Below are 115,343 nucleotides of genomic sequence, written 5' to 3'. Positions count from 1 at the left end.
TTCATTCAGCTCTTTAACGACCAGTCAGCGACACGTCCAATTGCTGGTACCATTCAGATTAATCCACTAAAAAAAGATTCTGCCTGCTCAGCAGAATCTTTTTTGATCAGCGCTGAATTATCTGCGTAGTAATCACAGCCAATTGGGTTTGGCTTTGTGTCCCGGCATTGTCTTTTAAAAGTTCTGGCAGAATCTTTTTTAAGAAGTACTTTACGCTGGCCATCTCATGGAACTCCATGATCGACTCCAGACTAGAGCGATAGATATCCATGTAGACCGGCTCAGGATTGCCCTTTTGAATCTCGCCAAACGATTCATACATCAGATCAATCTTGTCGGCTACCGACAGAATCCGCCCTTCCAAGCTGTCATCCTTGCCTTCACTGAACCGACGACGATAAGCCTGGCGAAACTCTGGCGGAATCTCGGTTTCAATAAAGTTATCCGTCAAAGAGTCGTCAACCTTGGCCAGCATTTCGCGCAGCTCAGGCGTGGCATACTTCACTGGCGTCTTGATGTCGCCGATAAAACGTTCCGTATAATCATGGTTCAAGGCCTTTTCATAAAGCGAGCGCCAATCGACCTCATTGCCGGATTGTTCTTCAATATCGCCCAGCATCTGTGCCGCCTGCGTAACCTTAAATGAATGCGCCGCTACGTTATGCTGCTCAAACTTAAAGTATCCCGGCGCACGATTGATCATCTCAAGATCGCTTAAACTTTTTAAATACTCGTGCATTCCCATCGGATCACCTGCTTTCATATTATATAGAAAAAACGGCTTGTGGTTTCCCGCAAGTCGTTTTCAGCTTAGCTAGGCTTCAGCAAATTCTTGCAGTGCCTTTTCAAAGTCAGCCAGTTTCTGCTTGGCGCCCACCAGCGTATCAGCACTCGTACCAATGTAGTACTTGAGTTTTGGTTCCGTACCAGAAGGACGAATGGCAATCCAGGTACCATCAGCCAAAACGTAGCGCAATACGTTCGATTCAGGAATTCCCAGCTCTTCAACCGTACCGTCAGCCAGCGTCTTGGTATTGTTGGAGAAGTCTTCCGTTACTACAACCTGTTGACCAGCAAAATGCGTTGGCGCTTCTTCACGGAACTTCTTCATCAGATTCTTGATCTTGGCTGGACCTTCAACACCGGCATAGGTATTGGCAATCGTCTTTTCTTGGAAGTAGCCGTACTTTTGGAACAATTCCTGCAGACCGTCGTACAGCGTCATGTTGCGGCTCCGGTAGTAGGCAGCCACTTCTGCCAGCAGCGTCAGAGTTTGGATGGCATCCTTGTCGCGAACGAATGGCTTGATCAGGTAGCCGAAACTTTCTTCAAAACCGAACATAAACGTGTGGTTGTGCTTGGTTTCATATTGGTGAATCTGATCGGCAATCCACTTAAAGCCGGTCAAAACGTTAATCATCTTGACTCCGTAATCTTCAGCAATCTTGGTGGCAAACTCAGTCGAAACGATTGACTTAACGGCCGCCGCATTGGCTGGCAGCGTACCCGCTTGTTTGTGCGCTTCCAAAATGTAGTGCAGCATGATCGAAGCAATCTGATTACCAGTCAAGAGCAGGTATTCGCCATCTGGCTGCCTAATTGCGCATCCCAACCGGTCGGCATCCGGATCAGTGGCAATCAGAATGTCGGCATTGACCTGCTTGCCCAGTTTTTCTGAACGAACGAATGCTTCAGGGAATTCTGGGTTAGGATGTTCCAAACCAGGAAAGTCTCCGTTTGGCTGACCTTCAAACGGCTCAACCTCATAGTTGGTAAAGCCGGCTTGACGCAGGGCCCGTTCGCCAAGCATCCGTCCCGTACCGCACAATGGCGTAAAGACAAACTTCATTTCCTTGCCATACTTTTTAGCCAGCTCATGGTTGATCGTGACCGTTTTGGCATTTTCCAGATAGGCAGCGTCAACATCTTCGCCCATGATGGTTTCCAGACCACTGTTGAGCATTGCTTGTTCATCTGCCAGCTTGATGTCGAAAATATCATCAATCTTGCGGATGTAGCTGGTCATTAAATCAGATTCCTTAGGTGGCATCTGACCGCCATCTTCGCCATAGATCTTGTAACCATTGTATTCCTTAGGGTTGTGGCTGGCCGTAATCATAATGCCGGCATAAGTATGCTGGTAGCGAACGGCAAATGACAGCTCTGGGGTCGGCCGCAGATTGTCATAGATGTAGACCTTGATATTGTGGGCTCCCAAGACACGAGCAGCATCATGGGCAAACAAGCGTGAATTATGACGGGAATCGTAGCTAATAGCAACCCCGCGCTGCTTGATTTCATCGCCCAGCGTATCCATGAATTGAGCCAGGCCTTCCGTAGCTTGACGAACCGTGTAGACGTTCATCCGATTGATACCAGGGCCCATCAATCCCCGCATGCCCGCCGTACCGAACGAAAGCGGACCATAAAAGGCATCCTCGATTTCTTTTTCGTCCTTCATTGCTGCCAATTGACGCTTCAAGCTTGGTTCCAGGTCTTTGCGATCAAGCCAAGTCTGGTAGGTATCTTTCCAACTCACAATGACATCTCCTTAAATTATAATCACCTGTATCACAGTAACTTAAGTATACCGCACTTAGAACTTGTTTGGTGCAATTCGTTCAATAATTTGGGCTATACCATCCTCTTCATTGCTTAAAGCAATTATTTCAGCGCTTTCTTTGACACTTTGACTGGCATTTGCCATGGCAACTGGATGGGCAACGCTTTTGAGCATAGTCAGGTCATTTTCATCATCACCAAATGCGACCAGCTGATCATAGTCCGCCAATTCATGCTCAATCAGATAGCGAGCAGCGCACCCTTTATTGACAGCTGCGGCGTTGATCGTTAAATAACCATCGCCGGCCTCATGAATTGAGATTTCATTTGAATAGCTCGCGATAAGCCGTTTTTTGACCTCTTTGAGCCGTTTTGAATCTTCAATAATCAACAAAATCTGCAGCACGTTTTTTAGCGGCCGCTGATCGACATCAAAAAGCGGCTGAATGCCCGTATAAAAAATCTCTGTTTCAATCTGTTGGTCAAGCTTTGAAACATGCCAGCTTTCGGCATCCATCCAGGTAAAGTTCAGCTCAGGAAATTCGGTTTTAACCAAGTTCTGTAGCTTTTGTGCCGTCTGATCCGGAATTGCATGCTGCTCTAAAACCCTAAATTCATGAACAGCCGGCTGAAAAATAACCGCGCCATTCAAAGCCGTCTGTGGTCCAGTCAGCTGCAGCTGGTTGATCAGGTCAAGCATTTGAATCGGCATCCGCGCTGAAGCCAGCATTAGCGGCAACTGGCTTTTAACAACCGTAAGAATCGTTCTTGAGCTCAGCCTTCCCTGTTCATTAAGCAGGGTATGATCTAAGTCGCTGATTAGATAGCATCCCAAGGCAAACCATCCTTTCGTATCAATCATTTCATCTGTTTTTCTAATCTTAGCATGGTCAAATCAAGAAATCTTTGCTATTTTCAGCAAAATTTTCATAGACATTTATAAAAAATAGCGTTAATATTAGAAAAACATTAAAAAATAAGTTTTAATTCTAATTTAAAGGGAGATGTCCGTATGAGTCGAAAAGTTGCTGTTATCGGAATGGGAAACGTTGGTGCCGCAGTTGCTCATTATATTGTGGCCTGTGGCTTTGTTGACGACCTGGTACTGATTGACAAAAACGAAGCTAAAGTCAAAGCCGACGCATTGGACTTCTACGACGCAATGCCAAACCTGAAGAACCACACCAACATCTTCGTTAACGACTATTCGCAATTGAAAGATGCCGATGTTGTGGTTTCAGCACTCGGCAATATCAAGCTGCAGGACAACAAAGACGATGACCGCTTTGCCGAACTGCCATTTACGCGCGTTCAAGTCCGTGAAGTCGCTCAAAAGATTAAAGAATCCGGCTTCCATGGCAAGATGGTCGTAATTACCAATCCAGTTGACGTGATTACTTCAATTTATCAAGAAGTTACCGGCCTGCCAAAGAATCATGTCATCGGTACGGGAACGCTGCTTGACTCGGCACGAATGAAGCGGGCCGTTGCTCAGCGTCTGCATCTGGATCCTCGTTCCGTGACCGGCTACAACCTGGGTGAACATGGGAACTCTCAATTTACTGCCTGGTCAACGGTTCGCGTATTGGATCAGCCAATCACTGAACTGGCTAAGGATCGCGGCTTGGACCTGGATAGTCTGGATCATGAGGCCCGAGTTGGCGGCTTTACCGTTTTCCGTGGCAAGAAGTACACCAACTACGGGGTTGCAACGGCTGCCGTTCGTCTGGTCAACACGATTCTTTCTGATGCCCACACCGAACTGCCAGTATCCAACTATCGTGAGGAATACGGGACTTATCTTTCCTACCCTGCCGTAGTTGGCCGCGATGGTATTTTAGAACAGGTTCAACTGGATCTGACTGACGAAGAGCTGGAAAAACTGCAGACATCAGCCAACTACATCAAGCAAAAGTACGCTGAAAGTCAAGAAGCTGCCAAGGAAGGCAAGTAACATAAAAAGGATGGGACAAATCCCATCCTTTTTTTAATGATTCATCAAGTATTGATAGATCTGCTGACCGGCAATCGCGCCATCGCCAACTGCAGTTGCAATCTGCCGCAGCGGCGTTTCACGAACGTCACCAATGGCAAAAACACCTGGTAGGCTGGTTGCCATCAGATCATTGGTCTTAACATAGCCCTGCTCGTTTAAGATACCCAAATCCTTAAACGGAGCGGTCATCGGCACGCTGCCAACATAGATAAAGACCCCATCGGCTTGTATTTCCGCATCCTTGCCAGTCTTGGAGTCATGCGTCTTAACGCCCACGACTTTATTATCATCGCCAAGTACTTCGGTAACCTGAGTATTGAAGATAAATTCCATCTTGTCGTTTTGCTTAGCCTGTTCTTGAATCAGTGGCTGAGCTCGCAGCTGGTCACGCCGAACTACTACCGTTACCTTTTTTGCCAGCTGAGTCAGATACATCCCCTCTTCAACTGCTGAGTCGCCCCCGCCAACGACGACTACGTGCTTGTTCTTAAAAAAGGCGCCGTCGCATACCGCGCAGTAGGATACGCCGCGGCCGCCATATTCTTCTTCACCAGGAACTCCCATATGCCGCTGCTGAGTTCCCGTTGCAATTACCAATACTTTAGCAGTAAAGACGTCGCCCATGTCGGTCGTCAGCTGCTTCAAATCGCCTGCAAGCTCAACTTTTTCAACCGTACCATAAGCATATTGGGCACCAAACTGCGTCGCCCCTTGATACATATCCTGTGCCAGTTCAGGTCCCTGAACCGTCTTAAAGCCGGGGTAGTTTTCAATTGCTGCCGTGTTATTCAGATTACCGCCATAAATCCCGCGATCCAGCATCAAAACGGACAAGTTGGCTCTTGAGGCATACAGAGCCGCGGTCATCCCAGCAGGACCAGCGCCAACCACGATTACGTCATAATTGGTTTGTTTTTCTTCTGCCATGTTGTTCCTCCGTATAAATAATGATTAATGATATCTTACTTGGTTTAAGATTATTTGTCTATCGTTTTGCTTACTTTTTGTTAGTTAATAAAAAATGGGATGCTTTTTATCAGCATCCCATTTTTTAATTACTTCTTGGCCTTGTCTTCAGCAGACATCTTGGCCCCAAGCTCTTTAATGTATTCACGCAGCTCGTCTTTAACTTCTGGGTGGTTCAGACCATATTCGATGTTGGTCTCGATCCAGCCAAACTTGTTGCCGACATCATAGCGATCACCCTTGTATTCATGAGCAAATACCCGCTGCGTCTTGTTCAGCGTGTTGATGGCATCCGTCAATTGAATCTCGTTACCCTTGCCTGGCTTGGTCTTAGCCAAAACGTCAAAAATTTCTGGCGTAAAGACGTAACGGCCAATGATTGCCAGATCACTTGGCGCGTCTTTTGGATCTGGCTTTTCCACAAAGCTCGTGACGTTGAAAAGCCCCGGCTTGACTTCCTTGCTTGGGTTGATCACACCATACTTAGAGGTATCTTCATGAGGCACGCGCATTACGGCCAGGGTTGAAGCACCAGTTTCGTGATAGCTGTCGATCAGCTCTTTAGTCAATGGCGTACCGTTGTTGTTGATGTTGTTCAAATCATCACCAAGCATCACGACGAATGGTTCGTCACCGATAAAGTCGCGTGCTGTCAAAACAGCATCCCCCAAGCCACGTGGGTGAGATTGACGAATAAAGTAAATGTTAATGTCAGTGGTTTCTTGAACCAGTTTCAGCATCTCATCCTTGTGCTTGTCGCGCAGATTGTCTTCCAGCTCTGGGTTGGAGTCAAAATGATCTTCAATCGAGCGCTTGTTCTTGCCATCAACGACAACAATATCTTGAATGCCTGACTTGCGAGCTTCTTCAACAATAAATTGAATCGTTGGCTTATCAACAATTGGCAGCATTTCCTTGGCTAAGGCCTTGGTAGCTGGTAAAAACCGCGTTCCCAGGCCAGCTGCAGGAATAATTGCTTTACGAACTTGTTTCATTATCAAAAAATCCTTTCAGCTTCATAGCAGAATAGTTACACGCTTACATTTTACCATACTTATGGCAAATTATTTATTCCATTTCTGAAGTAGCCTTCCGACTCATCAGATTGGTAATGGCCGTTTCAATATCTTCGCCTTCATAAAGCACCCGGTAAAGCGCCTCAGTAATCGGCATCTTGACATTGCGTTTTTGAGCCAGCTCATAGGCAGCCTTGGCAGTGTAGATTCCCTCAATCACCATTCCCATGTTGCTGATGACATCTTCCAGCTGGCGGCCCTGCCCCAGTTGATAGCCAGCGCGCCAGTTGCGTGAGTTCTTGCTGGTTGCCGTAACCACTAAGTCGCCGACCCCAGAAAGGCCGATAAACGTGAACGGATTAGCGCCAAATGCCACGCCCAGCCGCCGAATCTCGGCCAAGCCACGCGTAATCAAAGCAGCCCGTGCGTTGTCCTTGTAGCCCAGCCCTTGCAGCGCGCCGGCACCGATTGCGATAATATTCTTTAAAGCTCCGCCAAATTCGGCACCAATTACGTCATCGTTGGTGTAGACCCGGAAGAAGTTGTTGGAGAACAGTTTTTGGACACGCTCGGCAGCCGTCAGATTGGCACAGGCAGCCGTAACTGCCGTCATATCCTGAATGGCAACGTCTTCTGCATGGCTTGGACCTGAAAGGACGACAATGTCTTGCCGATGATCCTCATCAATCTCTTCAGCCAGCATTTGAGAAGGCCGCTTGTAGGTTTCTTGTTCCAGACCTTTAGTGGCATGAATCAAAAGCGGCTTTTGATCCAGCTTAACCAGAATCTTATTAAGATTGCCGGCAACCTCACGCAGTCCCTTAGTTGGAATTACCATCAGGATGTATTCGGCATCCCGAACGGCTTCTTCCATATCGTCGGTTGCCTTTAGATCAGGTGAGTACTTGAAGTCTTTCATGTATTGAGGGTTAATGTGCCAGCGGTTCATCGTGACTACCTGTTCTGAGTCGCGTGACCAAAGCATGACCTCTTCATTATTGCCGACTAAAAGATTGGCCAGCACACTGCCCCAAGATCCAGCACCTAAAACAGCAATTTTGTTACTCATTTATTTTTCTCCTTTCAACGATGCGGCATACCATGGTAATTGTTTTGAATGGCGCCGCGCTATCCAAACCGTTAATGCGCCGATAAAAAGGACTGCCGATAAGACCTGCGAGATTCGCAAAGGTCCCAGCATCAAGCTGTCCGTACGCATTCCTTCAATAAAGAATCTGCCAAATGCATACCACATAACGTAGGTCAAAAAGATTTCGCCCTGCTTGAACAGATGCGGACGATGACGCAGACTTACCAATAGCAAAAAGCCTGCCAGATCCCATAGCGATTCATATAAAAACGTTGGCACGCGATAATGCCCGCCAATATACATCTGATTAATGATAAAGGCTGGTAGATGCTGAGCTTTTAATGCCGCCAGAGTCGTAACCTTCCCAAATGCCTCTTGATTGAAAAAGTTTCCCCAGCGTCCCATTGCCTGTGCCATGATAACGGTTGGTGCAATGATATCCAGCATCGTCCAAGCAGATATTTTCTTGGCACGACAAAAGAAATACAGCGTCAAAAAGCCACCTAGGATTGCACCATAGATGGCAATGCCTCCGTCCCAGATGGCAATAATCTCGCCTGGAAACTTAGAATAATATGGCCATTGAAATGCAACATAGTAGATGCGGGCACAGATCACAGCAATTGGCAGCGCCCATAAAAGATAGTCGTAAAAATATTCTTCATCGATTCCCTTACGATTGCCTTCCCGAATTGAAAGCCACAGCGCAAGAACGACACCGGTTGCAATAATGATACCATACCAGTGGACCTTAATTGTCCCCAACTGAAAGGCAATTGGATCTAAGCTTAAGAGCGTATTAATCATGCTCATTTTCCTGCTTTTGTTCCTTTACCTGCGTATCGTGGGCCGAATTTTGCTGAATCAAGCGATTTAAATTGTCATCAAAGGTCTTGGTAGCGTCGTATCCCATCGTTTCAGCCCGGTAGTTCATTGCTGCCGATTCGATAATGATGGCCAGATTCCGCCCTGTCTTAACCGGAATTGAGACTTTAGGAATGATGACGCCTTGAATCGTCTGCGTATCACCGCGATCGCCCAATCGATCAAACTGAGCATCCGGCGTCCAGGTCTCCAGGTGAACGATAAAATTGATGATGTCGCTTTCCATAATGGCTCCGGCACCATACAGATTCATCACGTCAATGATCCCGATCCCGCGAATTTCCATTAAGTGATCAAGAATGGCCGGGGCTGAGCCAACCAGCGTCTGTTCGTCTCTGGCATAGACTTCAACCCGATCATCGGCAACCAGACGATGACCACGCCGAACCAGTTCCAAGGCCGTTTCTGATTTGCCGACCCCAGAATCACCGGTAATCAAGACCCCGATCCCATTGATATCAACCAAGACCCCATGCAGCGACTGACGCTTGGCCAAACAGCCCACCAGATAGGAGGTCATATTGCTTAGAATCCGTGATGACGTCAAATGCGTACCTAAAATCGGAATATGGGCTGCTTCGGCAGCTTTTGACAGTTCAATTGGAATCGGCAGGTCCGTTGAGATTACGAAACATGGCGTCTGCGGCATACACATTTTTGTCATGTATTCAGTCCGATGCGCCTGCGTCATATCTTTGGCAAATGAGGTTTCCGTAATTCCCAGCAGCTGAATGCGCTCAGCTGGATAGTGGGTAAAATAGCCGGCAAACTCCAATGCAGGCCGGCAGATGTCGCTGGTGACGATTGGACGCTGCAGATAGTCTTCCCCTTGCAGCACTTTAAGTCGGACGTTTTTGACTAACTCTTCAACAGTTACGCTTTCTGGCATTTTTATTCACTTCCCGATAATTAACTTTCTACAAAGTGGTTGGCAATAATCGTATTGCATACTGACATAATCAAGGCAATCAGCATGGCCGACCCCAGCGATGAAAAGTAAAAGACGCTCTTGCCAACAACGCTTGAGGTCAAAATCAGCATAAAGCCATTGATCACAATACTAAAAAGGCCCAGCGTCAAAACGTTGATTGGTAAAGAAATCAGCAGCAAAAATGGCTTTACCAGTGCATTCAAGACTGCTAAAACCAAGCTGGCCAACAATGCCACGCCAACGCTGGAAACGTAAAACATACCGGTCTGAGCAAAGAGTCCGGCCAAGGCAATAAACAAAACGGCATCAATCAAAACGCTCTTGAAAAAGCCCATTAATCTTTCCTTCCTGATTTAACGTCATGTTCTTCAACATCATGCAGTACTCGCCGCGGCTCCTGCTTGTGTTCAGGCGTCTTGGCCCGATTCAGCCAATCAAAGAAATTGAAAGGTTGTGGATCTGCTGGCATGATAACTGCCATCAACAGATAGATCAAAACTCCGGGAACGATTGAGGTCAGAACCGTCAAAACCGCATAGCCGATTCGCAGCCATTTGGGATTGATCTTAAAATACTGGCCCAAGCCGCCAAAGACGCCGGCAAGATAGCGATCGCTTGCCGAACGAGTCAGCCGCCGCTTTTGTTTGTAACGCTGTTCTCTGGTCAAGATTTTTCCTTCCTTTCTTTATCTATCTTACTTTGTTTTCGCTTTCATCACAATCTGCTTTAATGCGGATTCTTTTTGCTCAATCTCCACTGCAGGTAGGCATTGATAAATGGATCCAGGTTGCCATCCATTACCCCCTGCACGTCATGAGTCTCATAGCCGCTGCGGTTGTCTTTGACCATCGTGTAAGGCTGAAAGACATAGGAGCGAATCTGAGAGCCCCAGCCAATATCCAGCTGAACGCCCTCAATCTCAGCACGCTGCTTAGCCTGCTTTTCTTCTTCCAATTCATAAAGCTTGGACTTCAGCATGCTCATGGCCGTCTGCCGGTTTTGCAGCTGCGAGCGCTCAGCCTGCGAGGCCACCACGATCCCAGTCGGCAAGTGAGTAATCCGGACGGCTGACTCGGTCTTGTTGATATGCTGACCACCGGCACCCGATGAACGGAAAGTGTCGACCCGCAGATCGGATGGATCAATATCGATCTGCACGCTGTCGTCCAGTTCCGGCATGACGTCAACACTGGCAAATGAGGTGTGACGACGCTTGGCCGCATCAAACGGCGAGATTCTTACCAGTCGATGCACGCCTTTTTCACTGCGCAGCATCCCATAGGCATTGCGCCCTTTGATCAGCAGACTCACGCTTTTAATCCCGGCTTCTTCGCCAACTTCATAGTTGGCCGTCTCTACGACAAAACCATGCCGCTCCGCCCAGCGAACATACATTCTAAGCAGCATTGCACCCCAGTCTTGGGCCTCGGTACCACCAGCACCGGGATGAATTTCCAGGATTGCGTTCTTGTCATCATATGGTCCATCCAGCAGCTGCGTCAGCCGATACTCCTGCAGCTCTTTTTGCGTTGCCGCATAATCAAGCTCAAACTCTGACTGCAGCTCATCATCAGTATCTTCGCTCAGCAGCTCAATCGTCGTCTGCAGATTTTCCAGCTGTTCTTTTAAATGGACGTAGGTGTCGCGTTTGGCCTTTAAATCGTTGTTCTCGTTGATAACTTTTTGAGCGGTTTCGTTGTCGTTCCAAAAATTCGGATCCGTCATCCGGTGCTCGTTTTCGGCAATGCGCTCGTTTAAGGCATCCAGGTCAAAGAGACCTCCCGAAGCGTGCAACCTCAGCCTGCATTGCTTCTAAATTTTTCTTGGCTTCACTTAGTTCCAAAGTGATTCATCCTTTCAATAAGCAAAAATACGACAGCGGTACCGTGCCTGGCGCCCTGCTGCCGTACCTGTTTGGTTTTATCGTTCAACGTTGTGTCTGATTTCCGACTTCATGAAAAGACGCGTCGTTTCATATTCAATATCGGCAATCATCTGTTCAAACATGTGGTAGCCAGCCGTCTGGTACTCGACCAACGGATTAAGCTGACCATAGCCCCGCAGCCCGACCGACTGACGGAACTGATCCATCACATCAATATGATCGGTCCAATGAGAGTCCACGACCCGCAAAATAACGACCTTTTCAAATTCAAGCATCTGTGCTGGATCATAAAGCTGACGCTGCTTGTCTTTGTAAACGCCATTGGCCAGACTCATCAAGTACTTGACGATCTCTGATTGCGACTTGCCCTGCAGATCCTTGATGCTGATCTGATCCGGCTTTACCAGCGTTTCAACGGCAAAGTCGACGATTTCCTGCAGTTTCCAGTCTTTTTGATCGCCAAGCGTATGCTGATCAACCTCTCGCTGAATCGTCCGCTCAACCATCGGCATCAAGACCCACTTCAAGGATTTTTCCTCAGTAATGACCTGCTGACGCTCCTTATAGATGATCTCACGCTGCTCTCTCATGACGTCATCATATTGCAGAACGTTCTTTCGTGAGTCGTAGTTGTTACCTTCAACCCGCTTTTGAGCTGATTCAACCTGCCGCGTCAAGAAACGACTCTTGATCACGGCATCTTCGTCTTCAACCTTCATCCGTTCCAAGAAGGCCTTGATGCGATCGCCACCAAAGCGACGCATCAAGTCGTCTTCCAGTGACAGATAGAACTGAGAGATTCCCGGATCACCCTGACGTCCCGAGCGTCCCCGCAGCTGGTTGTCGATTCGGCGACTTTCATGACGCTCAGTCCCGATAACCGCCAAACCGCCCAGTTCACGTACGCCTGGCCCCAGCTTGATGTCGGTTCCTCGACCGGCCATGTTGGTAGCGATGGTAACCGCTCCAACCTGACCGGCATTTTTAATAATGTCAGCTTCCTTGGCGTGATTTTTAGCGTTTAAGACCACGTGCGGGATGTTTTCTTTGTCCAGCATTGCTGACAGATATTCCGAAGTTTCCACCGCAACCGTCCCGACCAAGACTGGCTGGCCTTTTTCATGCAGCGCTTTGATTCGCTTGACGACCGCCCTAAACTTGCTTTCCAACGTTGGATAGAGCAGATCTGGCTCGTCAATCCGCGCAACGGGACGGTTGGTTGGGATCGAGATGGTTTCCATGTTGTAGATCTCACGGAACTCTTCCTGCTCGGTCTTGGCCGTCCCCGTCATCCCGGCAAGCTTTTTGTACATCCGGAACAGGTTTTGGTAAGTGATGTTAGCCATCGTCTTGTTTTCTTCTTGAATCGGCACGTGCTCTTTGGCTTCAATGGCCTGGTGCAGACCGTCTGAAAAACGCCGCCCCTGCATGATCCGTCCAGTAAACGAGTCAACGATCAGGACTTCTTTATCCTTGGAGACCACGTAATCCTTGTCGCGCAGCATGATGTAGTTGGCCCGCAAAGCTTGATCCAGGTGGTGCGTCAAAGCCGTGTTCTCTGGGTTGTAGAGGTTATCCAGATTAAAGTACTTATCAGCTTTCTTGATCCCTTCATCAGTCAGCGAAACCGTCTTTGATTCCAAATCAATCTTGTAGTCAACGTCTTTTTTCAGTTTTTTGACGAAACGATCGGTCTGCTGATAAAGCTTCGACGTCCCCGTACCTGGCCCGGAAATAATCAATGGCGTCCGCGCCTCGTCGATCAAAATTGAGTCAACCTCATCGACAATGGCAAAGTTCAAGCCACGCTGCACTTGATCTTCTTTATAGACAGCCATGTTGTCACGCAGGTAGTCGAAACCAATCTCACTGTTGGTTGAGTACATGATGTCGCATTGGTAGGCTTTGCGCTTTTCATCAGGGTCCATCTCAGAGTTGTTGACGCCAACTGAGCAGCCCAGCCAGTTATACAGCTGTCCCATTTCCGTCGCGTCACGCTTGGAAAGATATTCATTAACGGTGATGACGTGCACCCCTTCGCCAGAGATTGCGTTGAGGTAGACCGGCATCGTAGCCGTCAGGGTTTTACCTTCACCAGTCTTCATTTCTGCAATATTGCCTTCGTGAAGAACGATACCCCCCATAATCTGGACGTGAAAAGGGTACAGTCCTAAAACTCGTTTGGCAGCCTCACGAGCAACCGCAAAGGCTTCGGGCAGCATGTCGTCGAGTGATTCGCCCTTTTGATAGCGTTCTCGGAATTCCGGCGTTTTGGCCTGCAGCTGTTCATCCGTCAGCTTACTCATTTGATCGGCGTATCTTTCCACCCGATTGGCAATCTTATCAATCCGGCGCAGTTCTCGTCGATCGCTTTCAATCCACTTTTTCAGTACGTTCGCCATTAAGCGTCATTTCCTCCATTACAATGATTCTAAAAGGTTAAATCATCAAGTGCGATCTAACCCATTATCATTTTATTTTCATATTTCCCATTTTAACATGGAACAAGCGACATGAACATGAAACTGTTCAACCAAGCCCTATCTCATGAAGATCTCAGAGCAATCAAAAAAGGAATGGCTAAAAATGCCATTCCTTTCCGCTGTTTACGGACTAGTTGATTTCAATCAGACCGTAGCGACCATCCTTACGACGGTATACAACGCTGGTACCATTGGTTTCAGCGTCTTCAAAGACAAAGAAGTCATGTCCCAGCATGTCCATTTGTAAGACAGCTTCTTCTGGGTCCATTGGCTTCAAGGAGATTTGCTTGGTCCGTACGATCTTTAAATCGTCACTGACTGGTTCGTCTTCAACATCAGGTACAAAGTCCATGTTCTTGTAGCCCTTTTCACGGGACTTGCGGTTAACCTTGGTCTTGTACTTACGGATTTGACGTTCCAGTTTGTCGGTAACCAAGTCAATGCTGCCGTACATGTCGCTGGAAGTTTCTTCCGCCCGCAGCGTTAAGTATGGGAGCGGAATCGTTACTTCAACTTTGAAGGTCTTGTTAGGGTAGACCTTTAGATTAACGTGCGCATTTGCCTCAACGTTATCTTCGAAGAACTTTTCCAGTTTGCTGATCCGCTTGATGACATAGTCGCGAATCGATTCGGTAACTTCGACGTTTTCACCACGAATATTGAATTTTAGCATTGCACTTCTCTGTTATCCAAATCCTGACGCTTAACGCGATTCACTCACGTTCACTGCGTTTACCACCGACAAGTGATTCTGCCTGTCAATGACTCCTAAGACGACTGCTCTTGCCTCAAGCAGCTGTCTACGGCGATAGCCTCTGCCGCAGCTATTTCAAAATGGCTTGGTTGCTTGCGCCATTTATCTGCTATTACGCAATGTTCGCCAGATTTGCCAACAGATATTCATCTCCTTCCAGTCCAAGCAAAAAGCTTGTTCTGATTGATATCAGAAGGACCACTCTTCTCATATCCTATTTCTATTATAGATGAATTTGCTCTAATAGACAAATTCAATTTGTAATCGTTTACAGAATCTTAACTGGATAGCGTCGCGCTGCTAACGGTCTGACAGCCAGCCTGTCGGCACAGTACGGCCGCATGATACAGCGTGCGACCAGTGGTATACACGTCATCAACCAGTAAAACCCGCTGATGAGCAATTTTCTGCGGATTCGTTAATTCAAAAATCTGTGGTGTTTTTAGACGTTCTTCCCGTGTTTTGGCTGATTGTGTTTGCTTATTATCCGCAATCGTTTTTAAGGCCTCGGTATAAGGCAGCGTCAGCAGTGCCGTCGTCTGATTAAAGCCGCGCGTTTTCCAGGTATGCGGCGAGATTGGAATCGGCACTAAGACATCATACGCAAATTCCTGCAGAAAAAGATTAAACGTCTCTTGAAAAACAAAACGCAGGCCATAGTCGCCTTGAAACTTAAATTTTTTCATAAACTCCCGCATCAGACCGTTATAGACATACAGACTGTGATTATTCAGCAGCCAGCCATATTGACGCTGCCATTGCCGGCATTCCCAACAGATCGATTCTTTCGGCGCCAGCATTCGTCCACAACCAGGACAGGGATGCGCGTTTGATCGCAACAAGAGATGACTGCGGCATTGTGGACAGATACGCGGCTCAGGCGGCTTTCCTGGCAGCAGCAGCTGTTTTAAAGTCGGCCGGCTTTCAATCGTCGCGCCGCAAAGCAGGCATTTTAGCAAGCAGCCGCGCCCCCTTTTGATTCATATAGGCAATCTGATGTAATGCTTCACGGACGCGTTGACTCATTGCACCCACGAAAAAGCAGACGGTGCCAGTGGGGCGTTCTTTGGCGCGGCCAGCTCGTCCAGCCATCTGAATCAGTGCCGATGCGGAAAACACTTCATCATCAGCCCCTAGAATCATCACATCGATTCCTGGAAACGTAACGCCCCGCTCCAAAATCGAGGTAGTCACCAAAAAAAGATATTTTTGCTCACGCATCGCCTGAACCTTTTCTTGACGCAGCGGATCACTGGCATGAACGGTCACAAACTCACTCGTTGCCAAGTCGTTTTGCAGAGCCGTTTTAACCATCGGCAGATCCTTGACATGCGGTACAAAGAGCAAAAAACGCTGATGAGCTTTAACCTCATGCAAAAGCATCTGTTTGACTCTGATCGGTAGATGCCCCGCCTGCAGCTGACGGCGCCAGTTTATAACCAGACTGACCTTAGGCATTGGCAGCAGATGTCCATGATAGCGTAAAGGCAGATAGCTGACCGCCAATCGCCCCCTGCTGACCGCATTTAGCAATTCTCGTCCAGGCGTGGCCGTTAAAAAGATCATGCCTCCATTTGGCTTGACGGCATTATGCGCTGCCAAAAACAGCCGTGGATTGGCAGCAAACGGAAATGCATCGACCTCATCAATGATCAGGTTGTCAAATGCATGATAAAAACGCAGCAGCTGGTGGGTGGTACAAACAGTCAGCTGCCGATAGCAATAGGCTTCTTTGGCGTGGCCGTATAACAGTGCAATCTTACAGTTTTGAAAAGCCTTGTTCAAACGGGGATAAATCTCCAGACAAACGTCAACTCGCGGCGAGGCCCAAGCAATTCGCTCACCTGCCTGCAAACGATCAGCCAGACCTTTAAACATCATTTCCGTCTTACCGGCTCCCGTTACCGCCCATATCAAACGCTTTTCGTGCTGCCGCATGCTCGCCGTTACCGTTTCAGCAACTTCAGACTGCAGCGGCGACAGTTTTCCCTGCCAAATCAGCTGCGGATATGGCGCACTAAATTGATTTGGCTCGGCAACATGGTAAAATTTACTCAATGTATCAACTCGTCCCAGATTCAAACAAACTGGACAATAATACTCATGCTTTGGCAATGCGGCATCTGTCAACCTGCTTTTGGCACCACATCGCTGACAGACAGCCACGTTTTTTACAATCTTGATCGTTGGTAAGATCTCAATTTTAGCTGATGGCTTACTTGGCATGTCAACGATTGGCACCAGGACCCGCCGGCCAAAATAGTCTTCAATCATTTTAAAGCCCCCTTAAGATACCATATGCCAAATTGCATGGATTCAAATCAAATTAACAAAGAGGAATTTTTATGACCACGCCATTTTTAACCATTGCCCAAGATACTACCAATGAGATTATCATCAAAAAATCTCGCTTTATCTGCAGCCTGTTTCGCGTTGAATCAGAAGAACAGGCCCAAGCAGCAATTACCAAGATCAATAAGCTGCATCGTAAGGCGACCCACAACTGCTTTGCCTACCTGATCGGCGACCATGATCAGATTCAGCGAGAAAGCGATAATGGCGAGCCAAGCGGAACTGCCGGCGTGCCAATGTTGGAGGCGCTCAAGGCCAATCAGCTGCATAACGTCTTAGCAGTAGTAACACGCTACTTTGGCGGCATTAAGCTGGGAGCTGGCGGCTTGATCCGGGCTTATAGCAATTCAGTCTCCCAGGCAATCGAACAGGCTGGTTTGGTTGAGCGCGTTGAGCAGGCAATTTTAAAGATTGATGTCGCCTATTCACTGCATGACTCGCTGCTTTATTATTTGAAACAGGCAAACCTGGAAATTGCCGAAGAAGAATACGGCGCCAGCGTAATCGTCAGTGTCTATGTTGACGAATCCCAGATTGAGGAACTACTGAATCAGCTGACTGAGCGTTTTAACGACCAATTGACAATCAAAAAAGGGCCAACTCGGATTCATGAACTGCCCTATCAAAAACAATAATTGCAAAACAGCCCTGCCAGCATGGAATTTCCCACTGACAAGGCTGTTTTGGTTTGGCTGGCTGGCTTAGTTTGCTTTAGGAACTGATTCAAAGTAGCTCAGCCATACAATCAGTCCAAAAATTAACAGCATAACAAACGCATGCTGGGTTCCAATTGCCGTGGCGTTGGCAGTTCCAATCCGCAGGTGATTCTGACTTTGAGCCACCACCGTCGCCGAAAGCGAAGTCCCCATTGCACCAGCAAACTGCTGCAGCGTGTTCATAATGGCATTGCCCTGTGTTCGTTCATCAAATGGCAGTGTGTTCAACGCACTGGTCATGGCGCAGCCCATGCAGAGCCCCATACCGCCCATATAAAAAATATAGATCAGCATAATGAATGAATTATCCAAATGACGACTAAAGACTGTAAACAGCGTCAATGAGAGTACACAGCTGGCAAAACCGGCCAGAATCGGCTTGCGCGGTCCATACTTATCCAGCATGCGACCGCCAAATGGACCAAAAAACGCGCCGACGAATCCAGCTGGTAAGACCAGCATTCCAGCCAGCAGCGCTGAATTGTCATTGACCAATTGAATATAGTTAGGCAATAAAAAGGCAAAGCCCAGCGAAATGATCTGCGTTAAGAAAAAGCCCAGCACATGACCAGAAAAAGCATGGTTCTTAAACAGGTTCAGATTCAAGATTGGCGTCTCAATTCTAAGCGAACGGACAATCAAGATCATCATGCCAAGCAGGCCAAACAATAGCGAACCGCCAACCTGCCAACTGAACAGCTTACCACTGCTAAGGTTGCTGAAGCCAAAAACCAAGCCGGTAAACATCATGGCAATGCCAGCAAAACTGATGCCATCAATTTTTTGACGCTGAATCGCTGATTTTTGCTGAATGCCCCAGATTCCCAGCCCCAATGAGACCAGCAGCAACGGCAGCAAAAAGTAAAAGACCCAGCGCCAGCCCAGACTGCTGACGACAATCCCGCCAAAAGTTGGCCCGATTGCTGGTGCGATTCCGGTAATCATATTGGCCAGTCCCATCATAAAGCCAATCCTGCTTTGCGGTACCTGCTCCAATATGATATTAAACATCAACGGCAAGGCAATCCCGGTCCCAATCCCTTGAATTGCCCGCCCCATCAGCAGAAAAGCAAAATTTCCCGCTAAGGCATCTATCAAGGCACCAATGATAAACAAAAGGTTGGCGCATAAAAACAGGCTTTTGGTTGTAAAAGACTGCTTCAAGACTGCCGATAGCGGTACGATGATTGCCACGATTAAAAGATAGATCGAGGTCATCCATTGAACCGTATTCGTCGCAATATCAAATTCGCGCATTAAAGTAGGAAAGGTTATGTTCATAGCCGTTTCCACGATCACGCCGCTAAACGACATCAATCCTGTTGCCAGGATCGCCGCATAGACCTGTTTATTGATTTTTTCCGTTTGTTTCACCAACATCACTCTTTTCCTGCAGATATGCCAAAATTTGTTCAAAGATTGCCAGCTCCTGAGGCGAGAACCGTTTTTCCAAGCGCTGCTGGCGCATTATTAAATATTGGCGCGCTGTCTTAGCCAATTGCTTGGCATGCGGCGTCAAGGCAACGATTTTACTGCGGTGATCCTGATTGGCCGTCTTTCTGACAATCAGTCCCGCTTTTTCCATCCGCTGCAGCATTTTAGTCGTCGTTGAACGCTTAATATTGAATTCTACTTCGATGGCATGCTGCGTACTTTGCCACTGCGGCTGATTAGCCAAAAAGTCAATCGTTGAAAGCTGCTGTCCCGTTAAATCATACTCAGCAGCAAATTGATCAAAATTCCAACCCAAATGATTGGCAGTCTGATGCAATTGTTTTTCTAAATAGTGCATATACCTCTCCTTTTGTTAGCCAGCTAACATTTTTATACTAGAATCTGATTGATCAAATGTCAAAATAAAATCATAAACTCAACGTAAAAAGAACTGGCATTGACGCTTCAATGCCAGTTCTTTCAAATTAACCCAGCAGCTGCTGCACTGCTTCTAACACAATTAAAATTGCGACCAGGACTAAGATCATTTTCATGGAAGCAATGGTTTTCACATCGTGCTGCTTGATCTTTGGCCAGTTGAACCCCAGATAGGCACCAACCAGTAACAGACAGCCTAAAAAGCCGCCCAGATCAGAGACAAAATGCTGATGGCGAATCGAAAAACTCGAAATCAGAAAGATGCCGATTGCTCCCATCGCTGCCCATAGCCATTGCCGATTTTTAAAAAATTTTTCCATTGGCTTAAAACCATCCCGCTCATCTATTCATGCAGGTGATAGTTGTAGCTTGAAACCACGATATTTTCGCGTGAATTCAAAGCGGCACGCAATCTGACGCTGGTCTGGTTATGCAGTGCCATCTGCCAAGGCTTGTTTGGAATAAACTGCGGTACCAGAACCGTTGTTGAATAGTTCTTGGCAGCGGCCCTTTTAGCAACGACATCGACGAAACGCAGCGTCGGTTTGGCAATTGAACGGTATGAGGAATGAATGTCGACAAACCGCACGTCAGGATATTCGGCCTTAAACTCATTGGCCGTCTTGTGTTCTTTACCAGGGTTCTCATCAAACGAGACGTGCATGGCAATCACGTAATCACCAATCGACCGGGCGTAGTTGATGGCGCCTTTGGTAACCCGCGTAACGTTACCAATCAGAACAATCACCGTCGAGCCATCATAATCGTGCAGCTGAACTTTGGTTTTTTCCGCAATTCGCAGCTGCATGCCAACTTTAATATAGTGATTATGGATCTTGTAGAACATAAACAGCAAAGCCGGCATGATGATCAGGTATGGCCAAACATTGCCGAAATGCTGCCAGAACAAGAAGACCACCAAACATGCCGAGATCAATGCCCCAACCAGGTTGATCGTCGACTTGCCCAGCCAGTGTCCCTGCCGGTGTCGGAACCAGTGAATGATCATCCCAGATTGCGAAAGCGTAAACGGAACGAAAACGCCAACTGCATATAAAGGAATCAGCATATTGGTCTTACCATGGAAGATCAAAATCATTACAATCGCACCAATGGCCAAGGCAATGATTCCATTAGAGTAACCTAAACGATCCCCACGATCCATAAAGGCATGCGGCAGATACTTGTCTTTAGCCATATTAAAAGCCAGGATCGGAAAGGCCGAAAAACCGGTATTGGCAGCTACGGCCAGAATCATTGCCGTAGAAAGCTGCAGCAGATAAAATCCAATCCCGTGGCCATTAAAGATTACGGAACCAATCTGCGAAAGCACGGTAGCATGGGAATTTGGCACGATACCGAAGTAGTAGCTAAAGAACGTAATCCCACCAAAGAATGCCGCCAGAATCAGACTCATAATTGCTAAAGTATTAGCAGCATTCTTCTTTTTGGGTTCATTAAAGTTAGGTACGGCATTACTAATAGCTTCAACCCCAGTCAATGAGGAAGAACCGGCTGAAAAAGCCCGAATAAACAGGACAGCCGACATCCCGGCAACCGGCGTTCCAAATGAGGCCGTTGCATGATAAGTCAGATGACCAGTGGCAATATTGAAAAAGCCCCAGATGATCATTGCGGTAATCATGATAATAAAGAAGTATACCGGAACCGTTAAGAAATTGGCGCTGTCGCTCAATCCCCGCAGATTCAGAATCATAATCGAAAGGACGATAATCACTGAAATCGGCACCGAATACTTATAAAGCTGCGGAACCGCAGAAACAATCGCTTCCGTACCAGAAGTCGTCGAAACCGCAACCGTCAGCATATAGTCAACCAGCAGCGACCCGCCGGCAACCAAGCCACCTGTGCGGCCCCAGTTTTCGGTGGCTACGACATAGGCACCACCACCACTGGGATAGGCATTGATAATCTGCCGATAGGAAAGGGTAATTGCCACCAACAGAATCAAAACCAACGCTGCAATCGGCAATGAATACCAGATTGCCGCCGCCGACAGTGTTACCAAAACGGTCGTAATCTGTTCAGTACCATAAGCAACGGATGATAAAGCATCCGACGATAACAAGGCCAAAGCTTTAAACTTTGTCAAATGGGCCTGGCCTTCATCCAGCGTCTTCAAGGGCTTACCGATGAGGACGCGTTTTAAATACCGCCACATATTCTTTTTCTCCTTCACTCTATTATAAAATATAAAGTCAATAGTTATTCTACACCACGTAAATGGTTAATACCACCCAGGGCAGATTGATCACGCAGCAGTTTTAGAAAATTATTTTTACTGATCAACATGAGCATTGACGTGCCGTCCCAATTCAAGATCTTCACCTTTGACGCTGCTGTTGACTCCCCACCAGTAAAATACCAGCGAGCACAAAATGATCACGACAAAATCAAATGGATACCGAATCCAATTCTGACCGCCAAAACCATCGCTGCCCAGATAAGACATCACCGAGATAAACAACAGGTAGCCCAGCAGCCAACCGCAGCCTTTCATTTGAGTCTTCCATGAAGCATGATGATAGCGAATCTCATAATAAGCGTAGATTGGCAGACCCAAACAGATCACAAAAATCACCTCAATCGTCGTTGGCCACATTGCCCAATAGATCGCCAGACTGGTCAAAACAAATGACAAAGGCGCCATCCACTTTAAAGATCGAGGCTCAAACGGCCGCTTAAGATCGGGTGCAATTCTTCTAAGCGCAACCGCAGCTACCGGTCCAGTCAGATAGGCAATCAGAGTCGAGGCCGAGATGACGCTGGCAAGCGCGCTCCAATTACGGAAAATACAGACCAAAACCGCTGCCAGAATCAGATTAACGATCATGGCAAAACGTGGTACCATATAGCGTCGCTGAAGTCGTCCCAGCCAGGCCGGCAAATGATCGCCGCGTGCCATTGCCGCCAGCGTTCTGGAAGCATTGGTAACAAAAGCAACCCCGGTTCCAAATGGCGAAACGAACGCATCAATATACAGCAGAATCGTCAGCCAATTGATTCCCATTAAGATTGCCAGATCTGCAAATGGCGAGGCAAAATCAATGCCATGCCAGCCGTGCGCCGTTAGCAGTGATGGCTTAACCGCCCCTACAAAGGTAATCTGCAGCAGAATATACAATACTGCCGTAATCGTCAATGAGATTACAACGCCACGATAGATGTTTTTTTGTGGATCTTTCATCTCACCACCTAGATTGACAACCGTCTGAAAGGCATCATAGGAAAAAATAATTCCGGCTACCGTAGTTGCTTCAAAAATCGAGCGGCTGCCATAAGGCATAAACTCATGGATGCCTTGCCCGAAATTACTGGTGTGAAAGCCGCTCAGCATCAACACAATGATCGTCAAGGTTGGCATCAGCAGCTTAAAAATCGAGATCAAACCAGTAAAATGCGTCAAGATCTTAACTGACCAGAAATTAATCAGCGTAAAAACGATCATAAACGCAAAGACCACCAGCAGCCCTTGATTAGTAATGCTGCCATGACTGACGAAGCTGCGCGTCCAATTAGCCCAGCTCCATGGCCATGAGCTCATATACTGTACTGAAGCCACCGCTTCGATGGGAATCAGTGTAATCAAGGAGACCCAATTGGCCCAAGCCGCTACGAAACCTAAAAGCGGGCCATGACTGTACTGAGCGTAGCGACTCATTCCGCCGCTTTCAGGAAACATCGCACCCAGTTCAACGTAATTAAAAGCAATCACCATAATGATGATCGCCCCTAAAATCCAGGAGATGACCGCTGCTGGTCCGGCAATCCTAGCTGCCTCGCCAGCACCAAACAGCCATCCGGATCCGATCAATGAATTCAGAGCCAGTAAAATGACTGATGTTAAAGACATTTTCTGACTAGGCATTTTTGATGACATAAAAATACTCCACTAAATAAAATAGCGCCCATTGGTTTGAATGAACATACATAACAGAATACCACTAAGCGCCCGTCAAACGCAAAAAAGCGCCTCAATAATGTTGAGACGCTTTTTATTCATTGTTTGGCAATGGATTACATCATACCGGCGCCGCCTTGAGGAGCAGCTGGTTGATCATTCTTTGGTTCTGGCTTATCAGCAACAACGGCTTCAGTAGTCAAAAGCATTGCTGATACCGAAGCAGCGTTTTGCAGTGCCGAGCGCGTAACCTTGGTAGGGTCAACGATGCCGGCCGCAACCATGTCTTCATACTTGTCAATGGCAGCGTTGTAGCCGATGCCTGGCTTTTCGCTCTTCAAACGGTTAACGATGATTGAGCCTTCAACACCAGCGTTTTCAGCGATTTGACGAACTGGGGCCTCCAATGCCTTCTTAACGATGTTGACACCCGTTGCTTCATCGTCGCTTTCAGTTTCAACGTTTTCCAAGGCAGGAATTACGTTGATCAAAGCAGTACCACCACCAGGTACGAAGCCTTCTTGAACGGCAGCCCGCGTAGCGTTTAAAGCATCTTCAACGCGGTACTTCTTTTCCTTAAGTTCCGTTTCAGTAGCAGCACCGACCTTGATTACGGCAACCCCGCCAGACAGCTTGGCCAGACGTTCCTGCAGCTTTTCTTTGTCGAATTCAGAAGTCGTGTTGGCAATTGCCTGCTTGATCTGTTCAACTCGTTCAGCAATTGCATCCTTAGCACCGTTGCCGTCAACGATCGTCGTGTTGTCCTTGGTTACGGTAACCTTGTTGGCAGAACCAAGTTGAGCAATCGTAGCATCCTTTAAGCTCATGCCCAGGTCATCAGAGATTACGGTACCACCAGTCAAAATGGCGATATCCTGCAATTGAGCCTTACGACGATCGCCAAAGCCTGGCGCCTTAACCGCGCAAACGTTGAACGTCCCGCGAATCTTGTTCAATACCAAGGTTGGCAGAGCTTCACCGGTAATGTCATCAGCAATGATCAAAAGCGAGCGGCCTTCTTGAACAACAGCCTGCAGCAATGGCAGAATGTCTTGAATGTTGCCAATCTTCTTGTCAGTGATCAGAATGTATGGATTGTCCAGATCAGATTCCATCTTGTCCGTGTCGGTTACCATGTATTGAGACATGTAGCCACGGTCAAAGCTCATCCCTTCAACCACGTCAACCGTCGTGTCAACGCCACGGCTGTCTTCAATCGTGATTACGCCATCGTGGCCAACCTTTTCCATGGCATCGGCAATCAGTTCACCGACTTCAGGGTTAGCAGCAGAAATGGAGGCAATTTGTGCAATGTCATCCTTGCTTTGCACTTCATGACTCATCTTGTGCAGTTCTTCAACGGCAGCCTTGGTAGCCTTGTCGATACCGCGACGAATACCAACTGGGTTAGCACCGGCAGCAACGTTCTTCATCCCAGCGTTAACGATTGCTTGCGTCAAAACGGTTGCCGTCGTCGTACCGTCACCGGCGTTGTCGTTGGTCTTAGAAGCAACTTCAGAAACGAGCTTAGCACCCATGTTTTCAAAGTGGTCTTCCAATTCAATGTTCTTGGCGATCGTAACCCCATCATTAGTAATCGTAGGCGCGCCATAGCTTTGTTCCAAAACAACGTTGCGACCCTTAGGACCGATCGTCGTCTTAACCGTATTGGCCAGCTTGTCTACCCCACGCAGCATTGCCTTGCGTGCATCTTCAGAAAACTTAATTTCTTTTGCCATTTTAGATTTTCACCTCATTAATATTGATCGAATGCGAAAACAAGTCTACTTAGTCAACGATGGCAACCAGGTCTTTTTCACGAACGACCAGGTACTTTTCACCATTGTATTCGACTTCATTGCCTGCGTACTTGTCAAACAGGACGCGGTCGCCTTCCTTAACGGCTGGAGCAACTTTTTGACCATTGTCCAGGTAACGGCCTTCGCCAACTGCTACAACCGTACCCGTCGTTGGCTTATCCTTGGCATTGTTAGCCAGAACAATTCCGCCAACCGTCTTTTCTTCAGCTTGTTCCGCTTTAAGAACAACGCGATCTCCTAATGGTTTTAACACGTTAATCCCTCCATCAATCATCATTAATAATTCAGATATTTTTTAGCACTCTTATCACCCAAGTGCTAATTACATGATCTACTATATCATGATCTTGCTAAAATGCAACAATTATTTTGACCAATTTTGACTATTATTTTATAGAAAACGCTTTAGTTACCATTCTAACGGCATTTTAACTTTTTTTGACTTTTTATCAAAAAACGCATGACGATTGCTCGCCATGCGTTGAGTTATTTTTGACTGTCTTTAGTATTGTTATTTTCAATAAAATAGATCAGCGTCTGCAGTTCATTGGTCAGGTCAATATTTTGTACCTGAACGTCTTTTGGCACTGACAGACGAACCGGTGTAAAGTTCAAGATACCATGAACCCCTGCTTCGACCAACTCATCAGTAACGGCCTGCGATTTTTCGCCAGGTACCGTTAAAATAACGACATCAATCTGCTGTTCTTGCAGCTGCTTTTTCATCTCGCCAACCGGGTAGACAGGAATCCCACTCTTAACGGTATTGGCTAAGGCTGGTTTAGGATCAAAAGCTGCACTGATCCGCAGATTCGTGCTTTGGTGGAAATTATAGTTCATCAAGGCGCTGCCCAGACTGCCGACCCCGACCAAAGCCACACTGGTCAGCTTATCTTGATTCAAGATCCCCTTGAAAAAGTTCAAAAGCTTTTCCACATCATAGCCATAGCCGCGCTTGCCCAATTCGCCAAAATAGGAAAAGTCGCGTCGAATCGTTGCCGAATCAACTTTAACCGCCTCTGATAATTCAGTCGATGAGACGCGTCGTTTATTGGCGTTAAGCAAAACGTTCAGATACCGATAGTAGACCGGCAACCGCTTAGCCGTGGCACGGGGAATTTTACGCGTTGCCATTAATAGATTCCTCCAATTCAGATTCTAGTTTGTGAAAATTATTCCTTAATCATTTTAACAACTCCGCTAAAGTTTGTGAACTATTTTCCAAGAAAAGAATCGTTTTTATTTAAACATGTTTTCTATTATGCTACAGGCTTCACTGCATGTCCATTAATGATTTGTGAAATTTAGTCCATCCGCTGATCATGAATGTGCTGGTAATGACGATCATTTTTTAAACGTTAATTCAAAATTTAACATTATTGATCGGTCCTATCCTCAAGCTCGCGACCTAGTCTGATCTTGTGCTACAATTTTAACTGACTATCTACTTTAAAAAATGAGGTTAAATTATGCTGCTACTGCAAACCAATAATGTTGAACGTCGCTTTGGCAGCGATGTTTTGTTTCATAATATGAATATGCAGATTCAAGAACATGGCCGAACTGCATTGGTCGGACGCAACGGTGCCGGCAAAACGACCTTCTTGAAAATTATTGCCGGTTTAACCGAACCTGATGAAGGCACGGTTACTCACGCCCGCGACCTAACGATTGGCTATCTGGCTCAGAATCAAGGACTCGACAGCCAAAATTCAATTTGGGCCGAATTAGACAGCGTCTTTGCTCCTTTACACGAACTGGAAAAACAGCTGCATGAGCTAGAGAATCAACTGGGAACACTGACGCCCAAAGCAGCGGACTACCAAGACGTTTTAGCAAGCTATGACCGTTTATCCGAGCAGTTCAAAAAACAGGGCGGCTATGAATACGCGTCCCGGATGCGTGGCGTACTGCATGGTTTCGGCTTTGATGAAGATATGTATGATACTTCAGTCAATGCACTTTCTGGCGGTCAAAAAACCAAGCTGGCCCTAGCTAAGATTCTGCTGCAGTCACCCAACCTTTTGATTCTAGACGAACCGACCAATCACTTGGACATGGGCGTCTTAAGCTGGCTGGAAGACTACCTTAAAAGCTATCAAGGCGCGCTTTTGATCGTTTCTCACGACCGCTACTTCTTAGATCGCGTGGTTACTGACGTTTACGATCTTGACAATAAAACGCTGATTCACTATACCGGCAACTATACGCAATTCGTAGCCCACAAGCGCGAACGACTGCAGGCTGAATGGAAGCATTACGAGCAGCAGCAAAAAGAAATCGCCAAGCTGGAGGATTTTGTCAATCGCAACATTGTCCGAGCCTCAACCACCAAACGCGCCCAGGCTCGCCGCAAACAGCTTGAGAAAATGGATCGCTTGGAGCGGCCGACTACCGATGATTCCTCGATTCATTTTCAATTCCACAGTGACCATGCTTCGGGTAACGAGGTCTTAGACGTCGATGAACTCAATATCGGCTATCAAGATCAAAAGCTGGCTGGGCCATTATCATTTAAGGTTCGCAAAGGTCAGCGCGTCGGTATTATCGGTCCAAATGGGATTGGCAAATCAACGCTTTTAAAGACGCTTTTGAAAAAGATTCCCAAGCTCAGCGGGACGATCAAATTCGGCGCTAATCTAGAAATCGGCTACTACGACCAGGAACAGCAGCAACTGCATCCTGAAAAGACCGTTTTAGAAGAAGTCTGGGACGATCATCCCGAAGTTTCCGAAAAAGACATTCGCTCGCTTCTGGGCAGTTTTCTGTTTGTTGGCGATGACGTCTATAAACCGGTCAGCGCGCTTTCGGGTGGCGAAAAGGCACGTCTGGAGCTGACTAAGCTTTCATTTATGCCAATCAACTTTTTGATCCTGGATGAACCAACCAACCACTTGGACATCGACAGCCGCGAAGTCTTGGAAACAGCCATTAATGAATTTGATGGGACGGTTCTGTTTATCTCGCACGACCGTTATTTCTTAAACCAGGTTGCTACCGATATCCTATATATGACGGCTCATGGCATGACGCATTATGAAGGAAACTACGACGACTACCTGACCCAACAGGCAAAACTGGAGCATCAGACACAGCCAGAAACCAAAGTCAAACAGTCAACCGGTCAGCTTTCCTATCAGCAAAGCAAAGAAACTCAGCGTGCCCGACGCAAGCTGCAGCGGCAGGTCGATCAATTAGAAAATCAGATGGGTGAACTAGAGACCAAGCAGGCCGCGATCGAAGCTGAGATGGCCAAGCCTGAAATTGCCGTCGACATCGCCCAGCTGACCGATCTGCAAAAAAAGCTGGATGCCTTAAAAGCCCAAAGCGAAGACGTTGAGCTGCAATGGACTGAAGCCGCCGAAGCCCTGGAGACATTTGATCAAGAAAATCCATAGTCCATATGCATGCAGATCAGCATAAATCAAAAACCGCTGGACCAGATTTGATCCAGCGGTCTTTTTATTGACGGAACTTACGCGTATTTTCCGCCAAATGAACCAAGCCGCGCAGAAAGTCGTGCGTCGTAGCTTCATAGTCGTACTTTTTGCCTAATTCGTAGATATAGCCATTGATGTAGTCGACTTCGGTATTTCGACCATTATGCATATCTTGATACATTGAAGGATAGTGCAGTGGGTTGCCAACGCGGCTGACGTATTCAACCGTCTTCCATTCGGTCTCACGATCATTGAGCAGCTTGATGCCAGCTCGTTCAGTCACGTCATAGGCCTCGTTGATCAATTGCTTGCTCAGTCGTTCAGCACCAGGATAATCAATAAACTGACCCATCTGAATCTCAAACAGCGTGCAGATCGTGTTGACAACTGAGTTAAAGACGACCTTGGTCATCAAAGTCCCCAAGAAGTTGGTCGTCAAAGTCGGATTCAGGTTGGCGGCCTTAAAGTCGGCAATAATTTCATGCGTGCGCTCATCTGGCTTTTCCGTTTCATTGGCAACATTGATTGATCCAGCACCTGGCTTGCCAATAAAATCAACGTCGCCAGCCTTGTTTAGCACAGTCCCGATCAGGCAGGTCCCAGCTAAAACATGCTCTTTGGAAAAATACTTGTTCAGTTTTTCAACGTGACCCATCCCATTCATGCCTGAAAAAACGTATTGCTTTTCTGGCTTAAAGAAATGAGCCGAGCGTTCCAAAAGATCCTGCAGCGTCATCTGCTTGGCAAAAACGATAAAAACGTCTGGCTCGCCCTGATACTCTTCTGGCGAATAGATATTAATCGGAACCAGATGCCGATTTTCATGGTCACGAGAAACATAGACCCCGCCTTGTTTTTTGATGGTTTCAACTTCGGGTGCCCAGTTGTCGACAAAATCAACCTGCGCCCCCGCATTTTCCTGCAGCAGCACCCCAAAGCGCAATCCCATCGCACCTGCACCTAAAACCGTATATCGCAGCGTCATCTTAATCACTGATCCTTTCCTAAAACTTAATTAAAACATGTCATTGGGCCTGATTTATTTTTCTTCTTAATCAACGTCTTATATTCTAATCTTATTTTAATTAAAAATCAATGAGGAAAATCGGCTATTTAAAATAAATCCGACAGTGACGATGACAGCCGGGATTAAAGTCGTGCCCACAGCGCGGACAGCTTCCCTGCTGATATTGTGCAAACTGCATCAAACAGCCGCAGATACCGCATAGGACTGGCCAGTTTTCCCGCTCACAAGCCATGAAATGATGGTTTTCCAAAGCATCATGACATCGATAGCAGGCATAGTATTTTTGGCAACGACTGCATTTCAAGGCCGCAACATCAACTGCCAAGTGATAGTGCCGACAGCGGCCAACCTGATCTAAATCTAAACCGTGAATTTCCATTATGACGTCATCCCTGGCAGATCAACCTTGGTCACCTCGCCGCTGATAAACGACTTTTTCGTGCCATCCGCAAATTCCAATACCAAGCCGCCTTGATCGTCAATGTCGACAGCCTTGCCAACTGCTTTATCATTGCCGATTTTTAAGACGACTGGCCGCTTCAAGACCAATGAATGAGCTCGGTACTCTGGCAGGAATTTTCCCGAATCGTACTCACTATAAACATTCATGATTGCAACCAAAAGCCTGGCAGCCAGCTGATTTCGATCAATGGTCTGCTCAGGGGCAATACTGCCGGCTTTTTGAGCTACGGCTGCTGGAAAATCAACGGTCGACAGATTAATACCGATTCCTACAATCAATGCTGCCGATGATGCTGATTCCAGTTCCAGCGTTGCCTCAGTCAAAATACCGCAGACTTTGTGACCATTCATATAGATATCATTGACCCACTTATATGAAAAATCATGATCAGGAAAGGTTTGCTTAAGTACTCGGCCAACTGCAACGGCGACTCCGGTTGTTAAAAGGCCAATTTTAGGCAGCGCGCTCATCGGATTATGCGGCAAAACCAAGCTAAAATACAAACCTGTCTTTTGCGGCGAATAGAACTGGCGGCCGCGTCTGCCATAGCCGGCCGTCTGCTGATCAGCTAAAAACGCGACTGGCTGGCTGGGCTGATGACTGCTGAGATACTGCTTAGCCCAGTTTTGCGTTGAATCAATGCTTGATGCCGTATGAGTCTCGCCATTAAACTCATCGCGAGTCTGCATCTTGATTACCGCTGCATCCAAATGATCCGTTCCTAAATATCGATAGCCAAGCGCTCGCTGACTCTCAATCTGATGTCCTTGTCTGCGTAGGGCAGCGACGCCTTTCCAGATGCTTTCGCGACTGATCTTTAAGCGCTCCGCCAGCTGACTGCCTGAAATCCATTGCTGCTCATTAAGCAAGAAAATTTTAAACAGCTCATCTTTAGTACCCATTGCGATTCCTCTTTTCTAGCCAAGATTCAATGCTGGTACGCGCCGCAGCTGACGAGCAACGGCTACTGCCACGCCGGCTTTGATCAGGTCGCCAGGAATAAATGCCAGATTGGACATCAATGCCGCCGTCAGCTTGATGTGCGACTGCCAGCTGAGCCAAAGCGATCCCGTAATATCAATAAACAGCACGCCCGCCAGCACAATCATCAAAAATTCCTGCCACCAGCTCCAGCGACTGCCAAAATGCTGCCGCAGACTACCGATCAAAAGCGGCGCAAACAGCCAGGCTAAAAGGTAGCCTCCAGTTGGGCCGGCAAAAACGGCAATTCCCCCACTGCCGCCAGTCAAGAAAGGAAAGCCAACCGCAACTAACAGCAGGAGCAAGGCCACTGAGGTCGTTCCTTCTTTAGGCCCCAAAATCTCACCGGCCATCATGACCCCCATATTCTGCAGTACGATTGGGACCGGAATAAACCCTAGCGGAATGCCTGGGATCATGCCTAAGACGATTAAGATTGCCGTCATCAAGGCGGTCTGCGTTAAATGAACTATATTTTGACGTTTCATTTTATTCCTTCTTTCAGCTTGTAACCCTCATCTAAAATTTAGGGTTACAAGAATTTTAAAATAAGAGCCCAGCTCAAACCAGAACTGAGCTCATTGGTTATTGATCGATTATTTTTGGTGGTCTGCCATAAAGGCTTGGATTCGTTGAACCGCTTCTTTTAAGACATCCATGCTGGTTGCATAGCTGATCCGTACATGGTCATCCATTCCAAAGGCCGCGCCTGGAACAACCGCCACGTGAGCCTCATCGAGCAGCGCGCTGACAAACTCATCAGTCGAGGCAAAACCAGCCAGCTTAACGGCTTCGCTGACGTCAGGGAAGGCATAGAAAGCTCCGGCCGGCTTTACATCCAGCTTAAAGCCCGGAATCTCGTTTAATAACGGATACAGCGTATTGATGCGTTCCTCATAGGTAGCGCGCATTTCTTCAACACAGGTTTGATCACCAGTAATGGCTGCCAAAGCGGCATATTGACTGACGGCTGCCATGTTGCCGGCTGCATGACTCAAGAACGTCTTCAAGCCCTTGACTACCTGCTCGTCAGCAATGGCATAGCCGACGCGCCAGCCGGTCATCGAGTAGGTCTTAGACATCCCATTGACCAGAATCGTCTGCTTACGGATCGCTGGTGACAGATCCAGCAGCGAGACAAACTTGGTCCCGTTATATACCAGCTTGCCATAGATATCGTCGGCAATCACGATAACGTCATGCTCAACGGCCCAGTCGCCAATCGCCTGCAATTGTTCGCGCGTGTAGACGGCACCAGATGGATTGTTGGGCGTGTTTAAGATCATGGCCTTCGTCTTAGGCGTTCGCGCGGCTTCCAATTCTTCAGGAACAACGGTCAGGCGACCAGCTGCTGGCTTGACGAAGACTGGCTTGGCACCGGCCAGCTTAACCTGTTCGCCATAGGTTACCCAGTATGGCAAAGGAATCAAAACCTCGTCGCCTTCATCAAACAGTGCTTGTCCCAGAGCGTACAGCGTCATTTTAGCACCATTCATTACTACCACGTTATCCGCCGTGAAATCTGTGCCATGATCGGCGTTTTCTTTATCGGCGATTGCTTTTCTTAACGGCTCAATGCCAACTGCCGCGGTGTAAAAATCAACCTTGCCAGACTCAATTGCCTTAATAGCAGCCTGTCCAATGTGCTTAGGCGTATTGAAGTCTGGCTGACCGATTGAAAGGTTCAAGACGTCAATGCCTTGCGCCTTCATTGCCTTGGCCTTGCCAGACAAAGCCAGCGTTGCTGAGGGTTGAATGTTGCTTACGCGTTCTGAAATTTCCACTGTTTTAACCTCGCTTTATAAATTAATACTGTCAAGCCGTATTAGCTTAAAGGACTCATTTGAATCAGCAGGTCTTGGCTTTCCATCGTCGAGCCGGCCTTGGCATAGACTTTATCAATCTTACCGTCAAACGAGGCCTTGATCGTCGTTTCCATCTTCATGGCCTCGGTTACGACCAGTGTCTGGCCCTTCTTGACTTCTTGACCATTTTCGACCATCACGTCAACGACCGTCCCATTAAGCGGCATCCCGATCTGACCTGGATCGTGCGGATCGGCTTTTGGCACGCTGACCTTGGCCGTGGCTGCGTGTGTCTGATCCTTGACCGTCAAGACAAGCTGCTGACCGTTTTCGGAGAACAGCAGGTGGCGGTTGCCGTCAACGTCCATGTCAGAAACCGTATTGAGCTCAAGAATCTCCGTGCGACCCGGCCGCAGATTGACGTAGATCTTTTCGCCTGGGCGCATTCCTTGATAGAACGTATTCGTGTCCAGGACGCCGATCTTGCCATATTGACGATTGCGCTTGACATAATCAAGATAAACGTCTGGGTACAGTACATAGCTGATGACTTCTTCAGCGGTTGGCTGGCGTTTCAGCTGTGCAGCCAGTTCCTTGGTCATCTGATCAAAGTCAACTGGCTGGGCCAGACTGCCGGGACGAACCGTAATCGCTGGGTGATCCTTTAAGACGACTTTTTGCAGCTGCTTTGGAAAGCCGCCATATGGCTGACCAAGATCACCTGCAAAGAAGTTGACTACGGATTCTGGGAAGTCGAGCGTTTCGCCGCGTTCGATAATGTTTTCGGCATTCAAGCCGTTTTGAATCATAAAGATGGCCAGATCGCCGACTACCTTAGAACTTGGCGTAACCTTAACGATATCGCCAAGCAGGGCGTTAACCTCACGATACTTGGCCTTGACCTCGTCAAAGTCATCCAGTCCCAGCGACTTAGCCTGCTGCTGCAGGTTGGAGTATTGGCCACCAGGCATCTCAGTTTGATAGATGTCAGTCTGTGGTGACGTAATGCCGTTCATGAAGTCTTGGTATAGCGGCTTGACCTGTGCCCAGTAGTCATTGATCTTTTCGACCGTTTCAATATCCAGTTCTGGCTGCCGTTCATTGCCAGCTAAAGCATAGTAGAAACTGCTCATGCTTGGCTGACTCGTCGTTCCCGAAAGTGCGCTGGAAGCCACGTCAACCACGTCAACGCCGGCTTTGGTAGCCTGAACGTAGGTTGCAACCCCATTGCCAGTCGTGTCATGAGTATGCAGGTGAACCGGTACGTCATACTTGCTCTTCAGTTCGCCAATCAGTTCATAGGCGGCCTGTGGCTTGAGCAGTCCAGCCATATCCTTGATACCGATGATCTGAGCCCCGGCATCAACCAGCTGACCAGCCAGCGTCTTGTAGTAGTCCAGCGTGTATTTATGCTCGTCTGGGCTGAGTAGGTCACCCGTATAGCACATCGTCCCTTCAGCAATCTTGCCAGTCTGCCGAACGTATTCAATGCTCTTTTGCATTTGTTCGATCCAGTTCAGACTGTCAAAGATCCGAAAGACGTCAACGCCATCTTCAGCACTCTTATCGATGAATTTCTTTAAGACGTTGTCAGGATAGTTCTTGTAGCCAACGGCGTTCGATCCCCGCAATAACATCTGCAGCATGGTATGCGGCATCTTTTCACGCAGAATCTTCAGCCGCTGCCATGGATCCTCGCCTAAGAAACGATAGGCCACGTCAAAGGTTGCCCCGCCCCATACTTCAGCTGAGAAGACGTTTGGCATGGCGTGATCGTAAAGGTCCGCAATCGGCAGCATGTCTTTGGTCCGCATCCGCGTGGCAAACAGACTCTGGTGAGCGTCCCGCATCGTCGTATCAGTGATCAGAACCCGCTTTTGGGCGCTGACCCACTTCATTGCCGCCTCAGATCCGTCACGATCCAGGATATCCTTGGCATTGACGATTGGCAGTCCATTATGACGCTCAAGATTGATCTTTGGCGCCTTTAATTCAGCAGCATGAACCTGTTCGCGTGCCTTGACGCCATTAAAGCCGTTAACGGTAACGTCACCAACATAGGTCAGCAGCTGCTTGGCGGCATCCGGCTTTTCATGCTTGAAGTCGAACAGCTCTGGCGTCTGATCAATAAACGTCGTATGCGCCTGACCAGCCGCAAAGACTGGATGATGCAAGACGTTGAGCATGAACGGAATGTTGGTCTTAATGCCGCGAATCTGGAACTCATGCAGCACTCGAATCATACGCCGGACCGCTGATTTGAAAGTTCGACCATGAACGCAGGCCTTAACCAGCAAGGAATCAAAGTATGGCGTGATTACAGCCCCAGCATAGGCATTGCCCCCATCAAGCCGTACGCCCATCCCACCAGGTGAACGATAGGTTTCGATGCGGCCAGTATCCGGCATAAAGTTGTTTTCTGGATCTTCAGTCGTAACTCGGCATTGAATCCCATAGCCGTTGTACTTCAGCTGATCCTGGGCCGGCAGCTCAAGATCCTGATACAGATCGGCACCATCAGCAATCAGAATCTGCGACTGTACGATGTCGACATCGGTAATCAATTCTGTAACAGTATGCTCAACTTGAATCCGCGGGTTGACCTCAATAAAGTAAAAGTCCTCATCCGTGACCAGGAATTCAACCGTACCGGCATTTTGATAGTGCACGCTTTCCATCAGCTTAACGGCTGCCTGGCAGATTGCCTGACGTCGTTCTTCGCTTAAGGCCAGACTAGGCGCAAACTCGATCACTTTTTGATTCCGTCGCTGAACCGAGCAGTCACGCTCAAACAGGTGCATAACGTGCCCATGCTGATCAGCTAGAATCTGCACTTCAATATGCTTAGGGTTCTTCAGATACTTTTCAACGTAAAGCTCATCATCACCAAATGACTGCTTGGCTTCGCTGCGGGCTCGATCGTAGGCGCCATCAAGCTCATCATCATCGTGAACGATTCGCATCCCACGACCGCCGCCACCCATGGCTGCCTTGATCATGATCGGATAGCCATGCGTATGCGCGAATTCACGAACTTCATCAATTGACTGAACCGGCTCATCCGTACCTGGAATCGTCTTTAAGCCAGCCTTGACCGCAACTTCCTTGGCCGCAACCTTGTCGCCAAACAGCTGCAGCTGACGAACGGTTGGCCCGATAAAGATAATGCCGTTGTCTGCACATTTTTGCGCAAACTCTTCATTTTCCGCTAAAAAACCGTACCCAGGATGGACTGCATCGGCACCAGTCTGCTTAGCGACTCGAATAATATCATCCATATCCAGATAAGCCTCAATTGGCTTTTTGCCTGCACCAATCTGATAGGCCTCATCCGCACGGAAACGATGGACGCCGTATTCATCTTCCTTGGCATAAACAGCAACCGTCTTCAAGCCCAGCTCATGACAGGCACGAATGATCCGAACTGCTATTTCGCCACGATTGGCAATTAAAACTTTCTTCACGAAATACACCACCTTGATCAATCGTCAACAGTAACGAACTTTCTCCCTACCTCAAGGCAAAATTATATCATAAATTTTTAGGTTGATTGACTAAAAAATGAGAAATCGCTAAGATCAATCAATAAAAGCCGAACCATTTTTTAATTTTTTAAATAACTTTCCTGTTTTTAGCAAAAATTAAAAGGATTCAGAGTTCTGAATCCTTTTACAAGTTAGATTAAATGAACGCCTTTATCGACATAAATAACGTCGCCAGCAATTCCTTTTGACAGGTCACTCATCAAAAAGGCGCAGGTCCCACCGATTTCTTCTAAGGTAACGGACTGCCCATCAGTCGTCCGCTCCTGTGACATCTTCAAAAGATCGCTGTGGTTGTCAATTCCGGTAACCGCCAGAGTCTTCATCGCCCCAGCCGAGATGGCATTTACCCGCACGCCCAGCGAGCCCATGTCACGCGCCAGATAGCGAACGCTGGCTTCTAAGGCTGCCTTGGCGATTCCCATGACGTTGTAGTTAGGAATTGCCCGCTCTGAGCCAAAATAGGTCAAAGTAGCAATGCTGGCAGGATCGTTGAGCAAGTCAAGCTCATGAGCTGCCTTGGCAACAGCAATCAAAGAATACGCCGAAATGTTTTGAGCCAGCGCATAGCCCTCACGACTGACGTTTAGAATCGAGCCGCTCAATTCTTCTTTTTTGGCATAGGCAATGGCATGAACCAGTCCATCTACTTTGCCGAATCGCTGCTTAATTGTCGTAAAAGCCGTCTGGATGCTGGCGTCGTTGGCAACGTCGCATTCGACCAAACGTTTTTCATCGCCAACCAACCGACTGACGCTTTTTTTCATACGTTCGTTTTGGTAGGTGTAGATCACGGTTGCTCCCTGTTTTTCCATCGCCTGAGCACATCCCCACGCAATCGAGCGCTTGTTGGCCACGCCCATGACGACGATTTGCTTATTGCTTAAAATTCCTTCCATTGTTTTCCCTCACTAAAACTTTCTAAAACGTTGCTGACGATGCTGAAGCAGTTCAGCTGGCGTTAGTTTCTGCAGCGCAGCCAGCTCGCGGGTCAAAACCGCATCCAAATTGGCAATGACGGCTTGATGATCGGTTGGCTCGGCAATGATCCCCTCAATGACGCCCTGCTTTTTCAAGGCTTGCGGCGTCAACTGCATGATCTCAGCTGCCTCAGCCGCGCGTGAGCTGTCTTTCCACAAGATCGAGGCGAATCCTTCTGGTGAAAGAATTGAATAAGTACTGTTTTCAAGCATCCAGACCTCATCGCCACAAGCCAGCGCCAATGCACCGCCACTGCCGCCTTCGCCAAAGACCACCGTGATGATTGGAATCGCCAGCTTGCTGATCTCCAGTAGATTCTGAGCAATTGCCGATCCTTGACCATTTTCTTCTGCCGATTGGCCAGGATATGCACCCGGTGTATTGACAAAGCAAAAGACCGGGCGACCAAACTTTTGCGCCTGTTTGATCAAGCGCAGCGATTTGCGATAGCCACCCGGTTCCGGACAGCCAAAATGACAGGCCATGCGTTCTTCAATACTTTGACCGCGATCAGTCGTGATCACTGTCACTGCTTGCCCGTGAAAGTCTGCAATGCCGCCTTTAATAGCCGGATCATCAGTTCCACTGCGATCACCGTGCAATTCAATAAAATCAGAAAATAATTGCGTTAAAATTTCAGCACTGGTGATCTTTTCTTCACTGCGCGCGGCCTTAACGATTTCAACAGCCGTTTTTTCAGACACGCATGGCACCTCCCAGCTTAAGCAAGCGTTCCAGCATTGCCTTTTCATCTGTTCGTTTAACGATTGCATCTATAAAACCGTGTCTCAGCAGATTTTCAGCAGCCTGCAGATCATTAGGAATCTTTTGGTGCATTGTCTGCTCAATTACACGTCGGCCGGCAAAGCCTACCAATGCGTGCGGCTCAGCCAGGGTAATATCACCCTGCATGGCAAAACTGGCCGTAACTCCACCCGTCGTTGGTCCGGTTAAGACGACTGCATAAAGCAGCCCAGCCTGATCATGTGCGGCAACCGCATTGCTGATCTTAGCCATCTGCATCAAAGAATGAATTCCTTCCTGCATTCGGGCCCCGCCAGATGCCGTAACCATGATGACCGGCAGCCGGTGCTGCGTTGCATGTTCAAACAGCCGCGTAATCTTTTCACCAGCAACCGTTCCTAAAGACCCCATGATAAAGCCTGGATCCATGATGCCTAAAGCTGCCTGCTGGTCGCCAATCCTAGCCACGCCAGTCAAAACGGCATCGTTGAGCTGAGTCTTGTTCTGAGCATTCTTCAGCTTATCTTGATAACCTGGAAAAGCCAATGGATCCTTAGTCTGCAGATCCATGTCCAGCTCGTCAAACTCATCTGTCAGCCAGGCCAAGCGCTGCCGAGCTCCAATGCGAAAACCGTAATGACACTGTGGACACTCAGCGTAGCAGCCCAACTGGCGACTCATAATCGTCAGCCCACACTGCGGGCATTTGCGCAGCAGATCATCTGGAACCTTGGCATCTGCCTTTTGATCCGCCTTAACATGGCGTTCGCTTAGCGTGTTTTTCTTCTGCACATAAAGCTTCACTGCTGAGTCTCTCCTTTCCAACGAGGCATAAAGTCCTGCTCAAGATAATTGGTCGTCATCGTTCCGCGCAAAAATTCAGGATCGTTGAGAATCGCCAGATGAAAATTCTGGTTGGTCGTAATTCCCGTAATCACCATCTCGCCTAACAGCCGTTTTAATTTTTCAATGGCTTCATTGCGGTCATGGCCAAGCGCAATCACTTTAGCAATCATTGAGTCGTAATAAGGCGTTACCTTGGCCTGTGGATAAAGCGCGGTATCGATCCGCATGCCCAGATTGCCAACTGGCAGATATAGGTAGTTGATCGTCCCCGTTGAAGGCATGAAGTTTTTTTGCGGATTCTCAGCGTTGATGCGGCATTCAATCGCCGTACCATGCAGCTTGATGTCGGACTGTTTAAAAGGCAGTTTTGCGCCGGCTGCAACCATTACCTGAGCCTTGACCAAATCAATGCCGGTTACCATTTCCGTAACGGTGTGCTCAACTTGAATTCGCGTGTTCATCTCCATAAAGTAAAAATGATGCGCTTGGTCCATCAAAAACTCCAGCGTCCCGGTATTGCGATAATCGATTGCCTTAACCGCCTTAAGCGCCAATTTTCCTAGATAGTGCCGCTCATCTTCACTGATCAAGGAGCATGGGCTTTCTTCAATCACTTTCTGCTTATTGCGCTGCAAAGAACAGTCACGTTCTGGGAACCAGACGGCATGACCAAAATCATCACAAAAGACTTGAACCTCAATATGCTTGACGTTTTCCAGAATCTTTTCCAGATACATGCGATCATCATTAAACGACAGCCGTGCTTCACTTTGAGCCTCATCAAACGCCTGCTGCATCTGATCTTGATTCTCAATGCGCCGAATCCCCTTACCGCCACCGCCTGCTGCTGCTTTTAATAAAACCGGATAACCGATTGCTGCGGCAGCCTGCTTGGCGCTTTCAACATTGCTAAGATAGCCATCACTGCCAGGAATTACCGGGATGCCGCTTTTTTTCATCTGCTCTCTGGCATGTTCCTTATTGCCCATCAGATCGATCGTCAATGCTTTCGGTCCGATAAAGACAATCCCACAGGCTTCACACATCTCAGCAAAAGCTGCATTTTCCGAAAGAAAGCCAAAGCCAGGATGAATTGCCTGAGCGCCCGTACCGATTGCAGCTGCCAAGATATTCTGCATATTCAGGTATGAGTCTTGCGGTCGTGATCCGCCAACGCAAACGGCCTCATCGGCTAACTGGACATGCAGACTGTCGCGATCCGCGGTTGAATAGATGGCTACCGATTTGATGCCCAGTTCCCGCAGCGAGCGGATGATTCGTACTGCGATCTCGCCACGATTGGCTACTAATACTTTCGAAAACATGCTTTTCACCTAGCCAATCAAAAAGGTAAGCTCTGCGGTACAGGCCTTTTTTCCATCAACCGTTGCTACGCCCTTGCCCAGTCCGACTTGACCGCGAACCTTTTCCAGCTCGACTTCAAGTCTTAACGTATCGCCAGGACGAACGACCTTGCGAAACTCAGCTGACTTGATGCCGCCAAAATAAGCCGTCTTGCCTGCGAATTCAGGCTCTGACAAAAGTGCTACGGCTCCTGTCTGCGCCAATGATTCAACGATCAGTGCACCTGGCAGAACCGGATTTTGCGGAAAATGACCGTTGAAGACTTCTTCATTGATGGTAACATTGCGAATTGCCGTGGCTTTTTGGCCTGGTTCCAACTCGATTACGCGATCGATCAAGAGCATCGGATAGCGATGAGGAATGATCTTTTGAATCGCGTTTGAATCCAAAATCGTTTCAGTCATTGACTAACCCTCCGTAACTTCAAACAAAGGCTGATCAACCTCTACCAGCTCGCCATTTTTAACCTTGACTGCACTGATAATGCCGTCTTGATCGCTTTTAACCTCTGTCATCATCTTCATTGCCTCAATAATGCAGACGACATCGCCTTTGTGAACTTGACTGCCAACCTTGACGTAGGCTGGCTGTTCTGGCTTGGCCTGCAGATAGACCGTCCCAACCAAAGGCGCCTTGATCTGCTGAGTGCTTGCAGCAGCCACGGGACGTACCGGCTCGGCATGGGATGGCTGCGGACTTAGATCAGTTTTGGCATTTGCCTGCTGATTCTTGCTCAGATAGAGATGGAACGAGCCGTCATCAATCTTAAGCTCTCTGGTATCTGAGACCTCAAACGTCTTCATTAAATGCTGAACGTCTTTTAATTCCAATTAAAAATCACTTCCATTTTCGAAAAGCCAATACGGCATTATGTCCACCAAAGCCAAATGAGTTGCTCAGGGCATATTCGGCATCAGGCTGATTTTGATTGGTCTGATCAACCAGATTGACCTGACAGGCCGGATCTTGATTCTCACAGCCAACGTTTGGCGGCAGCACGCCTTTTTGCAACGCGGCAACGGTAACGACCGCCTCAATTGCTCCGGCTGCCCCAAGCAGATGCCCGGTCATGCCCTTGATTGAGCTGACCAGCACTTTGCTGTCTTTACCAAAGACCTGATTGACAGCCAGTGACTCGCCAGCATCATTAGCATGAGTTGCCGTACCATGAGCATTGATGTAGTCGACTTTTTCTGGAGCAATTCCAGCCTCGTCAATTGCCTGCTGCATGGCTCTTGATGCACCACGGCCTGCTGGATCCGGAGAAGTAACGTGATAGGCATCGCCCGTAGCGCCATAGCCAACGATCTCGCCTAAGATTTGAGCGTCTCGCTTTTGCGCATGCTCAAGGCTCTCCAAAACCATTGCCGCGCCACCTTCACCTAAGACAAAGCCATTGCGATCCTTATCAAATGGCCGGGAAGCTTTCAAAGGATCCGTCGTCGTGCTAAGTGCAGTCAAAGCAGCAAAACCGGCAATCCCGATTTCATTGACTGAAGCTTCTGAGCCACCGGCAATCATGACCTGCGCGCGGCCTTCCTTAATCTGACGATAGGCTTCACCGATCGAGTTGGTTCCCGTTGCACAGGCCGTTACGATCGACGTACAGATATTTTGCGCATTGAAGCGAATCGCAATGTTGCCCGCGGCCATGTTGGCGATCGCCATTGGAACAAACATTGGCGAAACTCGCTTGGGACCTTTGTCATGCATTTTGATTACCTGCTCTTGAATCGTGGTCAAACCGCCGATTCCCGAGCCATAGATAACGCCCAGATCTTCAGGTGCCGTATTTTCTTCATTGATCCCGGCCATCGCAACTGCTTCAGCTGCCGTCTGAATGGCATATTGTGAATAAAGATCCATCCGGCGAGCCGCTTTTTTGCCAACTACCTCGCTGGGATCAAAATCATCAATCTGACCAGCTACCGTAATCCCGGTTGGCGCGGCGTCAAACTTGGTGATTGGCTTGATGCCGATCTTTCCAGCTAAAGTGTGCTCAACAAACTCATCAAAGCCATTGCCGTTTGGGGAAACAGCCCCCATCCCTGTAATTACAACTCTTGTCATAAGCTTCTCCTAAATCGTCATCCCGCCATCAACTACGATCGTCTGACCGGTTACGTAATCATTCTGGGCTAAAAACAAAGCCGTCTGCGCAATTTCTGCCGGTTCGCCAAAGCGTTTTAAAGGCAGACTCGCTAAAATCTGGTCCTGCGCTTTTTGTGGCATGGCTGCCGTCATGTCGCTGGCAATCATCCCTGGTGCGATAGCGTTGCAGCGAATTCCCCGCAGCGCGCCTTCTCTGGCTACCGTTTTAGTCAGGCCAATGATTCCCGCCTTGCTGGCAGCATAGTTGGCCTGGCCGGCATTACCATGCAGACCAACGACGCTGGCCAGATTGATGATGACCCCTGCCCGCTGCTTATACATCTTTTTAAGCAGCGCCTGAATCATTAAAAACGGTCCTTTCAAGTTGACCTGCAGGACTTCATCAAAATCTGCCGTCTTCATGCCAATCAACAGGCGGTCCCGCGTAATACCGGCATTATTGATCAATACGTCAATTCCGCCAAACTTTTCCCAAGCGGTCTTAGTCAATTCCTTGACGACATGTTCATCACTGACGTCACCTGGCAAAAAGCAATATTCAGTACCAAGCTCATCCAGCTGCTGCTTTAGTGAGGCTGGCAATTCATGACGGGCGTTCAAGATCACGCGGCTGCCCGCCTTGGCAAATGACAGTGCCGTTGCCGCGCCGATTCCTCTTGAGCTGCCGGTAATCAATACCGTTTTATTGGTTAGCTCCATTGGACATGCTCCTTTACAAAGTTCTCATAATCCAGCCGCGTTTCGATATGTTCCCGCTTCAAGCCAGCGTCGACCTGCTTGGCAAATTTGCTGAGCGTCTTGCCGGGACCAATTTCCAGCGTTCCTTCAATTTTTTGATGCTCAATCAGATACTGCAGATCCTGGCCAAAATGAGTTGGCACCGCCAGTTGACGTTCCAGAATAGCTGCTGTTTCTTTAGTTTGAAACGGAGCCACGATCGTATTGCTGATCACCGGAACCTTTGGCTGGCTAAACTCAACGTCGCACAGGCGGGCTTTCATCTGTTGGCGAGCGCCGTCAAACAGCGGCGTATGAAAAGCACCACTGACATTCAGCTTAATCACCCGTTTGGCTGCCTGACTTGCTTTTAACCGTTCTACTGCCTCTTTGATCCCTGCTTGAGTACCGCCAATCACCAGTTGTCGTGGTGAATTGTAATTGGCAACCCAGACATCTGGCAGCTGCGCGCAGATTTTTTCAACCGGTTCGATATCCGGATCAATAACCGCTGCCAGCGTACTGGCAACCTCATCCGCCGCTTTCTGCATATATTGGCCACGATCCTTAAGCAGAGCAAAGCCAGCATCGATCGCCAAGGATTCAGCCGCCATCAAAGCCGGATATTCCCCCAGCGACAAGCCGACCATGCCAGCTGCCGGCAAGTTGGGCAGGTCACGCTGCAGCATATGCCAGATTCCCAGGCTAAAAGCTGCCAGTGCCGGCTGAACGTATCTGGTTTGATTCAACTCGCCATTTTCGCTCTTCAAAAGCTTGACGATATCAAGTTCAGCTGCCTCACTGGCCTGCTCCAGCGTCTTTGAAAACGTCTCATCAGCCAGCAGGTCACAGCCCATTCCTGGTTTTTGTGCTCCTTGACCGCTAAACAGAATCCCTAGCTGCATCTTAGTCTTCCTTGGCTGCCAGCTGCTTGGCTACCAGTTCAACGACATCGTTAATCGTTTCGGCACCATCTTCAACATCCAGTTCAATGTCAAACTTGTCTTCCAGTTCGTTCATGATTTCAAAAACGTCCAGACTGTCTGCTTCCAGATCTTCTTTGATTTTGGCATCTAGCACGATCTTGGCTTCATCGATATCCAGTTCTTCAGCTGCGATTTCTTTTACCGTTGCAAAAATTTCTTCTTTAGTCATTTGTTTATCCTCATTTCTTTTTATTTGTTCAAAATCAGTATCTTAAAATAATCGTTCCCGTCGTCAGACCGCCGCCAAAACCGCTCAAGGCTAAAATATCGCCTCGTTTGATCATTCCTTTTTCAACGCATTCGTCTAAAAGAATCGGTTCGCTGGCAGCAGAAGTATTGCCATATTCAGCAATGTTGATGGGAAACTTTTCTAAAGGCTGCTTGAGGCGCTTGGCTACCTGCCTGATAATGCGGGCATTGGCCTGATGCAGCAAAAAAACATCAATCTGATCCAGCGTCAGCTTATTTTGAGCACTGGCCTGCAAAATTGATTCAGGTACCTCATGCGTGGCAAAACGGTAGACCGCGCGTCCATTCATCTTAAATGGCGTCAGTTCAGTCAGCGGTTTAGGAAAAGTATTTCCCGAACTCGTCATACCGGCACTTAGCTCATTGCTCAGCTCGCCAAAGGTCTTTAGCTGCAGTCCTAATAGGGTTGGTGCTTTAACCGGCACTTTTTCTAATAAGACGCCCCCAGCACCATCACCGAATAAAACGGCAGTCGTTCGATCATGCCAGTCAATCAGCTTGCTTAAGACCTCACTGCCAATTACCATGGCCTTTTTTACCATTCCCGTACTCATCATCTGACTGGCAACTGCCAAGCCGTAGACAAATCCCGAGCAGGCCGCTGAAACGTCAAAGGCAACTGCATTTTTGGCCTGCAGCCGGCCTTGAACGATCGCGGCCGTTGAAGGCGTATAGGCATCCGGCGACATGGTAGCTACTAAAATCAGATCAAGTTCCTCAGCCTGCCAGCCGCTTTTTTCTAAGAGCAGCTGACCGGTTTTAGAAGCCAGATCAGCTGTATTCTCGTGCTTGCTGATATGCCGCCGCTTGATTCCGGTTCTTGATTGAATCCAATCGTCAGAGGTATCCATAATCCGACTCAAGTCATCATTATCAATGACCTGATCAGGAACCCAGCTGGCCGTCTGTACGATTTTTAAGTCTTCCAAAGGCTTTCTCATCCTCTCAGGCATGTTCATCCAGAAAATCTTCCAAGTTGCGCAACGCCTTGCGAACGACTTTCAGCTCTTCATCGTTCATATCTTTTAAAAAGCCCTTAACCATCATGTTGTGAAAGGCACGGTGCGCACGAAACAGTACACGGCCCTTATGAGTCAAGCCAAGCCGAATCACGCGCCGATCCTCTTCATCACGATAGCGTTCTACATAGCCCTTTTTCACCAGCCGATCAGCCGTTGCCGTCATCGTGCCTGGTGAGACATGCAGTTTTTGCGCAACCTGCGAAACAGTCTGGTGATTGTACATGGTGATTGCATCGATTGCGTGCATCTCTTTGATCGTCAAATCACGAAACATGCTTTTACGCAGCTCGTGTTCTTCAACCCATAAAATCCCGTTATAGACCCGCACCAATGCCTGGTTAATTTCTTGGTAGTCGTCATTCATAATGTATTTTCTCCTTTGCTTAACAGCTCAAATAGTTTGATTATCAAAATACATTATAGACTAAACCGCGGCTAAATCTTAGCTTGGCGATCCGCCACTACAAAGACCAATTCAGCGCTGCAGACCTTTTTGTCCAAGACCTTGGCTACTGCCTTGACAATCCCCATTTGCCGCCGCTTTTTAATCATTTCGATCTCAAGCTTTACGACATCGCCCGGCCGCACCATCCGGCGAAACTTAGCATTGTGAATCGCTCCCAGATATGCCGTTTTCTTGAAAAACTCTGGTGATTTCAGAATCAGAATCGATGCTGCCTGGGCCAGTGTTTCAATTATCAAGACTCCCGGCATAACCGGGTTGCCAGGAAAGTGACCTTGGAAAAATGATTCATTGATCGTAACGTTTTTAGTCGCGGTAATGCTCTTTCCAGGTTCCATGGCATCGACATAATCGATATAGCAGATCGGATAGCGATTGGGAATCAGATCCATGATTTCTTGTGCCGTCATCAGTGCCAATTTTGTCACCTGCCTTCAAAAAAGTATTTCGAGTATCAAAGTATTCGATAATCGAATTATATGTCATTCAAATTTTTAGTCAACCTTAATTCGCCCTGTGAAAGCGGTTATCAAAAACACCAAAATATCTTTTGATGTCTCAAAATACCATTATTGAATACAAGCATGATGCCTGCTAATAAATATGAATTATCAGTCATATCTTGTGGAAAAGTTTTATAAAAATATTTTGATTATCAAAATTTATTGCAAAAAAAGAGCTTATGTTTCGTAACGAAAACACAAGCTCTTTTAATACTGTCTAGTTTATTTTATTGCCAGATCCGGGTTGGCATTGCTTCTTGCAAACGAGAGCCCAGGAACTGCATTAAGATCCCAACCGGCGCGATCACCATGCAGATAGTTTACCCAACCGGCTGCCCCAATCATGGCCGCGTTGTCGCCACATAGTTTCAATGGCGCCATCAAAAGCTCTACTTCTGGATGCTGCTCTTTTAAGTCGCGTTCCAAACGCTTGCGCAGTCCATGGTTAGCTGCTACGCCCCCAGCCAAGATCAGCTGTTTGACAGGGTAGTCGCTCAAGGCCCGCATCGTCTTTTCTGCCAATACGTCAACTACGCTCTGCTGAAAGCTGGCCGCCAGATCATATTTATCCAGCTTTTGACCACGCTGATTGGCATTGTGTACGGTGTTGATAAAGGCGCTTTTAAGGCCACTGAAGCTGAAGTCATAGTTGTCCTCTTTTTCCATCGCCCGCGGAAAATGGAACGTATCGGATCCTTTGGCTGCCCACTCATCAATCGTCTTACCGGCTGGATAGTTGACGCCTAATACTCTGCCAATCTTGTCATAAGCTTCTCCAGCCGCATCATCACGCGTTTCGCCAATGATCTCGTATTCGTGTTCACTGGCCATGTAAACCAGTTCTGTGTGTCCGCCCGAAACCAAAAGTGCCAGCTGCGGATAGGCAAACTGGTTTTCAAAACGAGCCGCGTATAGATGGCCAGCCATATGATTAACCGGCACCAATGGCAGTTGATGAGCCCAGGCAACCATTTTGGCAGCCGTCACGCCTACCAACAGCGAACCAACCAGACCAGGACCATACGTAACCGCGACTGCACTTAAGTCGTCATAGTCAACGGCTGCCTCATTCAGTGCTTTATCAATGCATTTGGTAATCTGCTCAATATGATGACGGCTGGCCACCTCAGGCACGACCCCGCCAAAACGCTGATGACTCAAAATCTGGGTTGCTACGATATTGCTTAGGATCTTTTGCCCATCTTCAATGACCGCCACACTGGTCTCATCACAACTGCTTTCAAACGCCAAGATCAAATTTTTCTTTGCCACTTTATTCTATCCTTTCACTTCTTCAAGCTGGGCAACCATATCCAACGCGTCTTCATGATTGTCCAAGTAATAATGCCGCTTGAGCTCGCCATCCATAAACCCCATCCGTCGATAGAGCCGCTGTGCCTGATAGTTGGAGACTCTAACTTCCAGACTCATCGTGCGCATTGCTTGTGCCAGAGCAATCTGCCTGGTCGTCTGCAGCAGGTAGGTTCCCAGTCCCTGTCTTTGAAAAGCCGGATGCACGCCAAAGTTGGTAATATGAGCATCAGCACGATTCCAGTCAAATGAACAGCCGATAAAGCCCAGGACGTCCCCATTGGCATTTTTCAGCACCAGATACAGCCGATCACTTTTCTTCAGATCCGCTGCAAATGCCGCTCGATTCCACGGTGCCACGCCATAGATCAGTTCCTCAATATGCACCATGGCAGCAATATCAGCTTCCTTAGCCTGACTGATCGTACCAGATTGATGATTAAGTCTGATCGAACGGCTGGCAAACGTCATTGGCGTCCGGTCAGTGCTGCCAACCTGTTCCAGCCAATTCTTAAACTTCTCGAACATAATCCTGCTGTGGAGCGTCGGGGTGCTGGTGGTGCCAAACTGCCTCGGCCTCGGTAATTCTTAAGTATTGCGGCACAAATGCATCAATATTTTTAACCGGTGCTGCTTTTTCCCCTAGCAAGGCCAGCTGATAGGTTGACGGAATACTAAATGCAGCCGGTAAAAACTTCAGCTGCTCAGGCACGGTTTTGAGCTGCTTTTGCAAACGGTCAGTCAGTTCGCCTGCCATTAAGACCGGTTTTTCAAGTTTTGCCAATTGATCCAGCAAGGCCTGCATTGATAGGTGCTGATCAGGCAATACGCTGACCAGCTGATCATCTTGCCACCGATAGACCCCTGCAAAAACATTGCCGCGCCGTGCATCAAAAAATGGCACGATCAAGGCGTCAGTTGCTGAAGGCAGGTTAGCCGCCACCGTCTTTAAGCTGGAGACGCCTGTCAATTCGATGTCCAAAGTATCGGCAAGCACCTTGGCAGTAGTTACTGCAATGCGGATGCCGGTATATGATCCCGGACCCTGGGCAACTACGACCCGATCCAAGTCTTGGGGCTGCCATTGAACTTTTTGAAACAGATCATCAATTACCGGTAAAAGAAAAATGCTGTGGTTGCGGACCATATTAAGCGTCGTTGTAGCTAGAAGCTGATCGTCTTCTACCAATGCCACGCTCATTGGGTGATTAGAGGTATCAATTGCAAGTATTTTCATTAGTTTCTCGTTCCTTTCGTACTTAGCAATTTTATCACACAACTAAAAAATGAGTACGGCAAGCTTTTTAGCTCTTAGCGTACTCATCTTTAATTAAGCAATTAATATTTGATTTTTAATTGTTGCGGTCGTCATAGCCCTTTGGATGCGTGGAGTGCCACTTCCAAGCCGTTGCAATGATATCGTGCACGTCATCAAATTTCGGCTTCCAACCCAAGACTTCACGTGCCTTTTCACTGGCCGCAACCAACGAGTCTGGATCCCCGGGACGACGAGGCGCCATCTTAGCTGGAATCTCCTTACCCGTAACCTCACGAGCCGCTTCCAGCATCTGCTTGTTGGAAAAGCCGGTTGAAGAGCCCAGGTTGAACTGGTTGGATTGATTGTTCTTCTTCAGATACTGCAAAGCCAGAATATGAGCATCGGCTAAATCCATAACATGAACATAGTCACGCACGTTGGTACCATCCGGCGTATCGTAGTCATCGCCAAAGATGCTGAGTTCTTTGCGCTTGCCTTGAGCAACCTGCATGATGATTGGAACCAGGTGCGTTTCGGGACCATGATCCTCGCCAATCGTACCGTCTGGAGCAGCCCCAGCCACGTTGAAGTAGCGCAGCGCCACGAATTTAATACCATAAGCCTTGTCAGCCCATGCCATCATTTGTTCCATCATCAGCTTGGACAGACCATATGGATTGATTGGCTTTTGCGGATCGGTTTCTTTAATTGGCATGTGTTCCGGCGTACCATAAGTAGCCGCCGTTGAGCTGAAGACAATGTACTTAACGCCAAAGTCGCGCATGGCTTCCAAAAGCGTAACCATGCCACTCGTGTTGTTGTCAAAGTACTTCAAAGGCTCACTCATTGATTCGGGAACGATTGAAAAGGCCGCAAAGTGAACTACGGCTTCAATCTCTTCATTAACGAAAATCCGATCCAGAAAGGCACGATCGCGAATGTCGCCATAGTAGAACTTAGCCTTTGGATTGATGGCCTTTTTGTGTCCCGTTGAAAGGTTGTCTGCAACGACCACGTCATAACCATGTTCAATTAAATCTTTAACCATGTGTGAGCCAATGTATCCGGCCCCACCTGCAACTAAAATAGCCAAAGTGTTTTCCTCCCTTATCTTGACGGGTTTACCTCTTCATTTCTCTCTTAGTAAAATTATAACATAAAATTTTAGTAAAAACCCATTTGATATCAATCTTTAAAAATTTAATCCGTCAGCGGCTGAACGATACTGCTCATGATCTCATGATCCAAGAACTTAAACATTAAGCCTTCCCGCAGCCCATTATTGCTAAATGTCAGCTGCTTGACGTCCAACTGCCGCAAAATCGCCATTAATGGCAGCAGGCCGCCAACAATTACATCAGCCCGTTCAGAAGCAATGCCATGAACGTTGGCCCGCTGCCTTTTATCCATCGCAAGCAGCGAGTGCATAATGCGATTGGCATCAGCTGTCGACATTTTTAGACCATGAACGGGTTGACGACCTTTGCCCTGAGCCTCCAGCTGCCAGCGATAGATCTTAGCCAGAGCTCGATTGCTGCCACCCAGGGCCACGACTTCTTGGTGTCGGGCCCGCTGCAGCCAGTGCTGAGGTCCCAGCGCGTGATCAACCCTAACGATGGCATCAAACAAATCAGCAGAGTTAATCTGATCATCCAGATGATATTCTTGAGAAAGCAGCACCGCACCGATCGGCAGACTGATGATTTCTTCAGCCTGTCCGTCATCGACATAGATCAATTCCATGCTGGCGCCACCAGTATCGATAATCAATCCGTTTTTAATCGGCAGAGTTCTGGTAACGCCAACATAGTCCAGATAAGCCTCCCGCTCACCAGAGATTACCTTAAAGCTAAAACCGGTCTCTGCCTTGACCCGCTTTAAGAATTCCGTCTGGTTGGCAGCCTGACGAACGGCAGCCGTGGCAACCGCAATCACCCGAACGTTTTCTAATGCCATGCAGAGCTGCTTAAAATGCTGCAGTGCTTTTATCGTTCGATCCATTGGCGCTGGCTTGAGCATTTTTTCTGGCCCCATATTTTCTGAAAGACGAACATATTCTTTTTCATAGCTTACCAAATTATAATTACCAGACTCGTTAATCTCAGTAATTCGCAGCCGAACCGAATTTGAGCCCAGATCAATAACCGCCAGATTAATCATGCGCATTGTCCTCTTTATCGTTCAAATGCAGCTTGGATACGTGACGCGTCATTGGCTGAAAGGCACTGGCTGCTTGATGCTGTTCAGTTTCCTTCTTATCAGCTCGGTTAGCTGCCTGAGCTTGCGCAATAAAGTATTCTTGACAGCTAAACGGCTGCGTCTTACCGCGGTCAATTCGCTCATACTTGTTGCCGTGCAGAATCCGTGTCTTGACATTATCTTGCCACATCTTGTCAAAAATATCGATTGCCCGTGCCTTAGTATCACTTTCCAAAACTGGGAACAGCTCCTCAACCCGTCGATTCAGATTGCGCGTCATCATATCAGCACTGGCCAGATAGATTTCTTCATGACCGTTGCCCTTGAAGTAATAGATCCGTGAGTGTTCCAAAAAACGCCCCACGATTGAATGAACCTCAATATTTTCATGCAGCTGAGGCAGATCATTGCGCAGACAGGTAATTCCGCGAATCAGCAGCTGAATCTTAACACCTGCCGCAGCCGCTTCATAAAGCCGCGCGATAATCTGCTTGTCAGACAGCGAGTTCATCTTCATGCGAATCAAAGCTGGGCTGCCGGCCTTAGCAATCTTGATCTGCTCATCAATCTTGCCATCAATAAACTCCCGAATGCCATCTGGTGAGACTCGCAGCTTATGGAAGTAGCGTGGCCGAGCAAATCCTGAAAGCATATTGAACAGGTTGGTCATGTCTTCGCCCAGTTCGTAGTCGCACGTAAACAGTCCCATATCGGTGTAGAAATGAGCCGTAACATCATTATAGTTACCAGTCCCCAGATGCATGTAGCGCCGGATGCCATCTTCGTCACGCCGAATAACCAATGCCAGCTTACAGTGCGTCTTTAAGCCAACCAGGCCATAGATAACGTGACAGCCCATTCGTTCCAGACGCCGCGCCCAGCGAACGTTGTTTTGTTCATCAAACCGCGCCTTGACTTCAACCAAAACCGTAACCTGTTTGCCTTGCTGAGCAGCCATCCCCAGATACTTAATGATCGGCGAATTGCCCGAAACACGATACAAGGTCATCTTAATCGCCAAGACCTGGTCATCAGTGGCCGCTTGATGAATGAAGTTGACGACCGATTGAAAATCATCATAAGGATGCTGAACCAGATGATCTTTAGTGCGAATTGCCTCAAAGATATTATGATCCATATCAAAGCGCGGATCGAGGTGCGCTTTGAACGGCTGATAACGCAGCTCATCGTGTCCTTTGACCATCCCAGAAAGCTTCTTTAAAAACGTCAGATCGACTGGTCCATTGACGCGATAGACTGCCGTTTCATTTACATGCAGGTTCTTGATCAGATGATTTTCCAACCATGGATCAATATCACGCTCAACCTCTAGACGCATGACATGACCATGTTCACGCTCCCGCAGCTGATGCTGAACGGCCCGCAATAGATCAGACGTATCTTCTTCGGCAACGTCCAGATCCATGTCCCGCATGACCCGATAAGTACCAGAAGAAATAATGCGGTAGCCGGGAAAAAGAACCGACAGAAATTCCTTGATCAATTCATCCAATAAGACAAACTGGTTTTCGCCTGGCAGCTTGACCAGACGCTTATAGATCTCCGGAACGCGGACCGTCGCAAATTTCTCTTCATTTTCGGTATTCTCATCATGAGGTTCTTGAGAGCGGCCTTGAATCTCTTGATCGCCTTCCAGAATTTCGTGCTCTTTAACGTGCAGGCTTTCTGGATCGCGTTCCAATTTAACTGCAATGTTGAGCGAATTGTTGGAGATAAAAGGAAATGGCCGCGATGTATCATCAGCCATTGGCGTCAATACCGGCATTAATTCCTCGTTAAAGTAGCGACGAACGTATTCATATTGTTCAGCATCCAAATTTCTGACATGTAGAATTTGAATATTTTGTGCTGCCAGTTCTGGCAGCAGCTGATCATTATAAATCTGATAGCGCTGCTCAACCATGCCGTGTTCTTTTTCATTAACCGCGTCCAGCTGCTCTTTGGGCGTCATACCTGAAGCATCGGTTGTCGTAACGTTGGCAGCCGAAAGCTTATGCAGCGAGGCAACTCGTACCATAAAGAACTCGTCCACGTTGCTTTGCGTAATCCCCAGGAAATTAGCCCGCTCCAGCAGCGGATTTTCTGGGGCCAGTGCTTCTTCTAAGACCCGACCATTAAAGTCAATCCAAGAAAGCTCACGGTTGACGTAGTTTTGCGGCTGATAAAAATCTTTATACATCATTTCATTCCCCTTCCTTGGCAATTAATTCTGGCTTTAGGCCATAGACATCGGTAAACAGCTGATTTTTTCGTTGAAAGGCCCACTTTTCCAAGACCAGATCGTCATTGGCATGGGCCGTGATCAGCAAGCGTTCATCCTGCAGGCGCAGCTCAACTCGTGAAATTTTCTGCAGGCGTGAGTCATCAAGCGAGTCCGCTACCCTAAGAATTGCCGCCAATTTGGCAACCGGCATCTGAATATCATCATCCATATGCCGATAGTGAGCCTGCGCAACGTCGGGACTCTCAGAACTGTGATAGCGCGCTACTTCAGCAATCGTACGGTTATCATCAGCTGAAAGACCAATCAGCGGATTAGCTTCTAAGATGTATTGCGAATGCCGATAGTGCCCTTGTGGATTGATAAAGTTGCCGATATCTTCAATCTTGCAGGCAATCTCTAAAAGCAGGCGATCATGCCGATCAAGCCGGTGAATCGGCTGCAGGGCATCAAACAGCTGCAGCGCAACTCTGGTAACAAACGTTGAATGCGCCGTATCAGCTCCATAGCGTTGTGCCATGTTGGCTGCTGAGGTTCGAATCATATTGGCGACCAGCGAGCGATCACCCAGCTGCATAATCGTCAGGCCATCCAAAATGCGCAGACTGGTGGCATAGATTCGCTGTGCATCCAGCAGATGAATGGTACGCGAAATCACCAGGTAGTTGGGCAATACCCAGTTGACGCTTTGCTCATCAACGTTGTAATGATTGATAATGAACTGATTGGACGAGCTGACGATCCGCTGGTAGCGCTTTTCAAAATCTTCACGCGGCACCTTGCCCAGCATCTCATCAGGCTTAACGTAGCTTTGGGCCATCGTTCCTACGTTATGAATCAACAGATTGGAATTTTTGACATGACGCAGTTCTGGTACCAGGTATTCCAGCTTGCTTGAAATATAGTCCAGAATAATCTCGCTTGGCGTCGTCGTCGTCTGGCGCAGCGTTTGGGCCAGGTGATTGACGCGCGCCTCGCCCAAGTCGATGTCCCATGACGTCTGAAACTTGCCGTGGCGGAAATAGGAAAGCCGCGTCGTGTTCAGACCAATCGTCAAAATATACAACGCCTTTTTACTAAGCTCGTTGAACCGCGGCATCTGGGCCATTACGGCTGCCAAGGCACTGGCCATCAGCTGATTGTTGCTGAGCCATTCAATATTCAAATCAGTCCTGACTTTTAATTGCTCGGCAATATAGCGAGCCTCGACCATGTTTAAGTCTTCTAAAGAGCCATAAAAGGCGAATTTTTCAACTTGATATTCACGCAGAATTCGTTGAAAACCTTGAAGATTATCAACAATAGCCTGCATGTTTTGTGCATAGTTGGCAACGTTATGACTGCCAACGATCAAGGCCCCTGATTGGACCTCGGTAATGATTTTAAGGGTTGGGAGCTCTACAATCCGAAGCGTCAAGCGATCCGGCTCTAGGAAAATAATCCCAAATAACGAATTTTTCAAATTAACACTCCTCACATGATTTTATTCAATGAATGCCCTTTTTATCTGTTATATATAAAGAATACCACCAATTTCAGCCTGTTTGGGCCTTAAAACTTTTTTGCAGTGTAAATAATACGAAAAGTCAAAAGCATATCACTTCAAAGCCGTTCATCGTACTAAAAATCGCGTCTGTCAGCTTGACAGACGCGATTTTACGTATTTTATTCATTCCAAGTCATCGTTGAGGCCGCCGCCAGCTGACCATCGACAACGATTCGATGATCAGTGGTCAACTCACCATTTTCATTGCGATAGGGACTGCTGATCTCACTGGTGACGGTTTGACCGTAGCGCACTTCTTTTTCATAGCGCATCGTCATATGCTTTAGCTGATGGTGCGTTAAAAATTCTGCCCCCAACGGATCCTGCATCCAGTCAAAGTAGCGAGCATTATTGACATGATGGTTTGAATCAATATCAAAGAATCGAACATGATAGTCATTTTTAAATCTAACGTCTTGGAGTTCGCGAGCCTTAGCCAATCTAGGCAGCCGCTTCTTTTCCGGACCATGATAAGGCTCAATGACTGCTTGCGGAATCGACATTAAATGACGCGTCTGCAGGTTCATATAAACGAACAGCCCGGTCAAGCGAACATACTCAACTTGACGATCAGCTGATTGAATCCAAAATTCGCGCAGGGCAAAGAAACGATTATTGGCAATCGCCCGCGTGCCTAGAATTACCTCTTCACCATTAATCGGCTGTCGTGCGGCAAAGGATCCTTCATAGCTGGTAATCACCCAGCCACCGCCATAGCTTTGGATGGTTGCCGTATCCAGTCCTAACGAATTGCCGTGTTCTTCTGATACCTGCACAGCCATACTGATCAGCATGCTTAAGCTGGGATGACCGGTTGCATCGCATTCATAGTAACTTAAATGATGCTTGGTTTCATATACCAAAGGGGCTTTCAATGCCATCGTCTCACCTCATCTTAAAGCTCATGGTACTGCCGATACAAATCCTGGCGCTTGATCTGATTGCGCTTGGCAACCAGCTTGATAGCCGCATTGGTTGAAAGACCATGCTGAATCTCTTGGTCGATCTGCTCTTTTAGGCTGAGGTTGGCCGCATCATCAGCTGGCTGGTCGGGATGATCATTACCGGCCACCAGAATCACAAACTCACCGCGAATCTGATGCTCATCTGCCCACTGAATCAATTCCTCCAGTGACCCGCGACAAAACTCCTCATAACGCTTGGTTAGCTCTCTTGCCAAGACTGCCTTGCGATCCAACCCAAAAACCTCGGCCATCGAACTCAGCGTTTTTGCCAGTCGATGTGGCGCCTCATAAAAGATCATCGTTTCCTGGTGTTGATTTAACGGCGTCAATTCTGCAATCTGCTGCTGATGCTTGCGGCTTAAGAAACCATAAAAATAAAATGGCTGCGGGTTAAGACCAGAGGCAATCAAGGCCGTAATCCCCGCATTGGCGCCAGGCAGTGCAACGACCTGGAGACCGGCTGCAACCGCTGCTGCAACCAGTTCCCGACCTGGATCAGAGATTGATGGCATACCGGCATCACTGCACTGCGCAATCGACTTGCCTTGCTTTAAAAGCTCAATCAGCTGTGGAATTCGCTGTTCGGTATTATGCTCATGAAAGCTGATCTGTTTGGTATCAATCTCAAAATGATTCAAAAGCATCTGCGTATGCCGCGTATCCTCGGAAGCAATCAAATCAACTGCTGCCAGCGTCTTGACGGCTCGAAACGTCATATCGTCAAGATTGCCGATTGGCGTTGGCACCAAATAGAGTCGTCCCGTTTCATTATCAGTAAAGCTGCGAATCTGTTGCATAAATATCACCCTTACTTTTGCGGCTGATCGTGGCGCCCATAGATTGCATCCAGACAAAACGCGCATGAATCGTCTTCATCCAATCGCTTGCCATAGTATTCATTGCAGACATGAAAGCCTTCTTGATACAACTTTTGCAGGTTGCGTCTTGAATCGGTCAAGCCGTCTTTGGTTGCCTGCTGATGCTTTTGTTTGAGCATTTGATGCAGATGCTCGTTTTCAATCGACAGCTCAGCATTTTCTTCCAGAACCGCCGTCATCATTGACTGCAATTCTTCCATGCTGTCGACTAGATCCTTGGTTTGCTTGGTAACTCTGGTGAATCGTTCATAAATCTTGCTTTTGTCTACTCGCTCACTCATTTGTGTCTTTCCCCATTTCTATCGCTGCAAGACATTGATAATGCGCAGTGAAAGCTGCTCGGCCGTATTTTGAAATGAAATGTTCTGGTCCATTAAATGCCTGGTTTCAAGCGTCAGTTCGCTGACCTTCAGTAATTGATCCAGTCGATAGTGCTGCGCGATTTCTTTGATCATCGTCAATTGGTCATTGAAATGCAGATCATCGACTTCATCAGCGCCATTGGCTACCATCAGCGTATCGCGCCAGATCAAAGCCATCAAATCCAGGATCAATCCTTGTTTTTCACGATCGCCAGCCACTTTCAAAAGCGTTGTCTGAACCGTGACAAAGGCTACCAGATCAGCCCGACCACATTCTTTGTACCACTGCACGACAGCTTGCACCGCTTGATTGAGCCAGTCGTCTTCCATCCATTCTTTAATCCGCGCCGTTGAATCGGTTAACCCTAATGCAATCGACTGCAGGCCAACGGGAATCTCAGCTTGATCCAGCATCTCCTGCAGAATCTTTTTAGGCAACGGCTGTAGCTCAATAATCTGGGTGCGCGAACGAATCGTTGGCAAAACGGCACTTTTATTGGTTGTTAAAAGCAGAATATAAATGCCAGGCAGCGGCTCTTCAATAAATTTTAACAGACTATTGGCGGCACTTGTCGTCATTTTTTCGGCATCTTCAATGATGAACAGTTTTTGACTGCCTTCTACGCCACTCTTGGTAAATTCTGCCTTTAAGCGCCGAATCGTATCGACCTTTATCTGCCGACCCTCTGGCGCTGCAGTAACCACATCAGGATGATTGCCAGAAAGAATTCGCTGACACTCGCTGCAGGTTCCATCCGGCTCCCCAGCTTGCGGCTGTTCACAAAAAAGGCGCAGGGCCATCCACTGCGCCAATGCTTTTTTCCCTGATCCAGACGGGCCTGCAAACAAATAGGCATGTGCCAGTTCACCTTGAACCATGGTTTTTTTTAGACGCTGACTGATTGCTGGCTGCAGCCGTTCAGCTTGCCATTTTGATTGCGTGGCATTTGCCATTTTGGATCACCTCGTCTTGACCGGTTTGCAACTTAAAACTGTAAAAATTTTTCGACTGGCAGGATAAAGACCGTGGCTCCTCCAATCTGAACGTTAATCGGAATGGCCGATGAACCGTTGTCGATCTGGGCTGCCGGGGTCATGTACTGTTCACGCGACTTGGCATTATGCTTGATGATTTCCAATACTTCATCAACCCGATCATCTTCTACGACTACCATATAAGTGGTGTTGCCTTCTCTTAAGAAGCCACCCGTCGATGACAGCTTGGTCGCACCGATATTGTTGTCGATAAAAGCATCCCGCAGCTTGCCGGCATCTTTTGGTTGAACGATTGCCATAATCATTTTCATAATAAGCCCTCCTTAAAAAGTCGCATTAGTTAAAACAGTTGCTCAAAGCGCTGATGAATTGCCAAACGAGTTGCTGAAATCACCTGCGTCAGCGGCTGACTGGCGTCAATCGTAACGATACGATCAGGATTTTGTCGTGCCAGCTTCTGATAGGCACTTCTGACCTTGCGATGAAAAGACAGCGCCTCTTCATCCAGGCGGTTGACCTGATCAGCACGATTCTGCGCGATTCGCTTAAGGCCCAGTTCGGAATCAATATCCAGATAAATCGTCAGTTCCGGCATTAAGCCATCAATTGCAAACTGATTGATCTGCCAGATGTTATCCTCGCCCAGGCCACGACCAGCGCCTTGGTAGGCAATTGAGCTGTCAACGTAGCGATCACAGAGAATTACCTTGCCGCTTTTGAGCGCTGGCATGATATCGGCAACCAGGTGCTGGCGCCGTGCTGCGGCAAACAGCAGTGCTTCCGTGCGCGGATCCATGTCGATATTGCGAGCGTCAAACAAGACATCCCGAATCTGCTCAGCGATATGGTTGCCGCCTGGCTCTCTGGTATACAAAACGCCATCCAATCCCAGCTGTTTTTGCAGGTCAGCCGTAATCTGGCGCATAACGCTGGTTTTACCCGCTCCGTCTGGTCCTTCAAATGAAATAAATTTACCGTCCATTGTCGTTCCTCAACTACTGCTTGATTACGCTGTCGTTTAAATAGCCATGCAGATGATTGCGACGCGCTTTAGTATAAAGGTACAGATATTTTTGCTCCTGCAGCTTGGTTCGACTGTAGAGCTCATTATCAACCTGCCCTTCATAGACAGCGTGCTCGGTTTCTTTGGCATGATCCCAACTATCCTTGACATTGTAGATCAGTTCCAACAGCTTTTGATTACCCAGCTCTTCAACGGCATGGGGATTGCGATGCTTAAAAAACATGATCTTCACCTACATTTCCGTTCTGCCTTGAACTGCTCTGAACAAGGTTACCTCATCAGTATAGTCGATATTGGCGCCAGCTGACAGTCCATGGGCCAAACGGGTGACTCTGATGCCCGCCGGCTTGATCAGCTTGGCCAGATATTGTGCCGTGGTCTCACCATCCAGCGAGGCATTGGTTGCCACAATGATTTCTTTGACCTCGGTATTTTTCTGCAGGCGCTTAAGCAAAGCCGGGATGTTGATATCCATTGGCCCTGTTCCTTCGCTTGGCGAGATGGAACCGTGCAAAACATGATAGAGGCCATGGTATTCGTGCATCCGCTCCATTGCCATAATATCTTGCGAATGCTCAACCACCAGAATCGTTGAACGGTCACGCGACTTATCTCGGCAGATTGGACAAGGATCGTCTTCGGTAATAAAGCCACAGATGCTGCAGTAGTGCAGATCTTTTTTCACGCTTAAGAGCGACTTGGCAAAATCCTCAACGTCTTTTTGGTCCATTCCCAGTGTATAAAAAGCAAGGCGAGTCGCGGTTTTTTCGCCAATTCCCGGCAGCTTCATATAGCTGTCGATCAGTTTGGCAATTGGCTCAGGATACTGCATCGCCAAGCCTCCTTAAATGTTCAAGCCCTTAGTGTACTTGCCGAATTTTTGCTGCGTGGCGGCATCGACTTTTTCCAGGCCATCATTAACGGCTGCCAAAACCAGATCAGCCAGCATGTCAACATCATCAGGGTCAACGGCTTGCGGATCAATCTGCAGGTCAGTCAGCTTTTTGTCGCCGGTAAAAGTTGCCTTGACCATTTCATCAGGCGAGACGCCAATAAATTCTTCCTTAGCCAGATTCTGCTGCTCTTCCATCATCTTTTGCTGCATCTTCTTAGCCTGCTTCATCATTTGTTGCATGTTCATTCCGCGCATCATAGTTATTATCCATCCTTTACTTATGTTATTGCTTAATTATCTTCTATCTTTACCAAATCGCCAAACATTTGCTTGGCCTTATCAATCAGCGGATCAGTTTTAACTGGCGTGGCTGGTGCTGACTGAGCTGATGAATCTTTTTTGTCAGTACCGGTTTTGCCTTGATTCAAATAGCCATGTTCTACCAAATAGTTATGGCGGATCTTTGGCCACTGATCCATCGGCACGAATGCCACGCGCATCTCATTGCCTGACAGACGCTGCAGGCCAGCTTCCATATCTGCTGCTAAGCTGCCGCTGTTGGCACGCTGCAGCAAAAAACTGCTGTCAAATGAAACCACGACGCCTTGCGGACTGGCCGCTACCGGCTGGGAGGTATTGATCAAAGCTCGCTGCGGCGTATCCAGCATGTTAAGCAGATCACCCCAGATTTCCTGCAGCCCGCGCAGATTCTGCTTAGTGGCATGTTCCAGAATTGGGTAGACGCGATCCAGCTTAACCGTCATCTTAGGCTGAATTTTATTGCCAGTATTGCTGCCTGCTCGTCGGACAATCCGGGATGCCGAGCCGCTGCCGGTTTGTCTTAAGCCGGCAATTGCTGCCTGCAGCTGCTGAATCTCTTGCTGCAGCTGACCGATCGTCTGATTAAGCCGGGGATCTGTCGCACTCGTTTTATTATCTTGCGGCTTGATTTGACTAAGCTTGACCGTCAAGACTTCCAAATAGACGTCAGGATGCGTCGTAAAGCGCATTTCTTCTTGAATCTCATTTAACTCGTCGATCATTTGGTACAGCTCATCGGCACTGGCAGCCTGACTCAACTGCTGAAAATCGGCTTCCTTAAGTCCAGACCCCGCGACGTTGACCAGCTGTGGCGATTCTTGATAAAGCAGCACGTCGCGAATAAATGAGATCAAGTCTTCGATGAAGCGCTGACCGTCCTTACCCTGATCCAGAATTTCTTTCATTGTATGCAGGGCTGCGGCACTTTGATGGCTGGTCGTCTCATCAAAGTATTTTTTCAGCAGCTGCTTGGTGACGCTGCCGGTAACCAAAAGCGCGTCGTCCAGCTTGACTTGATTATCGCTAAACGACAAGACCTGATCCAAAATACTCAATGCGTCACGCATGCCACCCTCAGCAGCATTGGCAATTACCCAGAGCGCGTCATTTTCATAGTCAACGTGCTTTTGATCCAGGATATACTGCATGCGCTCAAAAGCATCCTGAGCCGAGATCCGCCGAAAATCAAACCGCTGTACCCGACTGATAATAGTCAGCGGAATCTTATGCGGTTCGGTGGTTGCCAGGATAAAAATCACATTGGCGGGCGGTTCTTCCAAGGTTTTCAAAAGAGCATTGAACGCCCCAGTTGAAAGCATGTGCACTTCATCAATGATATAAACCTTGTAGTCGGCTTGAGTTGGCGCATACTTGGCCTTGTCGCGAATATCGCGTATTTCTTCGACCCCGTTGTTGGAAGCAGCATCAATTTCAATTACATCGCCGAGCTGTCCATTAGTAATTGCCCGACAGATCTCGCATTCATTGCAGGGTTCGCCGTCTTGCCGATGATGACAGTTGATGGCTTTAGCAAAGATTTTTGCCGCTGAGGTCTTGCCAGTTCCCCTTGGTCCGGCAAATAAATAAGCATGACTGATCTGCTTGGTTATGATCGCGTTTTTTAAAGTCTGCGTAACCACTTGCTGACCAACAATCTCGTCAAATCGCTGGGGCCGCCAAACTCGGTAAAGCGCTTGATAGCTCATCTTGACTGCTTCCTTTCTGGTAAAAATCCGTATTATCGTTATTATACTAGTAAAATCGTTGCAATTCGATTGAAAAAATATTTTGTACATAAAAAAAGCCGTGCGAAACGATCCACACAGCGGTTAATCTTCATAAAAAAAACATGGGGCACAAGCTGTAGCGAACTTAGTGCTGCTTCCTTCCGGACCTGACACGATTCGTAGGCACAACCTTGCCCCATGACCTTACGGCAAATAATATCTTACACTATTTTAAAACTAAATGCCAGTCTTCTGTTAATTCTTTTGCTGAGCTGATTTTCTAGCGGCTTTACGTGCTTTGCGAACCCGTTTAAAAAATTGTTTGAGCAGCTGCTGACACTCGTTTTCTTTGATTCCTGATCTAATCTCAACTTGATGATTGAATCTTGAATCGCTCAGCAGGTGATACAGACTCTCGACCGTGCCGGCTTTGGGATTTTTGGCTCCATAATATAAAGTACGAATTCGTGAGTTCATAATGGCACCGCTGCACATCATACACGGCTCCAGCGTTACGTACAGATCACATTCCTCCAGTCGCCAGCTCCCCAGATACTCGCAGGCTTCCATAATGGCCAGCAGTTCGGCATGATAGGCTGCATTTTGAAATCTCTCCCGCATATTATGACCGGCACCGATCACCTTGCCATGATAGACAACGATGGCCCCAATCGGTACCTCATCCATCAATTCAGCCTGTCTTGCTTCTGCCAGCGCCATTTCCATATAATCTTCCGGTTGCAAAATTTTTCTCCCTTATCAATTATTATTAATCAGTGTATAATGGTTTTTGTGATTTTTCTACCGCGTGAGTTATGAAGCAATCTTCATTGAAAATAAAAAATTTGCCGCAGCCGTCAGCACCTCAATCCCTTATCGCTTAGCCACTACATGTTGTATTGACGTTTTGTAAGCGTACATTATATAGTATGTCAATGCTTGTAATTTCTTCATAACCCGCTATACTATAAAACATTAATTCAACGAAAAGTTAAAGGGGATTGAGATTTATGATTACCGTTTTCTCTAAAAACAACTGTATTCAATGCAAGATGACCAAAATGTTTCTAACGCAGCACCACGTTGACTTTGTTGAACACAATATTGACGAGCATCCAGAATATGTTGATCAACTGAAAGCTGACGGTTTTAAGGCAACGCCAGTAATCAAGCTGCCTGACGGTCAATCCTTTACTGGCTTCCGTCCTGACATGCTGAAGCAATTGGCTTAGTTGTCAATTATACCGCGTTATTCCCGGGGATCGTTCAATCATTTTGCACGATGCCCGCTTTTTATTGCACTGGAAAAAGGAGTTATCCATGGCACTATCAGATATCGACCTCACCAAAGTAAAATACTACGACCTCAATAATGAACTCAACATTCCTAAAGATGGTCAAATCCAACTTGATAAGGATCATGAAGCCTTAACTGATTTTATCAAAGAAAACGTTTTGCCCAACACCAAACGCTTTGCTTCATTAAAGGAACGCTATGACTGGCTGGAGGCAAACGATTATATCGAAACCGGCTTTATGCACAAGTACCGCTTTGAATTCATCGAAGAGCTCTACGACTTTTTAAAGGCCCAGGATTTTCATTTTCATTCATTTATGGCAGCCTACAAGTTTTACGCCCAGTATGCCCTGCGAACCAACGACAAGGAATACTACCTGGAAAACTACATTGATCGCGTTGCCATGAACGCCTTGTTTTTGGCTGACGGCAATGAGGAGCTGGCCATGCAGCTGGCCGATGAATTGATTCACCAGCGCTATCAGCCAGCTACGCCAACCTTTTTAAATGCTGGTCGCAAACGGCGCGGCGAATTCGTATCCTGTTTTGAGATTCAGGCAACCGATGATATGAACTCAATCGGACGGACGATCAATTCTGCCCTGCAGCTTTCCAAGATCGGCGGTGGCGTTGGCATCAATCTTTCCAACCTCCGTGAAGCAGGCGCACCAATCAAAAAGATCAAAGGTGCTGCCAGTGGGGTCGTCCCAGTCATGAAGCTTTTGGAGGACTCTTTTTCCTACTCAAATCAGCTGGGTCAGCGGCAGGGGGCCGGCGTAGTCTACCTAAGCGTCTTTCATCCCGATATCGTGGCCTTCTTGTCTGCTAAGAAAGAAAATGCTGATGAAAAGATCCGAATCAAAACGCTTTCGCTTGGGATTACCGTTCCCGATAAATTTTACGAGCTGGTAGAAGCCAATCAAGAGATGTATCTATTCAGTCCTTATGACGTTGAGCGCATCTATGGCGTGCCATTCTCGTACGTCGACATCACCAATGAATATGAGAACATGGTCGCTAATGACGCCATTACCAAATACAAAGTCAACGCTCGCGACTTAGAAGATGAGATCTCCAAGCTGCAACAGGAATCCGGCTACCCATACATCGTCAATCTGGATACCGTCAACCGTGCTAATCCAATTGACGGTAAGATCGTAATGAGCAATCTTTGTTCAGAAATTGCTCAGGTTCAGCGGCCGTCAATCGTTAACGATGATCAGACGTTTGCCAAGCTGGGGACCGACGTTTCTTGCAACCTTGGCTCCACCAACATCGCCAACATGATGGAAACGCCAGACTTTGGCCGCTCAGTTAGTGCCATGGTACGGGGACTGACCCATATCAGCGACATTGAGCACCTTGACGTCGTTCCATCAATCGAGCACGGCAACGACATGGCTCACGCAATCGGTCTTGGTGCCATGGGACTGCATGGTTACCTGGCCAAGCATCACATTCAATATGGCTCGCCAGTCGCCCTGGAATTTACCAGTGTCTACTTTATGCTGCTCAACTATTGGACGATCAAAGCCTCCAACGACATTGCCCGTGAACGTCATGAAACGTTTGCCGAATTTGAAAAGAGCACGTATGCAGATGGCTCCTACTTCGACAAATACGTCAGTCAAGACTGGAGGCCTAAGTCGGCAACGGTCAAGCAGCTGTTTGAAGGCATCTTTATTCCTGGTATCAAGGACTGGCAGGAGCTCAAAGCAGCCGTGCAAAAGGATGGTCTCTACAACGCCTATCGTTTAGCCGTTGCCCCGAATGGATCGACGTCGTATATTGGCGACTCGACTTCCAGCTTGCACCCAATCATCAATCGGATTGAAGAGCGTCAGGAAAAAATGATTGGCAAGATCTACTACCCGGCACCATACCTCAGCAACGATACCATGCCATACTACAAGTCGGCTTATGATACCGACATGCGCAGCGTAATCGATACCTATGCGGCTGCTCAGGAACATATTGATCAATCACTGGCGATGACGCTGTTTATGCGTTCCACGATTCCAGCCGGGATGTACGAATGGAAAAATAATCGAACTGATAAGATGACAACGCGTGACTTAAACATTCTGCGCCATTATGCTTATCAAAAAGGCATTAAATCCATCTACTATATTCGGACGTTTACCGATGATCAAGATGAGATCGGTGCCAACCAATGCGAAAGCTGCGTTATCTAACTTATTGGAATCATTAAAGACTAAAGGAGCCCCACTTAATAATGAAGATTGAGAATTTTGTACCGCTTAAAAACTACCAGGCGATCAATTGGAATGAAGTCTCTGATATGATCGACAAAGCCACCTGGGAAAAACTAACCGAACAGTTCTGGCTGGATACCCGGATCCCGGTTTCCAACGATATGGATGATTGGCGAGAGCTTGATACTGATCACCAGTGGGTCGTCGGTCACGTATTTGGGGGCCTGACGCTTTTGGATACGCTGCAGTCGGAAGCTGGTTTGACGGCCCTGAAAGAAAACGTTAAGACTCAGCATGAAACGGCCGTGCTTAACAATATTCAATTTATGGAATCGGTCCACGCCAAGTCTTATTCCACGATTTTTTCCACGCTGAACACTCCTGAAGAAATCAGCGAGATCTTTGACTGGTCTGATACTGAAGAATATCTGCAAAGCAAGGCGACACGGATCGGCAATCTTTACTTAGATCCAAGCGTCAGTCCTTTAAAGAAAAAAGTTGCCAACGTCTTTTTGGAAACGTTCCTGTTCTACTCTGGCTTCTACACGCCACTGTACTACCTGGGTCACAATAAGCTTAACAACGTGGCAGAAATCATCAAGCTGATCCTGCGTGATGAATCAGTTCACGGAACCTACATCGGCTATAAGTTCCAAGTCGGCATGAAGGATCTGACCGAAAAACAGCAGCAGGACATGAAAGACTGGATGTACAACTTCTTATACGAGCTCTATGATAATGAAGAAAAATACACTCACCTGCTGTACGACCAAGTTGGCTGGACCGATGAAGTCTTGACGTTCATTCGCTACAATGCCAACAAAGCTTTGATGAATCTGGGACAGGATCCGCTGTTCCCAGATACGGCCAGTGATGTCAATCCCGTCGTAATGAACGGTATTTCAACGACAACCTCCAACCACGACTTCTTCAGTCAGGTCGGCAACGGCTACCGACTCGGTGAGGTTGAGGCCATGCATGACAGCGACTACCATGTTGCTGATCCTAATGCCGGCAAAGACATCAACGAAAAAGACTAATATATAAAAAACGTGCGTAATGCAACTGCATCCGCACGTTTTTATTTGCTTGCTATTTCAGTAATCCTAGTCCTCACTGATTGCCGGTGAAGCCATCCGTTCCTTAGCAAAGTGAATGATCAAGCCCAGTGCCAGGCCAGCAATGCCAAATGAAAGCCAGCCGAAGCCAAGACCGAAGAATGGGAAGAATTTAGCCGCAAAGCTGATCATTGCTTGAACGGCAGCCGTATTATGCAAAATAGCCGGCGTAGCGTTCATCATGTCAAAGAAAGCCGGAATCAGCGTAAAGCCAGTCGTGATGCGGTAAACCAATGGATCATTTTTAAAGAGCGGCGACATGATCCCCATGATGATCAGCGTAATTGCCAATGGGTACAAGAACATCAAGATCGGCGTTGACCAGGCAATAATCTGATCCAAGCCCAGGTTGGCAACCAAGAATGAAAGACCGCAGTTGAAGCGCAGGAAGGCTTTGTAGGAAATCTTAGGAAAACGCCGGTGGAAATCTTGTGAAAAGGCAACTACCAGCCCCATTGCACTGGTCATGCAGGTCGTCGTTGCCAAGACTGCCAAGATTGCATCGCCTGCCGTGCCCAGGTAGTAGTTGGCAATCTGTTCCAAAGTCGTACCACCGTTATCAGCCATCTTAAAGTGCGCCAGGCTGGTAGCACCAAGCCAGATCAAGGCAATGTAGATCAGAGCAATACCAATGATACCCAAAGCTCCTCCCTTAGCCGTTGCCCAGGAGATATCGCGCTGACGCTTGATACCCAATCCCTTGATCGCCGTAATAACCGTAATCCCAAAGGCCAAAGAAGCCAAGCAGTCCATTGTGTTGTAGCCTTGCAAAAAGCCGTTGGTAAATGAAGCGTGACGATAAGCAACCGTGATGGCAGCTGAACCAGCATGTCCCATGGGGCTGATAAATGCCATAAAGAAAATAATAAACATCAAGCCTAAAAACAGCGGATTAAGCATTTTACCGATCGTGTCAGTGATTCGTCCTTCCCGAGTTGAGAAGTAATACGTCAGGCCAAAGAAGGCTGCTGAATAGATCAAGGTTCCCCAGGTGTTGGCACTGGCCGAAAGATGTGGCGCAATACCAATCGCATATGAAACGGTTGCCGTCCGTGGCGTGGCGAACAAAGGTCCTAGCGTTGCATGAACCAAAATCAGAAAAATAAGTGCATACCAGGCACCATTAGGACGCGCCAGATCATAGATTCCATTGGAGCGCGTAATGCTGATTGCCAGCAGCGCCATCAGCGGCAACAGCACCCCCGACATCAAAAAGCCGCCAGCCGCGCTTAGCCAATGCGCCCCTGCCATCTGACCCAAATGAACCGGAAAGATCAGATTGCCGGCACCAAAAAGCATCCCAAAAATTAATGATCCAATCAATAAAGCATTACGGAAAGTCAGTTTATTCGTATTCATAAAAATCAATCCCCTTTCAATCAACAAATGAATTTTAAAAAGAGATCTTAGCTAAGATTTCGTGATCAACGGAAAATAAAAGCGTCCTTTTCAAATCATGGTCTGATTTGAAAAGGACGCTTTCGCGTGTTACCACCTTTTTTTGCTTAATCGTCGCCAATTAAGCCTTAACGCGTACGTGTTCATACGCTGGCGCGATCACGGGCGCACCCGTCCGACACTTCTTACGTCGCATCGGCCACTCACCGGCTACTTTCCAGTTATGGCTCCTGTCCCCGCTCACACTTCATCGGGGTCGCTGATCAGCCAACCATAACCTTACTCTCCGGATCATCGTGTTTTGTTCCGTTGATTAACTTGTCTAATACTCTAAATCCTTCTTAATAAATTGTCAACCTTTTTCTCATATTTTTTTAATTGAAATCAAAAAAGACGGTCATGGATCCGCGACCGTCTTTTAAAGTTGAGATTTTAAGTTGAGAAGATTAATTGAGAGTGCTTGGAAATCAACAGCCTATTCTTCAGTTTCGACGCCAGTGCCTTCGTAGCAGCGTTCCAACAGTTCCTTAAGCTGGCTGACCAGTGGTTCAACCGGGTTAGCAGTCGTACATTGGTCTTCATAAGCCAGAACGGCCAGTTGATCAACGACCTTGTCAAAGTCTTCGCGCTTAACGCCATTAGCTTTCAAGCTCAGCGTTACGCCACACTTATGAGCCAATTCGATAATCTTTTGTACGTATGCTTCAACCAGCTCTTCAGTCGTATCGCCCTTCAAGCCTAAGAAACGGGCAATCGCTGCATAGTCCTTGTCAGCACGGTAGTCTTCGTAATGTGGCCACATTGCCAGCTTGGTTGGCCGCTTAGCGTTGAAACGAATTACTTGTGGCAGTGCAATCGCAATTACCAGACCGTGTGGCAGATCAAAGGCCCCACCCATCTTGTGAGCCAAAGAGTGCGTGATCCCCAAGAAGGCATTGGCAAAGGCCAGACCAGCAATCGTGGAGCTGTCATGCATCTTCTTGCGGGCCAGCTTGTCGCCCTTGACGGATGCCTCAAGATTTTCCATAACGCCCTTGATGGCTTCCAGCGACCAGCCACGCGTGTAGTCAGTTGCCATTACGGAAACGTATGATTCCGTAGCGTGCGTCAAGACGTCCAGACCAGTCCAGGCCGTCGTGTTGGCTGGCACGGATTCAACGAATTGCGAGTCGACAATTGCGATGTCCGGCGTCAAAGCGTAGTCAGCCAGTGGGTACTTGACATGCGTCTTGGAGTTGGTGATAACCGCAAATGGCGTAACTTCAGAACCGGTACCAGAAGTCGTAGGGATCCCGATAAATTGTGCCTTCTTTGGCCGGCCGATCTTGTAGGCCCGCTTACGGATATCAAGGTACTTTTGCCGAACCCCATTCCAAGTCGTGTCTGGGTGCTCATAGAACATCCACATTGCCTTAGCAGCGTCCATTGGCGAACCACCACCCAGCGCGATGATCGTGTCTGGCTGGAAGTCGTTCATCCAGGCAACACCCTTGTCAACCGTATCCGTTGATGGGTCAGGTTCGATATCGGAGAAGATCTCGTATTGAACCCGGTTGTTGCGCAGCCGCAGCTGGTCAATAACCCGCTGAATATAACCGCGCTTAACCATTCCTGGACCGGTAACGATAAATGCCTTGTTGATGTTTGGAATTTCTTTCAGGTACTTCAGTGAGTTCCGCTGGAAGTAGACCTTTGGCGGAATCTGTACCCATTGTGGATTATCACGACGCATAGCAACCTTCTTAATGTTCAGCAGATCCCAGTCAGAAACGTTGTGCGAGATCGAGTTGCTGCCGTATGAACCCGTCCCCAGCGTAAATGATGGCGTCATGTTGTTGTAGACATTACCAATACCACCAAGACCTGATGGCGAGTTGACGATGATTCGGGAAGCCTTCATCTTCAGTGAGTATTCCTTGATCAATTCATCATCGTTGGTATGGATGGCTGCCGTGTGACCTTCACCACCGTAGGCCAGCAGTTCGCTACAGATCCGGAATGCATCTTCACGACTCTTGGCACGGTACATTGTCAGTACTGGCGAAAGCTTTTCGGCTGACAATGGATACTTAGGGCCAACCCCATCCAGCTCGGCAATCAGTACTTTGGTATTAGCTGGAACGTTCTTCAGCCCACACATTTCAGCAATATCATTTGCAGAACGACCAGCAATCGGGCCACGGACCTGGTGCCGATCAGGATCAATAAAGCCATTGGTAAACGTTGGAATCTCGCTTGGCTTCAAGAAGTAGCAGTTCCACTTCTTAAAGGCTTCTTTAACCTGGTCGTAGATTTCGTCGTCAATGACAACCGAGTTTTCAGTGGCACAGATCATCCCATTGTCAAAGGTCTTTGATAATACGATGTCGTAGATGGAACGATCAACGTTGGCACTCTTTTCAATGTAGGCAGGACCGTTACCAGGACCAACACCCAAGGCAGGATTACCAGAACTGTAGGCTGCCTTAACCAGTCCAGGGCCACCAGTAGCCAAAATCGTGGCGATACGAGGATTCTGCAGCAGTGCCGTCGTATTTTCACGACTGCATTGTGGAATCCATTGAATTACGTCTTTTGGCGCCCCAGCGGCTTCAGCAGCGGCTTCCAAGATCTGACCAGTCTTCAGACATGACTTAAAGGCCTGTGGGTGGAATGAGAAGATAATCGTGTTCCGCGTCTTTAAGGCAATGATCGACTTAAAGATAACCGTTGACGTGGGGTTGGTAACTGGTACGACCCCAGCAATTACCCCCAGTGGATCAGCAATCGTAATCATTTGGTTTTCATCATCTTCATCGATAATGCCAACCGTCTTGTCATTGCGGATGTTGTTCCAGATATATTCACTGGCGTAGATGTTCTTGATAGCCTTGTCTTCAGCTACCCCACGACCAGTTTCTTCAGCGGCTGAAATAGCCAGATCCATATGATGTTCTTCAGCGGCCAATGCAAGGTTTTGGCAAATTTTGTCAACCTGTTCTTGGCTAAATGTGCGCAATTGATCAAGAGCTTTTTCACTCTTATCAATCAAGCCGTTAATCAGTTCTTCAGCGGTTTGTTCCTTGTCTTTAGGCTTTTCAGTGGCCTTAACAGTGGCTTTAGCTTTAACTGTCATTGCACTAGCTCCTTCTCGATTAATTACTTTTCAACAACTTTGTTATCCTTTGAACAATTATTACTATACTCTTTTTTCTAGATTTGTAAATACTTTTTGTGAAATAAATAACAATTCCGACATTATAGAAAGCGATTACAATACTATAATGTCAACCCTTGCCGCAGTAGGAATAAAGCCTAAAAAATTTTTTATTCGGGGCCATTATAATGGTTTTAAGCGATTTTTCCTCACGCTTTTTGTATGCTGATTCACAACTTTTTTCAGCTATTTTTTATTTTTAATAGTCAAAACAGGGATTATTTGTATGATAATCCCTAAAATCCGTCTCGATTCCTCACAAATTAGCTCACCATTGAGCTATTTAACACATAAACAAAAACTGTGATCACCTTTCGATAATCACAGCCCTTATTTTTAAAAATCTTCAATTAGCTTTTTACCAAGACCATTCATGATAAAGATGATCAGTGCGGTCAGGAAAAACGAGAACGTAACGTCCGAAAAGAAATGTGCGCCCACGATTACTCGACTTATAGCAATCACGACACCATAAACGATGCCACCAATGAAAAAGCTCTTACGCTTATTGTTGGAAACGAACCATGAAAAAACGATGCATAGCGTTGCCGCCATCGTATGCCCGGATGGAAATGACTTATGCCCATTAACGCCATTGATTGTCAGCCAATTGGTAAATTCATGATTGCCGCTCGTGAGTTCATATGGGCGATAGCGTCCCCACAGGTCTTTTAAGGTCAGATTAACTTCCAATGCAAACCAAACCGTCAATGACGCCAAAATCGCAATTTTCATATAGCGGGTCAGCTGTTTAGTCGTTTTGTTTTTCAGCCACCATTGTACCAACAGCGTAAATATAACGAAAAACAGCAGCCAGACCATTATAATCGTTGAGCCTGCATAACCGCCCGTTGCTGAGTCGCTGTTGGCCATTGCTATCGCCGTACCGTTTTTAAGGTTAGTTTGTGCCGAATACAGATAGCCCAAGAATTCATTGACATACTGCTTGCTCTGCCAAAGCGACAGTGCAAGCCCGCCAACAAACAACGGTCCTGCCAGCAGCTTTTCACAGTCGCCTCGCCAGGCATAAGTCATCGCAATCTGTCCACATAAGGCAAAAATAAGATAAACCGGAAACTCGCCAAAAGTCTGGCAAAACGTCCCTACCCAGCTGTGATAATTAATTAAAGTATTGCTGATGGCTAAATCACCAAAATAGGCAATCGTTAATAAAATAATGCAAATAATTGCTGAGATGCCAAACAGCTTCTTTTGATTCTCTTCACTCAAATCAATCCCTCCTGTCAAGTTTTAGGATAGACTGTCAAAGTAAAGAAACGCCCCACTAATCAAGTTAATATTAGGTAAATTTATTTACAAAGGTATTTTTTATATAAATAAAATTGTAATTTACTAGTAGACATTAGATTATGATAATAAAAAAAGGCGACCGCATTGCGATCGTCTTTTTTTATTATTAAGCTGAGACTACTTAAGGGTAACAGTAGCACCTGCGGCTTCAAGCTTTTCCTTGATGTCGTTGGCTTCGTCTTCCTTAACGTCTTCCTTGACAGCGGATGGTGCGTTGTCAACCAGGTCCTTAGCGTCCTTCAGGCCCAGACCAGTAATGTCCTTAACAGCCTTGATGACCTTAACCTTTGCAGAACCTGCAGAAGTCAGTTCAACAGTGAAGCTGTCCTTAGCAGCAGCTTCGCCACCGGCAGCACCGGCAACAGCAACTGGAGCAGCAGCAGAAACGTCGAATTCTTCTTCGATAGCCTTAACCAGGTCGTTAAGGTCAGAGATTGATGCTTCCTTCAGAGAAGCAATGATAGCATCCTTATCAAAAGCCATGTTTATTTTCCTCCAATATTTCGGTTTATGCGCTTAGGCGCAGATCTTTAAATTTAGCGGGTACGCTGAGAAACTTAGGCAGCTTCTTCTTCGCTCTTCTTGTCGGCAACAGCCTTGACTGCACGGGCAATCTTCCGCATTGGATCTTGCAGAGCACTTGCCAGCATGGACAGCAGGTCTTCGCGACTTGGCAGCGTAGCGTATTCGTTGATCTTGTCGAGGGTTTGAACCTTCTTTTCGATGAAGCCACCCTTGATTTCCAGAGCTTCGTGGTCGTCAGCAAACTTCTTCAGAATCTTTGCTGGGGCAATAGCATCTTCGTCAGAGAAGGCTACGGCCGTTGGGCCAACGAACGTGCTCTTCAGATCTTCGTAGTCCGTACCTTCAACGGCACGTTCCAGAATCTTGTTCTTGATAACCATCATCTTGATGCCAGCATCACGCAGCTGCTTACGCAGATCCGTAACTTCGGCAACCGTCAGACCACGGTAGTCAACAACAATGGCCGTTTCAGCGTTCGTCAGCATTTCGTTGACGTTCTTAACTGCTTCAGCCTTCTTAGCAATCGTTGCTTCGCTCATGAATTTCACCTCCTGCAATGTATTTTGATCGGATTTAAAAAAATCCCTATGACCGGCAGACATAGAGAAGGAACATTTCATTTCTTCCTCGGCAGGCATTAATTAAGGCTGGTGCCACCTGAGTCTTAGGCAGAGTCATATTTAATCAACTTTGCTAGTATAACAGGATTAGATCGAGATTGCAATAACATTTCTCCAAATTATTTTCAATCATAATTAGTTGCGTTTAATTTTTTCTCATGTTATTGTAAGCTTTGTAAATTTTTCCAGCGTCAAGAGGTGCGTTTAATGATTCAACACTATTCTAAAATCAATCAATCCTCATCCTCAGCTCCAATTTAAAAGCAGTTGAGGAATTTTGACGTACTCAAATCACCAACGGCACCGAGTATGCTTAACTGCTTTAGAATTTTCTCTGCAGTTGAGCAGCTCGGTTTTTTGTTGGCAAAATGAATGGAGGATTTCTATATGGAAAAACAGCCACAAATAGAGCTGAAACGCTCGCTAGGGTTCGGCTCAGCACTTTCGATCGTAATCGGCACCATCATCGGTTCCGGCATCTTCTTTAAACAGGGTTCGGTCCTGGATAGTGCCGGATCTTCAACCATGGCCATCCTCGCCTGGGTTTTAGGAGGGATTATCACTTTAACGGCTGGTCTAACGATTGCTGAAATCGGTTCGCAGATGCCATATACTGGCGGCCTGTATGTCTATATCGAGAATCTTTACGGTCGCATCTGGGGCTTTTTAGCCGGCTGGATGCAGATTATCGTTTATGGTCCTGCAATCATTGCTTCTGTAGCAGGATTTATGAGTATTTTGATGGCTAATCTTTTCGGTCTCAGCTCCGCTTGGCGAATTCCCCTCGCTGTGATAACGATTCTTGCCATCGGTGCTATGAACATGCTGGAAAACCGCGTTGGGGCAGCATTTTCTGTAATTACTACGATTGCCAAAATGATTCCAATTGCTGCAATTATTATTTTTGGCTTATTTTGGGGACATCAGCACGCTTTTGGCCAGACGCTCAGTCAAGTACATCAATCGGCAGGCAATTTCGGTGTTGCTATCCTAGCAACTTTATTTGGCTATGATGGCTGGATTCTAATCGCCAATTTGGGTGGTGAAATGAAAAATCCACAAAAGCTGCTGCCTAAAGCGATCATTTTAGGAATCAGTGCCGTTTTATTGATCTATACCTTAATTACAATTGGCGTTCTCCGCTTTTTGCCAGTCCAAACGATCCACCGACTCGGGGAGAACACGACTGCCTATCTAGCGGTTAAAGCTTTTGGAACGATTGGCGGCAAGCTTTTGTCCATTGGTATTATCATTTCAATGATGGGAACGATCAATGGTAAGATGCTGACTTTTCCAAGAATCGTCTATGCCATGGCTAAACGGCGCGACATTCCATTTTCTCGGGCCTTGTCTTACCTGACCCCTAAAGGAAAATCACCGGTTGTCGCAACGCTTTTCATTATTCTGTTGGCTACCATCATGATGCTGTTCTTTGATCCTGATCATCTGTCGGATCTATGCGTATTTACCGTCTACTGTTTTTACATTTTGGCTTTCTTCGGCATCTTCATTCTCCGCAAGACCAATGAAGCACCCCGTCCATTCTCCACACCGCTTTATCCTTGGATTCCAATTATTGCAATTGCTGGCGGCATCTTTGTCTTGATCAGCGAAATCATCAATGATCCAGCCGGTGTCATGCTTTTTGCCGGCGTGGTCGTAATCGGGCTGCCCGTGTTCTGGATTGTTAAAAAACTTGATCAATCAGCTAATGATTAGTCTTAAATAAACTAAAGAAGCGATCGTGTTCTACTCACGATCGCTTTTTGATTTCAGTTTCTTTTATCATATTACTTTCTAATTGATTCATCGATTTGTCAATTTTATCATCTTAATTTTTATGGTGGTTTAAACATAAGATCGCCCCGTTTTAAATGGACATCAATCCTACCCGATCAGCTAAGCGATGACTAACTATTTTCACAGCCCATTGGTACCAGCTCCATTCCTTTATCACGTGGTGAAGCTATTTTATTACTGCTCGAATCATCTTAACCATCAGATACCACCTCGGTCGCTCACCTAAAATGACTAACTATTTTCACAGCCCATTGGTATCAGCTCCATTCCTTTATCACGTGGTGAAGCTATTTTATTACTGCTCGAATCATCTTAACCATCAGATACCACCTCGGTCGCTCACCTAAAATGACTAACTATTTTCACAGCCCATTGGTATCAGCTCCATTCTTTTATCCCGTGGTGAAGCTATTTTGTTACTGCTCGAATCATCTTAACCATCAGATACCACCTCGGTTGCTCACCTAAAATGACTAACTATTTTCACAGCCCATTGGTATCAGCTCCATTCTTTTATCCCGTGGTGAAGCTATTTTGTTACTGCTCGAATCATCTTAACCATTAGGCATCACCTCATTTGGTTGCTACCTTTGCTACATCTATATTATAACATATAATGTTAGCGCTTACATGATTTTGGACAAAAAAAGGTCATCAAAATTATTTGATGACCTTTTCAATTTTGAACCATTGGCTTAGAAACTAGCCAGGTCAATCGTTACGCTAGGACCAAAAGTCGAAGCTACCGAAACGTGCTTGATGTAAGCACCACGAACGGCTGCTGGACGAACCTTAACGATCGTTTCTTCAATCGTCTTCAGGTTTTCAACCAGCTTGTCCGTGTCAAAGGATGCCTTACCGAATGGAACGGCAACGTTGCCGTCACGGTCAGTCCGGTAGGTAACCTTGCCGGCCTTGGATTCAGAAACAGCCTTGGCTACGTCCATCGTAACCGTACCCGTCTTAGGGTTTGGCATCAAGCCCTTAGGACCCAATACCCGACCCAGACGACCAACCAGTGGCATCATGTCTGGCGTTGCGATGGCAACGTCAAAGTCCAGCCAACCGTCTTGAATCTTGTCAACCAGGTCTTGGTCGCCAACGAAGTCTGCACCAGCAGCTTCAGCTTCCTTAGCCTTTTCACCCTTTGCAAACACAACAACGGTTTGGTCTTTACCAGTACCGTTTGGCAGCACTACGGCACCACGCAATTGTTGGTCCGCTTGCTTCGTGTCTACGTTTAAGTTAAATGCAACTTCGAGGGTTGAGTCGAAGTTTGCAAAGTCAATGTCTTTTACTAATTGTACCGCGTCGCTGACAGCGTATTCCTTCTTGGAATCAACCTTCTTCAGGGCGTCTTGGTACTTCTTACCGCGATGTTTAGCCATGTTGATGTTTTCCTCCTTGCAAATGTGGTCTAACGGAGTGTATACCTCCCACTAAGACTGTTCACTTTCATGAATCAGCCCGGTACGAGAAAGCTTAGCCTTCAACGACGAAGCCCATGCTCCGTGCCGTACCTTCGATCATGCGCATCGCTGCTTCAACGTCAGCGGCGTTAAGATCTTGCATCTTAGTTTCGGCGATTTGCTTAACTTGATCCTTGGTTACAGTAGCAACCTTCTTCGTGTTAGGTTCACCGGAACCGTGTTCAACACCAGCAGCCTTCTTCAGCAGTACAGCAGCAGGTGGCGTCTTCGTAATGAATTCAAACGAACGGTCTTCGTATACCGTAATTACAACAGGGATAATCATACCCTTTTGATCAGCAGTCCGTGCGTTGAACTCCTTAGTGAAGCCCATGATGTTAATACCTGCTTGACCAAGTGCAGGACCCACTGGAGGAGCCGGCGTAGCGGCACCTGCAGGGATTTGCAACTTGACAATGTTAGCTACTTTTTTTGCCACGAGACAAAACCTCCTTAGTCCGTGTTGTGGTAATGATGGGGTAGTAAGATTTGCCCCTCCCACTGTATGCGTTAAATAGCATACTCGAGAAGAATACCACTAAATCACTGTTTTTTCAATAGTCAGCTATTAAAAATATCTTAATTATTCGACTGAATCGATTTGATCAAAGCCAACCTCAGCTGAAGTCAGCCGGCCAAACATTTCAATCTCAGCTCGCAGTTTCAGCTTATCATGATCGACTTCGGTTACCTTGCCAACCATGTCAGCAAATGGTCCAGCAATAATCTTAACCGTATCGCCGACTTTAACGTCAATATCAGTACGTGGTGTCTCTTCTGAGTCGTCCATCCGCTTTAAAATGCGATCGACTTCTTCAGGCAGCAGTGGAGTTGGCTTGGAGCCACCACCGTGAGAACCCAAAAAGCCAGTTACGCCTGGAGTATTCCGAGCGATGTACCATGCTTGATCAGTCATAACCATTTCGACTAAGACATAGCCAGGGAAAGTTTTTTCTTCAATTTCCTTAGCTTCACCATCTTTAACCTGACGAACCTTTTCTTCAGGTACGACAACCCGAAAAATATAGTCCTGCATTCCCATTGACTGAGCCCGGGATTCCAAATTGCTCTTAACTCGGTTTTCGTAGCCAGAATACGTGTGCAGCACGTACCAGCGCTTTTCAGTTGATTCCACGTTGTTCCTCCATTTTTGTAAAACCAAAAAAGTTCAAAATAAAAAACCCCGCCTAAAGCGAAGTCTCCTTAACCAAACAGCAGTATACCAGATTCTGTGCAATTTGACCAATAATTAGCCAACAATCAGCAGCATGAACTGGTGCAGCAGCCAGTCAATAATCGCAAAAAAGATAATAAAGAAAATCGTCAGCGAAACTACCGTAGTCGTGTCCCGCCGCGTTTCTTTAGCAGTTGGCCAGACTACCTTATGCATTTCAGCATTGACGTTCTTTACGAATTTTGTAAGTTTCATTGAAATCGTCCCTTATTTTGTTTGTCGATGCAAAGTATATTCACCACAGTGCTTGCAGAACTTGCTTAGTTCCAGACGCGATTCGCGATCAGGCTTGACCGTTATCGTATAGTTGCGCGCACCGCATTTGGTACATTCCAGTGCCGCTTTTTTCTGAGTCATCTGATGCCTCCAATTTTACCTGTCTAGCCTATCATGGACCCAGGTATAAAAGCAACTCACTTAAGCCTGCAAAGCCAAAATCAATTTCTTTCGACACCGTGATAAAGCGGATTGAATCGTACGCTGATGGCAGCCGAATTTTTTGCACAACGCCGGCATGTCCATAAACAGACTGGCTACTAAAACCTCACGTTCAAAATTTGAAAGATCGTAATCTAAAAAGTTTTCAAAAATCAAACGACAATAGATTCGTTCTTCCATTGACTCTTGACTGGCGATTGGCAGCTGATCACTCAGGCTCACCAGACAATCTGCCGGTATTCTCTTTTGGGCACGACACTTACGATACTGACCCTTGGCGAAGTTTTCCAGAGAACGATAGAGATAGTGGCCAAACGATGCATTCTGTTGATCATCATAATGTAAAACGACCTGATAAAGCAGCTGATACATATTTGCAAGCCAATCATGCAAAGACAGATCAGCTGGATGATATTTTTGCCATGCATAGCAAAAAAGTCTTTGATAACTAACGAACAGTTTTTGAATTGCCAGTGGATTGCCACTTTTTGCTTCGCGTAAAATTGCTTTTTCAGCGGCTGACGCTAGAAAATCAGCGTCATCGATTCTCGCTTTCGTCATTTTCTTCCTCTCGTTAACAAATGGATTCGGGTTGCCTTGACTTATCAGTAAACTGATAGAAAAGCAGTGCACCTTTACCTGATGCATTGCCCCGGCGATTTCCGTCTAAGGTCTGCACCCCTGCTTGTTATTTTTAATATACATGATAAGTAAAACGGTTACAAGACATAAATATACTTTCATATATTTACATTTATGCCGTTTTTACTTATAAATGGAAAGTGAAACTAATCTGAAGGTGCAGGCAGTCTCAAAAAGATCAAAAGCCCCACTACAAATAAGACGGCCAATGAGGCAGCTCCCTTGGTTGACTCACCCGTCAACTGCGTAACGATTCCAACCAAAACCGGACCAATAATTGCTGAAAACTTCCCCAAAATATTGTAAAAGCCAAAAAACTCGCTGCTGTTTTCTTTAGGAATCAACTTGCCAAAATAAGAACGACTCAACGCTTGAACCCCGCCCTGACTAGTACCGACCAAAACGGCCAGCAGCCAAAAATCACGCAGCGTCTTTAAATGCAGGGCCTGCAGACAGATAAACAAGTAGACGCAGATCCCCAGCAATAGAGCCCGTCGTGTTGAAGTGCGATTGGCCAGCCAGCCATACCAGATTGAGAACGGAAAGGCAATCAGCTGCACGACTAATAAAACGACCATCAGCATGGTAGTATCAATCCCCATATCGGATCCAATCGAAGTAGCCATCGTAAAAATCGTGTCGACGCCGTCAATATAAAAGAAATACGCAACCAAAAACCAAAATGCGGCTCGATATTGCCGAATATGCCGCATGGTTTTTATCACGCGGGCAAAACTGGCGACAATCGGTTTTTGTTCTTTTGGCACGCTATAGCGTTGATGGGCATTTTTTAGAAACGGCAAGCCAAAAATGATCCACCAAAGGCCAGCCAAGATAAAGCTGAAGCGCGCAATTCCATAATCGTTCAGCCAGCCAAAACCATGACCCAGCTCAACTGTCAAAAAGATCAAAAAAGCCATAACCCCGCCTAGATACCCCATACCGTACCCAGTTGCTGACAGAGCATCGATTTGGCGATAGTCGGCCACATCGGTTAAAAAGCTGTCATAAAAAAGGTTGCCGCCTGAATAGCCGATTGCTGACAAAACATATATGATCAGCAGCCATTGCCAGGCATTTGGCGATAAAGCCCCCAGAATCATCGTCATAATGATACCCAAGCCAGCAAACCAGTTCAGCCAGCGTCGTTTGGCATAAGGATAATCCGCCATTGCCCCTAAAAAAGGCGCTAAAAGCGAAACGACCAAAGTCCCCGCGCTGTTGGCATATCCCCATAATGCCGTTGAGAGCGCGGCTGAGATCCCGTTCTGGTGAGCAGCTGCCTTAAAATATACCGGCAGGACTGCGGTTACGACCAAAATGCCATAGCCCGAATTTGCCCAGTCATAAAAGATCCATTGCCACTGCTGTTTGTTAAATTTCATGTTTCACTTCCTTAAAGATTCCTTTGATCGGCTTGCCGGCAGTTGGTCTGGGATAGCTTAAGCCAAGCAGCTCAGCAAAAGTCGGCCCTTCATCTACCAACTCAGCATGCTCAACCTGGGCTCTTTTTTTGATATCCGGTCCATAAAAAACGGCGGTCGTAAAATAGTCTGGCTTATCGGCCCCATAGCCATGCACGCCACGGTAGCGATCGCTTTTGCCCATCATTGACGGCAAGACCGATTCAACGACGGCCGGGCGCTGGGCCTCATCAGTAAAGTACCAACCGACTTTGGCCTCAACCAAAAAAGTACAGCGCGGATCAGCCCCCAGTTTAACTGCCTGAGCACCGTCATAGATCTTCTCAATTCCCTCAACCCCGGCAATTTCACGTCTGACTTCATCACGATCGATTCCTGACCGCACGTAGACGTAGGTTTCGCCATCGCAGGTTTTGGCCATTACCCGCCAATTGTTTTTAAAGGTTTGCTGGTTCTTAATCGGAGTCAGCCATCCTTTTTTAGCAAACAGCGTATTAAGGTGAATCATCTGGTTGACGTCAATCTGATAATGATCGCCAAGACAGACAAAATTGGTTTGCTCAAACGTTCCAGCATCCTTAGTTGCCAAAATCAGCTGACCAACTCTTTGATCCAAGCGCTGCAGTGCCTGTTTGGCTTGATCTGATCTTACGCCATAGCGATGCCGCATACTGTCCATGTCGACCAGATGAATCAAGGTTAGATCCGGCTTTTTGTGTTTTAACGTCCAGGATGCCATTGCCGTCACAAAATCATCCAGCCAGGGCTGCTTGATTCCTTTGCGCAAATGACCGAATTTATGATTCATCTGATACAAAAACCATGGTGAACTGGCTTTTAATGAAACCAGTACCTGATTGGTCCAGATTCGATTGGGAAAAATCTCAGCTACGTTCCAGTCGATTCGGCTGCCAGCAGTTACCGGCCATAAAAAGGCTGCTGTCTTCAGTCCCGCCAAACGGGCAACGTCATAAAGCGTTGCAGCCTTGATTTCTTTTCGCTGATACCAGTACCAATCTGGCGACTGCCTGGTCGGCTGCAGCTTAGTATTGTTGACGATTCCATGAACTACCGGATATTGGCCAGTAATGATCGATGTGTGCGATGGATAGGTCAAAGTCGGAAAGATTCCACGAACTTTTTTGACCCAGGTCCCCTGTTCAATCAAGCGTGCCAGATTCGGTGTCAGCTCGCGTAGCTCGTTTAGATCGCGAAACCCCATTGAATCGAGAGAAATTACTACCAGTCTGCGTCGTTTCATAAATTAATCACCTCAATTTTTCAATAAAAATAAAACCGCAGTGTCAGCCAACACTGCGGCATGATTTTAAAGCGGATGACGCGAATTAAAGCCTTGGTAGATCAAAAGACTGGCCGCAACACTGGCATTCAGACTCTGAACATGGCCAATCATTGGAATCGTCAGCATCTCATCACATGTTTTTTTCAGCAGCGGCGAAATCCCTTTTCCTTCATTGCCAATTACCAAGGCAACTGGACCCTTAGCATCCCAGCGACGGTAATCGGTTCCCTGCATATCCGTGCCAAACAGCCACAGCCCGCGTTCTTTTAACTCATTGGCCGTCTGTACCAGATTGGTTACCCGCGCCACGGGAACATGCTCAATTGCTCCGGTTGACGTTTTGGCAACGACTGAGGTCAGACCAACAGAACGCCGCTTAGGAATGATCAGGCCATGAACTCCCGCTGCATCAGCCGTTCTAAGAATTGAACCCAGATTATGCGGATCTGCCAGTTCATCTAAAATCAAGAAAAACGGTGCCTCATCATGTTTTTCAGCGTTGGCAAACAGATCGTCAATCGTTGCATACCGGTAAGCCGCTATTGCCAGCGCAACCCCCTGGTGATTTTGGTGATTGGTCATTTGGTCCAGCTTGTTCTTGGGGACGTTTGAAATCACCAAATGCCGCTCCTTGGCCAATTTGACGATCTGACCAATAATATCGGCTTTCAAATCTTTTTGAATAAAAACCTTGTTGATTTCCTGATCAGATTTCAGGGCCATTACTGCTGGGTGACGGCCAATAATAAATTCTGGTTCATCAGTTTTCATGTTTTGTTCTTCCTGTTTCTACTTGCTTAATGCACCATTGCGCCAATTCATTGATTCGCTCAAACTGTCCTGACAGCTGCAGATAGCCAAACAAGGCTTCAAATCCAGTTGACATGCGATACGTCAGAACCGAGGTGTGCTTGGCATGAGTATAGCTGTTGGCATTGCGGCCACGCTTAAAATAGCTCCATTCATCCTCAGTCAAGAGTTCATCGGCTTTCATCAGATCAATCAAAGCTGCTTGTGCTTTGGCTGAAACATAATGAGTAGCTTGGTGCTGCAGACGATTGGGCTTGCTCATTCCTAGTGCCAATAGATGTTGTCGAATAAATACCTCATAGACGGCATCACCCAGATAAGCCAGGGCAATGCCATTTAGTTGCTGATAGTCGGCTTTTTCCATTTTATTCCTTTCTGTAGCGCGTTCCTTGCGGGGTATCTTCCAGAATAATCCCCTGCGCCTTTAACTCATCGCGAATCTGATCGCTTAAGGCAAAGTTCTTAGCAGCCCGTGCCTGATTACGCTTGCTGATCAGATCTTTAATGGCTTGATCATCAATTTCACAATTAGACGTTTCCAAACGTACGCCAAAAATCCCCAGCAGCGCTTCCAGCTCCTGTTTAAGCGTCTTGAGCGCCTCAGCCTTAACGACTGGCTTTTGGGCATAGACGTTGGCATATTTGACCAGCTCATAGACCGTGGCAATCCCGTTTTGGACGTTAATGTCATCATCCATTGCCGTAATGAACTGCTGCGTAAATGCCGCTACTCGCTGAGCAACTTCATCGTCATTGCCATTCTGAGCATCACGCTGGCGATAGGTCAGGTTGTCATAGGTGTTGCGGATATGTTCCAGATTGTTTTGTGCATCCTGCAGATTGGCCTCGCTATATTGAATCGGCCGCCGATACTGAGTGGTTGCCATAAAGAAGCGCAGCACCTGCGGATCAACATGCTTGATGATGTCATGCACCGTAATGAAGTTATGCAGTGACTTGCTCATTTTTTCATTGTCCTTGCCAATCGTGACAAAGCCATTGTGCATCCAATAGCGGACGAACTGCTGACCAGTCTCTGCCTCGCTTTGCGCAATCTCATTTTCATGGTGCGGAAACTGCAGATCCTGACCACCCGCATGAATATCAATCGTTTTGCCTAGGTAGCGCGTTGACATAACCGAGCATTCAATGTGCCAGCCAGGCCGTCCTTGCCCCCATGGCGAATCCCAGTTGATCTCACCTGGTTTGGCAGCTTTCCAAAGCGCAAAATCTAAAGGATCCTCTTTTTGCTGAATCTCTTCAGCTGTAATATGCTCACTGGCGCCGGTTTCCAAATCATCGATCGACTGTCCGGAAAGCTCGCCATAATGCTTAAACTTGCGCGTCCGATAATAAACGTTGCCATCTTTGACATAAGCATAGTCTTTTTCAATCAGGACCTTGATAAAGTCAATGATTTCAGGAATACTTTCTGTCGCGCGTGGTCGCTTGGTAGCTGGTTCTATATTTAAGGCGGCCGTATCTTCCATAAAGGCCTTGATAAACTTGTCGGCCAGCTGAGGAACCGTAATCCCCTGTTCAGCAGCTGCCTTGATCATTTTGTCGTCAACATCGGTAAAGTTGGAGACGTAATTGACCTGATAGCCTTTGAACTCCAAATAGCGACGTACGGTATCAAAGGCAATGGCACTGCGCGCGTTGCCGATATGGATGTAGTTGTAGACCGTGGGACCACAGACGTACATGTTAACAACTCCAGGGTGCAAAGGCTTAAATTCTTCTTTTTTACGGGTAAGCGTATTATAAATAGTCAACATAACGCCGTAATCCCCCTTTAAAAGTAATTGCAATAACAGTATTTTACCACAATTCATTACGATTCCTGGTTGGCGCATTAAAAATAAATTGTTAAGTCTTTGTTCATACTTTTTTCATAAAAGGGTGCTAATATTACGGATGTAGTCAAACGAGATAGCTTGGCTGCAATCAATTTAACCGAAACCTATTATTTTTCAATTACTCCTCCCAATAGTAACCGAAAAATACACATTTTTACGAAATCTCCCCCAAGATCTTCGTAATACTCCTCAAGCAGCGGCTCCCCCGGCCGCTGCTTTTTCTTTTGCCTAATGCTAAAACAGCCTGGTCACCAGCTCAGCCAATGGTGCATACAATCTTCTTAACAGCGCCACCCAGCCGGCAGCCATCACCATCGTACTGAAGACATCGCTTGGATAGTGAGCTCTTAAGACCAATCTGGATGCTGCAACCAACATTAGCCAAACCAGGCCTAAGCTTCCTGTCCATGGCGTCGGCCAAAGTGCCCAGATCATCAGCACCAAAACCGTGGTTCCCAAAACATGTCCGCTGGGAAAGCTATAGCCATCGTCACCTGGCAGATGCTGATCAGGCCGTTTGCGCTTAAAATATAATTTAACGCCAATCCCCAGCGCGTCCAGGCTGCCCAGCGTTGCCAACACCCAAAACGCCGTGATTGAATCAGCAGTCAGCCATAAAACACCGGCTAAGACAAACGCATAGCCGACCGTGAGCTTAGGCTGGCCAATCCAAGCCACGCCGCGCCAAAAGGAACTGTTTTGCCGATTAGGTACCTGATCATGCAGTCTTTGATCCAAATGATAAAAAGCCGGCCAGTATTTTAAAGACCAGCTCATAAAGATCAAGGTCGCCAAGGCTGCCAGCATCTGCAGCGCATCATTTTGTGCGGGAGTGATTCGCATGTCTTCCTCCTTTTGACCTCGCATCATCTTGAATTATCTAAACATTCAAGTCAAATAAAATGGGATCCTGATTCGGTCAAGCCGAATATCGGATCCCATTTTTAGTTTGAGCTAACGCCAAGTTGGTCGTCAGTCATCAAAATCTTAAAGCTTGCCGTTTTCTACCCGGTCAATCATGTCGTCCAGTCGAGCCAGCGTAGCTTTTTGACCAATCAGTTCAATGCTTTCCGGCAGTTGTGGGCCGTGGGTTTCATGCGTAATTGCAATCCGCAGCGGCATCCACAGCTTACGTCCCTTAACCTTGGTATCGTTCTGCACGCCTTTGATGCAGCGCAGAATGGATGTGGCATCCATAAAGTCCAAGGCAGCAATCTTGTCACGGAAATCACGCAGCACTACGGCAACCGTTTCAGCACTCATTTCTTCTTTGGCTTCGTCAGTCAGAATCTGTGGTTCTTCGACAAATGGCTTAGCATATTGAAGAATTTCTTCACCATAAGAGATTTCCCGCTTGAAGATTTCAACGATCCGCCGCATCCATTCGATCTTGTATGGATCAGCATGTTTTTCAATCAAGCCGGCATTGATCAAAAGCGGCATGGCAACATTGAAGACTTCATCAACGTCGGAATTCTTCATGTATTGGTTATTGATCCAGCGCAGCTTCTTGCGGTCAAAGGCAGCCGGCGACTTGGACAGACGCGTTTCATCATACATCTTGACGAATTCTTTGAGCGAGAAGATCTCGTCTTCGCCAACTGGTGACCAGCCCAGCAGAATAATAAAGTTATCCATAGCTTCTGGCAGATATCCCAGGTCGCGGTACTGTTCGATAAACTGCAGCACGGATTCATCACGCTTGGAAAGCTTCTTACCCGTTTCGTTGTTGATAATCAGCGCCATGTGACCAAACTTTGGCGCTTCCCAGCCTAAAGCTTCGTAGATCATCATCTGCTTTGGCGTGTTAGAAACGTGATCATCCCCACGGAAGACGTGGCTGATCTTCATCAGATGATCATCAACGACAACGGCAAAGTTGTAGGTTGGCATACCATCACGCTTCATGATGACAAAGTCGCCGCCAACTGAAGCCGAGTCAAATGACAATGGCCCTTTAACGATATCATCCCAAGCGTACGTGTGATCCTTTGGCACGCGGAAACGAATAACCGGTTTTAGACCTTTTGCTTCAGCATCTGCTTGTGCCTGCTTGATCTCTTCATCAGTCATGCCAGCATATTCATATTCATAATGAGGCATCTGGTGAGCTGCTTTTTGCCGTTCCCGTTGCTCAGCCAGCTCATCTTCGGTCATGTAGGACTTGTAGGCCAGGTCCTTGTCCATCAGTTCCTGAACATACTTTTCATAAATGTCCTTGCGTTCTGATTGACGATATGGACCGTAGTCGCCGCCGATGTCAGGACCTTCATCCCAGTCCAGTCCCATCCACTTCAGATTGTCCAGCTGACTGCGTTCGCCATCCGCGATGTTACGCTTTGTATCAGTATCCTCAATCCGAATGATGAATTTACCATGGTAGTGACGTGCGAACAGGTAGTTGAACAGTGCCGTCCGTGCGTTACCAATGTGCAGGTGTCCAGTCGGGCTAGGCGCATAGCGAACCCGAATTTCGTTTTTTGACAAGTTGTTCCGCCTCTTTCATAAAAATTGAAAATATTTCTATTCTAGTGTACCGTGCAATGCTTAAATTGCAAATACTAGTTTTTGCGATTATTACGATCGTTATTCTTATGATCAGTCTTTTTGGTTGATTCTGCCAATCGTTTCTGATCCTGACGCTCGCTGCCGTCAATGCCATGCGATGACGCTGAATGTACTGGACGCGCGAAGATCATCCGGCCGGCATCAGTCTGCAGCGCACTGGTTACCTCAACGTCCAGCTGCTCATTCATGTAGTAGCGGCCATCTTCAACCACGACCATCGTGCCATCATCCAGATAGGCAACCCCCTGTTGGCGCTCGGTCCCTTTCTTAACGACTACGACCGTCAGCTGTTCACCTGGAATCACGCGTGGCCGCAATGATTTGGCCAGGTTATTGATGTTAAGCACCTGTACGTTTTGGAATTGAATGACCTTGTTTAGATTGTAGTCGTTGGTAACGATCACGCCGTCGACCTTCTTGGCCAGAGCAATCAGCTTTTCATCGACTTCTTTGATATCTTCAAAATCACCTTTATACATCTCAACTGGAACGATCTTTTCGCTGCGTAGCTTGTTTAAGATATCCAAGCCGCGCCGTCCCCGTACGCGCTTGATGCTTTCGCCGGCATCCGCGATATACTGCAGCTCATAAAGTACGAAATTCGGTACCAAAAGCGTTCCTTCCAAAAAGCCAGTCTTGACCAGATCATAAATGCGGCCGTCAATCAGGATGTTGGTATCCAAAATCTTATAGTGATGATAGTTTTCATCTTGACGCTTGATTACCTGAGCTTCTTGATCATCTCGTCCACGCCGCGTTAAAAGCCTGCGCCATTCATCCTGACGCGTGGTTCCCAGATGAAAACCCAGATAGCTGAACAGGATCATCAAAAGTACCGGCAAGACATTGTTGACAACGGGAATACTCAATCGCCACAGCGGAATTGAGATCAAAATCGCCAAGATCAAGCCAAAGATCGTTGAAATCGCCCCAAAGAGCAGATAGGTCAGACTCTTTTTAGTCAGTGCATTTTCTGCCTGTTTCAGCATCTTGATCATCCAGTCAGTCAGCAGCAGTGAAATCAGCCAAAAAACAAGTGCTCCAATCAAAAAATCAATTGCTGACTCAATTGGCCGTGCCAGCTGAACGCCAAGCTGATTGCGCATGGCAATCCAAATCGGTGGTAGATAGTAAAAACCAACTGCTGCCCCCACGATTACGAACAGCAGTCTAATAATTCTCTTTCTCACCTGCAGCCCTCCTTTGATAAATCGTTATGGTGTCGTAATTTCTATTTTACGCTAATGCGAGTCGTAATGCCTCATTTATAGTCGTAACGCCGACCACTTCAATATCAGCTGGCGGATTCCAGCCCTGCAGATTGTTTTTAGGAACCAAAATTCGTTTAAAACCCAGCTTAGCTGCCTCAGCAACGCGCTGCTCAATACGGCTGACACGACGAATCTCACCGGTCAGCCCAACTTCACCGACAAAGGCATCATCAGGACGCGTTCCCTTGTCGCGGTAGCTGGAGGCAATCGCGATGGCAATCGCCAGATCAATCGCCGGTTCATCCAATTTTACGCCCCCGGCTGCCTTAAGATAGGCATCCTGATTCTGCAGCATAAGGTTGGCACGCTTTTCTAAAACTGCCATGATCAAAGAGACCCGATTCCGATTCAAGCCCGTCGCCGTGCGTTGAGCATTGCCAAAGACAGTCGGTGTAACCAGGGCCTGAATCTCAACCAGGATTGGCCGCGTCCCTTCCAAGGAAACCACGACGGCTGAGCCAGTAGCATCCTGGAGTCGCTCTTCCAAAAAGATCTCAGATGGATTTTTGACCTCTGCCAGCCCCGCCGTGCGCATTTCAAAAATTCCCAGTTCATTGGTCGAGCCAAAACGATTCTTAACTGCCCGCAAGATTCGATAGGTATGATGCAGATCGCCTTCAAAGTACAAAACGGTATCAACCATGTGTTCCAAGATTTTAGGCCCTGCCAGCGCGCCGCCTTTAGTAACGTGGCCAACGACAAAAATCGTAATGTTCTTGCTTTTGGCAATCTGCATCAGCTGCGCGGTAACCTCTCTGATCTGCGACACGCTCCCAATCGCACTGTTGACATCGGTTGCCTGCATGGTCTGGACCGAATCGATCACCACGTATTCAGGATTCAGATCGTCAATCGTTGCCCGAATGCTGTCCATACTGGTCTCAGGGTAGATGTAGAAGTCATCGCCGGCTACTGCCAACCGTTCGGCACGCATTTTGATCTGCGCACCGCTTTCTTCGCCCGAAACATACAGGACGGAATGCCCTTCATCGCTGAGCTGGCCCGAAACCTGCAGTAAAAGCGTTGACTTACCGATTCCCGGATCCCCGCCAATCAAAATCAGCGATCCTGGTACAATGCCGCCGCCTAAAACACGATTGAGCTCATTTAGCTTAGTCTTGACGCGCGGCAGCTTTTGCGCATCGATGTCCTTAACGCGCTGCGGTTTGGCAACGATTCCCGTCAAAGTCGACGAATGCCGCGTCGTGCTTTGCGCATTTACCGTCTCGACACGCTCTTCAACCAGAGTATTCCACTGACCGCAGTTGGGGCAGCGACCAAGGTAACGCGGCGAATTATAGCCGCAGTTTTGACAAATATACTGGGTCTTGACTTTCGCCATAGGCATTTCCTTTCTTGATAAAAGCTGGTTAGCTGGAATTATTTTTTAGTTGAGCCAAAGCCGCCTGCCCGATCGTTTTTAGGCATTGACTCATCATCAGCCGTTAAGTATGGCATAAAGATGCCCTGCGCGATTCGCTCGCCTTTTTTTATATGATAGTCAAAGAGCCCATAGTTCAGCAGCTGTACGAAAATCTCGCCTTCATTGGCTGGATTGTTATAGTAGTCAGCATCAATGATTCCAACGCCATTGGGCAGAATCAGTCGCCGCTTTAAGGGACCACTGGAACGATTGAAGAGCATCAGCACCTCATCTGGCTGCATGTAGGCCTTGATTCCAGTAGGCACCAGCACCGGCTTGAGCGCCTGATCACCAGCCGTCAGCTCTTCTTCTCCCGGCTTGGCAGCATGTTTGATGGCATGCAGCGCTTTAAAAAGGCCCTGTTTCCAGATTGAAGGCACCACAAAATCAGCAGCGGCCTCAAAGTCATAGCCAGCTGCCTGCTTGGTTTGCCGCTGCGGCAGGTTTAGGCCGGCATCAGCATACTTGGCAACAATCTCAAATCCTCTTTTTTTCATTTCTTCACCTCTAAAATTCATGCGTTCAGTTTTTATTTTTTAATCGTAACTTATCTTTAAACTTGTCCAGCATTTAATTGTAGCATGTTAATCCTTGACAATCATTTCAGAACCATGGAAAATCAAGTTGGATTAAATTTATTAATGATGGAGGGGACAAAAATGCAATTTGTAACGGAACCGCATCGCATCAGTGCTATCGATGATAATGGCAAATGGGTCGGCGACATCAGCTTTCCGCCAGTTGCCGGCTATCCTGACCGCGTCGTCGCAGAGCGTGTTTTTGTCGCTCCTGAAGGTCGTGGCCATGGACTGGCGGCCGAGCTTACCAAGCGCTTCGTCGATTATGCCCATGAACGCCATCTGACGGTTAAACTGATGTGTCCATATGTTAAAGCGGCATTCCGTGATCATCCGGAATACCAGGATCTGCTATTGCCGGAGGATCGCTTTAATCAATAAAGGAGCGTTCTATATGGACCAAAATGAATTAAAATCGCTTGTTGGCCGAGCTGCAGTTGAATATATCAAAGACGGCATGATCGTTGGCTTGGGGACTGGCTCTACTGTTCGCTACATGGTTGACGCGTTGGGCGAACGCGTTAAAAATGAAGGCTTGAACATCATCGGCGTCACGACCTCCAATCGCACGACCAAACAGGCACAAAGTCTTGGCATCACCATCAAAGACATTGATGAAGTCGACCACATCGACCTTACGATTGATGGCGCAGACGAGATCAGCGATGACTTCCAGGGCATTAAAGGTGGCGGTGGCGCCCTGCTTTGGGAAAAAATCGTTGCCGACATCTCAAAGCATTACATGTGGATCGTTGATGAAAGCAAGATGGTTCACCAGCTGGGGGCCTTCCCACTGCCAGTTGAAGTAATCCCGTTCGGTGCTCAGCATGTCTTTAACAAGCTGGCTGCTAAGGGCTACCAGCCAACTTGGCGGATGGATGGCGATCAGCGCTACCGTACCGATGAAAATGACTACATCATCGATCTGCACCTGGGCAAAATCGATGACCCGCAAGCCATGGCCGAAGAACTGATTCACATGGTTGGCGTTGTTGAGCACGGCTTATTCTTAAACCGAGTCAATGACGTTATCGTTGGTCGGCAAAATGGGCCAGAAATCCTGCATGCCCGCTAATTAAAAAGGCTCAGCCGCGCAGAATGCCCGGCGAGCCTTTTTTGATTACTTTTTTGGCGTGAATCAAACATTCGACTATAATTAAGTCATTATCTTAAAGGAGTGATTTTTTTGAGTTTTGTCATTAATGCCGACCAACTGAAAGATTTCAAGCAAGACTATGCCAACCGTCAAGAGACTCAGATTCTTGAACGAACCGTCGCCAAAAATGGGGTCAAGGCCGCCAGCTTTGACTGGCATGCGATTGCCGACAATGATCAGCACTTCTCAATTGATCTGGCAACCGGTGACGTCGCCGATCAAAAACAGTCGGGACGCTGCTGGCTGTTTGCTGCTTTAAACACGATGCGTCACAACATGCAGAACCGTTTCAATCTGCCGGATGATTTCGAGTTGTCACAATCCTATGCCTTCTTCTGGGACAAGTTCGAAAAGGCCAACTGGTTTTATGAAAACATCATTCAGACTGCCGATCTGGATATTGACGATCGCAAGGTAGCCTGGCTTTTGGATGCACCCCAATCTGATGGCGGTCAATGGGACATGCTGTGTGCATTGATTGAAAAGTATGGGGTCGTACCTAAGTCGGCTCAGCCCGAAACCTACAATTCCAGCCGCTCAAACGAAATCAATGCTGTTTTGAACAATCAATTGCGTCATGATGCCGTAATTCTGCGTCAATTGGTTCATGAACAGGCCAGCGAATCCCAGATCAACGCCACGCGCAAAGAAATGCTCAACACCGTCTACCGCATGCTGGCATATGCTTTTGGTGAACCGGTACAGACCTTTGATTTTGAATATCGGACTAAAAAAGACAAGCAGTTCCATCGCGACAGCAATCTGACACCGGTAGCATTCTTTGATAAGTACGTTGGCTGGGATCTGAGCGAATACGTCTCCATCATTCAGGCACCAACCAAAGACAAGGCCTACCACAAGACCTACACGATCGAGATGTTGGGAAACGTGGTTGGCGGTCGTCAAGTCAAGCACTTAAACCTTTCAATGACGGAATTAAAGGAACTGGCCATCAAGCAGCTGCAAAACGGCGAGAGTGTCTGGTTTGGCTCTGACGTTGTCAAGTATTCCGAAACCAAGCTGGGGATTCTGGCGCTCAACACGTATGGCTATGAAGATCTGTTTGATACAAAGCTGACCATGAGTAAGGCTGACATGCTGGACTATCACCAGTCAATGATGGATCACGCCATGGTCTTGACCGGGGTTGATCTGGTTGATGGCAAGCCAGCCAAATGGAAGGTTGAGAATTCATGGGGACCAAAAGTCGGCGAAAAAGGCTACTTTGTCATGAGTGATGAATGGATGGATCAATACGTCTATCAAATCGTCGTCAATAAAAAATATCTCAGTGATGAACTCAAGGCTGACCAGGCTCAAGAACCAATCGTCCTCAAACCATGGGATCCAATGGGAACTTTGGCCTAACAACGACTTGATAGCTGCAATCAAAAAACTCATTGTCTAATCAGGCAATGAGTTTTTTGTCTATTTAACGTTGCGATCCAGGAACTCGCGGGCAATGTCATAAATCTGCTGACTCCAGAAGTCGCGCTCATGAACGGCCCCTCGTACCCGGTAGGCCTCAACGGCAACATGATGTTTCTCCAATTCATGATACATGTCTTCCATTTCATGATATGGCACGGTCTTGTCGGCATCCCCGTGCATCAGCAGAAATGGCGGATATTGCTGATTATCCTTGACTTGATATAATGGGCTCATTTCCCGCTTGATGGCCGGCCATTTTGTTGGATCGGTACCAAACAGACAAAACTGCATGGCATCCGAGCCAGGCACGTTTTTGGAAAAAGCAAACGTATCAGCGACGTCCGTTGGGGCAAAACAGCTGATTACGGCATCAACGGCATCTGACTGATCAGCATAGTCAGCCGTCTCATAACGCGGATCATTCGGCGTCAGCGCGGTTAAAAGCGCAGCATTGGCCCCGGATGAGGTTCCCCAGATACCAACCCGATCAGGATCAATTTGATATTCAGCGGCATGGGCTCGCAGATAGCGAATCGCAGTCTTGACATCCTGTAAAAACGCAGGAAAGGCATGCCCATCCAAGGCGCTGCGATGCTGAACGGTTGCCACGATATAGCCGGCATGGACGAATTGGACTAATTGCGGAATCTTTTCACCTAAAGTCGGGGTCGTCCAAGAGCTGCCTTGAACAAAAACCAGCAGTGGTCGCTTGGTTTGCGGCAGATCCTTGTAGCGCTGCGTCCATGGTGCCAGAATCGACATTTTCTGTGCCTCGCCATCAGCTGCTGAATAGACGATATCTTCAATCAGTCTGACTTGACCGGCCAGTGTAGGATTGTTGGAGATTTCTTTAATTGACATGCTGTTCACCATCCGTAATAAATTTTTTCTCGATAATGTTTAAGTGATCGTCAAACCGGTATAAAATCGGCTCACCATTTGGCACCTCAACTTGATCAATCTGATCGTCAGCAATCGAATCCAGATATTTGATCAAGGCTCGCAGCGAACTGCCATGCGCAACGATCAGCTGATTTCTGCCATCCAGAAGTCGTGGGGCGATCTGATCTTGCCAATATGGCAACAACCGCTCCTGGGTCATCTTGAGGCTTTCGCTAAGCGGCACCTTTACTCCTAAACGGTCATAGCGTCGCTCGTGGGTACGTTTCTTAAGCATTGGCGGTCGTTTTAAAAAGCCGCGCCGCCACTGATGCAAAGTTGCCGCGCCGACCTCTTTTTTGACCGCGTCCTTGTTTAAGCCGCTTAAAGCTCCATAATGACGTTCATTCAGTCGCCAAGTCTTATGGATCGGCAGCCAGAGTTGATCGATTTTTTCCAGAATCAAGTTAGCCGTAATAATTGCCCGCTGCATGTAGGAAACATGGACGTCATCAAACTGCAAGCCTAATTTTGCCAATTGATCGCCAACCTGTTTGCCTTGCTGAATTCCCAATTTGGTGAGCGGTGCATCGCTCCATCCCGTAAAAACGTTATCCTTATTGGCCTGACTCTGACCATGCCTAACGATTACCAGTGTTGCCGTCATCAATAAACTTCCCCCTTATGCTGCTGCTTTAACTATAACGCAAATCACCGATCGAAACGACTAATCAGATCAATAAAACTTTTTCTTAAAGATAAACGTCAAACGGCCAGCTCGTCTGGATTCGACGACAGGCTGACCGCTCATTTCTTATTTATTGGAGATTCGGCAACTTTAACCATTAATTAGTGGACCAAGGTTTTAATTGCCACCATTAAAATTGGAATTACAATAATTGAAAGCGTGGTGGTCTCAGTTACCATAATTGCAGCATAGTTGTAGTCAGCATGATACATTCGCGAAACGACCGGCGCATTGGTCATGACCGGCATTGCTGCCTGCAGAATAAAGACCTGCTTCATCATCAGCGGCATGTTGCTCGGCAGCACCAAAATCGTCATCAGCAGCGGCGCCAATAAGAACCGGCCCAGCAAAATCCCCCAGGCATCGCGCGTAAAACGAATTCTTGACAGCCCGGCATTGGACAGCACGATGCCGATAAACAGCATTGACATCGGAATCGTTAAATTACCCAGATAAGCACAGGTACTGATGATGAATTTAGGCAGCCGGATATGCAAAGCTACCAGAACCACCGCCAGCATAAAGCCAAGCAGCGGTGGCGAGAACAGCTTGCCCAGCGCCTGCTTGAAATCAATCTTGGCTTCTTTCATACCGTCATGCTGAATCAGCCAAACACCCAGCGTCCAAAAGAAAGTCGTATTGGCCATGTAATAGACCAGCACGTATGGAACCGAACGCGCGCCAAACAAAGCCAGGTTGATCGGCAGCCCAATAAAAACCGTATTGGAATTAAAAAACATCGAACTGAACAGACCAATGTGGCTCTTTTTGATGGCCAATGCTCTAGCGACGGCAAACGACAATGCAAACAGGATCAGCATCGATAAAACCGGGTAGCGCAGATCCGGCAAAAGCGTCTTTAGCTCAGCCGCTGTAAATTTGGTTGTAATCGTACTGATCATGTAAGTCGGCAAGGCAACTTGGGTAACGATCTTTGAAATGGCCTTGGGTGAGTCGGGGGTAAACCAGTGGCGTTCATTCATAACAAATCCAGCTGCGATCATAATTAAGATGATCAATACTCCCGACAGACTTGACCAGAATATGCTTAACATATCTTTAGCCTCTCTCTAATGCAAATTAACATAATTAATTTTACACCCGCTGGCTGCTTTAAAAAATTAAAAATGGGAATTTTTTAATCAAATTCCCATTTTTTTAAACTATTCAATTGTTGCTGGCTCAATTTCAAAACTAAACTGATAGTCGCGATCAGCTGGCAGGTGATACTGCTCCTCAACGTCGGCACCCCAGCTGTCAATCCCGCCAACACCGCGTACGGCTCCCGCTACTACCAAAACAGTGCGACGTTTGAGCGGCAGTTCTTCAATGTGTGTTGCGTTTTCCAACTCTGAAGCGGTATATGGCAGCAGACTAAAGTTGAATGGCTGATCAGTTTGCTTGACAGTCAGCGCAAACGGCTGCTCGTCATGGTCGGCGTTATTTTGGGTTTGATTGCGGACAATTTTCAGCCGTGAGCTTTGCATGTGCATCCCCATTTCCTGTGGCGTTAAGTAAGGCGTTACCGGAACTCCATCAACATGCCAGGTTCCTTTGACTCCCCCCGCCATTCGATCGGGATAGGTTTCACCAGACAAGCCATCGTATTCAAACTCGGTGGCCAGCGTTGGCATAATCAGCCGCACACCAAAGACGGGTAGTTCTGGCAGCCCAGCCTGACCAAAGTAATGGGCTGCAATACGACATTTACCGCTGGCATCAATCGCATAGGCTACCTTGACCTGCGCTGTTGGATTGGTTGCTGTCTCGTAAGTAAACTCAATCTTAACCTGTTTTGCAAATTCATCATTGCTGAACTGATTGGTCAACGGCGCAATCGGCAGCTGATCAAAGTGACGGTCATCAACGGTCAGATCAATATTGATGCACTTAGGCGCCAAGTCTGCTCCCAGCCATTGGGCACTCTTAAAATTGAAGCCATTGCCGCGGTCATTATCGGTCGTTGCTCGCCAATAGGTTGGATAAAGCGGCCGATACAGCCATTCCTTACCGTTAAAACGCATTGACTCCAAACCGCCCTTTTCGTAGCTGAACAAATATTGGTAGTCCTGACCGTTCAGTCCCAACAGGCCATCATCATAAACGACGTGAATCTTATTTGTGCAGTCCATAGTAGTATCTTACCTCCTGCATTGCTGGCTTTGGCGTCCGGTCGGCAAACATCAGTCCATCACCGGAAAACTCATTGTCACTGTGGCGGTCATCAAAATCGCCACCATAGCGCATTACATCTTGACCGCTGATCTCATCGTGAACCAGCAGTGCCTGATCGATAAAGTCCCAGATAAATCCACCAACGTATTGCGGATACTTGTCGATCAATTCAATGTATGACCCCATGCCGCCATCTGAATTCCCCATGTCGTGCATGTACTCGCATTCAATAAACGGCTTGTCGGGGTTATTCTGCAGATATTCCTCAACCTTCTTTGGCGGCAGATACATCCAGCTTTCAAAATCAGAAATCCGATCGCGATAGGCTGGCGTGTGCACGACGCCTTCATAGTGAACCAGGCGGCTGTCGTCATGATCTTTGTAGAATTCTTGCATTGCTACCAGATTATCGCCGGCATATGATTCGTTGCCCAGCGACCAGAATAAAATCGCAGTATGGTTCTTAAAGGTTTCATAGTTGGTCCGGGCCCGATCAACTACAACTTCTCTCCATTGCGGGATGGAGCCTGGTACATTAAATGACGGCTCGTCTTGGCCCATTTTCTGCCAGGTTGCGTGGGTTTCCAGATTATTTTCGGCCATCATGTAGATCCCGTCTTGATCACACATGTAGTACCAAGGAATCTGGTCTGAATAATGACAGGTTCGTACGGCATTGATGTTGTTTTCTTTAAACGTGGCCATGTCCTGTTCCATGTCGGCCATCGTTACGCAGCGTCCCGTCCGGCAGTTCCATTCATGACGGTTGACGCCGTTGATGATCAAGCGCTGACCGTTGAGCAGAACCACGTGATCAGCATTGATTTCCACGCGTCGGAAGCCAAATCGATAAGGAACGACCTCTAAAAGCTGACCGCCTTGATCGCGCAGCTCGACAAACAATTGGTAGAGATAAGGATGATGATTGTCCCAGAGATGAGCATCCTTAACTTTAATGTCATGTACACCAACCCGTTCAGCAGCCGCTTTGCTTTCATCAACGATCAGATTGCCCTGTGCATCAAAGACTTTGATCAAAACCTGACCATCTTGTCCCTGCAGCTTTAGATCCACGTTAAAGATTCCGGTTTTAAAGTCATCCGTTACGCGCGGCTTAAGATCCAAGTCTTCCAAATGCAGCTTAGGCTGACCCAACAGCTTGACACTTCTAAAGATCCCTGAAAAGCGGAACATATCTTGGTCTTCCAGATAAGAAGCCGTGCTGTGCTTATATACGCGAACTGCCAAAATATTGTCCGTGTCCTTTAAATAAGGCGTCAGGTCAAACTCGCTGGGCGTAAAGCTGTCTTCAGCATAGCCAATGAAATGACCGTTCAGCCAGACATACATCGCGCGCTCAACCCCCTCAAACCGAACACGAACTTTTTTTCCGCGCAGTGATTCGTTTAGATCAAAGTGCTTAACGTATGAGCCATTGGTGTTATCAGTTCCCTGACTGAATGAGCCGGCCTGCAGATCATCAGGGCTCAAGGCATAGGCTGGGCGCCGATAGATCTTACCGGCCCATGGATACCAGATGTTGGTGTATTGGTTTTGGGCATAGCCGTTTAATTCGATCATGCTGGGAACCTTGATCAGATCCCATTTGCTGACATCATAGTCCGGTGCATAAAATTCCTTAATGCGGTTTTGCGGATCCTTGGCAAAGGCAAAGCGCCACTGACCATCCAAACTCTGGGTAAAGCTGCTGCTTTGCTGATCAGCTTCGGCATAATCAAGATACCATTGATGATCACTGTGGGCTGGCAGCTGATTGACCCGGAACGTCTGTGGATCATCCAGCCATTTTAAATCTGCTTGCATTAAAAAGCGCCTCCTCAAATCAAATTATTCTCTGTCTATTCAGTATAGCGCTTTCATGGATAATAAAACAGTGTTATTTCACTAAAAAATTTACTAAATTAATTGAAAAGCCACTGCAGACATAATTAAAAATCTGCTCAAAAAAAGTCCTCTCCTGTTTTTCAAGAGCGAACTTAAAAGCAATAAAAAAGCACCTGACTAACGCCAAGTGCAATAATAGTGCGGCAAAGAGGACTCGAACCTCCACGGTCTAAAACGACCACAAGATCCTTAATCTTGCGCGTCTGCCAATTCCGCCACTGCCGCATCAACAAATAACATTCTACCAGAAATGCTACTTGTTGGCAAACTATTTTTTGGTTAAAAGTTCAAAATGATCGCCACAGCGCCGACAGACAAACTGCTGCACGTCAAAGCGCCGCATGCGACCAATTCGAATGCCGCAGCCGCTGCATTGATAGATCCATTTAAATTGCTTCTCGGCTTGCCTAACTGCTGGAGCATAGCGAAGACCACCCACGCGTTTTAAAAGCGCCTTGAATTCAGAAGTATGATGACAGTCATGACCAGCTAGATGCAGATGATAGTGACAAAGCTCATGCAGTACAACGCCGCGCAGATTGGCCAGGTCAAAACTCTCATACATCAAGGGATTGATATCGATATGATGGTCTTTTAAATGATAGCGGCCGCCAGTCGTCTTCAAGCGGCGATTAAACCAGATCTGGTGCTTAAACGGCCGCTGAAAAGCCTGCTGCGACCAGATCTGAGTCAGCCTCTGCAGCTCTTCGTCAGTCATTTGGTTACTCATTGGGCTGAACCATCGTCAGCTGTACGCGCTGGCGCTTTAAGTCTACGCTCAGCACCCAGACGTCAACGATATCGCCAACTGCTACGACTTGACGCGGATCCTTAATAAAATTCCTGGTCAGATGCGAGACGTGAACTAATCCATCATGCTTGATGCCAACATCAACAAAGGCACCGAAATCCACAACGTTGCGAACCGTCCCCTGCAGCTGCATTCCCGGCTTTAGATCCTCAATCGTCAAAACGTCTTGACGCAAAAGCGGTGCTGGCAATGAGTCACGCAGATCTCGTCCTGGTTCGCAAAGCGAGGCAATAATATCTTTAAGCGTTGCCAAGCCGACTTTTTCACTGACGAACTGTTTAATATCCAACTGCCGCAGCTGCTGGGCAGCCATCGGTGAGCCAAGTTCACTAGCGATGCCGGCTGCCTGCAGCAACTGACGAGCAATTGCATAGCTTTCTGGGTGAATATCAGTGTTATCCAGCGGCTCATCGCCATCCACGATTCGCAAAAAGCCCACTGCCTGCTGGAAGGCTTTGGGTCCTAGGCGGGGAACCGATTTTAACTGCATGCGGCTGGTAAAACGGCCATTTTCATTGCGATACCGTACAATATTTTTTGCCAGCGTGGCGTTCAGCCCAGCAATGTGTGCCAGCAGCTGATAACTGGCCGTATTGAGATTAACGCCGACCCGATTGACGGCTCGCTCAACGACGGCATCCAGTTCAACTTTCAGCGCCGTTTTCGGCAGATCATGCTGATACTGACCAACGCCAATGGCTTCCGGACTGATCTTTACCAGCTCGGCCAATGGATCTTGGAGACGCCGGCCAATACTGATGGCACTGCGCTTTTCTACCGTCAGCTCTGGAAACTCGTCACGCGCGTCCTGACTGGCTGAATAGACTGATGCGCCAGATTCATTAACGATTACATAATAAACGGGACGCTTGATTTTTTTGATTGTCTGAGCCACAAAACGTTCTGACTCACGACTGGCCGTCCCATTACCGATTGCAATCATCTCAACCTGGTAGTCCTCAATCAGCTGCAGCAGCTGTCCTTCCGCCTGTTGACGCTGATTCTCTGGTGCCGGCTTGTGTGGGTAGATAACGGCCACTTTGAGCAGCTTGCCATTTGGATCCAGGACTGCCAGCTTGCAGCCCGTCCGATATGCCGGGTCAAATCCCAAAACCACCTTGCCCTTGATTGGCGCCTGCATCAGCAAATGATAGAGGTTTTCACCAAAAACCTTGATTGCCTGCTCATTGGCCTGCTCAGTCAGTTCGCGCCGCAATTCCCGCTCGATTGCTGGTCCCAAGAAACGCTTGTAGGCTTCGGCAGCCGCGTTTTTGACAAACTCAGCAGCGTTTTGAGCACTACTTTTTTTAACCAGCCGGAAATTTAGATAATTTTGGACGATCTGCTCATCGGCAAGAATCTTGACGCTTAAGATCTTAGCTTTTTCCCCACGATTAATGGCTAAGACACGATAGGAATTCATTGCGGATAAAGGGGCGGAAAAGTCATAATATTGCTGATAGACGCCCTCCGAATCAAGTTCCTGACCGCCTTTTTTAACCGTCGCGATCAGTTCGCCATGCTGCTTAGTATAGTTGCGCAGCCAAGCGCGAATCGTACTGCTTTCACTGATCGTTTCGGCCAGAATCTCATTGGCCCCCTCCAAGGCTGTCTGAACGTCAGGAACGTCTTGACTGATAAACTCAGCAGCCTTGCCGTCCAGATCATTTTCTTTAGCCATAAAGATCCAGTTGGCAAGCGGCTTCAGACCCTGTTCACGGGCAATCTGTGCCTTGGTACGGCGTTTTTTCTTATAAGGCAGGTACAGGTCTTCAACAACATTCAGTTCGGTAGCCGCTTCAATCTGCATTCTTAAAGCCGGCGTCAGCTTGCCTTGTTCCTCGATTGCTTTGATCACGGTCTGTTGACGATCGCGCAGATTCTTTACCCGATGCCACTGTTCTTGAATTCCCTGCAGCTGAACTTCATCCAGGCTGCCGGTTGCCTCTTTTCGATAACGAGCAATGAATGGAATCGTATTGCCCTCTTCCAAAAGGCTCAAGGCGGCTTCAATCTGCCGATCTCTTAATTCTGGCAGCTGCTGGCTCATTAATTTAAGATCATTTTTTTCCATAGCGATCCGTAACTCATTTCTTTTTTAATCTTTGTGCTGCATTAGTCGATTAACCATTATAGGGCCCAGCGTTCGGCAATGGCCGAGCCTGGGCCCTATATTAAGGCTAGTCTTTCCACCAGGTATCCAATGGACTGACTGGCAGGTGACGCTTGTGCTTGGTTTTAAGATACCAGCCCTCAATTTTGGCGGCTGCTTGATCGGAAACCGGCTTGCCTTCTAGATAGTCATCAATTGCTTGATAAGTAACGCCTAATGCCTTTTCATCAGGCAGGGCTGGCCGATCTTCTTCCAGATCAGCAGTCGGTGTCTTTTCATAAAGTACTCTTGGCGCCTTTAGATATTCCAAAAGCTGGCGTCCCTGGCGCTTATCCAGCTGTGACAGTGGCGTGATGTCAGCCCCGCCATCGCCAAATTTTGTGTAAAAGCCAGTAACTGCTTCAGCGGCATGATCGGTACCAACGACTGCCCCGCGGAACTCACCGGCAATTGCATACTGGGCAATCATTCGCTCCCGAGCCTTGACGTTGCCTTTGTTAAAGTCGCTGATCTGCAGCCCATTTTGTTCAACCGCAGCAACCATGGCATCAACGGCTGGCTTGATATTGACGCGCATGGTCTGATCAGGCTTGATGAATTCATTGATCGAAAGCATTGCATCAGCTTCATCGGCTTGTTCGCCATAAGGCAGCCGGACGGCAATAAAACGATAGGCATCGTCTGCAGTTTCTGCTCGCAGGCTTTCAACTGCCAACTGTGAAAGCCGTCCCGCCAAGCTTGAGTCCTGACCACCGGAGATGCCCAGCACCAGTGTTTTTAATCCGGTCTTCTTCAGATAGTCCTTTAAAAATTCAATGCGGCGCTTGACCTCGATTGCCGGATCAATTGATGGCGTTACAGCCAAGGTATTAATGATTTCTTCTTGCAGCTTGCGCATATTCTTTCCCTCTTTAGTCTAGATCCTAGTTCAAATGCTTAATGTATTCCTTAACGTCTTTGATGATTTTCATCTTATTGTCATAGCACTTTTGCGATAAGTCAACCGGATATACTTCTGGATTGAGGTTTCGCTTATATTCTTCCCACAGACGATCCAGATGCCGCTGGCGAGCCTGCCGAATCTCGTTCATGCTTGGCTCTTGGTAGACTTGCTGGCCATCGACGAAAATATCCTTTAAAAGCGGCCGAGCAATGAAGTCTTCAACCGTTTTATTCAGGAACGGATAGTTGGGGTCGAACATATAAAGCGAGTCTAGCTGACGCGGATCTTCATCAGCCAGCGTTACATAATCGCCCTCGCTTTTTTCGCTGCCTCGATCGGTGATTCGCCAAACCTGGTGCTTGCCAGGGGTCGACATCTTGGCGGCATTATTGGAAAGTTTGATCGTATCAACCATCTGGCCATGATCATCTTCTAAGGAAACCATCTTATAGACTGCTCCCAATGTTGGCTGATCATAACTGGTAATCAGCTTGGTGCCGATTCCCCAAACGTCGATCTTGGCACCCTGCCGCTGCAGGTCCATAATCGTTCGTTCATCCAGATTATTGGAAGCAAAGATCTTGGCGTTGGGATAGCCGGCTTCATCCAGCATCTGCCGTACTTTTTTAGAGAGGTAGGCCATATCGCCAGAATCAATTCGGACACCCTGGAAATTGATGGCATCCCCAAACTCATCAGCGACTTTGATTGCATTAGGAACCCCGCTTTTAAGCGTATCAAAGGTATCAACCAAGAAAACACAGTCATGATGGGTCTGCGCGTAGGCCTTAAAAGCATCATAATCATTGCGGTATGCCTGCACGAGCGCGTGAGCATGCGTACCAGATACCGGGATGCCGAACAGTTTGCCAGCCCTTAGATTGCTGGTAGCATCGAATCCGCCAATATAAGCAGCCCGCGTGCCCCAGATTGCCGCGTCAAATTCCTGCGCCCGCCGCGAGCCAAATTCCATCACTGGCTGATCGCCAACGATTGACTTGATTCGAGAAGCCTTGGTGGCAATCATGATTTGATAATTAATAATATTGAGCAGTGCTGTTTCTACCAGCTGGCATTCCAAAAGCGTGCCCTCAACTTGAATGATCGGTTCATGACTATATACCAGATCACCTTCAACCGCACTGCGCAGCGTTCCCTTAAATCTAAAGCCACGCAGATATTCAATAAATTCGGGATCAAACTGCTGCGTCGACTTGAGGTATTCAATATCAGAATCTGAAAAATGCAGAGCGTTCAGATAGCGAATGATATGGCTCAAACCAGCAAAAACTGCGTAGCCATTTCCAAACGGCATCTTACGGAAAAAGGCCTCAAAAACCACGTGACGATTGGCAATGCCTTTTTGCCAATAGGTCTGCATCATCGTCAGCTGGTAGGCATCGGTATGCAGAGCGATACTGTCATCTGGATAATCAAACTTCATATAAACTCCTTTTATTTTTCCAACACGAATTCAAAGCGACTGCCGACATATTGAGTATGGACATATTCAAAAGGCCGGCCATCCTGCAGATAGGAAAGCTGAATCAAATGCAGCAGCGCGTCACCACGCCGAATCCGCAAATACTCAGCAATCTTTTCAGTAGCGCTGATTGCCGAAACCCATTGCACGGCATGACCAGGATAAAGGTTGGCCTTTTTTTCCAAGGTGCGGTAAAACGATGAGGTGATCTCGGTTTTGCTGAAGTTTTCCACCAGTTTTGCCGGAACGGTCGCAACCTCATAACAGATTGGAATCTCATTGCCATAACGAATGCGCTCCATTCGCAAAACGCGCTCATCTGGTTCTAATTTAAGCCGTTCGATTTCACTTTGCGAAGGCGTTGTTAAATGATAGGAAATCGTTTTACTGGAAGGTTTTTTCCCAGCAGCAATCATCAATTCAGTAAAGCTGGTTACCCCGGCCATCTTATCTTGGACCTTCCGGCTGGCGACAAAGGTTCCTGAACCAACTCGCCGTTCCAAGACCCCTTCATCAACCAGCGTTTGAATAGCCTGGCGCAGCGTCATGCGGCTGACGCCAAATTCAGCTGCCAATTCACGTTCAGCTGGAATTTTTTGTCCAACCTTCCAATGACCATTTTCAATATTTTCACGTAATTGATTATGAATTTGAATATATACCGGTGATCCCATATCTTTTCCTCTTTTCAGACCATTCATTCACGGTTTATTTTTTTTATTTTAACACGAATATAAGTTAGCCTAGACCAATTTAGCATTAAATCTTGGAACGAAAATAAAACGACAGCCATTTTGCATGGACTGTCGTTTTAGCTTATTGATTACCGTTGCGAATTGCCAAAGCTCGCGCCAACGAACGATTGACAATGATCGACTGTGAATCGGCAACGGGAAATTCCGTTTCTGGATTCATTTCGTTGGCATAGGAAAGCTCGGTACATCCTAAGATTACTACATCGCACTTTTGATCCTCAATCATCGTCCGGACCAATTCATGGAACTTCTTGCCATCTGAATGACCAGCTTCTTTAATATCATGGTAGATCAGATCTTCTGTAGCGTCCAAAATTGCTGGCGTGGGCTTGACCTCTTCATAGCCGGCATTTTGAATGTAAGAATCGTACAGACCAGACGCAATCGTGCCCCGCGTGGCCAATACTCCAACTCGCTTGGCATGTGGTGCGATGTTTTTGATCTCATTAACCGTTTCCTGCAGCATGTTTAGAATCGGAATTGAAGTTGCTGCCTGCAAGCGGTCGAAAGCATAGTGAGCCGTATTGCAGATCAAGACAAAAAATTCTGGTTTTAGAGGCGTAATCTGTTGGATATCTTCAATTAAGAGCGGATTATAGTCAGGCTTTTGGTGATCCAAAATCCATTCCGTTCGATCGGGAACCGTTGCATGATTCAAAACGATGTAATCAAGATAATCCTGGTCGCGGTGCGTTGGCGTACGCTCATCCAGCAGTCGACAATAGCTTTCGGTTGCCAGCGTACCCATGCCGCCTAAAACGGTAAAGAACTGTTTCATAAAAATCAACCTTTCTGATAATGACCATCATGACAAAATTGCCACAAACAAAGGTCCCAATAACGTAATACCTATATTACCAACAACAAATGCCGGCGTAAATGCAGAAGCAAGGTAAGCCCCACCTTCTAGACCCGCTTGCTCAGCCAGATCATTCATTGCGGCTGCTACGGTTCCCGAACCACACAGCGCTCCTAATAAGGCCAAGGGCTCAACGCGCAGTACAAGCCTGCCAAACAGCAAGGTCAACAGATGTGGGGCCACTGAGACCAAAGCACCAATCAGCAGAATCCCAAACCCCAGTGACTTAATCGCACCAGTAAAAGCTTGAGCCGACTCCAGACCAACGCTGCCGACAAAAACAGTCAAGCCAAAGCTCTGCCAAAAAGAAGTTACCGTTGCCGGAATCGAGCGACATTCATGATGCCGATCAATCCAGCTGCTGAGCAAAAGCCCCATGATCAAGGCTGCCGTGCCGTTGCCAAGCTGCAGCGGCATGCCATTGACCTTGATCCCGACCAGACCCAAAAGCGAGGCCCCAGCAATTCCCAAAGAGAACACCGTATAGTTGATGGCCTGTTCACTGGTATGCCAACGTCCAATCTGTTTTAGCAATGGTGCTGATTTGCTGGTATTACCAGTCAATGAGATTACATCGCCTGGTTTTAGCTGATTGATCAGATGCTCTTGACCACTTAATGGATCATGAATGTTTACAAAGACCCCATTTTGCCGAATCCTGGCCAAAGTGCTGGGATCAAAGTTTTTGCCAAGGACAAATTTTCGTTCGCGCGGGGCATTGGTTGGCGTTAAAACCTCCGTCAACCCGGTAATTCCCGTCAAATCATCAAAATGCAGCGCATAGCCAATCAAAGTCAGGCGATCACCTGCCTGCAGAACATATTCCAGCTTGTCGGTCATGCGATCCTGATGAAAGGCCGCCAGCGCAATCAAGCGTAAATCAAAGAACTCATTAATCTCACGAATCTTTTTGCCAACCAGCGGCGACTCAGCAGCCAGCCGGTAGGTTCGACGCCAGGTCGGATCAGGAGCGGGCGCGTGAAAGTGGTATTTTCTGGCCATCCGATCTCCCTGCTTGGGAACATCGATTTTTAGCAGACGCGGCGCAACATCGCGCAGCAAGATAATTACGCCCAGCGTGCCAAAGACATAGGTCAGCGCATAGGCAACCGGCAGCTGAGCTTCATAAGACAGCCGCAGCGTCTTGGTGATCGGCAGATTCTCCAAGGCCTGCAGCGAACTGGCAACCGTAGCCGACTGCGTCAATGAACCGGCAATCGTTCCGGCAGCCACGCCTGGTCCCAGATGAAACAGGACAAAACAGCCCCACGAGGTCAGAAAAGCGGCCAACAGCCAAAACAGACTCACGGCAATCATCCGTCCACCAAACAGCTTCATACTGACCAAAAAAGATGGGCCGATCCGATAGCCGATTGAAAACATGAAGGCGCCAAAAAAGATCGTTCCCAACATCTTATCACGCGGAAAGCTCCCAGCCTGACCGACCACCAATGCTACCGCCAGCGTGCCCACGGTTGAGCCAAGCGTAAAATTGGTCCCAAACAGTTTGATATTTCCCAGGACATAACCGAGCGCCAGACAGATAAACAATGTAAAAATCTGCTGGTCAACCAAAAAATGCTGTATCTGCGCAATCATGGCAATTTTTCTTCTTTCTGGCAAGCTTTTGCCGATTTAAGTATCAAATAAAATTATATCATTTTGATGATCATCAAGCGAACGGCTTGATTATTTTATTGACGCATCATTTAGCAGCCGTATTCTTCAATTGCTGCTGGCGGGAAAAATTAAGCCAGACCGCGACCAAGACGCTGAATGCCAAGATCACCAGCAGCCAAAAATCCAGGCGGCTGCCTTTAAACGTTCTCAGCGCCATTGATCCTTGCCCTTGGTTTTGACTGAGCGCAATCAGGGCAGTCATGATGCCAACGCCTAATGAACCAGCAAACTGCTGCGTCATATTAAAGATTGAATTAACGTCGGTTGATTTTTCCTTTGCCACCAAGGTCGAGGCATTGGCAATCGTATTAGAAAAGGCCGCGTTAAAGCCCAGCCGCATTGCGATGAAAAGTACTATTACGGATAGTGGCGTCAGCTGAGACTGGAAGACCAGCAGTCCAGTCGTTCCTAAAACGATCAAAACGCTGCCCAGACGAGTCGGCAGACCATAGCCATAACGATCTGCCAAAAAGCCGGACAACGGTGCCATCACCGCCCCTAAAAGCGATCCTGGCAATAGAACCATTCCAGCAGTCAGTGATGAGGCATGCAAAACATACTCACAATAGATCGGCAGTGCCAATGATGCACCGATGTTGATGAACTGCAGACTGAAATAGGTCCATTCCGAAAGGCGCACAGACGATTGCGCAAAGACGCCCAGATCAAACAAACGTGTTTTACCATGCTGATTTAGCCAAACAAAACCGCCAAATAGAATCAAGCCCAGCAATAAGAGCAGCCAGCATGAACTCGTCCAGCCTGATTTGCCAAACCTAGCAACGCCAGTGACGATGCTAAACAGACTGCCGGCCAGCAAAAACAGAGCCCAAAAACTGAACGGCTGTGAATTACCAAACGGCTGGTTGCGAATCGTCAATTGACCAGCAATCAGACTTAACAGTGCCAGCGGCAGAATCAGCCAGAAAATAACGCGCCAAGATCCAGCTGCCAGCACGGCGCCGCCATATGTCGGACCCAAAGCCGGCGCCAACGAAATCACCATTCCCGCTACGCCATTCATTACACCTAAGCGCTCACGCGGGATCTGAGTAAAAATCAAAAAGAACATCATGGGCGTTGAAAAGCCCGTCGCAATTGCCTGAATCAACCGCCCAGCTAAAAGCATTGGAAAATTGACGGCCAACGCGCAGATCAGATCACCAATCACAAATGCCGAAACTGCCGCCAGATGCAGCCAGCGCGCTGCCCACTGCCTTAAGCAATAAGCCGTAGTTCCCATTACGATCGTCACCATCAGCAGATAGCCGCCGGTAATCCACTGAACGACATCAAGCGAGACGCCAAATTCCTTGGCTAAGACCGGATAAGTAACGTTCATCGAGGTCTCGTTCAAAACACCAATAAAAGTCATTAAGGCCACTGAAAAAATGGCCCAGTATGGATGCCTGCCGTGCAAAAAAATTCCTCCTAAAACTTAAAAAGCACGCAAAAAGGGCTATGGCAATCAGCTCCGCCACAGCCCTCTATTAACTTACTTAAAGTTAGTATTATTATAAATCAAATTAAGCCAGAATGCACGTTTTTATTTTCACAATGCTGTCAAATCTCGCAGCCACTGTCTGGTTGTTTCATCGAGTTCTTCATCAATCGAAAAAGCAAACGGCGCCAGCAATTGGCGAACCTTTTGCCAGTTCAGATGCGTTTCCTGGTACAAATCGGCCATCAGCAGCCCACTCAGCTGATTAATCTTAGCTGCCTCAGCCTGGCCCTGTCCCAACAGCATTGCAGCCGCCGTTTTTTGAGTCAGCGCCTGTCCTAACATGCGTTCCAGCTCAGTCTGACTCAGCAACTGCCTGATCAAGATACGCTGACTGAGCGGAACGGCTGGGACCTCTTTTTGCAGAAATTTTTGCAGCACTGGCCAAAAATCGCTGATCTGCCAGAAAAACTGCCATGGCGTCTTGGCATTAAGCTCGACAATCAATTCAGCCATCAGATCAGCCAACCGACCATCCCGATTCCGCAAACGCGGTGCAATCTCTTGCAACAATCGCTGTGCCGACTCACGCTGAACGCTTGGCAGTTTCTTTTTAATCGTCAAGGCAAAACGAACCGTTAAAAAATCCGTCAGCTGCGTTTCATCAATCACGGCTCCTTGATCATGACGCTTAACCTTAAAATCATTCAGTTTTTTTTGGCGAACCGATTTGGCAAACTGTCCTTGTTTTGGCATCTTAACCCTCTTTTCAAAAAATAAAAAAGCGTACAAAAAAAGCACCGCCAGCGCGATGCTTCATCAGTTGGGCTAGCTGGGTTCGAACCAGCGCATGACGGTACCAAAAACCGTTGCCTTACCACTTGGCTATAGCCCAATAATAATGGAGGAGGGTGGATTCGAACCGCCGAACCCGAAGGAACGGTTTTACAGACCGTCGCGTTTAGCCACTTCGCTACTCCTCCATAAGAGCTTAACTGTTATTGAAAACAATCAGTAACAATCAACAATAAATATAATAACTAATTTAGCCAATAAAAGCAAGCCCTTTTTTTAATTATTTAGCTCGATTATTTTCAAACGATGTTCCCATTGCTCCGCAAACTTATTATACTGCCACTCAGTTCGTTTAGCTTTCTTGACGCCAACTGCTTGATTAAGATAAACCAGATGGGCCGCTTTTAGTGGATCATGAATACCATGCAGATGACCATAAAAGACGTATTTTACGTGTGGGGCCTTTTCCAGCAGTCTGCCTAAACGCTCACTACCCATCATTGCATTGATCATCTGGTAGGTTTTCAACTGTCTTTGACTTTGGACAAATGACGGTTTGGGACTCAGCAAAGCCTTTCTTGGTGCGAAGTGAGTTAAAAAAATCACTTTTTTGCCCGCCGCCTGAGCCATTGTCAGCTGCTGTTCAACCTGATTCAGCACCAGTCCCATTCTTTGCGGGTCAGACATGGGCTGTTTGATGGCGGCATCAACCCAGTAGACCTTTTTCCATTGGGCTACTCGCTGCGGCTGCTGAGCGTAGTCAGAAAATGAATAGTCATACCAGCCGTTATTACCGATTAAGCGCCAGTCCGTCCCCGGCAGATCAACATATTGATTGTGCAGGTACATTGGATCCGCCAGGTGCTCAACGTCTTGGTATGACGCGTGCGACAGCATATCATGATTTCCCAGGACATAATAGATCTGAACTCGTTCGCCAACCAAGCGCTGTAAAGCAGCAAAATAGCGCCGCGTTCGTCCAAAATTATTGTAAAGATCACCGGCATATAGATAGTAGTCGATATCATGCCTTAACAGCCAACTTGCTTGAATGTGCAAGGCTCGCGTTGACATGATTCGGTTGACATCCAGGTGATTATCGCTGCTGACTGCCAGCTTAATCATTCTCAATCCCCCCTTGAAAGTAAGGATAACATAATCCCGATGAATTAAAAAACGTCCGCGAAATAAATCACGAACGTTAATTGATTTTATTAGTCAACGCCTTCCATCAAGCCGTGAATTCGCTTAACAAAGAAGCAAAGCACGATCCCAAAGACGATCGCTACACCACCAACGATCAGGAAGTATTGAATTTCCGTACCTGGCGTGTAGAACTTAACAATTTGCGCATTGACGGCTTGACCGGCAGAATCGGCCAAGAACCACATACTCATCATTTGTGAACGGAACGCAACTGGTGCCAGCTTAGTCGTGATTGACAGACCAATTGGCGAGATCAGCATTTCGGCGATTTCACAGATAAACCATGAGCCGACCAGCCAGAATGGACTGACCCGCCCAGAAGTCGTACCGTGAATCAAGCCAGGCAGTGCCATCCAGACAAATGAAAGACCAACGATAACCAGACCGGCAGCAAACTTGCCAGGAGCACTTGGCTGGTTCTTCCAGTGACTCCACAGGTGAACGAAGAATGGCGTCAGAATCATGATAAACAGCGGGTTCAGCGTCTGGAAGTTGGCAGCAGCAAAGTGCCAGCCCCCAATGTGCAGAACCGTCCGTTGAGCAGCAAACAGTGCCAGCACAACCGAACCAGATTCTTCAATTGCCCAGAAGATTGCCGCAGCGATAAACAGCGGAATGTAGGCTACAACCCGTGATTTTTCGACCTTGGTAACCTTCTTGGAGTTGAGCATCATGATAAAGTAGATGATTGGCAAAGCAATCGCAATAACCGTAATCAAATTGATGATGCTGTTGATGTTTAACTGACCCATGGCTCCCATCAGACCGAGGATGATTGCCAAGACAACTACGGCAACGATCGTCCAGTTGATGATTGGCTTAAGATCTTCTTTGTCGATTGGGTCATCTGGGTAGAGGCTGTCTTTTGACAGATACTTCTTACCATCAATGTAGTATTGCAGCAAGCCAAAGAACATCCCGATCGCAGCCAGTGAGAAACCAGCATGGAAGTTCATTTCGTTGCCAAACAGGTGCAGGCCAAAACCGTTGGCAGCCCAAGGAACTGCGATTGGTGAAATGGCTGCCCCAAAGTTGATCCCGAAGACGAACATTGAGAACCCGGCATCCCGGCGCCGGTCTTCTTCACTGTACAGGCCACCGACCATTTCAGAAACGTTTGGCTTCAAAAGCCCAGTCCCGATAACGATCAAAATAATTGAAGCATAAAGTGCCGTCGTCCCAGCAGGCAATGACAGAGCAATATGACCAAACATGATCAAAACCCCACCAATAAAGACGGTCTTTCTTGGCCCCCAAAGTCGGTCAGAAAGCCAGCCGCCGATCACCCCAGAAAGATATACCAGCGAACCATAGATTGACATGATCGAAGCAGCCGTTGCCTGGTCCATGCCCAAACCGCCTTTGCTGACGGCGTAGTACATGTAGAACAGCAGGATGGCACGCATCCCGTAGTAACTGAACCGTTCCCACATTTCAGTGAAGAACAGCGTAGCCAGTCCTCTTGGCTGCCCGAAGAAGGACGTGTCTAATTGTTTTTGCTTATCCATTCCATTTCCTCCAAATTTTGATTGAATCTAATAAAAGCTCAGTCAAATTATTGAAAAAGTCAAAAGATTAAAGGAAAGTAACAATTTCCTTAAAATAACGTTTACTATTATATACTGTTTATCTTCATTCCGTCAAACTAAGTGCCGGTATTCCAAGAGGTAAATCGTGATATCAAGGCATTTTGGAATCGTTTGCGCACCATCTTAAAAAGTAATAAATGTTCACAAAATTTTAAAATTGAATGCTAATCTATACTGTTAGTTAATAAAATTATCATTAAAGACAATTGTAAGCGATAACAATTATCTGTTGAGATTTTAACTAAAAAAAGTGCTTAAAATCATGCACATGCACAATTTTAAACACTTGTCTTGTTTTATTTTTCGTTGAAAGGATCCCATTCATATTTTGCTCGTGGCCCACCAATGTATTTTGGCCGTGTGCGCAGATAAGTCACGTGGGCCTGACCGATTTCCTTAACTGATGTGCGAACTGGCACTTGAACAAATTTGACGTGCATGCCGATAAACGTATCACCGATATCCATGCCAGCATTGGCAACGACATGTTCGACCTCAACGGGATCAGTAAAGTTTTCAAAGGCGGCAATCTGACCGGCGCCACCGGCATTGATCTGGGGAAAGACACTGACGATCTCGAGTCCTTTAGCCTTGGCAACCGCTTTTTCAACCACCAGCGCTCGGTTTAAATGCTCGCATCCCTGTACGGCCAAATGAACGCCCAACGGTTTTAAAGTCTCAATAATCGTTTTGACGATCGTCCGGCCAATTTCAATGTTGGAATGCTTGCCGATCATCTTGCCTTGAACCTCACTGGTACTCAAGCCCAAAACGAACAGATCATCCGGTTCCAGATGGGCCTGTTCGAGCAGCTCACTGAGTCCCTTTTTCGTTAGCAAGCGAATCTCTTCAATATCCACATCGCTCATGTTTTTCGCCTCTCTTATGTCTTTTAAGTGATTATATCATCAAATTTTAATTGTGCTTAAGAAAGACCACCAATAATGTTTAAGACATAGTCAAGACGGCAAACCAACGACTAATCGATTACCAGCAGCGATTTGATGGCCTGGCGCTGATCCATTGCTGCATAGGCATCAGCAGCGTGATCAAGGTCAAAGCTCTTGGTAAAGACCTTACCTGGGTTAATCTTCCCATCCAAAACTGCCTTAAGCAGCAGTTCCTTATCCGGCTTGGTAACCGAGGCAATTCCGCCACGCAGACCGATGTTTTTCCAGAACAGCTGGTTGGATTTTGGTTCAGCATGCGGTACGCCGACGCGACCAATCACTGCTCCCGGTCGTGCAATCTGGCCAGCCTGATCAATGGCCCCAGCCGCGCCAACACATTCCAACACAGCGTCAACACCGGCATTTTCTTTAGTCAGAGCCAATACCTGCTGAACGGCAGCGGCACCTTTTTGGGCAACAATGTCAGTAGCACCAAATTCTCGGCCTAAAGCTGCTCGATCTTCGTGGTGGCTGAGCAGGATAATCTTTTCCGCGCCCAACAGCTTGGCACCGATTACGCCACACAGGCCAACCGCGCCATCACCAATCACTGTAACCATATCGCCTGGCTTGATCTCAGCATTTTTGGCTGCATGAAAGCCGGTCGCCATAACGTCAGAAAGCGTCTGCAGCGAGGCCAGCTGCTCATCCGTGTAGTCGGCTGGCGCACCAGGAATCTTTACCAGTCCGGAGTCCGCTGGTTCATATTTCATGAATTCTGCTTGATAGCCGCCGTTAGATCCCGGCTTTTGATTCAGACAGTTACCTTCAAAGCCGTTCAAACAGGCCACGCAATGTCTTCAGCCATGAGTAAACGGTACGATTACAAAGTCGCCCGCTTTAATCTGGCTGACGTCTGCACTCGCCTGTTCAACAACCCCGATCGCCTCATGACCAACCAGCGTATTGGCTTCTCGTTTGGCAATGCCGCGGTACCACCACAGATCAGAACCACAGACACTTGCTCGAACGACACGAATGATAGCTTGGTTTTCACCATCGATTTCTGGCTTGGCAGTTTCTTGGACCTCAATTTCTCCTTAAACTGGGTTAGTCGCGTAATGCTTTCATGCTTTGGCCAAAAATACTTTCAATTGCGGCTGGATCGCGGTGATCAAAAAACTGACTCTCATTTTTGTCCAAACTGCTCATCAGCTGCATGTCGGCCTCACTCAGCTCAAAATCAAAGACATCAATGTTTTCACGCATCCGAGCTTTGTGAACCGATTTAGGAATTACCACGATACCACGCTGCAGCAGCCAGCGTAAAATAATCTGCCCATTGGACTTGCCATACTTTTCACCAATCGATGCAATGGTTTCATTGGTACCTATCTAAAAAGCGAGCGTCGCACCGTCCAGCCACTGTTAAAAGCGATGAGTCAAGCCTGGCCAAAATGAAAAGCTCCGTATCTCGGACATCAGCCCAGTACGGAGCTTTTCAGTTACAACTAGCAGATTCGAGTTTTTCTTGTCAAAACGTGTGCAGCGCCTTTTTGCAACAAACAAAAACAAAGCTTGATATACCGACGAAAAACGTTGATAAATCAAGCTTTGTAACATTTAACGAATGTTTATTATGCCAACTATAGGAGTCGAACCTACGACCTTCTCTTTACGAGGGAGATGCTCTACCAGCTGAGCTAAGTTGGCAAAAGAAATACCGATCAGTATTTCAATGACTCCGGCAGTCAGACTCGAACT

At 47.3% G+C, this 115,343-nt stretch carries 109 protein-coding genes, 4 tRNA genes, 1 other RNA gene, 2 pseudogenes and 1 other annotated feature (1 of these 117 running past the window's edge); of the genes and pseudogenes, 11 read left to right on the top strand and 105 right to left on the bottom strand.

Going from position 1 to position 115,343, the window contains the following annotated elements; all coding sequences use genetic code 11:
* Nucleotides 1-70, top strand: partial view of a hypothetical protein gene (locus FC47_RS00570; protein ID WP_056967521.1) — the final stretch only. Its footprint begins 704 nt before the window's first position; the window shows 70 of its 774 coding nt (coding positions 705-774); its start codon lies off the left edge, out of view; it ends in the stop codon at nt 68-70.
* 36 nt (nt 71-106) lie between these two features.
* On the opposite strand, the gene FC47_RS00565 is transcribed toward FC47_RS00570, so the two are convergent.
* The 3 genes from FC47_RS00565 to FC47_RS00555 form a co-directional block, all read right to left on the bottom strand.
* Nucleotides 107-745, bottom strand: a complete 639-nt coding sequence (locus tag FC47_RS00565; RefSeq protein WP_033934330.1) for an HD domain-containing protein — start codon at nt 743-745, stop codon at nt 107-109.
* A gap of 69 nt (nt 746-814) precedes the next feature.
* Nucleotides 815-2,539 (bottom strand): phospho-sugar mutase, encoded by a 1,725-nt coding sequence (locus tag FC47_RS00560; RefSeq protein ID WP_048345424.1) that lies wholly within the window; start codon nt 2,537-2,539, stop codon nt 815-817.
* A 57-nt stretch (nt 2,540-2,596) separates the two neighbouring features.
* Complete coding sequence (locus FC47_RS00555) at nt 2,597-3,424, bottom strand: Cof-type HAD-IIB family hydrolase (RefSeq protein WP_081036711.1); 828 nt, start codon at nt 3,422-3,424, stop codon at nt 2,597-2,599.
* 150 nt (nt 3,425-3,574) lie between these two features.
* Between FC47_RS00555 and FC47_RS00550 the strand changes: the two genes are divergently transcribed.
* Complete coding sequence (locus FC47_RS00550; RefSeq protein WP_006500413.1) at nt 3,575-4,516, top strand: L-lactate dehydrogenase; 942 nt, start codon at nt 3,575-3,577, stop codon at nt 4,514-4,516.
* Nucleotides 4,517-4,549: 33 nt separating this feature from the next.
* On the opposite strand, the gene trxB is transcribed toward FC47_RS00550, so the two are convergent.
* The 12 genes from trxB to FC47_RS00490 form a co-directional block, all read right to left on the bottom strand.
* Complete coding sequence (gene trxB, locus FC47_RS00545; RefSeq protein WP_006500414.1) at nt 4,550-5,485, bottom strand: thioredoxin-disulfide reductase; 936 nt, start codon at nt 5,483-5,485, stop codon at nt 4,550-4,552.
* Between the two features lie 128 nt (nt 5,486-5,613).
* Nucleotides 5,614-6,519 carry a UTP--glucose-1-phosphate uridylyltransferase GalU gene (galU, locus tag FC47_RS00540; protein WP_006500415.1) on the bottom strand — a complete coding sequence of 302 codons (906 nt, stop codon included), beginning with the start codon at nt 6,517-6,519 and terminating at the stop codon, nt 5,614-5,616.
* Nucleotides 6,520-6,592: 73 nt separating this feature from the next.
* Nucleotides 6,593-7,609, bottom strand: coding sequence for an NAD(P)H-dependent glycerol-3-phosphate dehydrogenase (locus FC47_RS00535; protein WP_033934327.1), 1,017 nt, complete (start codon nt 7,607-7,609; stop codon nt 6,593-6,595).
* Nucleotides 7,610-8,437 carry a prolipoprotein diacylglyceryl transferase gene (gene lgt, locus FC47_RS00530; protein ID WP_033934326.1) on the bottom strand — a complete coding sequence of 276 codons (828 nt, stop codon included), beginning with the start codon at nt 8,435-8,437 and terminating at the stop codon, nt 7,610-7,612.
* On the bottom strand, nt 8,430-9,404 hold the full coding sequence (hprK, locus tag FC47_RS00525; RefSeq protein ID WP_033934325.1) for an HPr(Ser) kinase/phosphatase: 975 nt from the start codon (nt 9,402-9,404) through the stop codon (nt 8,430-8,432). The genes lgt and hprK overlap by 8 nt, the downstream gene beginning before the upstream one ends.
* 20 nt (nt 9,405-9,424) lie before the next feature.
* A complete protein-coding gene (locus tag FC47_RS00520; protein WP_006500419.1) occupies nt 9,425-9,781 on the bottom strand; it encodes a phage holin family protein in 357 nt (118 codons plus the stop codon).
* Nucleotides 9,781-10,113, bottom strand: a complete 333-nt coding sequence (locus FC47_RS00515) for a PspC domain-containing protein (protein ID WP_006500420.1) — start codon at nt 10,111-10,113, stop codon at nt 9,781-9,783. The genes FC47_RS00520 and FC47_RS00515 overlap by 1 nt, the downstream gene beginning before the upstream one ends.
* Before the next feature lie 59 nt (nt 10,114-10,172).
* A protein-coding gene (prfB, locus tag FC47_RS00510; RefSeq protein WP_109588322.1) for a peptide chain release factor 2 occupies nt 10,173-11,289 on the bottom strand; the annotation gives its coding sequence in 2 pieces (ribosomal slippage) (nt 10,173-11,228 and nt 11,230-11,289; 1,116 coding nt in all).
* Between the two features lie 77 nt (nt 11,290-11,366).
* Nucleotides 11,367-13,733, bottom strand: a complete 2,367-nt coding sequence (gene secA / locus FC47_RS00505; protein ID WP_033934323.1) for a preprotein translocase subunit SecA — start codon at nt 13,731-13,733, stop codon at nt 11,367-11,369.
* Nucleotides 13,734-13,944: 211 nt separating this feature from the next.
* On the bottom strand, nt 13,945-14,487 hold the full coding sequence (gene hpf / locus FC47_RS00500) for a ribosome hibernation-promoting factor, HPF/YfiA family (protein ID WP_006500424.1): 543 nt from the start codon (nt 14,485-14,487) through the stop codon (nt 13,945-13,947).
* A gap of 359 nt (nt 14,488-14,846) precedes the next feature.
* Entirely contained in the window at nt 14,847-15,527 is a 681-nt protein-coding gene (locus FC47_RS10840; RefSeq protein ID WP_235803974.1) for a ComF family protein, read from the bottom strand.
* The gene (locus FC47_RS00490) at nt 15,493-16,842 is read right to left on the bottom strand and encodes an ATP-dependent helicase ComFA (protein ID WP_006500426.1); all 1,350 of its coding nucleotides are present in this window, start codon (nt 16,840-16,842) and stop codon (nt 15,493-15,495) included. Before FC47_RS00490 ends, FC47_RS10840 begins: the two co-directional genes overlap by 35 nt.
* A 71-nt stretch (nt 16,843-16,913) precedes the next feature.
* Here FC47_RS00490 and FC47_RS00485 point away from each other — a divergent pair, with 71 nt between their 5' ends.
* Nucleotides 16,914-17,555 carry a YigZ family protein gene (locus tag FC47_RS00485; protein WP_056967519.1) on the top strand — a complete coding sequence of 214 codons (642 nt, stop codon included), beginning with the start codon at nt 16,914-16,916 and terminating at the stop codon, nt 17,553-17,555.
* A 66-nt stretch (nt 17,556-17,621) separates the two neighbouring features.
* Here the strand turns inward: FC47_RS00485 and FC47_RS00480 are convergent, their stop codons facing one another.
* The 8 genes from FC47_RS00480 to FC47_RS00445 all read right to left on the bottom strand — a co-directional run bounded on the left by FC47_RS00480 (nt 17,622) and on the right by FC47_RS00445 (nt 26,384).
* A complete protein-coding gene (locus FC47_RS00480) occupies nt 17,622-19,016 on the bottom strand; it encodes an MFS transporter (RefSeq protein ID WP_056967518.1) in 1,395 nt (464 codons plus the stop codon).
* A complete protein-coding gene (locus FC47_RS00475; RefSeq protein ID WP_056967517.1) occupies nt 18,985-19,428 on the bottom strand; it encodes a MarR family winged helix-turn-helix transcriptional regulator in 444 nt (147 codons plus the stop codon). Before FC47_RS00475 ends, FC47_RS00480 begins: the two co-directional genes overlap by 32 nt.
* 127 nt (nt 19,429-19,555) lie before the next feature.
* Nucleotides 19,556-19,828, bottom strand: a complete 273-nt coding sequence (locus FC47_RS00470; RefSeq protein WP_048345416.1) for a hypothetical protein — start codon at nt 19,826-19,828, stop codon at nt 19,556-19,558.
* A gap of 23 nt (nt 19,829-19,851) precedes the next feature.
* Nucleotides 19,852-21,690: an APC family permease gene (locus FC47_RS00465; RefSeq protein ID WP_039945966.1), complete on the bottom strand. Its 1,839-nt coding sequence runs from the start codon at nt 21,688-21,690 to the stop codon at nt 19,852-19,854.
* 117 nt (nt 21,691-21,807) lie between these two features.
* Entirely contained in the window at nt 21,808-23,409 is a 1,602-nt protein-coding gene (locus tag FC47_RS00460) for an APC family permease (RefSeq protein WP_048345415.1), read from the bottom strand.
* Between the two features lie 137 nt (nt 23,410-23,546).
* Nucleotides 23,547-25,169 (bottom strand): chaperonin GroEL, encoded by a 1,623-nt coding sequence (gene groL / locus FC47_RS00455; RefSeq protein WP_048345414.1) that lies wholly within the window; start codon nt 25,167-25,169, stop codon nt 23,547-23,549.
* 49 nt (nt 25,170-25,218) lie between these two features.
* The gene (gene groES / locus FC47_RS00450) at nt 25,219-25,503 is read right to left on the bottom strand and encodes a co-chaperone GroES (RefSeq protein WP_034541305.1); all 285 of its coding nucleotides are present in this window, start codon (nt 25,501-25,503) and stop codon (nt 25,219-25,221) included.
* 233 nt (nt 25,504-25,736) lie between these two features.
* A complete protein-coding gene (locus FC47_RS00445) occupies nt 25,737-26,384 on the bottom strand; it encodes a redox-sensing transcriptional repressor Rex (RefSeq protein ID WP_033934316.1) in 648 nt (215 codons plus the stop codon).
* Nucleotides 26,385-26,719: 335 nt separating this feature from the next.
* Between FC47_RS00445 and FC47_RS00440 the strand changes: the two genes are divergently transcribed.
* Nucleotides 26,720-28,648 (top strand): ABC-F family ATP-binding cassette domain-containing protein, encoded by a 1,929-nt coding sequence (locus FC47_RS00440; RefSeq protein ID WP_006500437.1) that lies wholly within the window; start codon nt 26,720-26,722, stop codon nt 28,646-28,648.
* Between the two features lie 64 nt (nt 28,649-28,712).
* Here the strand turns inward: FC47_RS00440 and FC47_RS00435 are convergent, their stop codons facing one another.
* The 38 genes from FC47_RS00435 to FC47_RS00255 form a co-directional block, all read right to left on the bottom strand.
* Nucleotides 28,713-29,675 carry a ketopantoate reductase family protein gene (locus FC47_RS00435; protein ID WP_039946023.1) on the bottom strand — a complete coding sequence of 321 codons (963 nt, stop codon included), beginning with the start codon at nt 29,673-29,675 and terminating at the stop codon, nt 28,713-28,715.
* 124 nt (nt 29,676-29,799) lie between these two features.
* Nucleotides 29,800-30,096 (bottom strand): CHY zinc finger protein, encoded by a 297-nt coding sequence (locus FC47_RS00430; RefSeq protein ID WP_056967516.1) that lies wholly within the window; start codon nt 30,094-30,096, stop codon nt 29,800-29,802.
* Nucleotides 30,096-31,082 (bottom strand): biotin--[acetyl-CoA-carboxylase] ligase, encoded by a 987-nt coding sequence (locus tag FC47_RS00425; RefSeq protein ID WP_048345413.1) that lies wholly within the window; start codon nt 31,080-31,082, stop codon nt 30,096-30,098. The genes FC47_RS00430 and FC47_RS00425 overlap by 1 nt, the downstream gene beginning before the upstream one ends.
* Nucleotides 31,083-31,097: 15 nt before the next feature.
* Nucleotides 31,098-31,649 (bottom strand): biotin transporter BioY, encoded by a 552-nt coding sequence (locus tag FC47_RS00420; RefSeq protein WP_034541308.1) that lies wholly within the window; start codon nt 31,647-31,649, stop codon nt 31,098-31,100.
* Between the two features lie 108 nt (nt 31,650-31,757).
* Nucleotides 31,758-32,945 (bottom strand): pyridoxal phosphate-dependent aminotransferase, encoded by a 1,188-nt coding sequence (locus FC47_RS00415; RefSeq protein WP_048345412.1) that lies wholly within the window; start codon nt 32,943-32,945, stop codon nt 31,758-31,760.
* A gap of 41 nt (nt 32,946-32,986) precedes the next feature.
* The gene (locus FC47_RS00410; protein WP_056967515.1) at nt 32,987-36,430 is read right to left on the bottom strand and encodes a pyruvate carboxylase; all 3,444 of its coding nucleotides are present in this window, start codon (nt 36,428-36,430) and stop codon (nt 32,987-32,989) included.
* A 212-nt stretch (nt 36,431-36,642) separates the two neighbouring features.
* A complete protein-coding gene (gene fabI / locus FC47_RS00405; protein ID WP_056967514.1) occupies nt 36,643-37,407 on the bottom strand; it encodes an enoyl-ACP reductase FabI in 765 nt (254 codons plus the stop codon).
* A 12-nt stretch (nt 37,408-37,419) separates the two neighbouring features.
* Entirely contained in the window at nt 37,420-38,193 is a 774-nt protein-coding gene (gene accA / locus FC47_RS00400; protein ID WP_048345409.1) for an acetyl-CoA carboxylase carboxyltransferase subunit alpha, read from the bottom strand.
* Nucleotides 38,186-39,037 (bottom strand): acetyl-CoA carboxylase carboxyltransferase subunit beta, encoded by an 852-nt coding sequence (locus FC47_RS00395; protein WP_056967513.1) that lies wholly within the window; start codon nt 39,035-39,037, stop codon nt 38,186-38,188. The genes accA and FC47_RS00395 overlap by 8 nt, the downstream gene beginning before the upstream one ends.
* On the bottom strand, nt 39,034-40,404 hold the full coding sequence (gene accC / locus FC47_RS00390) for an acetyl-CoA carboxylase biotin carboxylase subunit (RefSeq protein ID WP_056967556.1): 1,371 nt from the start codon (nt 40,402-40,404) through the stop codon (nt 39,034-39,036). The genes FC47_RS00395 and accC overlap by 4 nt, the downstream gene beginning before the upstream one ends.
* A gap of 9 nt (nt 40,405-40,413) precedes the next feature.
* Nucleotides 40,414-40,848: a 3-hydroxyacyl-ACP dehydratase FabZ gene (gene fabZ, locus FC47_RS00385; RefSeq protein ID WP_006500448.1), complete on the bottom strand. Its 435-nt coding sequence runs from the start codon at nt 40,846-40,848 to the stop codon at nt 40,414-40,416.
* 3 nt (nt 40,849-40,851) lie between these two features.
* Nucleotides 40,852-41,274: an acetyl-CoA carboxylase biotin carboxyl carrier protein gene (locus tag FC47_RS00380; RefSeq protein ID WP_056967512.1), complete on the bottom strand. Its 423-nt coding sequence runs from the start codon at nt 41,272-41,274 to the stop codon at nt 40,852-40,854.
* 7 nt (nt 41,275-41,281) lie between these two features.
* Nucleotides 41,282-42,514 carry a beta-ketoacyl-ACP synthase II gene (gene fabF, locus FC47_RS00375; protein ID WP_039945970.1) on the bottom strand — a complete coding sequence of 411 codons (1,233 nt, stop codon included), beginning with the start codon at nt 42,512-42,514 and terminating at the stop codon, nt 41,282-41,284.
* 9 nt (nt 42,515-42,523) lie between these two features.
* On the bottom strand, nt 42,524-43,255 hold the full coding sequence (gene fabG, locus FC47_RS00370; protein ID WP_006500451.1) for a 3-oxoacyl-[acyl-carrier-protein] reductase: 732 nt from the start codon (nt 43,253-43,255) through the stop codon (nt 42,524-42,526).
* Entirely contained in the window at nt 43,246-44,178 is a 933-nt protein-coding gene (locus FC47_RS00365; RefSeq protein ID WP_006500452.1) for an ACP S-malonyltransferase, read from the bottom strand. The genes fabG and FC47_RS00365 overlap by 10 nt, the downstream gene beginning before the upstream one ends.
* A 1-nt stretch (nt 44,179) precedes the next feature.
* On the bottom strand, nt 44,180-44,428 hold the full coding sequence (locus FC47_RS00360) for an acyl carrier protein (RefSeq protein WP_006500453.1): 249 nt from the start codon (nt 44,426-44,428) through the stop codon (nt 44,180-44,182).
* Between the two features lie 34 nt (nt 44,429-44,462).
* On the bottom strand, nt 44,463-45,437 hold the full coding sequence (locus FC47_RS00355; RefSeq protein WP_006500454.1) for a beta-ketoacyl-ACP synthase III: 975 nt from the start codon (nt 45,435-45,437) through the stop codon (nt 44,463-44,465).
* 16 nt (nt 45,438-45,453) lie between these two features.
* Nucleotides 45,454-45,894: a MarR family winged helix-turn-helix transcriptional regulator gene (locus FC47_RS00350; protein WP_006500455.1), complete on the bottom strand. Its 441-nt coding sequence runs from the start codon at nt 45,892-45,894 to the stop codon at nt 45,454-45,456.
* A gap of 71 nt (nt 45,895-45,965) precedes the next feature.
* Nucleotides 45,966-46,412 carry a 3-hydroxyacyl-ACP dehydratase FabZ gene (gene fabZ / locus FC47_RS00345; RefSeq protein WP_034541313.1) on the bottom strand — a complete coding sequence of 149 codons (447 nt, stop codon included), beginning with the start codon at nt 46,410-46,412 and terminating at the stop codon, nt 45,966-45,968.
* 306 nt (nt 46,413-46,718) lie between these two features.
* Nucleotides 46,719-47,768, bottom strand: coding sequence for a tRNA (adenosine(37)-N6)-threonylcarbamoyltransferase complex transferase subunit TsaD (tsaD, locus tag FC47_RS00340; RefSeq protein WP_006500457.1), 1,050 nt, complete (start codon nt 47,766-47,768; stop codon nt 46,719-46,721).
* Nucleotides 47,769-47,774: 6 nt separating this feature from the next.
* Entirely contained in the window at nt 47,775-48,335 is a 561-nt protein-coding gene (rimI, locus tag FC47_RS00335) for a ribosomal protein S18-alanine N-acetyltransferase (RefSeq protein ID WP_048345402.1), read from the bottom strand.
* The gene (tsaB, locus tag FC47_RS00330; RefSeq protein ID WP_056967511.1) at nt 48,319-49,044 is read right to left on the bottom strand and encodes a tRNA (adenosine(37)-N6)-threonylcarbamoyltransferase complex dimerization subunit type 1 TsaB; all 726 of its coding nucleotides are present in this window, start codon (nt 49,042-49,044) and stop codon (nt 48,319-48,321) included. Before tsaB ends, rimI begins: the two co-directional genes overlap by 17 nt.
* Before the next feature lie 115 nt (nt 49,045-49,159).
* Nucleotides 49,160-50,158 carry a UDP-glucose 4-epimerase GalE gene (gene galE / locus FC47_RS00325; RefSeq protein WP_033934300.1) on the bottom strand — a complete coding sequence of 333 codons (999 nt, stop codon included), beginning with the start codon at nt 50,156-50,158 and terminating at the stop codon, nt 49,160-49,162.
* Nucleotides 50,159-50,265: 107 nt separating this feature from the next.
* Complete coding sequence (locus FC47_RS00320; RefSeq protein WP_056967510.1) at nt 50,266-51,225, bottom strand: Ppx/GppA family phosphatase; 960 nt, start codon at nt 51,223-51,225, stop codon at nt 50,266-50,268.
* Nucleotides 51,218-53,464, bottom strand: a complete 2,247-nt coding sequence (locus tag FC47_RS00315) for an RNA degradosome polyphosphate kinase (protein WP_056967555.1) — start codon at nt 53,462-53,464, stop codon at nt 51,218-51,220. The genes FC47_RS00320 and FC47_RS00315 overlap by 8 nt, the downstream gene beginning before the upstream one ends.
* A gap of 4 nt (nt 53,465-53,468) precedes the next feature.
* Complete coding sequence (locus FC47_RS00310; protein ID WP_048345400.1) at nt 53,469-54,968, bottom strand: hypothetical protein; 1,500 nt, start codon at nt 54,966-54,968, stop codon at nt 53,469-53,471.
* A gap of 203 nt (nt 54,969-55,171) precedes the next feature.
* Complete coding sequence (locus tag FC47_RS00305; RefSeq protein WP_033934298.1) at nt 55,172-55,933, bottom strand: acyl-[acyl-carrier-protein] thioesterase; 762 nt, start codon at nt 55,931-55,933, stop codon at nt 55,172-55,174.
* A gap of 14 nt (nt 55,934-55,947) precedes the next feature.
* Complete coding sequence (gene rsmI / locus FC47_RS00300) at nt 55,948-56,814, bottom strand: 16S rRNA (cytidine(1402)-2'-O)-methyltransferase (protein ID WP_033934297.1); 867 nt, start codon at nt 56,812-56,814, stop codon at nt 55,948-55,950.
* An 11-nt stretch (nt 56,815-56,825) separates the two neighbouring features.
* Complete coding sequence (locus FC47_RS00295; RefSeq protein WP_006500467.1) at nt 56,826-57,176, bottom strand: DNA replication initiation control protein YabA; 351 nt, start codon at nt 57,174-57,176, stop codon at nt 56,826-56,828.
* Between the two features lie 18 nt (nt 57,177-57,194).
* A complete protein-coding gene (holB, locus tag FC47_RS00290) occupies nt 57,195-58,211 on the bottom strand; it encodes a DNA polymerase III subunit delta' (protein WP_033934296.1) in 1,017 nt (338 codons plus the stop codon).
* A gap of 32 nt (nt 58,212-58,243) precedes the next feature.
* The gene (locus tag FC47_RS00285; protein WP_006500469.1) at nt 58,244-58,564 is read right to left on the bottom strand and encodes a cyclic-di-AMP receptor; all 321 of its coding nucleotides are present in this window, start codon (nt 58,562-58,564) and stop codon (nt 58,244-58,246) included.
* Between the two features lie 29 nt (nt 58,565-58,593).
* Nucleotides 58,594-59,235: a dTMP kinase gene (tmk, locus tag FC47_RS00280; RefSeq protein ID WP_033934295.1), complete on the bottom strand. Its 642-nt coding sequence runs from the start codon at nt 59,233-59,235 to the stop codon at nt 58,594-58,596.
* A gap of 13 nt (nt 59,236-59,248) precedes the next feature.
* Complete coding sequence (locus FC47_RS00275; protein WP_039946025.1) at nt 59,249-59,500, bottom strand: YaaL family protein; 252 nt, start codon at nt 59,498-59,500, stop codon at nt 59,249-59,251.
* A gap of 9 nt (nt 59,501-59,509) precedes the next feature.
* Entirely contained in the window at nt 59,510-60,109 is a 600-nt protein-coding gene (gene recR, locus FC47_RS00270; RefSeq protein WP_006500472.1) for a recombination mediator RecR, read from the bottom strand.
* Nucleotides 60,110-60,121: 12 nt separating this feature from the next.
* The gene (locus FC47_RS00265) at nt 60,122-60,430 is read right to left on the bottom strand and encodes a YbaB/EbfC family nucleoid-associated protein (RefSeq protein ID WP_006500473.1); all 309 of its coding nucleotides are present in this window, start codon (nt 60,428-60,430) and stop codon (nt 60,122-60,124) included.
* Nucleotides 60,431-60,462: 32 nt separating this feature from the next.
* Nucleotides 60,463-62,199, bottom strand: a complete 1,737-nt coding sequence (gene dnaX, locus FC47_RS00260; RefSeq protein WP_056967509.1) for a DNA polymerase III subunit gamma/tau — start codon at nt 62,197-62,199, stop codon at nt 60,463-60,465.
* Between the two features lie 132 nt (nt 62,200-62,331).
* Nucleotides 62,332-62,428, bottom strand: an RNA gene (gene ffs / locus FC47_RS10345) — signal recognition particle sRNA small type.
* Between the two features lie 47 nt (nt 62,429-62,475).
* Nucleotides 62,476-62,964 (bottom strand): nucleoside deaminase, encoded by a 489-nt coding sequence (locus FC47_RS00255; protein ID WP_258442362.1) that lies wholly within the window; start codon nt 62,962-62,964, stop codon nt 62,476-62,478.
* A 266-nt stretch (nt 62,965-63,230) separates the two neighbouring features.
* Here FC47_RS00255 and nrdH point away from each other — a divergent pair, with 266 nt between their 5' ends.
* The 3 genes from nrdH (at nt 63,231) to nrdF (ending at nt 66,773) form a co-directional block, all read left to right on the top strand.
* Nucleotides 63,231-63,452 (top strand): glutaredoxin-like protein NrdH, encoded by a 222-nt coding sequence (nrdH, locus tag FC47_RS00250; RefSeq protein WP_006500476.1) that lies wholly within the window; start codon nt 63,231-63,233, stop codon nt 63,450-63,452.
* An 88-nt stretch (nt 63,453-63,540) separates the two neighbouring features.
* Complete coding sequence (gene nrdE, locus FC47_RS00245; RefSeq protein ID WP_006500477.1) at nt 63,541-65,712, top strand: class 1b ribonucleoside-diphosphate reductase subunit alpha; 2,172 nt, start codon at nt 63,541-63,543, stop codon at nt 65,710-65,712.
* Between the two features lie 41 nt (nt 65,713-65,753).
* Entirely contained in the window at nt 65,754-66,773 is a 1,020-nt protein-coding gene (gene nrdF, locus FC47_RS00240) for a class 1b ribonucleoside-diphosphate reductase subunit beta (RefSeq protein WP_006500478.1), read from the top strand.
* Between the two features lie 66 nt (nt 66,774-66,839).
* Here the strand turns inward: nrdF and brnQ are convergent, their stop codons facing one another.
* From brnQ to rplJ, 5 genes are all read right to left on the bottom strand, one after another.
* A complete protein-coding gene (gene brnQ / locus FC47_RS00235) occupies nt 66,840-68,210 on the bottom strand; it encodes a branched-chain amino acid transport system II carrier protein (RefSeq protein ID WP_039945977.1) in 1,371 nt (456 codons plus the stop codon).
* 514 nt (nt 68,211-68,724) lie between these two features.
* Nucleotides 68,725-71,364 (bottom strand): bifunctional acetaldehyde-CoA/alcohol dehydrogenase, encoded by a 2,640-nt coding sequence (gene adhE, locus FC47_RS00230; RefSeq protein ID WP_056967508.1) that lies wholly within the window; start codon nt 71,362-71,364, stop codon nt 68,725-68,727.
* Between the two features lie 417 nt (nt 71,365-71,781).
* Complete coding sequence (locus FC47_RS00225; protein WP_056967507.1) at nt 71,782-72,693, bottom strand: phosphatase PAP2 family protein; 912 nt, start codon at nt 72,691-72,693, stop codon at nt 71,782-71,784.
* A 180-nt stretch (nt 72,694-72,873) separates the two neighbouring features.
* Nucleotides 72,874-73,239: a 50S ribosomal protein L7/L12 gene (gene rplL, locus FC47_RS00220; protein WP_006500483.1), complete on the bottom strand. Its 366-nt coding sequence runs from the start codon at nt 73,237-73,239 to the stop codon at nt 72,874-72,876.
* A gap of 74 nt (nt 73,240-73,313) precedes the next feature.
* Nucleotides 73,314-73,820, bottom strand: coding sequence for a 50S ribosomal protein L10 (gene rplJ / locus FC47_RS00215; RefSeq protein ID WP_006500484.1), 507 nt, complete (start codon nt 73,818-73,820; stop codon nt 73,314-73,316).
* Nucleotides 73,821-73,848: 28 nt separating this feature from the next.
* Nucleotides 73,849-73,968 (bottom strand) — a sequence feature (ribosomal protein L10 leader region).
* A gap of 320 nt (nt 73,969-74,288) precedes the next feature.
* Between rplJ and FC47_RS00210 the strand changes: the two genes are divergently transcribed.
* Nucleotides 74,289-75,620, top strand: a complete 1,332-nt coding sequence (locus FC47_RS00210) for an APC family permease (protein ID WP_039945980.1) — start codon at nt 74,289-74,291, stop codon at nt 75,618-75,620.
* A 776-nt stretch (nt 75,621-76,396) separates the two neighbouring features.
* Here FC47_RS00210 and rplA read toward each other — a convergent pair.
* The 16 genes from rplA to FC47_RS00130 form a co-directional block, all read right to left on the bottom strand.
* Nucleotides 76,397-77,089 (bottom strand): 50S ribosomal protein L1, encoded by a 693-nt coding sequence (gene rplA / locus FC47_RS00205; protein WP_006500486.1) that lies wholly within the window; start codon nt 77,087-77,089, stop codon nt 76,397-76,399.
* Between the two features lie 94 nt (nt 77,090-77,183).
* Nucleotides 77,184-77,609: a 50S ribosomal protein L11 gene (gene rplK / locus FC47_RS00200; protein WP_033934284.1), complete on the bottom strand. Its 426-nt coding sequence runs from the start codon at nt 77,607-77,609 to the stop codon at nt 77,184-77,186.
* 144 nt (nt 77,610-77,753) lie between these two features.
* Nucleotides 77,754-78,305 (bottom strand): transcription termination/antitermination protein NusG, encoded by a 552-nt coding sequence (gene nusG / locus FC47_RS00195; RefSeq protein WP_006500488.1) that lies wholly within the window; start codon nt 78,303-78,305, stop codon nt 77,754-77,756.
* 114 nt (nt 78,306-78,419) lie between these two features.
* Entirely contained in the window at nt 78,420-78,599 is a 180-nt protein-coding gene (secE, locus tag FC47_RS00190) for a preprotein translocase subunit SecE (protein ID WP_006500489.1), read from the bottom strand.
* 12 nt (nt 78,600-78,611) lie between these two features.
* Nucleotides 78,612-78,761, bottom strand: coding sequence for a 50S ribosomal protein L33 (rpmG, locus tag FC47_RS00185; protein ID WP_006500490.1), 150 nt, complete (start codon nt 78,759-78,761; stop codon nt 78,612-78,614).
* A 60-nt stretch (nt 78,762-78,821) separates the two neighbouring features.
* Complete coding sequence (locus FC47_RS00180; protein ID WP_006500491.1) at nt 78,822-79,403, bottom strand: RNA polymerase sigma factor; 582 nt, start codon at nt 79,401-79,403, stop codon at nt 78,822-78,824.
* A gap of 227 nt (nt 79,404-79,630) precedes the next feature.
* A complete protein-coding gene (locus FC47_RS00175; RefSeq protein WP_056967506.1) occupies nt 79,631-80,869 on the bottom strand; it encodes an MFS transporter in 1,239 nt (412 codons plus the stop codon).
* Nucleotides 80,859-82,169: an alkaline phosphatase family protein gene (locus FC47_RS00170; RefSeq protein ID WP_039945982.1), complete on the bottom strand. Its 1,311-nt coding sequence runs from the start codon at nt 82,167-82,169 to the stop codon at nt 80,859-80,861. Before FC47_RS00170 ends, FC47_RS00175 begins: the two co-directional genes overlap by 11 nt.
* A 66-nt stretch (nt 82,170-82,235) precedes the next feature.
* The gene (rlmB, locus tag FC47_RS00165) at nt 82,236-82,982 is read right to left on the bottom strand and encodes a 23S rRNA (guanosine(2251)-2'-O)-methyltransferase RlmB (RefSeq protein WP_006500494.1); all 747 of its coding nucleotides are present in this window, start codon (nt 82,980-82,982) and stop codon (nt 82,236-82,238) included.
* The gene (locus tag FC47_RS00160) at nt 82,972-83,385 is read right to left on the bottom strand and encodes a Mini-ribonuclease 3 (protein WP_006500495.1); all 414 of its coding nucleotides are present in this window, start codon (nt 83,383-83,385) and stop codon (nt 82,972-82,974) included. The genes rlmB and FC47_RS00160 overlap by 11 nt, the downstream gene beginning before the upstream one ends.
* A 1-nt stretch (nt 83,386) precedes the next feature.
* Nucleotides 83,387-84,799 carry a cysteine--tRNA ligase gene (gene cysS, locus FC47_RS00155; RefSeq protein WP_006500496.1) on the bottom strand — a complete coding sequence of 471 codons (1,413 nt, stop codon included), beginning with the start codon at nt 84,797-84,799 and terminating at the stop codon, nt 83,387-83,389.
* Nucleotides 84,800-85,114: 315 nt separating this feature from the next.
* Nucleotides 85,115-85,723, bottom strand: a complete 609-nt coding sequence (locus FC47_RS00150) for a phosphatase PAP2 family protein (RefSeq protein ID WP_053069108.1) — start codon at nt 85,721-85,723, stop codon at nt 85,115-85,117.
* A 144-nt stretch (nt 85,724-85,867) separates the two neighbouring features.
* A complete protein-coding gene (gene gltX, locus FC47_RS00145; RefSeq protein WP_006500498.1) occupies nt 85,868-87,367 on the bottom strand; it encodes a glutamate--tRNA ligase in 1,500 nt (499 codons plus the stop codon).
* 74 nt (nt 87,368-87,441) lie between these two features.
* The gene (locus FC47_RS00140; RefSeq protein WP_056967505.1) at nt 87,442-88,638 is read right to left on the bottom strand and encodes a PIN/TRAM domain-containing protein; all 1,197 of its coding nucleotides are present in this window, start codon (nt 88,636-88,638) and stop codon (nt 87,442-87,444) included.
* A gap of 46 nt (nt 88,639-88,684) precedes the next feature.
* Nucleotides 88,685-90,061, bottom strand: coding sequence for a DNA repair protein RadA (gene radA / locus FC47_RS00135; protein WP_006500500.1), 1,377 nt, complete (start codon nt 90,059-90,061; stop codon nt 88,685-88,687).
* Nucleotides 90,062-90,099: 38 nt separating this feature from the next.
* Nucleotides 90,100-90,639 carry a dCTP deaminase/dUTPase family protein gene (locus FC47_RS00130; RefSeq protein WP_006500501.1) on the bottom strand — a complete coding sequence of 180 codons (540 nt, stop codon included), beginning with the start codon at nt 90,637-90,639 and terminating at the stop codon, nt 90,100-90,102.
* Between the two features lie 162 nt (nt 90,640-90,801).
* On the opposite strand from FC47_RS00130, the gene FC47_RS00125 reads away from it, so the two are divergent.
* The 3 genes from FC47_RS00125 (at nt 90,802) to FC47_RS00115 (ending at nt 93,244) form a co-directional block, all read left to right on the top strand.
* Nucleotides 90,802-91,101 carry a GNAT family N-acetyltransferase gene (locus FC47_RS00125; RefSeq protein WP_006500502.1) on the top strand — a complete coding sequence of 100 codons (300 nt, stop codon included), beginning with the start codon at nt 90,802-90,804 and terminating at the stop codon, nt 91,099-91,101.
* 13 nt (nt 91,102-91,114) lie between these two features.
* Nucleotides 91,115-91,795, top strand: a complete 681-nt coding sequence (gene rpiA, locus FC47_RS00120; protein ID WP_056967504.1) for a ribose-5-phosphate isomerase RpiA — start codon at nt 91,115-91,117, stop codon at nt 91,793-91,795.
* 111 nt (nt 91,796-91,906) lie between these two features.
* Nucleotides 91,907-93,244, top strand: a complete 1,338-nt coding sequence (locus tag FC47_RS00115; RefSeq protein WP_039945985.1) for a C1 family peptidase — start codon at nt 91,907-91,909, stop codon at nt 93,242-93,244.
* 60 nt (nt 93,245-93,304) lie between these two features.
* Here FC47_RS00115 and FC47_RS00110 read toward each other — a convergent pair whose 3' ends face one another.
* The 23 genes and pseudogenes from FC47_RS00110 to FC47_RS00005 all read right to left on the bottom strand — a co-directional run bounded on the left by FC47_RS00110 (nt 93,305) and on the right by FC47_RS00005 (nt 115,292).
* Entirely contained in the window at nt 93,305-94,168 is an 864-nt protein-coding gene (locus FC47_RS00110) for an alpha/beta hydrolase (protein ID WP_048345388.1), read from the bottom strand.
* Nucleotides 94,158-94,853, bottom strand: coding sequence for a 2,3-bisphosphoglycerate-dependent phosphoglycerate mutase (locus FC47_RS00105; protein ID WP_006500506.1), 696 nt, complete (start codon nt 94,851-94,853; stop codon nt 94,158-94,160). Before FC47_RS00105 ends, FC47_RS00110 begins: the two co-directional genes overlap by 11 nt.
* A gap of 182 nt (nt 94,854-95,035) precedes the next feature.
* The gene (locus FC47_RS00100) at nt 95,036-95,989 is read right to left on the bottom strand and encodes an AEC family transporter (protein ID WP_039945987.1); all 954 of its coding nucleotides are present in this window, start codon (nt 95,987-95,989) and stop codon (nt 95,036-95,038) included.
* 108 nt (nt 95,990-96,097) lie between these two features.
* Nucleotides 96,098-97,066, bottom strand: coding sequence for a beta-galactosidase small subunit (locus FC47_RS00095; protein WP_034541325.1), 969 nt, complete (start codon nt 97,064-97,066; stop codon nt 96,098-96,100).
* Nucleotides 97,050-98,933 carry a glycoside hydrolase family 2 TIM barrel-domain containing protein gene (locus FC47_RS00090; protein ID WP_006500509.1) on the bottom strand — a complete coding sequence of 628 codons (1,884 nt, stop codon included), beginning with the start codon at nt 98,931-98,933 and terminating at the stop codon, nt 97,050-97,052. The genes FC47_RS00095 and FC47_RS00090 overlap by 17 nt, the downstream gene beginning before the upstream one ends.
* 220 nt (nt 98,934-99,153) lie before the next feature.
* Nucleotides 99,154-99,239, bottom strand: a tRNA-Leu gene (locus FC47_RS00085).
* A 43-nt stretch (nt 99,240-99,282) separates the two neighbouring features.
* Nucleotides 99,283-99,732: a SprT family protein gene (locus FC47_RS00080; protein ID WP_056967554.1), complete on the bottom strand. Its 450-nt coding sequence runs from the start codon at nt 99,730-99,732 to the stop codon at nt 99,283-99,285.
* A 4-nt stretch (nt 99,733-99,736) separates the two neighbouring features.
* Nucleotides 99,737-101,899, bottom strand: a complete 2,163-nt coding sequence (locus FC47_RS00075) for a Tex family protein (protein ID WP_056967503.1) — start codon at nt 101,897-101,899, stop codon at nt 99,737-99,739.
* 106 nt (nt 101,900-102,005) lie between these two features.
* Complete coding sequence (gene nadE / locus FC47_RS00070; protein ID WP_006500512.1) at nt 102,006-102,836, bottom strand: ammonia-dependent NAD(+) synthetase; 831 nt, start codon at nt 102,834-102,836, stop codon at nt 102,006-102,008.
* Between the two features lie 25 nt (nt 102,837-102,861).
* Nucleotides 102,862-104,325 (bottom strand): nicotinate phosphoribosyltransferase, encoded by a 1,464-nt coding sequence (locus FC47_RS00065; protein ID WP_056967502.1) that lies wholly within the window; start codon nt 104,323-104,325, stop codon nt 102,862-102,864.
* 11 nt (nt 104,326-104,336) lie between these two features.
* Complete coding sequence (locus tag FC47_RS00060; protein WP_033934264.1) at nt 104,337-105,038, bottom strand: GntR family transcriptional regulator; 702 nt, start codon at nt 105,036-105,038, stop codon at nt 104,337-104,339.
* Between the two features lie 142 nt (nt 105,039-105,180).
* A complete protein-coding gene (locus FC47_RS00055; RefSeq protein WP_006500515.1) occupies nt 105,181-105,897 on the bottom strand; it encodes an aspartate/glutamate racemase family protein in 717 nt (238 codons plus the stop codon).
* A gap of 27 nt (nt 105,898-105,924) precedes the next feature.
* A complete protein-coding gene (locus tag FC47_RS00050) occupies nt 105,925-107,577 on the bottom strand; it encodes an aspartate-alanine antiporter-like transporter (protein WP_056967501.1) in 1,653 nt (550 codons plus the stop codon).
* Between the two features lie 106 nt (nt 107,578-107,683).
* Nucleotides 107,684-109,033, bottom strand: coding sequence for an MFS transporter (locus FC47_RS00045; protein ID WP_056967553.1), 1,350 nt, complete (start codon nt 109,031-109,033; stop codon nt 107,684-107,686).
* A gap of 177 nt (nt 109,034-109,210) precedes the next feature.
* Nucleotides 109,211-109,855: a hypothetical protein gene (locus FC47_RS00040; protein WP_056967500.1), complete on the bottom strand. Its 645-nt coding sequence runs from the start codon at nt 109,853-109,855 to the stop codon at nt 109,211-109,213.
* 67 nt (nt 109,856-109,922) lie between these two features.
* Nucleotides 109,923-109,994: transfer RNA gene (locus FC47_RS00035), tRNA-Gln, on the bottom strand.
* A gap of 7 nt (nt 109,995-110,001) precedes the next feature.
* Nucleotides 110,002-110,082: transfer RNA gene (locus tag FC47_RS00030), tRNA-Tyr, on the bottom strand.
* An 88-nt stretch (nt 110,083-110,170) separates the two neighbouring features.
* On the bottom strand, nt 110,171-111,019 hold the full coding sequence (locus FC47_RS00025; RefSeq protein WP_191978668.1) for a metallophosphoesterase: 849 nt from the start codon (nt 111,017-111,019) through the stop codon (nt 110,171-110,173).
* An 89-nt stretch (nt 111,020-111,108) separates the two neighbouring features.
* The gene (locus FC47_RS00020; protein ID WP_033934259.1) at nt 111,109-112,608 is read right to left on the bottom strand and encodes a peptide MFS transporter; all 1,500 of its coding nucleotides are present in this window, start codon (nt 112,606-112,608) and stop codon (nt 111,109-111,111) included.
* 377 nt (nt 112,609-112,985) lie between these two features.
* Entirely contained in the window at nt 112,986-113,558 is a 573-nt protein-coding gene (locus tag FC47_RS00015; RefSeq protein ID WP_006499660.1) for a TIGR01440 family protein, read from the bottom strand.
* Nucleotides 113,559-113,668: 110 nt separating this feature from the next.
* Nucleotides 113,669-114,673 (bottom strand): annotated as a pseudogene (locus FC47_RS00010) (zinc-binding dehydrogenase).
* A 16-nt stretch (nt 114,674-114,689) separates the two neighbouring features.
* Nucleotides 114,690-114,974 (bottom strand): annotated as a pseudogene (locus FC47_RS10340) (aldo/keto reductase); the annotation flags it as partial.
* A gap of 245 nt (nt 114,975-115,219) precedes the next feature.
* Nucleotides 115,220-115,292: transfer RNA gene (locus tag FC47_RS00005), tRNA-Thr, on the bottom strand.
* Nucleotides 115,293-115,343 lie beyond the last annotated feature (51 nt).

The sequence above is a fragment of the Limosilactobacillus mucosae DSM 13345 genome, assembly GCF_001436025.1.
Taxonomy (GTDB): Bacteria; Bacillota; Bacilli; order Lactobacillales; family Lactobacillaceae; genus Limosilactobacillus; species Limosilactobacillus mucosae.
Note: the sequence above shows the minus strand (reverse complement) of the source record. Positions and strands in the feature narration are given on the sequence as shown.

Excerpts from the sequence above, each read along its gene's own strand:
- FC47_RS00460 (WP_048345415.1), bottom strand. The coding sequence starts at position 23,409 with ATGTCATCAAAAATGCCTAGTCAGAAAATGTCTTTAACATCAGTCATT.
- FC47_RS00435 (WP_039946023.1), bottom strand. The coding sequence starts at position 29,675 with ATGACGCTGCGATATACGGTTTTAGGTGCAGGTGCGATGGGATTGCGC.
- hpf (WP_006500424.1), bottom strand. The coding sequence starts at position 14,487 with ATGCTAAAATTCAATATTCGTGGTGAAAACGTCGAAGTTACCGAATCG.
- hprK (WP_033934325.1), bottom strand. The coding sequence starts at position 9,404 with ATGCCAGAAAGCGTAACTGTTGAAGAGTTAGTCAAAAACGTCCGACTT.
- FC47_RS00170 (WP_039945982.1), bottom strand. The coding sequence starts at position 82,169 with ATGAAACGACGCAGACTGGTAGTAATTTCTCTCGATTCAATGGGGTTT.
- tsaB (WP_056967511.1), bottom strand. The coding sequence starts at position 49,044 with ATGAAAATACTTGCAATTGATACCTCTAATCACCCAATGAGCGTGGCA.
- dnaX (WP_056967509.1), bottom strand. The coding sequence starts at position 62,199 with ATGAGCTATCAAGCGCTTTACCGAGTTTGGCGGCCCCAGCGATTTGAC.
- fabG (WP_006500451.1), bottom strand. The coding sequence starts at position 43,255 with ATGGAGCTAACCAATAAAACGGTATTGATTACCGGCAGCTCAAGAGGA.
- FC47_RS00175 (WP_056967506.1), bottom strand. The coding sequence starts at position 80,869 with ATGAAATTTAACAAACAGCAGTGGCAATGGATCTTTTATGACTGGGCA.
- FC47_RS00365 (WP_006500452.1), bottom strand. The coding sequence starts at position 44,178 with ATGCAGCTAGGGATTCTGTTTAGCGGTCAAGGAGCACAAAAACCAGGA.
- FC47_RS00470 (WP_048345416.1), bottom strand. The coding sequence starts at position 19,828 with ATGGAAAAATTTTTTAAAAATCGGCAATGGCTATGGGCAGCGATGGGA.
- FC47_RS00060 (WP_033934264.1), bottom strand. The coding sequence starts at position 105,038 with ATGGGATCACCGGTATATATTCAAATTCATAATCAATTACGTGAAAAT.
- FC47_RS00490 (WP_006500426.1), bottom strand. The coding sequence starts at position 16,842 with ATGATTGAAGACTATTTTGGCCGGCGGGTCCTGGTGCCAATCGTTGAC.
- adhE (WP_056967508.1), bottom strand. The coding sequence starts at position 71,364 with ATGACAGTTAAAGCTAAAGCCACTGTTAAGGCCACTGAAAAGCCTAAA.
- FC47_RS00565 (WP_033934330.1), bottom strand. The coding sequence starts at position 745 with ATGGGAATGCACGAGTATTTAAAAAGTTTAAGCGATCTTGAGATGATC.
- FC47_RS00075 (WP_056967503.1), bottom strand. The coding sequence starts at position 101,899 with ATGGAAAAAAATGATCTTAAATTAATGAGCCAGCAGCTGCCAGAATTA.
- trxB (WP_006500414.1), bottom strand. The coding sequence starts at position 5,485 with ATGGCAGAAGAAAAACAAACCAATTATGACGTAATCGTGGTTGGCGCT.
- FC47_RS00555 (WP_081036711.1), bottom strand. The coding sequence starts at position 3,424 with ATGATTGATACGAAAGGATGGTTTGCCTTGGGATGCTATCTAATCAGC.
- FC47_RS00465 (WP_039945966.1), bottom strand. The coding sequence starts at position 21,690 with ATGTGGCGGTATTTAAAACGCGTCCTCATCGGTAAGCCCTTGAAGACG.
- FC47_RS00485 (WP_056967519.1), top strand. The coding sequence starts at position 16,914 with ATGACCACGCCATTTTTAACCATTGCCCAAGATACTACCAATGAGATT.
- rpiA (WP_056967504.1), top strand. The coding sequence starts at position 91,115 with ATGGACCAAAATGAATTAAAATCGCTTGTTGGCCGAGCTGCAGTTGAA.
- FC47_RS00350 (WP_006500455.1), bottom strand. The coding sequence starts at position 45,894 with ATGAATGACGACTACCAAGAAATTAACCAGGCATTGGTGCGGGTCTAT.
- rpmG (WP_006500490.1), bottom strand. The coding sequence starts at position 78,761 with ATGACTCAGAAAAAAGCGGCACTGGAATGTACCAAATGCGGTGCGCGC.
- FC47_RS00275 (WP_039946025.1), bottom strand. The coding sequence starts at position 59,500 with ATGTTTTTTAAGCATCGCAATCCCCATGCCGTTGAAGAGCTGGGTAAT.
- rplL (WP_006500483.1), bottom strand. The coding sequence starts at position 73,239 with ATGGCTTTTGATAAGGATGCTATCATTGCTTCTCTGAAGGAAGCATCA.
- radA (WP_006500500.1), bottom strand. The coding sequence starts at position 90,061 with ATGGCGAAAGTCAAGACCCAGTATATTTGTCAAAACTGCGGCTATAAT.
- FC47_RS00265 (WP_006500473.1), bottom strand. The coding sequence starts at position 60,430 with ATGATGCGCGGAATGAACATGCAACAAATGATGAAGCAGGCTAAGAAG.
- FC47_RS00130 (WP_006500501.1), bottom strand. The coding sequence starts at position 90,639 with ATGAAAAAAAGAGGATTTGAGATTGTTGCCAAGTATGCTGATGCCGGC.
- galU (WP_006500415.1), bottom strand. The coding sequence starts at position 6,519 with ATGAAACAAGTTCGTAAAGCAATTATTCCTGCAGCTGGCCTGGGAACG.
- FC47_RS00285 (WP_006500469.1), bottom strand. The coding sequence starts at position 58,564 with ATGAAAATGATTATGGCAATCGTTCAACCAAAAGATGCCGGCAAGCTG.
- FC47_RS00520 (WP_006500419.1), bottom strand. The coding sequence starts at position 9,781 with ATGGGCTTTTTCAAGAGCGTTTTGATTGATGCCGTTTTGTTTATTGCC.
- nrdF (WP_006500478.1), top strand. The coding sequence starts at position 65,754 with ATGAAGATTGAGAATTTTGTACCGCTTAAAAACTACCAGGCGATCAAT.
- fabI (WP_056967514.1), bottom strand. The coding sequence starts at position 37,407 with ATGGAAGGAATTTTAAGCAATAAGCAAATCGTCGTCATGGGCGTGGCC.
- fabZ (WP_006500448.1), bottom strand. The coding sequence starts at position 40,848 with ATGACTGAAACGATTTTGGATTCAAACGCGATTCAAAAGATCATTCCT.
- FC47_RS00100 (WP_039945987.1), bottom strand. The coding sequence starts at position 95,989 with ATGTTAAGCATATTCTGGTCAAGTCTGTCGGGAGTATTGATCATCTTA.
- FC47_RS00065 (WP_056967502.1), bottom strand. The coding sequence starts at position 104,325 with ATGAAGTTTGATTATCCAGATGACAGTATCGCTCTGCATACCGATGCC.
- secE (WP_006500489.1), bottom strand. The coding sequence starts at position 78,599 with ATGAAACTTACAAAATTCGTAAAGAACGTCAATGCTGAAATGCATAAG.
- FC47_RS00445 (WP_033934316.1), bottom strand. The coding sequence starts at position 26,384 with ATGGCAACGCGTAAAATTCCCCGTGCCACGGCTAAGCGGTTGCCGGTC.
- fabF (WP_039945970.1), bottom strand. The coding sequence starts at position 42,514 with ATGACAAGAGTTGTAATTACAGGGATGGGGGCTGTTTCCCCAAACGGC.
- FC47_RS00440 (WP_006500437.1), top strand. The coding sequence starts at position 26,720 with ATGCTGCTACTGCAAACCAATAATGTTGAACGTCGCTTTGGCAGCGAT.
- nadE (WP_006500512.1), bottom strand. The coding sequence starts at position 102,836 with ATGCGCAAGCTGCAAGAAGAAATCATTAATACCTTGGCTGTAACGCCA.
- groL (WP_048345414.1), bottom strand. The coding sequence starts at position 25,169 with ATGGCAAAAGAAATTAAGTTTTCTGAAGATGCACGCAAGGCAATGCTG.
- FC47_RS00040 (WP_056967500.1), bottom strand. The coding sequence starts at position 109,855 with ATGCCAAAACAAGGACAGTTTGCCAAATCGGTTCGCCAAAAAAAACTG.
- FC47_RS00110 (WP_048345388.1), bottom strand. The coding sequence starts at position 94,168 with ATGTCAATTAAAGAAATCTCCAACAATCCTACACTGGCCGGTCAAGTC.
- rplJ (WP_006500484.1), bottom strand. The coding sequence starts at position 73,820 with ATGAGCGAAGCAACGATTGCTAAGAAGGCTGAAGCAGTTAAGAACGTC.
- recR (WP_006500472.1), bottom strand. The coding sequence starts at position 60,109 with ATGCAGTATCCTGAGCCAATTGCCAAACTGATCGACAGCTATATGAAG.
- secA (WP_033934323.1), bottom strand. The coding sequence starts at position 13,733 with ATGGCGAACGTACTGAAAAAGTGGATTGAAAGCGATCGACGAGAACTG.
- FC47_RS00025 (WP_191978668.1), bottom strand. The coding sequence starts at position 111,019 with ATGATTAAGCTGGCAGTCAGCAGCGATAATCACCTGGATGTCAACCGA.
- FC47_RS00105 (WP_006500506.1), bottom strand. The coding sequence starts at position 94,853 with ATGACGGCAACACTGGTAATCGTTAGGCATGGTCAGAGTCAGGCCAAT.
- nrdH (WP_006500476.1), top strand. The coding sequence starts at position 63,231 with ATGATTACCGTTTTCTCTAAAAACAACTGTATTCAATGCAAGATGACC.
- FC47_RS00425 (WP_048345413.1), bottom strand. The coding sequence starts at position 31,082 with ATGGGTACTAAAGATGAGCTGTTTAAAATTTTCTTGCTTAATGAGCAG.
- tmk (WP_033934295.1), bottom strand. The coding sequence starts at position 59,235 with ATGGACGGTAAATTTATTTCATTTGAAGGACCAGACGGAGCGGGTAAA.
- FC47_RS00295 (WP_006500467.1), bottom strand. The coding sequence starts at position 57,176 with ATGAGTGAGCGAGTAGACAAAAGCAAGATTTATGAACGATTCACCAGA.
- FC47_RS00080 (WP_056967554.1), bottom strand. The coding sequence starts at position 99,732 with ATGACTGACGAAGAGCTGCAGAGGCTGACTCAGATCTGGTCGCAGCAG.
- FC47_RS00535 (WP_033934327.1), bottom strand. The coding sequence starts at position 7,609 with ATGAGTAACAAAATTGCTGTTTTAGGTGCTGGATCTTGGGGCAGTGTG.
- FC47_RS00550 (WP_006500413.1), top strand. The coding sequence starts at position 3,575 with ATGAGTCGAAAAGTTGCTGTTATCGGAATGGGAAACGTTGGTGCCGCA.
- FC47_RS00315 (WP_056967555.1), bottom strand. The coding sequence starts at position 53,464 with ATGTATAAAGATTTTTATCAGCCGCAAAACTACGTCAACCGTGAGCTT.
- FC47_RS00150 (WP_053069108.1), bottom strand. The coding sequence starts at position 85,723 with ATGCGAATCACTCCCGCACAAAATGATGCGCTGCAGATGCTGGCAGCC.
- FC47_RS00320 (WP_056967510.1), bottom strand. The coding sequence starts at position 51,225 with ATGATTAATCTGGCGGTTATTGATCTGGGCTCAAATTCGGTTCGGCTG.
- FC47_RS00430 (WP_056967516.1), bottom strand. The coding sequence starts at position 30,096 with ATGGAAATTCACGGTTTAGATTTAGATCAGGTTGGCCGCTGTCGGCAC.
- FC47_RS00480 (WP_056967518.1), bottom strand. The coding sequence starts at position 19,016 with ATGTTGGTGAAACAAACGGAAAAAATCAATAAACAGGTCTATGCGGCG.
- rplA (WP_006500486.1), bottom strand. The coding sequence starts at position 77,089 with ATGGCTAAACATCGCGGTAAGAAGTACCAAGACGCCCTGAAGAAGGTT.
- nrdE (WP_006500477.1), top strand. The coding sequence starts at position 63,541 with ATGGCACTATCAGATATCGACCTCACCAAAGTAAAATACTACGACCTC.
- FC47_RS00045 (WP_056967553.1), bottom strand. The coding sequence starts at position 109,033 with ATGACTTTTATTGGTGTTTTGAACGAGACCTCGATGAACGTTACTTAT.
- FC47_RS00360 (WP_006500453.1), bottom strand. The coding sequence starts at position 44,428 with ATGACTAAAGAAGAAATTTTTGCAACGGTAAAAGAAATCGCAGCTGAA.
- FC47_RS00475 (WP_056967517.1), bottom strand. The coding sequence starts at position 19,428 with ATGCACTATTTAGAAAAACAATTGCATCAGACTGCCAATCATTTGGGT.
- FC47_RS00125 (WP_006500502.1), top strand. The coding sequence starts at position 90,802 with ATGCAATTTGTAACGGAACCGCATCGCATCAGTGCTATCGATGATAAT.
- FC47_RS00050 (WP_056967501.1), bottom strand. The coding sequence starts at position 107,577 with ATGATTGCGCAGATACAGCATTTTTTGGTTGACCAGCAGATTTTTACA.
- FC47_RS00015 (WP_006499660.1), bottom strand. The coding sequence starts at position 113,558 with ATGAGCGATGTGGATATTGAAGAGATTCGCTTGCTAACGAAAAAGGGA.
- FC47_RS00055 (WP_006500515.1), bottom strand. The coding sequence starts at position 105,897 with ATGAAACAGTTCTTTACCGTTTTAGGCGGCATGGGTACGCTGGCAACC.
- FC47_RS00160 (WP_006500495.1), bottom strand. The coding sequence starts at position 83,385 with ATGGAAAAAGCCGACTATCAGCAACTAAATGGCATTGCCCTGGCTTAT.
- cysS (WP_006500496.1), bottom strand. The coding sequence starts at position 84,799 with ATGTTGACTATTTATAATACGCTTACCCGTAAAAAAGAAGAATTTAAG.
- FC47_RS00090 (WP_006500509.1), bottom strand. The coding sequence starts at position 98,933 with ATGCAAGCAGATTTAAAATGGCTGGATGATCCACAGACGTTCCGGGTC.
- holB (WP_033934296.1), bottom strand. The coding sequence starts at position 58,211 with ATGGCAAATGCCACGCAATCAAAATGGCAAGCTGAACGGCTGCAGCCA.
- FC47_RS00305 (WP_033934298.1), bottom strand. The coding sequence starts at position 55,933 with ATGGCATTGAAAGCCCCTTTGGTATATGAAACCAAGCATCATTTAAGT.
- FC47_RS00020 (WP_033934259.1), bottom strand. The coding sequence starts at position 112,608 with ATGGATAAGCAAAAACAATTAGACACGTCCTTCTTCGGGCAGCCAAGA.
- rimI (WP_048345402.1), bottom strand. The coding sequence starts at position 48,335 with ATGTTCGAGAAGTTTAAGAATTGGCTGGAACAGGTTGGCAGCACTGAC.
- FC47_RS00095 (WP_034541325.1), bottom strand. The coding sequence starts at position 97,066 with ATGGACTGCACAAATAAGATTCACGTCGTTTATGATGATGGCCTGTTG.
- rlmB (WP_006500494.1), bottom strand. The coding sequence starts at position 82,982 with ATGAAAACTGATGAACCAGAATTTATTATTGGCCGTCACCCAGCAGTA.
- accC (WP_056967556.1), bottom strand. The coding sequence starts at position 40,404 with ATGTTTTCGAAAGTATTAGTAGCCAATCGTGGCGAGATCGCAGTACGA.
- FC47_RS00180 (WP_006500491.1), bottom strand. The coding sequence starts at position 79,403 with ATGACGAAAGCGAGAATCGATGACGCTGATTTTCTAGCGTCAGCCGCT.
- lgt (WP_033934326.1), bottom strand. The coding sequence starts at position 8,437 with ATGATTAATACGCTCTTAAGCTTAGATCCAATTGCCTTTCAGTTGGGG.
- FC47_RS00210 (WP_039945980.1), top strand. The coding sequence starts at position 74,289 with ATGGAAAAACAGCCACAAATAGAGCTGAAACGCTCGCTAGGGTTCGGC.
- brnQ (WP_039945977.1), bottom strand. The coding sequence starts at position 68,210 with ATGAATACGAATAAACTGACTTTCCGTAATGCTTTATTGATTGGATCA.
- rsmI (WP_033934297.1), bottom strand. The coding sequence starts at position 56,814 with ATGCAACAGATTCGCAGCTTTACTGATAATGAAACGGGACGACTCTAT.
- FC47_RS00420 (WP_034541308.1), bottom strand. The coding sequence starts at position 31,649 with ATGAAACGTCAAAATATAGTTCATTTAACGCAGACCGCCTTGATGACG.